108 protein-coding genes and 8 tRNA genes (2 of these 116 cut by a window edge) are annotated in these 115,343 nt (G+C 28.7%); 52 read left to right on the top strand and 64 right to left on the bottom strand.

From position 1 onward, the window contains the following. Positions 1 to 944 carry the 3' portion of a 5,10-methenyltetrahydromethanopterin hydrogenase cofactor biosynthesis protein HmdC gene (gene hmdC, locus J3E06_RS02450; RefSeq protein ID WP_013180731.1) on the top strand. Its footprint begins 592 nt before the window's first position, so only the last 944 of its 1,536 coding nucleotides appear in the window; the start codon falls outside the window, past its left edge; it ends in the stop codon at positions 942 to 944. Between the two features lie 156 nt (positions 945 to 1,100). On the opposite strand, the gene J3E06_RS02445 is transcribed toward hmdC, so the two are convergent. Together J3E06_RS02445 and hypD are read right to left on the bottom strand one after the other, a co-directional pair. After that, complete coding sequence (locus J3E06_RS02445) at positions 1,101 to 1,952, bottom strand: fumarate hydratase (protein ID WP_048187595.1); 852 nt, start codon at positions 1,950 to 1,952, stop codon at positions 1,101 to 1,103. A gap of 233 nt (positions 1,953 to 2,185) precedes the next feature. After that, entirely contained in the window at positions 2,186 to 3,292 is a 1,107-nt protein-coding gene (gene hypD, locus J3E06_RS02440) for a hydrogenase formation protein HypD (RefSeq protein WP_013180729.1), read from the bottom strand. Positions 3,293 to 3,695: 403 nt separating this feature from the next. On the opposite strand from hypD, the gene J3E06_RS02435 reads away from it, so the two are divergent. Both J3E06_RS02435 and J3E06_RS02430 read left to right on the top strand, forming a co-directional pair. After that, complete coding sequence (locus J3E06_RS02435; protein ID WP_013180728.1) at positions 3,696 to 4,079, top strand: nascent polypeptide-associated complex protein; 384 nt, start codon at positions 3,696 to 3,698, stop codon at positions 4,077 to 4,079. A 264-nt stretch (positions 4,080 to 4,343) separates the two neighbouring features. Then, positions 4,344 to 5,690 carry an AIR synthase related protein gene (locus J3E06_RS02430; protein WP_013180727.1) on the top strand — a complete coding sequence of 449 codons (1,347 nt, stop codon included), beginning with the start codon at positions 4,344 to 4,346 and terminating at the stop codon, positions 5,688 to 5,690. A 139-nt stretch (positions 5,691 to 5,829) separates the two neighbouring features. On the opposite strand, the gene J3E06_RS02425 is transcribed toward J3E06_RS02430, so the two are convergent. The 4 genes from J3E06_RS02425 to J3E06_RS02410 all read right to left on the bottom strand — a co-directional run bounded on the left by J3E06_RS02425 (position 5,830) and on the right by J3E06_RS02410 (position 9,708). Beyond that, the gene (locus J3E06_RS02425; protein ID WP_048187594.1) at positions 5,830 to 6,018 is read right to left on the bottom strand and encodes a hypothetical protein; all 189 of its coding nucleotides are present in this window, start codon (positions 6,016 to 6,018) and stop codon (positions 5,830 to 5,832) included. Between the two features lie 44 nt (positions 6,019 to 6,062). Further along, the gene (locus J3E06_RS02420) at positions 6,063 to 7,061 is read right to left on the bottom strand and encodes an aldolase (protein ID WP_013180725.1); all 999 of its coding nucleotides are present in this window, start codon (positions 7,059 to 7,061) and stop codon (positions 6,063 to 6,065) included. Positions 7,062 to 7,261: 200 nt separating this feature from the next. After that, on the bottom strand, positions 7,262 to 7,936 hold the full coding sequence (locus J3E06_RS02415; protein ID WP_013180724.1) for a metal-dependent hydrolase: 675 nt from the start codon (positions 7,934 to 7,936) through the stop codon (positions 7,262 to 7,264). Between the two features lie 176 nt (positions 7,937 to 8,112). Further along, a complete protein-coding gene (locus tag J3E06_RS02410) occupies positions 8,113 to 9,708 on the bottom strand; it encodes a TraB family protein (RefSeq protein ID WP_013180723.1) in 1,596 nt (531 codons plus the stop codon). A 360-nt stretch (positions 9,709 to 10,068) separates the two neighbouring features. Here J3E06_RS02410 and J3E06_RS02405 point away from each other — a divergent pair, with 360 nt between their 5' ends. From J3E06_RS02405 to J3E06_RS02395, 3 genes are all read left to right on the top strand, one after another. Continuing rightward, positions 10,069 to 10,530, top strand: a complete 462-nt coding sequence (locus J3E06_RS02405) for a CBS domain-containing protein (protein ID WP_013180722.1) — start codon at positions 10,069 to 10,071, stop codon at positions 10,528 to 10,530. A 137-nt stretch (positions 10,531 to 10,667) separates the two neighbouring features. Then, positions 10,668 to 11,663 carry a beta-ribofuranosylaminobenzene 5'-phosphate synthase gene (locus tag J3E06_RS02400; RefSeq protein ID WP_013180721.1) on the top strand — a complete coding sequence of 332 codons (996 nt, stop codon included), beginning with the start codon at positions 10,668 to 10,670 and terminating at the stop codon, positions 11,661 to 11,663. 202 nt (positions 11,664 to 11,865) lie between these two features. After that, positions 11,866 to 12,531, top strand: a complete 666-nt coding sequence (locus tag J3E06_RS02395) for a MarC family protein (RefSeq protein ID WP_013180720.1) — start codon at positions 11,866 to 11,868, stop codon at positions 12,529 to 12,531. 86 nt (positions 12,532 to 12,617) lie between these two features. On the opposite strand, the gene J3E06_RS02390 is transcribed toward J3E06_RS02395, so the two are convergent. After that, a complete protein-coding gene (locus tag J3E06_RS02390; protein WP_052297123.1) occupies positions 12,618 to 12,929 on the bottom strand; it encodes an Sjogren's syndrome/scleroderma autoantigen 1 family protein in 312 nt (103 codons plus the stop codon). A 278-nt stretch (positions 12,930 to 13,207) separates the two neighbouring features. Between J3E06_RS02390 and guaB the strand changes: the two genes are divergently transcribed. Next, positions 13,208 to 14,704: an IMP dehydrogenase gene (guaB, locus tag J3E06_RS02385; protein WP_013180718.1), complete on the top strand. Its 1,497-nt coding sequence runs from the start codon at positions 13,208 to 13,210 to the stop codon at positions 14,702 to 14,704. Positions 14,705 to 14,892: 188 nt separating this feature from the next. Here the strand turns inward: guaB and ilvE are convergent, their stop codons facing one another. The 3 genes from ilvE to hypE all read right to left on the bottom strand — a co-directional run bounded on the left by ilvE (position 14,893) and on the right by hypE (position 18,416). Next, a complete protein-coding gene (ilvE, locus tag J3E06_RS02380) occupies positions 14,893 to 15,753 on the bottom strand; it encodes a branched-chain-amino-acid transaminase (protein ID WP_013180717.1) in 861 nt (286 codons plus the stop codon). Between the two features lie 210 nt (positions 15,754 to 15,963). Beyond that, the gene (mfnA, locus tag J3E06_RS02375) at positions 15,964 to 17,172 is read right to left on the bottom strand and encodes a tyrosine decarboxylase MfnA (protein WP_013180716.1); all 1,209 of its coding nucleotides are present in this window, start codon (positions 17,170 to 17,172) and stop codon (positions 15,964 to 15,966) included. Between the two features lie 239 nt (positions 17,173 to 17,411). Beyond that, the gene (hypE, locus tag J3E06_RS02370; protein ID WP_013180715.1) at positions 17,412 to 18,416 is read right to left on the bottom strand and encodes a hydrogenase expression/formation protein HypE; all 1,005 of its coding nucleotides are present in this window, start codon (positions 18,414 to 18,416) and stop codon (positions 17,412 to 17,414) included. Between the two features lie 322 nt (positions 18,417 to 18,738). On the opposite strand from hypE, the gene comA reads away from it, so the two are divergent. The 4 genes from comA (at position 18,739) to J3E06_RS02350 (ending at position 22,010) form a co-directional block, all read left to right on the top strand. Further along, on the top strand, positions 18,739 to 19,503 hold the full coding sequence (gene comA / locus J3E06_RS02365; protein WP_013180714.1) for a phosphosulfolactate synthase: 765 nt from the start codon (positions 18,739 to 18,741) through the stop codon (positions 19,501 to 19,503). A 119-nt stretch (positions 19,504 to 19,622) separates the two neighbouring features. Then, positions 19,623 to 20,411 carry an ATP-binding cassette domain-containing protein gene (locus J3E06_RS02360; RefSeq protein WP_013180713.1) on the top strand — a complete coding sequence of 263 codons (789 nt, stop codon included), beginning with the start codon at positions 19,623 to 19,625 and terminating at the stop codon, positions 20,409 to 20,411. A 147-nt stretch (positions 20,412 to 20,558) separates the two neighbouring features. After that, positions 20,559 to 21,263, top strand: a complete 705-nt coding sequence (locus J3E06_RS02355; RefSeq protein ID WP_013180712.1) for a GTP-binding protein — start codon at positions 20,559 to 20,561, stop codon at positions 21,261 to 21,263. A 48-nt stretch (positions 21,264 to 21,311) separates the two neighbouring features. Then, positions 21,312 to 22,010, top strand: a complete 699-nt coding sequence (locus J3E06_RS02350) for a (Fe-S)-binding protein (RefSeq protein ID WP_013180711.1) — start codon at positions 21,312 to 21,314, stop codon at positions 22,008 to 22,010. A gap of 104 nt (positions 22,011 to 22,114) precedes the next feature. On the opposite strand, the gene larC is transcribed toward J3E06_RS02350, so the two are convergent. After that, entirely contained in the window at positions 22,115 to 23,368 is a 1,254-nt protein-coding gene (gene larC, locus J3E06_RS02345; protein ID WP_013180710.1) for a nickel pincer cofactor biosynthesis protein LarC, read from the bottom strand. Positions 23,369 to 23,632: 264 nt separating this feature from the next. On the opposite strand from larC, the gene truA reads away from it, so the two are divergent. Then, complete coding sequence (truA, locus tag J3E06_RS02340) at positions 23,633 to 24,448, top strand: tRNA pseudouridine(38-40) synthase TruA (RefSeq protein WP_013180709.1); 816 nt, start codon at positions 23,633 to 23,635, stop codon at positions 24,446 to 24,448. A gap of 260 nt (positions 24,449 to 24,708) precedes the next feature. Further along, positions 24,709 to 25,419: a hypothetical protein gene (locus J3E06_RS02335; protein WP_013180708.1), complete on the top strand. Its 711-nt coding sequence runs from the start codon at positions 24,709 to 24,711 to the stop codon at positions 25,417 to 25,419. Positions 25,420 to 25,502: 83 nt separating this feature from the next. On the opposite strand, the gene J3E06_RS02330 is transcribed toward J3E06_RS02335, so the two are convergent. The 9 genes from J3E06_RS02330 to J3E06_RS02290 form a co-directional block, all read right to left on the bottom strand. Beyond that, complete coding sequence (locus J3E06_RS02330) at positions 25,503 to 25,979, bottom strand: methanogenesis marker 9 domain-containing protein (protein WP_013180707.1); 477 nt, start codon at positions 25,977 to 25,979, stop codon at positions 25,503 to 25,505. A 152-nt stretch (positions 25,980 to 26,131) separates the two neighbouring features. Then, a complete protein-coding gene (gene arfB, locus J3E06_RS02325; RefSeq protein WP_013180706.1) occupies positions 26,132 to 26,914 on the bottom strand; it encodes a 2-amino-5-formylamino-6-ribosylaminopyrimidin-4(3H)-one 5'-monophosphate deformylase in 783 nt (260 codons plus the stop codon). 215 nt (positions 26,915 to 27,129) lie between these two features. Then, on the bottom strand, positions 27,130 to 27,285 hold the full coding sequence (locus tag J3E06_RS02320) for an RNA-protein complex protein Nop10 (protein WP_013180705.1): 156 nt from the start codon (positions 27,283 to 27,285) through the stop codon (positions 27,130 to 27,132). A gap of 128 nt (positions 27,286 to 27,413) precedes the next feature. Beyond that, positions 27,414 to 28,205: a translation initiation factor IF-2 subunit alpha gene (locus J3E06_RS02315; protein ID WP_013180704.1), complete on the bottom strand. Its 792-nt coding sequence runs from the start codon at positions 28,203 to 28,205 to the stop codon at positions 27,414 to 27,416. Between the two features lie 393 nt (positions 28,206 to 28,598). Next, positions 28,599 to 28,784: a 30S ribosomal protein S27e gene (locus tag J3E06_RS02310; RefSeq protein ID WP_013180703.1), complete on the bottom strand. Its 186-nt coding sequence runs from the start codon at positions 28,782 to 28,784 to the stop codon at positions 28,599 to 28,601. A gap of 68 nt (positions 28,785 to 28,852) precedes the next feature. Further along, on the bottom strand, positions 28,853 to 29,134 hold the full coding sequence (locus tag J3E06_RS02305) for a 50S ribosomal protein L44e (protein ID WP_013180702.1): 282 nt from the start codon (positions 29,132 to 29,134) through the stop codon (positions 28,853 to 28,855). Next, on the bottom strand, positions 29,112 to 29,885 hold the full coding sequence (locus J3E06_RS02300) for a hypothetical protein (protein WP_013180701.1): 774 nt from the start codon (positions 29,883 to 29,885) through the stop codon (positions 29,112 to 29,114). Before J3E06_RS02300 ends, J3E06_RS02305 begins: the two co-directional genes overlap by 23 nt. Before the next feature lie 103 nt (positions 29,886 to 29,988). Then, positions 29,989 to 30,798 carry a DNA polymerase sliding clamp gene (locus J3E06_RS02295; RefSeq protein ID WP_013180700.1) on the bottom strand — a complete coding sequence of 270 codons (810 nt, stop codon included), beginning with the start codon at positions 30,796 to 30,798 and terminating at the stop codon, positions 29,989 to 29,991. Between the two features lie 363 nt (positions 30,799 to 31,161). Beyond that, positions 31,162 to 32,052, bottom strand: coding sequence for a selenium metabolism-associated LysR family transcriptional regulator (locus tag J3E06_RS02290; RefSeq protein WP_013180699.1), 891 nt, complete (start codon positions 32,050 to 32,052; stop codon positions 31,162 to 31,164). A 381-nt stretch (positions 32,053 to 32,433) separates the two neighbouring features. Here J3E06_RS02290 and J3E06_RS02285 point away from each other — a divergent pair, with 381 nt between their 5' ends. After that, complete coding sequence (locus J3E06_RS02285; RefSeq protein ID WP_013180698.1) at positions 32,434 to 33,477, top strand: hypothetical protein; 1,044 nt, start codon at positions 32,434 to 32,436, stop codon at positions 33,475 to 33,477. Positions 33,478 to 33,504: 27 nt separating this feature from the next. On the opposite strand, the gene J3E06_RS02280 is transcribed toward J3E06_RS02285, so the two are convergent. From J3E06_RS02280 to J3E06_RS02270, 3 genes are all read right to left on the bottom strand, one after another. Further along, on the bottom strand, positions 33,505 to 34,575 hold the full coding sequence (locus J3E06_RS02280; RefSeq protein WP_157209408.1) for a class I SAM-dependent methyltransferase: 1,071 nt from the start codon (positions 34,573 to 34,575) through the stop codon (positions 33,505 to 33,507). Between the two features lie 4 nt (positions 34,576 to 34,579). Then, positions 34,580 to 34,897, bottom strand: coding sequence for a helix-turn-helix domain-containing protein (locus J3E06_RS02275; protein WP_209590791.1), 318 nt, complete (start codon positions 34,895 to 34,897; stop codon positions 34,580 to 34,582). Between the two features lie 604 nt (positions 34,898 to 35,501). Next, complete coding sequence (locus J3E06_RS02270; protein ID WP_013180696.1) at positions 35,502 to 38,219, bottom strand: hypothetical protein; 2,718 nt, start codon at positions 38,217 to 38,219, stop codon at positions 35,502 to 35,504. A gap of 288 nt (positions 38,220 to 38,507) precedes the next feature. Between J3E06_RS02270 and J3E06_RS02265 the strand changes: the two genes are divergently transcribed. Both J3E06_RS02265 and J3E06_RS02260 read left to right on the top strand, forming a co-directional pair. Beyond that, on the top strand, positions 38,508 to 40,322 hold the full coding sequence (locus J3E06_RS02265; protein ID WP_013180695.1) for a hypothetical protein: 1,815 nt from the start codon (positions 38,508 to 38,510) through the stop codon (positions 40,320 to 40,322). Positions 40,323 to 40,542: 220 nt separating this feature from the next. Beyond that, on the top strand, positions 40,543 to 41,775 hold the full coding sequence (locus J3E06_RS02260) for an NAD(P)-binding protein (protein ID WP_048187203.1): 1,233 nt from the start codon (positions 40,543 to 40,545) through the stop codon (positions 41,773 to 41,775). A 205-nt stretch (positions 41,776 to 41,980) separates the two neighbouring features. Here the strand turns inward: J3E06_RS02260 and wtpA are convergent, their stop codons facing one another. From wtpA to J3E06_RS02225, 7 genes are all read right to left on the bottom strand, one after another. After that, positions 41,981 to 43,030 carry a tungstate ABC transporter substrate-binding protein WtpA gene (gene wtpA / locus J3E06_RS02255; protein WP_048187201.1) on the bottom strand — a complete coding sequence of 350 codons (1,050 nt, stop codon included), beginning with the start codon at positions 43,028 to 43,030 and terminating at the stop codon, positions 41,981 to 41,983. A gap of 241 nt (positions 43,031 to 43,271) precedes the next feature. Then, the gene (gene pdxT / locus J3E06_RS02250; protein WP_013180692.1) at positions 43,272 to 43,850 is read right to left on the bottom strand and encodes a pyridoxal 5'-phosphate synthase glutaminase subunit PdxT; all 579 of its coding nucleotides are present in this window, start codon (positions 43,848 to 43,850) and stop codon (positions 43,272 to 43,274) included. A gap of 227 nt (positions 43,851 to 44,077) precedes the next feature. Next, positions 44,078 to 44,152 (bottom strand) — tRNA-His (locus tag J3E06_RS02245). Positions 44,153 to 44,171: 19 nt separating this feature from the next. Continuing rightward, positions 44,172 to 44,256: transfer RNA gene (locus J3E06_RS02240), tRNA-Leu, on the bottom strand. Between the two features lie 19 nt (positions 44,257 to 44,275). Next, positions 44,276 to 44,350 (bottom strand) — tRNA-Glu (locus J3E06_RS02235). Positions 44,351 to 44,365: 15 nt separating this feature from the next. Continuing rightward, a tRNA-Ile gene (locus J3E06_RS02230) sits at positions 44,366 to 44,440 on the bottom strand. A 56-nt stretch (positions 44,441 to 44,496) separates the two neighbouring features. Continuing rightward, a tRNA-Asn gene (locus J3E06_RS02225) sits at positions 44,497 to 44,573 on the bottom strand. A gap of 142 nt (positions 44,574 to 44,715) precedes the next feature. Here J3E06_RS02225 and J3E06_RS02220 point away from each other — a divergent pair. Together J3E06_RS02220 and J3E06_RS02215 are read left to right on the top strand one after the other, a co-directional pair. Then, positions 44,716 to 44,789: transfer RNA gene (locus J3E06_RS02220), tRNA-Phe, on the top strand. 177 nt (positions 44,790 to 44,966) lie between these two features. Beyond that, positions 44,967 to 46,175: a bis-aminopropyl spermidine synthase family protein gene (locus tag J3E06_RS02215; RefSeq protein ID WP_013180691.1), complete on the top strand. Its 1,209-nt coding sequence runs from the start codon at positions 44,967 to 44,969 to the stop codon at positions 46,173 to 46,175. Positions 46,176 to 46,323: 148 nt separating this feature from the next. Here J3E06_RS02215 and J3E06_RS02210 read toward each other — a convergent pair whose 3' ends face one another. Further along, positions 46,324 to 46,710, bottom strand: coding sequence for a 30S ribosomal protein S8e (locus J3E06_RS02210; RefSeq protein WP_013180690.1), 387 nt, complete (start codon positions 46,708 to 46,710; stop codon positions 46,324 to 46,326). Between the two features lie 247 nt (positions 46,711 to 46,957). Continuing rightward, the gene (gene pyrB, locus J3E06_RS02205) at positions 46,958 to 47,866 is read right to left on the bottom strand and encodes an aspartate carbamoyltransferase (RefSeq protein WP_013180689.1); all 909 of its coding nucleotides are present in this window, start codon (positions 47,864 to 47,866) and stop codon (positions 46,958 to 46,960) included. Positions 47,867 to 48,097: 231 nt separating this feature from the next. Here pyrB and J3E06_RS02200 point away from each other — a divergent pair, with 231 nt between their 5' ends. Further along, positions 48,098 to 48,307 (top strand): hypothetical protein, encoded by a 210-nt coding sequence (locus J3E06_RS02200; protein ID WP_013180688.1) that lies wholly within the window; start codon positions 48,098 to 48,100, stop codon positions 48,305 to 48,307. Positions 48,308 to 48,371: 64 nt separating this feature from the next. Here J3E06_RS02200 and cobM read toward each other — a convergent pair whose 3' ends face one another. Then, positions 48,372 to 49,139, bottom strand: coding sequence for a precorrin-4 C(11)-methyltransferase (cobM, locus tag J3E06_RS02195; RefSeq protein WP_013180687.1), 768 nt, complete (start codon positions 49,137 to 49,139; stop codon positions 48,372 to 48,374). A 248-nt stretch (positions 49,140 to 49,387) separates the two neighbouring features. Next, positions 49,388 to 50,662: an aconitase X catalytic domain-containing protein gene (locus J3E06_RS02190; protein WP_013180686.1), complete on the bottom strand. Its 1,275-nt coding sequence runs from the start codon at positions 50,660 to 50,662 to the stop codon at positions 49,388 to 49,390. 195 nt (positions 50,663 to 50,857) lie between these two features. On the opposite strand from J3E06_RS02190, the gene J3E06_RS02185 reads away from it, so the two are divergent. Continuing rightward, a complete protein-coding gene (locus tag J3E06_RS02185) occupies positions 50,858 to 51,784 on the top strand; it encodes a coenzyme F420-0:L-glutamate ligase (protein ID WP_013180685.1) in 927 nt (308 codons plus the stop codon). A 104-nt stretch (positions 51,785 to 51,888) separates the two neighbouring features. Here the strand turns inward: J3E06_RS02185 and J3E06_RS02180 are convergent, their stop codons facing one another. After that, positions 51,889 to 53,679 carry a HEAT domain-containing protein gene (locus tag J3E06_RS02180; protein WP_013180684.1) on the bottom strand — a complete coding sequence of 597 codons (1,791 nt, stop codon included), beginning with the start codon at positions 53,677 to 53,679 and terminating at the stop codon, positions 51,889 to 51,891. A 428-nt stretch (positions 53,680 to 54,107) separates the two neighbouring features. On the opposite strand from J3E06_RS02180, the gene J3E06_RS02175 reads away from it, so the two are divergent. From J3E06_RS02175 to flaJ, 13 genes are all read left to right on the top strand, one after another. Beyond that, positions 54,108 to 54,764, top strand: coding sequence for a flagellin (locus J3E06_RS02175; RefSeq protein WP_013180683.1), 657 nt, complete (start codon positions 54,108 to 54,110; stop codon positions 54,762 to 54,764). 644 nt (positions 54,765 to 55,408) lie between these two features. Further along, positions 55,409 to 56,065 carry a flagellin gene (locus tag J3E06_RS02170; protein ID WP_013180682.1) on the top strand — a complete coding sequence of 219 codons (657 nt, stop codon included), beginning with the start codon at positions 55,409 to 55,411 and terminating at the stop codon, positions 56,063 to 56,065. Positions 56,066 to 56,174: 109 nt separating this feature from the next. Next, on the top strand, positions 56,175 to 56,843 hold the full coding sequence (locus J3E06_RS02165) for a flagellin (RefSeq protein ID WP_013180681.1): 669 nt from the start codon (positions 56,175 to 56,177) through the stop codon (positions 56,841 to 56,843). A gap of 90 nt (positions 56,844 to 56,933) precedes the next feature. Next, the gene (locus tag J3E06_RS02160) at positions 56,934 to 57,584 is read left to right on the top strand and encodes a flagellin (protein WP_013180680.1); all 651 of its coding nucleotides are present in this window, start codon (positions 56,934 to 56,936) and stop codon (positions 57,582 to 57,584) included. A gap of 49 nt (positions 57,585 to 57,633) precedes the next feature. Continuing rightward, positions 57,634 to 58,329 (top strand): flagellin, encoded by a 696-nt coding sequence (locus tag J3E06_RS02155; protein ID WP_013180679.1) that lies wholly within the window; start codon positions 57,634 to 57,636, stop codon positions 58,327 to 58,329. Positions 58,330 to 58,339: 10 nt separating this feature from the next. Next, positions 58,340 to 58,906: a flagella accessory protein C gene (locus tag J3E06_RS02150; RefSeq protein WP_013180678.1), complete on the top strand. Its 567-nt coding sequence runs from the start codon at positions 58,340 to 58,342 to the stop codon at positions 58,904 to 58,906. Next, positions 58,896 to 59,975 (top strand): FlaD/FlaE family flagellar protein, encoded by a 1,080-nt coding sequence (locus J3E06_RS02145; RefSeq protein ID WP_013180677.1) that lies wholly within the window; start codon positions 58,896 to 58,898, stop codon positions 59,973 to 59,975. Before J3E06_RS02150 ends, J3E06_RS02145 begins: the two co-directional genes overlap by 11 nt. A 58-nt stretch (positions 59,976 to 60,033) precedes the next feature. Continuing rightward, entirely contained in the window at positions 60,034 to 60,441 is a 408-nt protein-coding gene (locus tag J3E06_RS02140; protein WP_013180676.1) for a FlaD/FlaE family flagellar protein, read from the top strand. A gap of 133 nt (positions 60,442 to 60,574) precedes the next feature. Further along, positions 60,575 to 60,829 carry a hypothetical protein gene (locus J3E06_RS02135; RefSeq protein WP_259163707.1) on the top strand — a complete coding sequence of 85 codons (255 nt, stop codon included), beginning with the start codon at positions 60,575 to 60,577 and terminating at the stop codon, positions 60,827 to 60,829. A gap of 176 nt (positions 60,830 to 61,005) precedes the next feature. Further along, complete coding sequence (locus J3E06_RS02130) at positions 61,006 to 61,458, top strand: flagellin (RefSeq protein WP_013180674.1); 453 nt, start codon at positions 61,006 to 61,008, stop codon at positions 61,456 to 61,458. 226 nt (positions 61,459 to 61,684) lie between these two features. Then, positions 61,685 to 62,377: an ATPase domain-containing protein gene (locus J3E06_RS02125; RefSeq protein WP_013180673.1), complete on the top strand. Its 693-nt coding sequence runs from the start codon at positions 61,685 to 61,687 to the stop codon at positions 62,375 to 62,377. A 15-nt stretch (positions 62,378 to 62,392) separates the two neighbouring features. Continuing rightward, the gene (locus tag J3E06_RS02120) at positions 62,393 to 64,051 is read left to right on the top strand and encodes a type II/IV secretion system ATPase subunit (RefSeq protein WP_013180672.1); all 1,659 of its coding nucleotides are present in this window, start codon (positions 62,393 to 62,395) and stop codon (positions 64,049 to 64,051) included. A 9-nt stretch (positions 64,052 to 64,060) separates the two neighbouring features. Continuing rightward, on the top strand, positions 64,061 to 65,737 hold the full coding sequence (gene flaJ / locus J3E06_RS02115) for an archaellar assembly protein FlaJ (protein ID WP_013180671.1): 1,677 nt from the start codon (positions 64,061 to 64,063) through the stop codon (positions 65,735 to 65,737). Positions 65,738 to 65,852: 115 nt separating this feature from the next. Here flaJ and J3E06_RS02110 read toward each other — a convergent pair whose 3' ends face one another. From J3E06_RS02110 to glmS, 6 genes are all read right to left on the bottom strand, one after another. After that, positions 65,853 to 67,526, bottom strand: coding sequence for a phosphoadenosine phosphosulfate reductase family protein (locus J3E06_RS02110; protein ID WP_013180670.1), 1,674 nt, complete (start codon positions 67,524 to 67,526; stop codon positions 65,853 to 65,855). Between the two features lie 165 nt (positions 67,527 to 67,691). Beyond that, on the bottom strand, positions 67,692 to 69,098 hold the full coding sequence (gene recJ, locus J3E06_RS02105) for a single-stranded-DNA-specific exonuclease RecJ (RefSeq protein ID WP_013180669.1): 1,407 nt from the start codon (positions 69,096 to 69,098) through the stop codon (positions 67,692 to 67,694). 204 nt (positions 69,099 to 69,302) lie between these two features. Beyond that, on the bottom strand, positions 69,303 to 69,992 hold the full coding sequence (locus tag J3E06_RS02100; protein WP_013180668.1) for a metallophosphoesterase family protein: 690 nt from the start codon (positions 69,990 to 69,992) through the stop codon (positions 69,303 to 69,305). A gap of 61 nt (positions 69,993 to 70,053) precedes the next feature. Then, the gene (locus J3E06_RS02095) at positions 70,054 to 70,260 is read right to left on the bottom strand and encodes a class III signal peptide-containing protein (RefSeq protein ID WP_259163702.1); all 207 of its coding nucleotides are present in this window, start codon (positions 70,258 to 70,260) and stop codon (positions 70,054 to 70,056) included. A gap of 223 nt (positions 70,261 to 70,483) precedes the next feature. Beyond that, positions 70,484 to 70,598: transfer RNA gene (locus J3E06_RS02090), tRNA-Trp, on the bottom strand. A gap of 192 nt (positions 70,599 to 70,790) precedes the next feature. Continuing rightward, a complete protein-coding gene (gene glmS / locus J3E06_RS02085) occupies positions 70,791 to 72,680 on the bottom strand; it encodes a glutamine--fructose-6-phosphate transaminase (isomerizing) (protein ID WP_013180666.1) in 1,890 nt (629 codons plus the stop codon). A gap of 409 nt (positions 72,681 to 73,089) precedes the next feature. Between glmS and J3E06_RS02080 the strand changes: the two genes are divergently transcribed. Beyond that, positions 73,090 to 73,530 (top strand): UPF0179 family protein, encoded by a 441-nt coding sequence (locus J3E06_RS02080; protein ID WP_013180665.1) that lies wholly within the window; start codon positions 73,090 to 73,092, stop codon positions 73,528 to 73,530. A 126-nt stretch (positions 73,531 to 73,656) separates the two neighbouring features. Here the strand turns inward: J3E06_RS02080 and J3E06_RS02075 are convergent, their stop codons facing one another. Further along, positions 73,657 to 74,511, bottom strand: a complete 855-nt coding sequence (locus tag J3E06_RS02075) for a TIM barrel protein (RefSeq protein WP_013180664.1) — start codon at positions 74,509 to 74,511, stop codon at positions 73,657 to 73,659. A gap of 192 nt (positions 74,512 to 74,703) precedes the next feature. Here J3E06_RS02075 and J3E06_RS02070 point away from each other — a divergent pair, with 192 nt between their 5' ends. Beyond that, positions 74,704 to 75,546, top strand: a complete 843-nt coding sequence (locus J3E06_RS02070; RefSeq protein ID WP_013180663.1) for a UbiA family prenyltransferase — start codon at positions 74,704 to 74,706, stop codon at positions 75,544 to 75,546. An 82-nt stretch (positions 75,547 to 75,628) separates the two neighbouring features. Here the strand turns inward: J3E06_RS02070 and J3E06_RS02065 are convergent, their stop codons facing one another. The 3 genes from J3E06_RS02065 to J3E06_RS02055 form a co-directional block, all read right to left on the bottom strand. Further along, complete coding sequence (locus tag J3E06_RS02065) at positions 75,629 to 77,197, bottom strand: COG1361 S-layer family protein (RefSeq protein ID WP_013180662.1); 1,569 nt, start codon at positions 77,195 to 77,197, stop codon at positions 75,629 to 75,631. A gap of 52 nt (positions 77,198 to 77,249) precedes the next feature. Beyond that, positions 77,250 to 78,419 (bottom strand): MMPL family transporter, encoded by a 1,170-nt coding sequence (locus J3E06_RS02060; RefSeq protein ID WP_013180661.1) that lies wholly within the window; start codon positions 78,417 to 78,419, stop codon positions 77,250 to 77,252. A gap of 152 nt (positions 78,420 to 78,571) precedes the next feature. Then, positions 78,572 to 79,090, bottom strand: coding sequence for a GbsR/MarR family transcriptional regulator (locus J3E06_RS02055; protein ID WP_013180660.1), 519 nt, complete (start codon positions 79,088 to 79,090; stop codon positions 78,572 to 78,574). A 235-nt stretch (positions 79,091 to 79,325) separates the two neighbouring features. Between J3E06_RS02055 and J3E06_RS02050 the strand changes: the two genes are divergently transcribed. From J3E06_RS02050 to J3E06_RS02040, 3 genes are all read left to right on the top strand, one after another. Continuing rightward, on the top strand, positions 79,326 to 80,336 hold the full coding sequence (locus J3E06_RS02050) for an RNA-guided pseudouridylation complex pseudouridine synthase subunit Cbf5 (RefSeq protein WP_013180659.1): 1,011 nt from the start codon (positions 79,326 to 79,328) through the stop codon (positions 80,334 to 80,336). A gap of 89 nt (positions 80,337 to 80,425) precedes the next feature. Continuing rightward, positions 80,426 to 80,629 carry a 4Fe-4S dicluster domain-containing protein gene (locus tag J3E06_RS02045; protein WP_013180658.1) on the top strand — a complete coding sequence of 68 codons (204 nt, stop codon included), beginning with the start codon at positions 80,426 to 80,428 and terminating at the stop codon, positions 80,627 to 80,629. A 132-nt stretch (positions 80,630 to 80,761) separates the two neighbouring features. Then, complete coding sequence (locus J3E06_RS02040; RefSeq protein WP_013180657.1) at positions 80,762 to 81,520, top strand: hypothetical protein; 759 nt, start codon at positions 80,762 to 80,764, stop codon at positions 81,518 to 81,520. 34 nt (positions 81,521 to 81,554) lie between these two features. On the opposite strand, the gene comE is transcribed toward J3E06_RS02040, so the two are convergent. The 9 genes from comE to J3E06_RS01995 form a co-directional block, all read right to left on the bottom strand. Continuing rightward, positions 81,555 to 82,124 carry a sulfopyruvate decarboxylase subunit beta gene (gene comE, locus J3E06_RS02035; protein WP_013180656.1) on the bottom strand — a complete coding sequence of 190 codons (570 nt, stop codon included), beginning with the start codon at positions 82,122 to 82,124 and terminating at the stop codon, positions 81,555 to 81,557. A gap of 179 nt (positions 82,125 to 82,303) precedes the next feature. After that, a complete protein-coding gene (locus J3E06_RS02030) occupies positions 82,304 to 83,044 on the bottom strand; it encodes a HisA/HisF family protein (RefSeq protein WP_326480560.1) in 741 nt (246 codons plus the stop codon). Positions 83,045 to 83,375: 331 nt separating this feature from the next. Further along, entirely contained in the window at positions 83,376 to 84,683 is a 1,308-nt protein-coding gene (locus J3E06_RS02025; protein WP_013180654.1) for a formylmethanofuran dehydrogenase subunit B, read from the bottom strand. A 251-nt stretch (positions 84,684 to 84,934) separates the two neighbouring features. Continuing rightward, positions 84,935 to 86,122 carry a F420-non-reducing hydrogenase associated-polyferredoxin VhuB gene (gene vhuB / locus J3E06_RS02020; protein ID WP_013180653.1) on the bottom strand — a complete coding sequence of 396 codons (1,188 nt, stop codon included), beginning with the start codon at positions 86,120 to 86,122 and terminating at the stop codon, positions 84,935 to 84,937. 487 nt (positions 86,123 to 86,609) lie between these two features. Further along, the gene (gene vhuU, locus J3E06_RS02015; RefSeq protein ID WP_013180652.1) at positions 86,610 to 86,744 is read right to left on the bottom strand and encodes a F420-non-reducing hydrogenase selenoprotein subunit VhuU; all 135 of its coding nucleotides are present in this window, start codon (positions 86,742 to 86,744) and stop codon (positions 86,610 to 86,612) included. A gap of 15 nt (positions 86,745 to 86,759) precedes the next feature. Continuing rightward, positions 86,760 to 88,022 (bottom strand): F420-non-reducing hydrogenase Vhu subunit A, encoded by a 1,263-nt coding sequence (gene vhuA, locus J3E06_RS02010; RefSeq protein ID WP_013180651.1) that lies wholly within the window; start codon positions 88,020 to 88,022, stop codon positions 86,760 to 86,762. 155 nt (positions 88,023 to 88,177) lie between these two features. Then, positions 88,178 to 89,041 carry a F420-non-reducing hydrogenase subunit VhuG gene (vhuG, locus tag J3E06_RS02005; RefSeq protein ID WP_013180650.1) on the bottom strand — a complete coding sequence of 288 codons (864 nt, stop codon included), beginning with the start codon at positions 89,039 to 89,041 and terminating at the stop codon, positions 88,178 to 88,180. Positions 89,042 to 89,147: 106 nt separating this feature from the next. After that, entirely contained in the window at positions 89,148 to 89,549 is a 402-nt protein-coding gene (gene vhuD, locus J3E06_RS02000; RefSeq protein ID WP_259163680.1) for a F420-non-reducing hydrogenase iron-sulfur subunit VhuD, read from the bottom strand. Between the two features lie 190 nt (positions 89,550 to 89,739). Beyond that, complete coding sequence (locus J3E06_RS01995; RefSeq protein WP_013180648.1) at positions 89,740 to 91,719, bottom strand: 4Fe-4S binding protein; 1,980 nt, start codon at positions 91,717 to 91,719, stop codon at positions 89,740 to 89,742. A 954-nt stretch (positions 91,720 to 92,673) separates the two neighbouring features. Between J3E06_RS01995 and J3E06_RS01990 the strand changes: the two genes are divergently transcribed. Both J3E06_RS01990 and J3E06_RS01985 read left to right on the top strand, forming a co-directional pair. Next, a complete protein-coding gene (locus J3E06_RS01990; protein WP_013180647.1) occupies positions 92,674 to 93,579 on the top strand; it encodes a methanogenesis marker 8 protein in 906 nt (301 codons plus the stop codon). Positions 93,580 to 93,801: 222 nt separating this feature from the next. Next, a complete protein-coding gene (locus tag J3E06_RS01985; protein ID WP_013180646.1) occupies positions 93,802 to 94,596 on the top strand; it encodes an isopentenyl phosphate kinase in 795 nt (264 codons plus the stop codon). Positions 94,597 to 94,649: 53 nt separating this feature from the next. Here J3E06_RS01985 and J3E06_RS01980 read toward each other — a convergent pair. The 9 genes from J3E06_RS01980 to J3E06_RS01940 form a co-directional block, all read right to left on the bottom strand. Then, positions 94,650 to 94,739: transfer RNA gene (locus tag J3E06_RS01980), tRNA-Sec, on the bottom strand. Between the two features lie 61 nt (positions 94,740 to 94,800). Next, positions 94,801 to 95,859, bottom strand: coding sequence for a homoserine dehydrogenase (locus J3E06_RS01975; protein WP_013180645.1), 1,059 nt, complete (start codon positions 95,857 to 95,859; stop codon positions 94,801 to 94,803). Between the two features lie 167 nt (positions 95,860 to 96,026). Then, positions 96,027 to 96,509 carry a hypothetical protein gene (locus J3E06_RS01970; protein WP_013180644.1) on the bottom strand — a complete coding sequence of 161 codons (483 nt, stop codon included), beginning with the start codon at positions 96,507 to 96,509 and terminating at the stop codon, positions 96,027 to 96,029. Positions 96,510 to 96,515: 6 nt separating this feature from the next. Then, positions 96,516 to 97,055: a CDP-2,3-bis-(O-geranylgeranyl)-sn-glycerol synthase gene (locus J3E06_RS01965; RefSeq protein WP_013180643.1), complete on the bottom strand. Its 540-nt coding sequence runs from the start codon at positions 97,053 to 97,055 to the stop codon at positions 96,516 to 96,518. Between the two features lie 330 nt (positions 97,056 to 97,385). Beyond that, positions 97,386 to 97,760: a cell division protein SepF gene (sepF, locus tag J3E06_RS01960; RefSeq protein WP_013180642.1), complete on the bottom strand. Its 375-nt coding sequence runs from the start codon at positions 97,758 to 97,760 to the stop codon at positions 97,386 to 97,388. Positions 97,761 to 97,770: 10 nt separating this feature from the next. Next, entirely contained in the window at positions 97,771 to 98,331 is a 561-nt protein-coding gene (locus tag J3E06_RS01955) for an Era-like GTP-binding protein (RefSeq protein ID WP_013180641.1), read from the bottom strand. Positions 98,332 to 98,689: 358 nt separating this feature from the next. Next, positions 98,690 to 99,907 carry a methionine adenosyltransferase gene (locus J3E06_RS01950; protein ID WP_013180640.1) on the bottom strand — a complete coding sequence of 406 codons (1,218 nt, stop codon included), beginning with the start codon at positions 99,905 to 99,907 and terminating at the stop codon, positions 98,690 to 98,692. A gap of 429 nt (positions 99,908 to 100,336) precedes the next feature. Further along, complete coding sequence (locus J3E06_RS01945) at positions 100,337 to 102,013, bottom strand: bifunctional hydroxymethylpyrimidine kinase/phosphomethylpyrimidine kinase (protein WP_013180639.1); 1,677 nt, start codon at positions 102,011 to 102,013, stop codon at positions 100,337 to 100,339. 327 nt (positions 102,014 to 102,340) lie between these two features. Then, complete coding sequence (locus J3E06_RS01940; protein WP_013180638.1) at positions 102,341 to 103,210, bottom strand: radical SAM protein; 870 nt, start codon at positions 103,208 to 103,210, stop codon at positions 102,341 to 102,343. Positions 103,211 to 103,749: 539 nt separating this feature from the next. Between J3E06_RS01940 and J3E06_RS01935 the strand changes: the two genes are divergently transcribed. After that, positions 103,750 to 104,433: a DUF169 domain-containing protein gene (locus J3E06_RS01935; protein WP_048187198.1), complete on the top strand. Its 684-nt coding sequence runs from the start codon at positions 103,750 to 103,752 to the stop codon at positions 104,431 to 104,433. A gap of 276 nt (positions 104,434 to 104,709) precedes the next feature. After that, positions 104,710 to 104,970 carry an MJ0307 family thioredoxin gene (locus J3E06_RS01930; RefSeq protein ID WP_013180636.1) on the top strand — a complete coding sequence of 87 codons (261 nt, stop codon included), beginning with the start codon at positions 104,710 to 104,712 and terminating at the stop codon, positions 104,968 to 104,970. Between the two features lie 123 nt (positions 104,971 to 105,093). Here the strand turns inward: J3E06_RS01930 and J3E06_RS01925 are convergent, their stop codons facing one another. Further along, positions 105,094 to 106,749, bottom strand: a complete 1,656-nt coding sequence (locus tag J3E06_RS01925; RefSeq protein WP_013180635.1) for an ATP-binding cassette domain-containing protein — start codon at positions 106,747 to 106,749, stop codon at positions 105,094 to 105,096. 450 nt (positions 106,750 to 107,199) lie between these two features. Here J3E06_RS01925 and J3E06_RS01920 point away from each other — a divergent pair, with 450 nt between their 5' ends. The 10 genes from J3E06_RS01920 to J3E06_RS01875 all read left to right on the top strand — a co-directional run. Further along, the gene (locus J3E06_RS01920) at positions 107,200 to 107,559 is read left to right on the top strand and encodes a cation:proton antiporter subunit C (RefSeq protein WP_048187196.1); all 360 of its coding nucleotides are present in this window, start codon (positions 107,200 to 107,202) and stop codon (positions 107,557 to 107,559) included. A 119-nt stretch (positions 107,560 to 107,678) separates the two neighbouring features. After that, positions 107,679 to 109,130, top strand: a complete 1,452-nt coding sequence (ehbF, locus tag J3E06_RS01915; protein WP_013180633.1) for an energy conserving hydrogenase EhbF — start codon at positions 107,679 to 107,681, stop codon at positions 109,128 to 109,130. A gap of 130 nt (positions 109,131 to 109,260) precedes the next feature. After that, a complete protein-coding gene (locus tag J3E06_RS01910; protein WP_013180632.1) occupies positions 109,261 to 109,569 on the top strand; it encodes a hypothetical protein in 309 nt (102 codons plus the stop codon). Positions 109,570 to 109,584: 15 nt separating this feature from the next. Beyond that, entirely contained in the window at positions 109,585 to 110,385 is an 801-nt protein-coding gene (locus J3E06_RS01905; RefSeq protein WP_013180631.1) for a Na(+)/H(+) antiporter subunit B, read from the top strand. Positions 110,386 to 110,611: 226 nt separating this feature from the next. Then, positions 110,612 to 110,920 carry a hypothetical protein gene (locus J3E06_RS01900; RefSeq protein WP_013180630.1) on the top strand — a complete coding sequence of 103 codons (309 nt, stop codon included), beginning with the start codon at positions 110,612 to 110,614 and terminating at the stop codon, positions 110,918 to 110,920. Then, a complete protein-coding gene (locus tag J3E06_RS01895; protein ID WP_013180629.1) occupies positions 110,917 to 112,626 on the top strand; it encodes a 4Fe-4S binding protein in 1,710 nt (569 codons plus the stop codon). The genes J3E06_RS01900 and J3E06_RS01895 overlap by 4 nt, the downstream gene beginning before the upstream one ends. 125 nt (positions 112,627 to 112,751) lie before the next feature. Next, complete coding sequence (locus J3E06_RS01890; protein ID WP_013180628.1) at positions 112,752 to 113,261, top strand: 4Fe-4S binding protein; 510 nt, start codon at positions 112,752 to 112,754, stop codon at positions 113,259 to 113,261. A gap of 52 nt (positions 113,262 to 113,313) precedes the next feature. After that, complete coding sequence (locus J3E06_RS01885; RefSeq protein WP_013180627.1) at positions 113,314 to 113,757, top strand: NADH-quinone oxidoreductase subunit B family protein; 444 nt, start codon at positions 113,314 to 113,316, stop codon at positions 113,755 to 113,757. 147 nt (positions 113,758 to 113,904) lie between these two features. Beyond that, on the top strand, positions 113,905 to 114,879 hold the full coding sequence (locus tag J3E06_RS01880; RefSeq protein WP_418904708.1) for a respiratory chain complex I subunit 1 family protein: 975 nt from the start codon (positions 113,905 to 113,907) through the stop codon (positions 114,877 to 114,879). Between the two features lie 278 nt (positions 114,880 to 115,157). Continuing rightward, positions 115,158 to 115,343: the beginning of a 50S ribosomal protein L15e gene (locus tag J3E06_RS01875; protein ID WP_013180625.1), read on the top strand. 399 nt of this gene lie beyond the right edge of the window; the window shows 186 of its 585 coding nt (coding positions 1-186); its start codon is at positions 115,158 to 115,160; the stop codon falls past the right edge of the window.

Genomic DNA, 115,343 nt, shown 5'->3' with positions numbered 1-115,343 from the left:
ACGTCGTAAAAGAGCAAGGTGGGGAAGAACACAGTGCATCTATTGACGAAATGGAAAAAGTAGTTAAAGCATCAAAGAAATTTGGAAAAGGTATTGAAGGTATTTTTCACATCGGTGATGGTTATGATGATTTAATAACTGGATTAACTGCATGCAACGATTTAGATGTAGATGTATTCGTGGTTGAAGGGGGCCCATTTAACCGTTCAAATGATAGATTAAAAGATTTTGCTAAATCAATTGTAGCTTCACGTATCTTGGTAAGGGGTGGTGTGGTGGCTACAAATGGGGCTTATGAAGATGAATGTAGGGTGGGGCTTAGAAGTGGTTTAAATGTTATCTTAACTGGTTTTGTAGGTAATCACCATGGTTATATGTGCGGTTATGCCCCAGGAACTGCAAAAAGAACTAATTTTGGACTTCCAAGGGTTTTAAGTATTGTAAAAGAAGAATTATCTAATTTAAATATATGCTTGGCTACTAAAACACAATTAGAAGCGATAGCTAAAGGTAATAAGTTTTTAACATACAATGATAAAACTTATATTTATCCCGAAACTGTTGGTAATTATTTCATGGGCGATGCGCACTGGACAACTGTTAAAGATAGTAATTTGGGTAGAAAGCCTTATTTTGGTAAAAACTTGACTTCTTTGGGGGAAGAACTTGGAAATTACGATAAATTAGGTTTATTGGGTGCAAGGTATATTTCTTGGGGTATTGCTAATAATTTAAATCCTGAAGAGGTTTATATTAGTGATATGGACCCCTGGGTAGAAAAAGCAACTGTTAAAATATTAAATGATAATGGTATCAATGCTTATGCTTGCGACGGCAATGACAAAAAAGTTGTTGAAAATTCGGATAAATCAGTAATTACCACAATGATACCAGAAATTATGATAAAAATTCTTAAAAAAACAAATGCAATTAATTTATTTTAATTAATATGCAATACATTGATAAATACCAAAATATATAATATTAAAAGATATTAATGCAAGTATTATTGACTAATATATCTTGAATAATATATTTAAATTAATTTTTTAATTAACTTTTTTTAATTATTTTATTTTTTAGACTAATCAAAATTAAGATTATGGAAGTTTAATTTTTGCAGTAGCTTTCCTATCTGCCCAGCACTGAATACAAATTCCAACAGGTAATGAAGCAGTATGGCAACCGTTGATTTCGATGAATACGTCTAAAGCGGTTGTAAGTCCACCAAGTCCCATTGCACCAATATTTAATGAATTTATCATATCTAATAACTCAACTTCCATTTTTGAAATATTTTTATCATTATTCCTTGTACCTAAATTCCTTAAAAGTGCTTTTTTTGCTAATTTAAGTGATAAATCTGCAGTACCTCCAATACCTACACCTAATACAATAGGGGGACAAGGTTTACCTCCTGAAGCTACTACAGTATCCAATACAAATTTTTTTATGCCTTTAATTCCTTCTGCAGGAGTTAACATTTTTAAAGCACTCATATTTTCGCTACCCGCACCTTTTGGAAAAACTGTTATTTCAATTTCTTTTTCAAGTTTTTCATCAAATTCTATATTTATAAAAGGTGAGCCTAACCCCGTATTTGTTTTTAAATTTTCTCGAGTCAATGGATTAACTACATTTGGTCTTAAAGGCACTGATTCGGTAGCTTTTTCAACACCATACTGTATATTTTCCATTATTTTTATTACATCTGTTGAATTGATGTTATTTCCAATTTTTAAAAATATAACGGGCACTCCTGTATCCTGACACAAAGGTATGTTTTTTTCTTCTGCAATTTCATTATTTCTAACAATTGCCTTTAAAATATCTTTTGATATCTCCGTTTCTTCGATTTTCTCAGAATTTTCAAGTGCTTTTTTTATGTCCATTGGTAGATATATTGCAGATATTTCTAACAATTCTTCAACAATATGTGATATTTCTGAAATGGTAGCTATGGATTTTTTACAAACATTACATTTGTTATATTCCTTTAGTATGGGTTTAAAATCCATTTTATCAGTATTTTTTGTATCATCCTTATTTTTCATATTTTCCCATCATTTAACGGTTAAATTTATTTATATTTTTATAATATTCTTATATTTTTAGTATATTATTCTACTTTCTTATTTTTTTCTTCTTTAATTAAAAATATTTAAATTACAATTTAGATTATCATTTATATTAATTTTTTATATTTGTAGAATATTCTACAGGTTCCTTCATCTGATACCATACAGCTACCTACTGGATTGATAGGGTCGCAAGCTTTTCCGAATAATTTACAATCTGTTGGTAATTTTTCGCCCCTTAGTATTTCACTACATATACATCCTTTATTTATTTTTTCCTTAATTTCTGGCATATCTATTATATTTTTAATATCGTATCTCTTGAATTCATCTTTTAATTCAAAGCCCCCATTTTTAATAACTGGAAAACCTCTCCAAGCTACATCTTTATCTGTAAATACCGTGTTTATCATTTTTTGAGCAACGACATTTCCTTCTTCCCTAACTCCCCTAATATATTCATTTTCTACTTTTGCAACATCATCTTTTATTTGATTTAATAGCATTACTAATGACATGAGCACGTCAGTAGGCTCAAAACCTGCAATAACCATTGGAGCGTGGTATTTTTCGCAAGGTGCATAATACGGTTTTAAACCAGTAATTGTAGAAACGTGTCCGGGACATATAAATCCGTCTAAATTTAATTTGGAGCCCCCTCCAAGTAAAAAATCCATAACTGGCGGTGTTTGCCTATGACAATTGTGTATATAAAAATTAAGTTCATTTGCTGAATTTTTATTGCTGTCATATTTAGCTTTAATTGATAATAATTCGGCAGCAGTCGTCGGAGCAGTCGTTTCGAATCCAATTGCAACGAAAACTACTTTTTTATCGGTGGTTTTTGCTATCTTAACAGCTTCCGGTATCCCTGATACTATTCTAACGTCAGCACCTTCGGATTGTAATTGCATCAATGATTTATCACTACCTGGCACCCTATACATATCCCCTAATGTGGCTATAGTATAACCTTGTTCTGCTAAATAAATGGCTTCATCGATTTCTTTTTGTGTAGTAACACATACAGGACAGCCAGGTCCTGGAACAACAGTTATATTGTCCGGTAATACGTCTCTAATACCGTAATTACAAATAGTATGTTCGTGAGAACCACATACGTGCATAATTTTTACTTCTCTTTCAATCTGGTTTCCAAATTCATTTATTTTATCAATTGCTTTTTTAATTATTGGTTTGCTGTTTATATCCATAATATGCCCTCATTAATTTTTAGCCCAAACAAATTTTATAGATTTTATAATCTTATGGTACTTAATCTATTATAGTACAATTATTACAATTATTATTCATTAAATGATTTTATAAAAATTAATTATTTTGTATGATAATATTGGTTGTATAATTTAGATTGTAAATTGTATGTTATGATTAATATGGTTGTATTTAATATATATTTTATGAATTGAATTTCATAATATTGTTAATTTAAATTTGTTGGTTAATTAGATTGAAAAACTATATATTGTATAAATATCTATAATTTATAAGCAATCGTCATTATCATATTATAATGATTATTAATTTTAAGATAATGTATTATATGCTAAATTACTGATAATTTAGGAATTTCTATAACTTATAAGAGGTGTTTTTATGTTTCCAGGTGGAGGAAGAATGAATCCAAGAATGATAAAACAAATGCAAAATATGATGAAAGATATGGGTATGGACGCAAAGGACGTTAAAGCGTTAAAAGTTACCATCGAATTAGAAGATAAACTATTAGTTTTTGAAAAACCAAAAGTTCAAGTAATGGATATGATGGGTAATAAGACATATTCTATAACTGGTAGGGCAAAAAAAGTTGCAAAAACTGTTGAAAAAATTGAAGATGTAGAAGTAAAATTGGACATTACAAAAGAAGACATTGAAATGGTAGTTTCACAATGTAATGTTAGCGAAGAAGAAGCTAAAAAAGTATTGGAAGAAGCTAATGGAGACATTGCAGAAGCTATATTAAAATTAGGCGAAAATTAATCAATTAAATTTATTGATTATCGATTATCGATCATTATTTGGTATATTCAATTATTCTCATAATTTGCCTTGATAATTGAATATTGTCCAAATAAATTACATAATTATCTTTAAATTTTATTTTTATAATCTGAATTTACTAACGATTTAATAATATTGTATTATATATTGTATTTGTTATTTTAGTAGTATATCTTAATAAAATATTAAGACTTTTTAATATTTTCAATAATTTATAAATATCATAATATGTTGGTGTTTCATATGGATATCGAAGGATATGTTAGGAGAAATTTAAAAAACGGTGTTTCTGAAGATAAAATAATAGATGCTGGTTTTAAGCGTGTTTTAGAGATAAAAGATGTAAATGAAGACTGGGCAAAAAAATTTGTAAGTGCCGTAATTGAAGAAGTTAAAACAACAGAAAAATACGTGGAAATCGATGACGAAGATTTAAAATATGTTTTAGGTTCAAGTATTTCCGACGTTACAATGGGTAAAATGGGTGTTGGTAGTAGAGGACAAGGTGATTTCTTTGTACACCGGGAAATAGCCCGTATAATTGGAACAACTAATCAAGAGACTGAAGTGGATAGCACTGAACAAGATGATGCTGGCGTAGTAAAAGCTGATGCAAAATATGTTGTAATGGCAGTAGATGGTACGCACTCACGTTTAAGTGATTTTCCATTTTTAGCAGGTTTCCACGTAGCAAGAGCTGCTTTAAGGGACGTTTATGTTATGGGTGCTGATGCAGTAGCTTTAATCAGTGATGTACACTTAGCAGACGATGGAGACGTTGCAAAAATCTTAGAATATACTGCAGGAATCTGTGCAGTTTCTGAAGCTATAAATGTGCCATTGGTTGCAGGTAGTACTTTAAGAGTAGGCGGTGATATGGTATTGGGCGAGCGTTTAGTAAGTTCTGTAGCTGCAATTGGTGTAATAGAAGAAGGAAAACCTACTGCGAGAAAAAGAGCCGAAGTAGGGGATGTAATTTTAATGACTAAAGGTAGTGGCGGAGGCACAATCTCCACAACAGGTTTGTATTATGGAGATTTTGATGCTATAAACCAGACTATAAACGTTGATTTCCTAAAAGCTTGTAAGGGATTGATTAAAGCAGGTTTGTTAAAAGATATTCACGTAATGACTGATGTAACTAATGGGGGTCTTAGGGGAGATGCTTATGAAATATCAAATACTGCAAATGTATCTTTACAAATTGAAAAGGAAGAAGTTTACAAATTAGTAGATGAAAAAGTATTAAAAATGCTGGAAAATCTTAATATCGACCCATTGGGAGTTTCAATAGACAGTTTATTAATTATAGCGCCAAAAGATAAAGTTGAAGAAATTAAGCAACATGCTGGTGCTGAAGTTATTGGTATTGTAGCTGAAGGAAATGTAAGTTATTTAATTGAAAATGGTGAAAAAATCCCATTAATTCCTAAGTTTAGGGAAGCTGCATATACTCCAGTTAAAAAGATAGTTGGAGAACAAAAACCTGAAAATTTCGAAGAAATGAAGTCTAAAGTCGCAAAATCCTGTGATGAAGCAATTGCTAAAAAAGATTTTGTTGTAAAAAAGTTAAAAAATAATATGAATTAAAATAATATTACTTTTTATTTTAATATATTTTATTAATTAATTGCCCCATTTATTTAATTATGGTTATTTAGTTATTTTTATTATTTTTATTATTATTTTTAGTATTATTATTATTATTATTATTATTATTTAACTATCTTTATTTTCCCATTGGTAAATCTAATTCTTTTAATAATTTACCAATATTTGCAGGTTTTACAATATTTATATCTACTTTTTTATCTTTAACAGTAATTTCCACCGTTTTCTGGTCTTCAACAGATAGTTGAACGCCCACCCCTTTTTTTTCAAGAACATCTATTAAATTAACAATCATTTCCATATCCATATCCATAATTTCACCAAATTAATTTTTGTATGCAATATATTGTTTTATTTTATTTTTTCAGATTCATATTGTTTTAAAAGTATTTCATCCCTTATTTTTTCTTTTAATTCAGGTTTTAAAAACTCTAATGCGTCATCTATGGTATTATTATTGTATACTATTTCATTAATAGCATAGGTTAATGCTACTGCATCCAACAATGATTTTTGATGAATATTTCGCCCCGTTGCACAACCTGAAGCTCCACTAATGTTTATTTGTTCAGAAAGAATTTTTAAAAACTTTTCTGGCTTTTTACTGGAACCCCCGGCACATATGACTTTGGTTCTACCTGCAGAAGCTATTGCATCTTTAAAATCTATTTCTGGCTCTTTAGACTGTGGATAATTAACTTTTACGAAATCTGCACCTATGCAGGCTCCTACCCCTGTGGCACCAGCAATTATTTTGGGTTCTTTTTCATTTCGAACAGCTTTTCCTCGTGGATATATCCAAATAACTGCTATTAATCCATTTTTATGTGCTTCGTGGATTATTCGACCTGCTTTGGATAACATTTCACTTTCGAATTCACTACCTAAATATAGTGTATATCCTACACCCCTTATATTTAGACCCGTTCTTTTTTTGAATTCTATTACGTCTGAAATATCAATCAACAAAGTGCTTAATGGGTCTTTTTGGCAACTTTCAACTAAATTAGTTTTTGAATTTAATTTTACGATATAATCTATACTTGGATAGTCTCGACCATATCTACATAATAATCCAAACTGAGTAGCAAAAGCACCTATTTTTCCGTATTTAGCAATTTTAAACAGATGTTCTGGATTGGAGTCTTCAATAGATATTCCTTCACCTTTAAAATCATTATTTAGGTGTTCTATTTTTTGGTCTCCGGCAAATATAAATAATTTACCAGTTCCTTTGGTAATTGCATTATAATTTTCAATGTATTCTGATATATTTTCTTCCCAAACGTCTAATGGGATATCTATTTTATGGGTAAGTTTTATAGGTTCTTTTGAATCGAAATTGGTGATTTTTTCACCCCTATTTCAGTTTTTATACTATTCCTTATCTAATATATTAAATTTTTTTATATCTAATTAGATATTTTCTTATTAAAAATATTTGTAATTTATTATTTAATAAACTACTGATTTAAATTTGAAATTATATTTGCAGTTTATAATTTGAATAAACTTTCTTTTTTGCATTATCATTTTATTATTTTATTATTTTATAAAATTTTGTGAACGTATATAACTCCCAATAACCAAAGTATCCCCATAACTATGGCTTCGGGTTTCCTTAAAGTGCGTTTTAGTGGATAAAGAGCTTTACAGCCCATTGGAGTTATGCAATCTCCTACAATATGGGATAAATATCCCATAAATATTGGAACTACGTAAAATGCTAAGCCGTTAAGGTTTAAAACGGGCGGTATTAAGAAGTAAAATGCTACCCAGCTTGCAACTGCAATGGATATTGTTTTTGCCAATAATTTATCGTTAGTTACCATAATTAGGGCAATGATACAAGCGATTATGGGCGATAGTATTGATAATTTGAGTACTATATAACCTAAAGCGATTGAACCAAGTATCATTGCTACGAATGTATGGGTTAATCCTCTATGGTCTGCATAGTAAGGTATTGCATAGATTACAGCCGTTAGTACTGCGGCTATAAAATAATCTAAATTAAAAAACGCTGGTTTGAACAAGTAGCTCAATATCAACAAAGCTAAGAATCCCCCTGCAATATATAGCCCCCTATTAACGATTTCTGATTTTACGTCATGGTCTAAATCTGGATATAAAGCACCTGCAACAACTAAAAAAATCTGTTCTGGAGATGATATAAAAGGTAATCCCATAATTATGCCTAAAATAACGTGCCCTTTCCAATTCATAAATAAATTCACCGTTTAACATTAATATCTATTATATATTATATTTAATATATTACTGTATGGTTATAATAATCTTTTGATTTCAACAAATAAAAATTAATATAAAAAAAATAAAAAAAAATAATGTAATGTTATAAAATATAATATATAAAAAAATTTATTTTTAAATATGGGAATTAAGCTCCCAAAAATCTTGCAGAAAAGTACAAAGTACCTATCGTACTACCCAAATTCGCCAAAGCAGCAACCATTAAAATTTTCATGGTATTTATTTCTAAAAGTTGATTAATAGTATCCACTTTGAATATATTTTGTATATCGTTAATAGATACTGGTCTATATTTCAATTCCATAGCTCCTGCAACCCATCCTGCTCCGATAAACGGGCATAAAGAAGTTAACGGGGCAGCTATAAACGCAACAATTGCAGTTATTGGTTTACCTCTTGCTATAATTACGCCCAATGCAGACAATATTCCATTTATTAACACCCATTCTATCGTCAATTGCTTCAATAGTTCGGGATTTGACGATGCAATATAAAATCCATAGAGTATAACCGCTAATATTGCAAAAGGTATTAATTTAAGTATCCATTTGAATATTTTTTTAGAAAGGGAATCTTTTTTTTTAGTTTCCATTAATTCTAAGACATTAATTGTTTTTTTATCTTCTAAGTCTTTTAAATAATTAATAATACCTTTTTTATGGCCTGCACCGATTATTGCAACGATTTTATCTCTTCCAAAGCTGTAATCATATAGATTTTTAGCCATATATTTGTCTCTTTCATCAACTAACACTGTATAAAATGTCGGTGAAGCATCTTTTAATATTTCAATTAATTCATCCGCACTCCCTATCATTTCATTAATGGTTTCTTTGTCAATTTCTATGTCTTCACTATCATTGCTATATAAGTCCGTAAATAATTTTATTTTATCTTTTAAACTCATACTATTTATTAATCTTGATAGGGTAATGTCTATAGGTCTATCCATTAGTAAAAGTGGTTTTTGAGCATTAATACTTAACGAAATAGCTTCTTTCATTTCACTACCGGGTTTTATGTCGAATTTTTCACCGATACTTTTTTGAAAATCTGCTAATATATTATGTAATAGATATTGGCTCATTTTATTATTTTTTATTGCACTCATTAAATCCATAGGCTTATCTTCTAATGGTAATTTTAGAATGTGGTAGTTTTTCAAGTTTATCGGCATTAAATCATACGATATATTTTCTTGTATTCCTGATTCATCCTGTAAATTTTCGTCGTTATCAATAATTTCTGATTCTATTTCTTCCTTAATTTTTGGGATTAGGTATGATAAAGAATTTATTCTGCCTTTCTTATCTGCTATTATCAATAATTTTTTTTCTTTAACTGCTAAATCTTCCTTATTTGATAATTCTAATAACATAACATGTTTTTTGTTATCTTTTACATCATCTATTGTTTCCACGGGCTCAAATTTATTTTGGGGTTCTAAATCGTTTGACTGTTCATTAACTGCGTTTAAAGTTTCTAATTCCTGGACTACATAAATTGATGATAATTTGTTTCCGTTTAGATTTTTTGAAAATATGGTTCCACTACGTTCCTGGAACATTTTAAAGAATCTATTCTGGTCTAGTTCAATAGCAATAATATCAGGGTTTATTTCCTTAACGGCTTTTGATACATCTTCTATACTTTTATCAGAGACGTGTGCAGTACCTATTAAATGTATTTCACATTCATTATGTCCGTTATTAATTTTAATCATAGTATCACGTGTAAATTATCTATAAAACTCTATTTTTAACTTAAATTATATTTTAAAATTATCTTCAAAGATTCCTTATCGATGATTAAATATGTACAATATAAATATGTGCTAAGATATATAAAATATAGGTTAAAAAGTATATTAGAATATTTGTATCGAAAATTAAGTTTTTAATATATGTTAATTTATAAATTTATGGTATATTATGTAATCGATAAACAATAAATTTAAAAGTATATTATTTCTTATTATTAATATTAGTTTTTATTAATATTAGTTTTGTATTAAATTAAAATATATTAATTATATAATTATATTAAATTACAAAGTATAGTTATTGTATGGCAGTTGATAGATATGGCTATAAAAGAGATTATGAAAAAACCTATTACAATTAAACAAGATGACGAGATATATGATTTGATAAAGCTATTAAGAACTCATAAAATAAGTGGCGTTCCTGTGTTAGATGCTGATAATTATTTAGTGGGTATGGTTTCTGAAAGCGATGTTATAAGAGCTTTGGTTGTTCAAGATAGTGATATAAATCTAATAGCCCCGTCACCATTGGATTTAGTAGAATTGCCTTTAAAAACAATCTTTAAAATGGACGAATACCGAAAAGAAATAAATGAAGCTTTAAAAACTAAAGTTTCGGAAATAATGACTACTGAAGTCATTTATATAACTTTAGATTCTTCAATATCTGACGCAGCTACGATAATGGCAGATAAAAAAATAAATAGATTACCTGTTGTAAATAATGGTGTTTTGGAAGGTATCATTACAAGAGGGGACTTAATGGAAGAATTAATATAATAAAATAAATTTATTATATCGTAATTTTAATATAGTAATTAATTCAAAACTCATATAAATTTGTAATTTGTATAAATAATAATATCAATATTGATATATCTACTGTAATTGGTATTTTAATAATGGAGTAGAGCATTATGAAAATAATATCCCCGTGCAGGGTACATATGGGACTTATAGACATGAATGGAAGTGTCGGGCGAATTGACGGCGGAATAGGGGCTACACTGGATTATCCAAACTGTGAAATAGTGGGTAAAGAAAGTAATGAGATAGAAATAGAATTTAGTAGCTCTATATCAAATAAAACTGCCGAAGAGGACTTAAAAGCTCTATATAATAGAATGTATACCTCTGCAAATAACATTTTAAATAAAATTGGTCAAACTGGAATATCTTTAAAATTAAAGGAAGTAATCCCTGCCCACACTGGATTAGGTAGTGGTACACAAGTTTCTCTATCCACTGGAAAATTAACTTCTTCCATATATGGTTATAATTTAGATGCGTATTCTATCGCACAATTAACTGGAAGGGGGGGAACTTCGGGTATTGGTGTTTCAGGATTTGAATATGGTGGTTTTATTGTAGATGGAGGGCATACTTTTGGAAGAAATGCTGAAAAGATAGATTATAAACCTTCTTCTGCATCAAAAAATGTTAAAACAGCACCACTTTTATTTAGGCATAATTTTGATTGGGATGTTGTATTAACAATTCCTAAAATCCCTGTCGAAGAACAAGTGGCTGATAAAAAAGAAGTGGATATCTTTAAAAAATTCTGTCCAGTACCTGAAATTGATGTAAATAGATTTTGTAGACTTGTACTTATGAAAATGATGCCTGCAATTATTGAAAATAATATGAAATCATTTGGAGAATGTATAAATGAGATACAAGGATTAGGCTTTAAAGGTGCAGAAGTACAATTGCAAAAGTCTACTTTAAAAAATCTACTTATTCATTTACAAAATATTTCATACAGTGGATTATCGAGTTTTGGGCCTACAATATATTCATTAGGTGATAAAAAAGAAATTATCGAATATTCTAATGAATTTTTTGATAGGGAAGGATTGGAAGGCGATATAATTATTTCAAAAGGTAATAATACTGGTTATAAATTAATTTAAGTATTTTACCATTTAAATTAATAATTTTTAGTTATTTTTTTAGTTATTTACTTTTTGTTTATAATTTATTTATCTATTATCTAAGTTTATTTATTTTGGATGTATCAATTTTTAAATTTTGTGCATATATCACATATATTTAAATATATGATTGTCTATAGGTACTAATCTTATAATTCAATAATATTCAAGGTGTGTATTTATGGTAATTGATTTTCAAATGATTTTTATACTGTTCTCATCGTTATTTGCTATATTAAATCCTTTTGGGGTGATACCTCCGTTTTTATCTTTAACGAGTGGTTATTCTGAATCTGAAAAAATTAAAGTAATTCAAAAATCGATGATTTCGGCATTTTTATTATTAATTGTTTCAGGAATATTGGGGAAGTACATAATAGCATTCTTTGGTATATCAATACCTGCTATACGTATTACAGGCGGTGTTTTAGTGTTTATTGTGGCTTTGGAGATTATCACAGGTAATTCTACAAAACAAAGGGCTTTAAAATCTAATCTGCCTGAACAATGTCAAGAAGTGGAAGATATTTCTGTAGTTCCCCTTACAATTCCTTTATATGCAGGACCTGGTGCTATAAGTACAATGATAGCGTTAACTGCTCAATCCGGTAGTTATATACACTTAGCTTACTTGACAATAGCTTTAATAATGTGTATTACAATATCATATATCATATTGAGATTCTCAAAAGACCTTGAAAAAAAGCTTGGAAAAGTAGGATTTAACGTTCTTACAAAGTTAATGGGTTTAATGCTAATGGCAATCGCAGTACAGATGCTTTTAGATGGAATTGGTGGATATATTGGTTTAGAAAATTCTGCAAATATTATATTTAATAATTCTTAAACATTTTATTTAATATTTTTAATAGGATTAAATATCTTCTTAATACTTTATATCTTTAATTTATATTATATCTTTAATTTTTAGCTTTATTTTTTTTCAAAAATGCTTAATTTTTCAGAAAGTTCTAATAAATTTAATATCAATTGGCTAATTTTATGTATTTTATCTAAATCTGTCTCTTTTTCGAGTAAATTACATAAAAAATCTATTTTATTATTTAATATTGCACTATATTTAATATCTTTTAGATATTTATTATCATCATTTATGCTCTTTATATTATTTTTATTTGTAGTTTTAATATTATTTTCCTCATTATTTTTACAATTTGGGCAATATTCTACCCCATTTTTTTCAAATAATGGGAAATTACATATTTTACAATGTTTACTTAACATTGTAGCACCAGACATTAATTCTTTAGATATTTTTGAAAGTTCATCGTTTTTAATGGTATCATCCCTATATTATCAATATTAATCGTTATTAGTTATTATTGCTTACTACTACTACTACTTTGAGTTTTAATTATATATTTTTAAAATCATATTTATTATATGTATAAATAATGTTTATAATATTGTGATAACGTATCGAAATTTAGTAAATAATATGTTATCCAAAGTATTTATATACTAATTCATTCAATATATGAAAAAGGATATATGGTGATAATTTGTTTTCAGACAAAATTTACAATGCTAAAAAAGCATATACATTCGACGATGTTTTATTAATACCTAATAAATCATATGTGGAGCCAAAGAATACAAGTTTAAGTACTAACTTATCAGGTGTTGAATTAAATGTGCCTGTAATCTCTGCAGCAATGGATACGGTTTCAGAAAAAGAAATGGCCATTACATTAGCAAGAAGGGGAGGAATGGCAGTAATTCATAGAAATATGACTATCGAAGAACAAGTAAAACAAGTTAGTGCCGTTAAAAGAGCTGAAAATTTGGTTGTTAGAGACGTAGTTACAGTATCGCCTGAATTAACGGTTTCTGAAGTTGAAATGATAATGTATGAAAATGAAATTAGTGGACTCCCAGTAGTGGATAAAAATAAGACTCTTTTGGGCATCATTACAACAAGAGATTTAAAATTCGTACCAGATATGAATTTAAAAGTTAAAGATGTCATGACTAAGGACGTATTGCACGCACATGAAGATACACCTTATGAAGATATATTAAACAGATTATATGAGAATAAAATCGAAAGAATGCCTATTTTGGAAAGAGAAACACGTGTATTAATGGGTATGGTTACTTTACGAGATATTTTAAAAAGAAGAAAATATCCTGAAGCAGTTAGGGACGAGGAAGGAAATTTATTAGTTGCTGCAGCATGTGGTCCAAACGATTTTGAAAGAGCAAAAGCGTTAATTGAGGCTAAAGTTGATGTAATTGCTATTGATTGTGCACACGCTCATAATATGAACGTAGTTGAAAACGTTAGGAAATTTAAAGAATTATTGACTGGAACAAAAGTTAAATTATTTGTTGGTAATGTTGCTACAAAGGAAGCAGCAGAAGATTTAATTAAAGCAGGTGCAGATGCTATCAAAGTAGGTATTGGTCCAGGTTCAATATGTACAACAAGAGTTGTTGCAGGAGTTGGGGTACCGCAATTAACTGCAGTAGCTGAAGTTGCAGACGTTGCTAAAAAATATGGAATACCGGTAATTGCAGACGGCGGTATAAAATACAGTGGAGACGTTGCAAAAGCAATTGCAGCAGGAGCTTCCGCTGTAATGTTGGGTAGTCTTTTAGCAGGTACTGACGAAGCACCGGGGCAGTTAATAACCATCAACGGCAGAAAATACAAGCAATATAGAGGAATGGGTTCATTAGGGGCTATGTGCGGTAGTTCAGGAAATGTTGCAGATAGATACTTCCAAAAAAGTGATGGAGCACATATGAAACACACTAAATTAGTTCCTGAGGGGATTGAAGGTGCAGTACCTTATAAAGGTTCAGTAAGTGATATTATATTCCAAATTGCAGGTGGTTTAAGGTCATCAATGGGATACTGCGGTTCTGAAAACATCGAGGAAATGCACGAAAAAGCAAGATTTGTTATTATCACCCAAAGCGGACAAAAAGAAAGCCACCCTCATGATGTATTAATTACAAATGAAGCACCAAATTACCCATTAAATTCAAAATAATTCTTTTTTTACTTTTTAATATTTTTTTAATATTTTTTTAATTTTAAACTTTGAGTTGTGTATAAGGATATTGTAAAAATAAACAATGTTTTAAACTTAATTAATTTAAATTATCTTAAAAATAAGATTAAAAATGAGAAAATAAGTATTTTATTATGAATATCAAAATTATTTATTTTATCATTGATTTATTCGATTTTAGCTCCGATTTTTCCTCTAATTTCGATGAATCTGCTTAGTAAATCTTTTGTAATTTCTCCAGCTTCGCCATTATTTATGATTCTACCGTCGATTTCAATAACGTGGATTAATTCAGCCGCAGTACCTGTAATAAATAACTCATCAGCAGTATATAAATCGTGAAGCGTTAAATTTTCTTCTAATACGGTATATCCTGCTTCTATTGCTAATTCTATTGCAGTATCTCTCGTAATTCCTCTTAAAACACTTGTGGATACAGGAGGGGTTCTTATAATTCCATTTTTAACAACAAATACATTATCTCCGGTTCCTTCTGCAACATATCCATTTCTATCTAATAAGAAGGCTTCATTAACTCCTGCAGCATTTGCTTGTATTTTTGCAAGAATACTGTTTAAATAATTCAAAGATTTAACAGCAGGGTTTAATACATCTACAGGTAATCTTCTTATTCCTGAAACAATAGTTTTTATACCTTGGTCGCCTAATAGTGGATTCATAGGTTCGGCAATACAGAATATGGTAGGTTTTAGACATTTTCTTGGGTCTAATCCTAAATCCCCTACGCCTCTCGTAACTACGAGTCTTATATATGCATCATTTAGTTCGTTTATTTTTACAGTGTCTATTACTACTTTAGACATTTCTTCTCTACTAATATCAATTTTTATATCTAATGAGATAGCTGATTCATATAATCTATCAATGTGCTCTTTTAATTTAAATATAACTCCTTCATAAGCTCGTATTCCTTCAAATACTCCATCACCATATAATAAACCATGGTCATATACTGAAACTTTCGCATCTTCTTTATTAACGAATTCTCCATTCACGTAAATTTTCATAAATTCACCAACATTGATATATTTTTATTTTAAGGATATTTCAATATTATTTATTGATATTATAATAAATTAGTTTATTATTATGTGTTATTCTATTTATATATTTATTTGCATATATAAATAAATAATAATTTTTTTATTTTAAGTTAATTGGTTATTCATTCAATCTATCTATTCAATCTATTTACCTAATTATCTAAATGATTTACTTTATTTTTTATTTATTTTACAAAGGGTATTTACTAAATTATCAAGATGTTCAAATTCAAGGTGTGGCATAATCACAATTCTAAGTGCATTGGTGCATCTACAGACTGAAACATATAATCCTTTTTCCTTTAGTTTTTTACAGGTTTCTTTTGCATTATCATCTTTAATCGCAATAATGTTTAATACTGGTTCAATAACTGTTTCGAAACCGTTTTCTCTTAATTTATTCGTTAAATAGGTAGTTTTTTCCATACATTCGTGTGTTATTTTAGCGTACCCATCTTTACATAGTAATTTTAAGAGTCCCCATGTTGTAGCGGCCCCTACTCCGGTACGAGTACCTAATATAGTTGCTTGCAAAGTTTCAGTTAAATAAGGGGCCTCTATATCCAAATATTTTTTATATTCTCTGTTTCTGAAGATTATACCGCCTGCAGAAATTGGTGATAATCCCATTTTGTGGGGGTCTATTGTAATGGTTTTTACGCCATCGAGACTAAAATCAAACTCGTAGTTATAATTTTTAAGTTTATATTTTTCTTCTAAGAATGGAATTACAAAACCACCAAATGCAGCATCTACGTGAAGGGGAATGTCATTAGTATAAGCTATTTTGGATAATTCCTTTATATTATCGATAGTTCCCAATTCAGTACATCCTGCAATTCCTACAATACCTGAAATAGAATTTTCACCATTTTTAGATATCGTATCTTCTACATAATCCTTTACCCATTTTACATTTGACGTATAGTATTCGGTTAATGGAGGTCGTATTAAGTCTAAATTCATCATATCTTTTGATTTATCAAACGAAAAGTGGGCAGTTTCAGGTATTATAATTTTTGAAGAATCTTCTCTATTTTTTTTATTTCCATATTTTTTATTTTTAAAATTTGCCTTCGAAATATTATTAAATAATCTCATAGCGGTTATATTGGCTTCTGTACCTCCCGATATAATATATCCAAAGGCATTAGGATTATGTAATAATTTGCCAATCATTTGTATGGATTCTTCTTCTAATTTTTTGGTACCTATAAATAATCCAGGGTCTCCCAAATTAGTTTCATAGAACATTTTTATGATTTCAAGCGTTATTGGATGTGGTTTTGTACACATGGACCCAAATATATTTCCTTTTTCATATTTTAAGTCTAAATCTCTGTATTCTTTTAATTTTGATAATATTTCTTTACTTTTATCCATTATGACACCAATAATATAATTAATATTGTTATTAATATTTTTATAATATTTTTATTAATTCTTAAAAAATAACAAATATTATGTTAGCATAACTATTATATATAAAATTATTCGAATTTTTGTTAAAATAATAATACAAGCTCCATACTACAGTTGTAATAACATAACAAATATAAAAATAATAAATGATAATTAAAAATAATTCATAAAATAATAATAAAATAATAAAATAGTTAACTTTAGCAAACTCTCGGGATTGGGTCCCCAATAGGGGTATCAACAACTCTTCTGCCCACTAAAGTTTCCATAATAACACCTTTATGTTCGGATGTTACTTCCCCAACTATTTTGGCATTTTTACCTAACGGATGATTTTTTATGATTTCAAGAGCTTTTTCGGCATCTTTTTTAGGTATTGCCATAACAACTTTTCCCTCATTCGCAACAGTAAGGGGGTCGATACCCAAAGCTTCAGATATGAAGTTAACTTCCTCACTCAATGGAATTTGGTCCTCTTGCAAAGTAATTCCTAAACCGCTTTTTTCAGCCATTTCATTCAATGAATCTGCAAGACCCCCTCTTGTAGGGTCTTTCATTGCATTAATTGTAATTCCTTCATTTAATACGGACTGAATTAATCCATTAACTGGTGCAACGTCTGATTTTAAGTTAGATTCTAAATCAAACCCTTCTCTACTTAAAAGTATTGTTAAACCGTGTTCTGCAAGGTTTCCAGTTACGATAATTGAATCGCCTTCTTTCATTCCTTTATCTCGAACTGCTTTTCCTTTTTCAACAATTCCAATACCTGCAGATGATATAATAATATCCGAAACATTAGAAACTTTAGTATCTCCAGTAATGACTGCAACACCTGCTTCTTCACAAGCTTTATTTATTGAATCCATAATTTCCTTTAATTTATCTATATCAAAGCCTTCTGGTAATACAAAGGACATTGAAAGAGCTAAAGGTTTTGCACCCATAACGGATAGGTCGTTAACCGTACCACATACTGAAATTCTACCAATATCCCCGCCTTTAAAAAATATGGGGTCTACTGTATGCCCATCAACTGTAAAAACAATTTCATTGTCTCCAATAGGTATTGTAGAACCATCATCTAAATCTTGAAGACCAATGCCTCCATTGACTTGAGTATTTGTTAAACTACCTAATATTACATCCCCTATTAAATTTTGCATTACTTTACCGCCAGCACCGTGCATTCGTGTAATTTTCACAAAACCAACTCCATTAAATTCTCAATATAAATCTATAAGTCATAACTATGTTAAATTTACATAATAATGTTTTTTAGAGTTATGTATTTCTACTATAATATTGTTATTATTTTAATTTTTAATAGTAAACTATTTATCATATAATATACCAATTATTCATATTAGGAAATAATATAGTACTTTAAGGGATATATTAAAATATATTTTTCTTATAAGAATATTAAATATTAATAGAAAATTCTTTATATATTCTATTAAATAATATTTTAATATGATACAATTAATTTTTAAAAATTAAGTATACAGACACGGGTGATAATCTATGGAATCCTTTTCATTTTTAAAAATACCAACCCATAACGGTTTAACAATGATAATAGACAAAGGTCAAAGTCCTGAGTATGTAGAACACAGTATGAGAGTTTTTGGAAAATATATATCTTGTGCTAAATTTGGCTGGGGGACTTCTGCAGTTCAATCTGAAGAAATTATAATGGAAAAAATAGAAATATATAAGAAATACGGCGTAAAACCATATCCTGGAGGTACTTTATTTGAATATGCCTTTAAAGAGGATAAATTTGAGGAATTTTTAACCTATTGTAAAAAATTGGGTTTCGAATGTGTAGAGATATCCGACGGTTCAATGGATATCGATTTTAGTTCAAAATGTGAATGTATCAGAAAAGCAAAAGAATTTGGTTTTATCGTTTTATCTGAAATTGGTAAAAAAAGCATTGAGGAAGATGCAAAAATTCCAATTTCTGAAAAAATAAAAAATTTAAAATTGGAACTTGAGTCAGGTTCTGATTTTGTAATATTGGAGGGTCGTGAAGGGGGTAAATCCATTGGTTTATATGACGAAAAAGGCAATTTAAAACAAGATGACCTCAATGAAATTGTTAATTCGGACATTGATTTTAAAAAATTAATTTTTGAAGCCCCTCTTAAAAATCAGCAAATTGAATTTATAATGAGATTTGGAAATAGTGTAAATTTGGGGAATATTGCATTTGATGAAGTTATTTCCTTAGAAACACTCAGAAGAGGATTAAGGGGCGACACTTTTGGAAAAATCCCTAAATAATTAATTAATCGCTAATTAGTTAATCAATAATTACATAATTATTTAAAATTCAATAAAATGTTTATTTAATATTATTTCTAATATGTACTCTATAATTATGAAACATAAATGGTGAATTTATGGAAATTACGGAAATTAAGATAATCGGTGGCGTGGATAAATGTGGAAATGACGAAAACGTCAGGGAATTAATTGTAAAAAAAGGCGAGATTTTTGGAGTAGTTGGTCCAACCGGTAGTGGTAAATCAAACCTTATAAGTGATATAGAACAGCTATCTCAAGGAGATACAGTTTCTGGAAGAAAAATAATGATTAATAACGAGATTCCAAGTTCTGAAATGAGGAGAGACCCGAGAAAAAGACGAATTGCACAATTATCTCAAAATATGAATTTTTTAGCAGATATGACTGTCGAAGAATTCTTATTAATGCACGCAAAAAGTAGGGGTATAAATTCGGAAGGTTTAGTTAATAAGGTAATAGAACTTGCCAATAATTTGACTGGAGAACCTATTAAAAAGGATTATAATCTTACAATATTGAGTGGGGGGCAATCAAGAAGCTTAATGGTTGCAGATGTAGCTGTAATAAGTGATTCGCCTATAGTATTGATTGATGAGATTGAAAATGCAGGAATTAAAAAACATGAAGCTTTGGAATTACTTGCAGGATATGGTAAAATTGTAATGGTAATTACACATGACCCCGTTCTTGCATTAATGACTAATAGAAGGGTTGTAATGAGAAACGGGGCAATGACTGAAATTATTGAAACTTCCGAGGAAGAAAAAGAAGTTTCAAAACGATTAAACGATTTAGACGGGTGGATGCTCTCAATGCGTGAAAAAGTACGACATGGGGAAAAATTAAGTATGGGGGATATTCAAAATACCTGTAAAACCTGTTAATTGCTATTTAATTCATAAAAATACTTTATAAAATATTTTATTTTAATTTAATTTATCTTTAAATAGTTTTAAACTATCAAATTTGTAATATGTAAATAATATTTTAATAATGTTATTATGTTTATAAAATAATCATTGGGTGAATTTATGAAAGTAGTTATTGTAGCAGGTACGCCAGGAGCTGGAAAAACATCTGTAATGACACATACCATCAAACAATTGCAAAAAAAAGGTAAAAAAACCGCAGTTATTAAAATAGACTGTTTATATACGGATGATGATGTACGGTATGGTAAATTAGGCGTACCAACATTAATTGGTCTTAGTAAAGATATGTGTCCAGACCATTTTGCCATATATAATATTGAAGAAATGGTAGAATGGGCTAAAGAGCAGAATACTGATACTTTAATTATTGAAACAGCAGGTTTATGCCATCGTTGTGCACCTTATACAAAAAATAGTTTAGGTGTTTGTGTAATCGATGCTACTTCGGGCCCAAATACGCCTCGGAAAGTTGGACCTTTTTTAACAAGTGCTGACGTTGTAGCGATTACAAAGGGTGATATAATTTCGCAAGCTGAAAGAGAGGTTTTTAGAGAGCGTGTACTTGAAATGAACCCTAATTGTACGATATACGATGTAAACGGATTAAGTGGACAAGGCTGTGCAGAAGTTGCTGAGGAGATAACTGAAGCTAAGGAGATAATTGACTTAGAAAATGAACTTTTAAGACACAATGCACCACTTTCAGTATGTACATTATGCGTAGGTGAAACAAGAATCGCTAAAAAGTATCACAGGGGAGTTTTAAGGAGAATTGATGGATTTACGAAGTATGTGGGAGAATAAACTTAAAATTTAAGATTAAAATTTAATATCTTTATTATTGGTGAAAAAATGACTAATTTGGATAGGGAAACGTTGGAGTCTAAAATTAATGAGTTATTGCCCAAGTATAATTGTGGGGCTTGTGGTTTTAAAAGATGTGATTTATTTGCTGAGAGCATATTATGTGGTGAAGATATTAGAAAATGTCCTTTTCTTTTAAAAGAGGATTTTAAACTAAATTTTGATGAATTAAATAACTTATTAACTGAAAATAAGATAATAGTTTGTAAATCTACTAAAAATATTGATAAATCTGGTAATGCAGAATTTATTGGTCTAATTGATGGATATAATGCAGATTTCTTACTGGACCCTCTTGAAAACGAACATTCTTGTAGAGAAACGTTATTAATTACAAGCCCCCTTGCTAAGGATTTAAAAATTAATGATTATATCCAATATAGGCCATTGGGTTGTCCATTACCCCATTTTGCCAAAATAATAGAAATTTCCCACGGTATGCACGTGATACACGTAGAAGGACCTTGTCATAGAATAACGGGTGAGAAAAAAGATTACATTAATGTAGGGGTGGCTATTGTAGTGGCTTTTGAAGGGGTAGTTTCAAAAGGTAAGATGCCGGAAATTGGAAAAACTGTAAGATTTATCCCCACGCACTGTATGATGCAGAAAGTCCACAGTGGTGTAATTGTAGAGGCTGAAGGCAATAGGGTGTTAATTGAAGGAATTGATTTAAAAGTTTGGTAAATAATAAAAATAATAAATTAAAAAAACTATTTGTGAAAATAATGGAATATATTTTGAAATATAATATGTATTATAAAATTAACATATAAAATATTTTTAAAGTTTTAAAATAATTTTTTTTCATCAATCTGTTTTCTTACGATTTCTGAAATATTTTTCAATGGCATTTTGAGTTCTTGAGATATTCTTTTTAAATCTTCGTATTCTGGTTTAATATTTATCAATTTATTGTTTATATATGAATATTTAACATTTATTTGGAATTTTTTTTCTTTAACTTCAACTAACATATGTAATAATTTTCTATTTGCAATATATCGGTTAAATTCAGTTATTCTGACTCCTAAAGTGCCAGTTTCTTCCATTAAAATCTTCGTATATTTTTCAAATTCCGCATATTTACAAATAACGGTTATTTTATTGGCAGGTCTGTTTTTTTTACCAATTACTGGGGTTATAAATATATCTGAAGCTCCTTCGTCCATTACTTTATTTATCACATGACCAAGGATTTCTCCGGAAATATCATCAACGTTAGTTTCCAATAATGCCATTTTTTCTTCAGAAACATTTTCAAAATCTAAATTATTAATTTCTAAGATTCTCAATACATTTGGCGTATTTTTTAAGTCTTTAGTACCTGCACCATATCCAATTTTTAAGATTTTTGAAGAGGGGTAGTTTCTACAAAATTCAGACGTAATATTGCATAGAATAGCAATTCCTGTGGGGGTGGTAAGTTCTCCCACGTCTGAGTCTTCAAAATTTTCATTTTTTAATGAAGGGGTTTGTTGAAACGGAGTATTATGTTTTTTAAGTATTTCTAAAACTGCAGGGACTGGAACAGGTAATATACCATGGTCTATGTTTACATAACCACTACCTAATACAGGATATGTCGAAATTATCTGATTTGATAGATATCCACATTTTTCCAATATATATAAGCTACCTACTACGTCTAAAACTGTATCTAATGAAGCTACTTCATGTAAATGAAAATGGTCACCGTGTATGTTTTTTTCAGCATATATTAAGTCATCAGCAATGTTCTCACAAATTGAAATACTCTTATCAGACATATTCAATTTATTACATACTTTCAAAATACATTTTTTAAGCATTTCAGGGTTATGAAATTTTTCTTCGTTTAATTCAATTTCCATATATTTTGACATTATGCCTAATTTTTTCTTATTTATGATATTTATGGAAATACATTTGCAATTATCTAATTCATTTATTTTACTAATTACATCTTCAATAAGGTCATAACGTTCCGTTATATCCAAAAGTGAATTTATTAACATATCTCCTGAAATACCTGATATTTTAGGGTCAATAAGCAAATATTTCAAAATTACACCTTTTTAATTTTAATTTGGTTTTATTTATTTTATTTATTTTAAGTAATTATATATTTTAATTTGATTTTATTTAGTTATTTATTTTTTAGTTAATTATTACAAAAGATAATTTAATAAATTATTAATTCATATAATAATTATATTTGATAATAATTATAACTTTAATACATTTTATAGTAATTCTATAATAACCATAATTGTATTATTTTTATAGTAATTTAATAATTTGACTTCAATATGAATTATGGAGATATTATGTACATATTTAAAGTAGCATACGATGGAAGATATAGTTTTCAATTACAACCTCACGAAAAGACAGTATGTGATATATTAACAAATATATTGGTAGACTGCGGTTATTTGTCTGAATTTAAGAAGCCTTTGTACTATGGGGGTAGAACTGACTTAGGCGTTTCAGCACTTGGAAATTTTGTAATTTATGACTTGGATAAAGAGCCCATATTAACACACATTTATTCAAAATGTAAGGGTTTTGGGATATGGGTTTTGGGATATCAAAAAATAAATGAGTTTCCTAACGTTGAATACAGGCACTATCGATACATCTTGCCAAAAGTTGACGCATATGGCAATTTTCACGATATGGATAAAATTAAAAAAGTTTCAGAGTGCTTAATTGGGACTCACTCATTTCACAACTTATCTAAACGAGATAAAACAAAAAATCGAGACCCTGTCCGAACAATTTATGACATTACAGTAGAGGATAATGAATATTTTATAACTTTAAACATTTATGGAAAGAGTTTTTTATGGAATATGGTTCGAAAAATCATCGGTTTAATTTCAAATGTTGGTATTTCAGAAATGACTAACGAAGAAATTGAAGAATATATGGATAAAGTATTTAATCCCTCTATAAAAGTAGGTTCTCCGATTAGTTCTGCAGAGGGTCTTGTATTAGTCGAAGCAAAAACAAACATTGATTTTAAATATAATCAATATGTTTTAAAGAAATTTAAAGAAGATATAACACGTATTAAAAATAAAAAGATTCGAAGATTTGGTGTATATGAATCTATGAATGAATATTCTGACACTCTTTAAATTTTATTTTTAATTTGTTATTTTTAATTATTTCATTATATTATTATGTGATAATTTATTTTTATTATTAAATTAGTATTTTAACAAGAATTCAAAGTCTTATACATTATATATTAAATAAAATATAATAAACATAATAAACATAAAAACATAAAAACATAAAATATGTTAATTTCAAATATCAAAATATCAAAGTTATGGTTTAATACAATAGATTTTTACGAATATATTCTATAATTTAAAATTTAGGATGTGAATTTATGGTAAATTATATATCGTCTATAAGTGTGGACATATCTTCAAATGATGTAAATACTAATCCAGAAGTTAATTCAAAAATAAATAGGGAATTGCAACATTTGTTTAAAGATATGGATGTAAAATCGACTATTACTAACATAACGGGGGACGATATTGTGATAACCTCACAAGTTCCTGAGGGTCTTGTTAATGAAGTTAATAAGTCCATATTCAAACTACTACATAAGTATGCGGAAAGTTATGACGATTTAAACGGAGTTTCTGAAAATCCCGAAGATGCAGATGAAGGTGTTTCATATGCAATAGCTAAAACTGAATCACAATATGGCGATTCTATTATAGTATCCTTTGATACTTATTGTGGTGAAAGTTTTGTGGACGAAGTAGCTTTATTTGTTGAAGAAATCGGTAAAAAATATGGATATGACTGTTCTTCAAGTGTTTCAAGTGTACCAAAGGAAATTCACGGTATTGGTTATTCGGGAATTGCAACAGATGACCCCGTAGTTATTATTACATTAAAAGATGTTAAAGACCTTAAAAAAATTGCAGGAATGATATATGGAGGATTGCTTGCTTTTGATAATGTTTATTATGTTAAAAAAGGTTCTGCAATAGAAATAATGCCTCCAGGAGTTATATACACCATGTCGGCCTTTTTAAATGGAAATTCAATTGATTTATATGAAGGTATTAAAAAAAGAATTTAAGTTTAATGATTATTTTATTTAACTATTTTAACTATTTTATTTATTATTTTTATTTTATTATTTTATAATTTATTTTTGTGTAATTACTTATTTTCGCTAATTGCAACGATTTTTTGAGCTTCTTTGTATGCTTCTACTAAATCTCCAGTGTCGAGAATAGCTTTTTCAGCAATTTCTCTTGGAATTCCTTTTTCGACAAATTTTTCAATTGTAGCTTGGATTACTTTGGAACTTTTCAATATTTCTTCAGAGAGTTTCTGTTTTAATTCCATGTATTCATCTTCTCCCATTCCTATTTTTAGCATTTCACTATCTCTGAATGGGCAAGGTTTTGTTATTTTACAACACCAAACTAAACTACCAAAGCAAGTGTTTTTACCTTCTCCGAGCCTTGTTTTTTTTCCAAAATCTTCTTTGAGTTTTGAAAACTCATCGGGGGTTATTCCGAGTACTTCAATTGCTTTATGCAATGGACAATATTTAACTGGAGGACAGCAAAATGCAAGACCTCTAAAATCTCCGCCTCTACAGATATGCGAAGGGGAATTTTCCCATACCATTCTATCACCATATACTATTTAGACTATCTATTTCAGTTATATTTTATTTTAGTGTTTTATTATTTATTAATTTACATTTGAAACTAATATTTAAAACTGCATTTTATATTATTAGTTTATTAGTTTATTTTGTTATTCAATTATTTTTTAATTTATTTTAACATTAGGAATTCCCTAATGTATTCAATACTTTCATTTACCATCTTTTTAATTAATTCTTCCCCGTACTGTTCATTAACAACTGCAGGGATGCTTTCAACCATTTTAGCTTCTTTATCAATGTATTTATTGTTTAAACGTGCTTCTGGTAGTCCAACCATTCCTATTTCGCCATAATTCTCAGGTGTATGTTTATTAAATTTTGTTTCATCATAAATTCCAATACATTTACCGATAGATAACTCTTCACTATATGCGTGGATATATCCAAAGGATTTTATTTTAATATTAATTTTTTCAGTATTTCCATACTCTTTAAAGTTATATTTTATTTTTTTAATGTATTCTAATTCTTTTTCAGTAGTTCCATATTCTTTAAAATTATTTCTAATTTTTTCTTGCAACTGTTCTATTTTTTTAGAAACGTCTGAATTACCGCCATGACAATTAATTATTAAAAATTTGTTTACTCCTATCTTTGAATATTTAATAATTATTTCTTCCAATTCTTCTAAAATATCCTCTAAAGAATTGTGGATGCCATGTTTAATATAGTCATATTCTGTGGCAGTACAAACAGTACCTAAGAATTTAGCTCCTGTCGTTAAAGCTACATTTAAAGCTACATATGAAGCTATTTTTATGTCTGTATCTATAGGCAATGCAGAACCATGATTTTCCAAATAAGAACCCATTGCAATAACGCCTATTTCATGAACTTTACTGTCATTATCGATTAATTTTCCTGAATTTAGTCTTAACTCAAAGTTATCCATATTATCACAATAAAATTTGTAATTTAATAGAGTAATATATACGATAATAGTTTTATATTAATTTTTGTAATCCATCTTATATAAGATTTAAAAAAAATAGAGTTTTGTATTTAAAAAAATGTATCTAATATATTATACATTATAATTTACAATATAGTATAATAATATATAATATAATATAATATAATATACTAATAATTTATGTTATTTTTTAGTTATTTTCTTTCATTAAACTTTAAAGCTCTTCTATAAGCCCCATATTTATCCAAGGGTGAATATCTTGGAGGTTTAACCGTTATAGCGTTACCCCCACATTTACAAACGTTTTTCATTGTATATTCACCACATGACGTGCATTTTTTTAATTGCATTATCTCACCTTTGTGAGTATGGATATTATGTTAATTTATTACTATTGTTATTACTATTATTATTTTTATTTTTTATTATTATTTTTATTTTTTATTATTATTTTTATTTTTTATTATTATTTTTATTATTATTCTTCAAGTCTTACGAAGTCGCCTGTTCCGTTTAAATATGTGCCAATGTCAGTTATAGCTTCATTAGCCACACTTCTTAAGACTTCTTCACCGCTTTTGTAATCTGGTGCAATTACTTCAATCCTATATTTTGGAGCTCCAACATATGATACTTCAACTTGAACATCTTCGTACGGGTTAGCTTTGATTGCTTTTTTAATTACTTTTTTAATTACTTTTATTCCGTCTGGTTCAGTGGTCGAAAGTGTTAAAATGCCATCTACTTTAACATTTGAAAGTTCGATGTTTTCTTTTGCAATTTTCTCTAATTCTTTGGTCCATTTAGCAGGTACGTCTAAATCTTCAAAAGCTTCTTCTCCTTCTATAACTAAGGATTCAAAAGCGACATATAATTCTCCAAATTCTTCTACAATTGTATGCCCAACTTCTTTCCAAGCTTCATCCATTGATTTACCCATTTTTTCGGATGCAAATTGTAATAATTTTTCAGCTCTTTGGAATCTTTTCCATTCTTGAACTTTTGCCCTTTTTTGTTGGTCGGTAACTCTTTTTAATGATAAATCAATCTGATTTTTGTTAGGGTTTACCCTTACAACTTTTGCAACAACTCTCTGACCTTTTTTGATGTGGTCTCTTATGTTTTTAATCCAACCTGATGAAACTTCAGAAATGTGGACCATACCTTCTTTTTTAGGGTATTCTAATAACTCAACAAATGCACCAAATGACTTAACATCACTTACATTTCCTATTACGATATCGCCTTCTTCGGGAAAATTAGATTTCATGATATTACACCTTAAATTTTATAGTAAAAAAGTTAATTAGCCTTAATTAGATGAAATATTCTTTTTTACTTTTTTAATTACGTTTTTATTTTTACTTTTATTTTAGTTTATTTTAGTTTATTTTAACATTCTTTTTAATTTAGGTTAATAAGTTTTATTTTCCTAATCTACATTTCATATTATATATTTTTCGAAATAATAAAAATAATAATATAAATTTAGCAAGGTTATAAATTACAAAATTAAAGTTATACTATATTATATAATATTAATGTATAATATATAAAGTTATACAATAATTTTACACAATTGATAAAATAATATAAAACAATGTCAAATTTTAATGATAAAAAAGAAGAGTCTTATGATTACAATATTATACAATTGTATAATTTATTGTAATACTTCGAGTATTTTAGCTTTTATTGAACCTTTTGAAGCTTTAGGTTCTGCAATTGTTTTACCGCATGCAGTACATTTAACAACTGTTGAAGGACATCCAAATAAAACTTGTTGGTTGTTGCAGTCTGTACATTGTACTTTTAAAAATCTGCTTTTTGGTCTTGGTATCAATTCCATGTTTCTCACCTTTATTTCATAATATATAAAATTTAAAAAATTAAATGTAAAAATATGTTGAATTTTACTTATTCAACTAATTCAAACATTCTTGCTCTGAATCCACCGTTGCTTCTTGTGTGCATTTTTCCACATTCTGCACATTTGTATCTTAAATCCAATTTTTTAATTGGTTTTGCTCCACCAGGTAATGGTCTTGGGTAACCCCCGTAACCTGCAGTTACTCTTCTGAATAACCTCTGACCTCTTCTCAATTCACTTGCTTTTCTCTTTTTAGCTCTTTCAACTGTATGAACGGTATGTTTTTTACAGTATGGGCAATATCTTTTAATTTTCTTTTTCATTTTCATAAATATTCACCTGTTCCACTATATTGTGTTTCTCTAAAATTTTTGAAAATCTCCCATCTAAAGAAATTATATCATTTTTATTTAAACCATAAACACAATTTCCATCAGTAAAATATGGAAATTTATGATTGACTCTTACAATATGAATATCTCTTTCAGTATTTATAACTTTTGGTATTTCATCATTCATATTTTTATTAACATTATCTTGAAAATCAGGGTTTAAATTTAAAGAATAATCATTTTTAAGTTCATTTTTTCCAAAATTTTCACTTGATTTTCCAAAATTTTCTTTTAAATCATCGGATAATTCTGTAGAGCCATTTGATATAGGATTAGACTGAGGTATACTTTTTTCTTGTTCAGTTTTTGTACTTTTTGTACCAATAATATCAAATTTTTGCACTGAATTATCGATTATAGTTTCAAAATTGTTCAAAAAATTTGGGTTATCACTAAATAAAGTATTATCTATAAGATTATTGATAATCTTATAAATTTCCTTTTCATCTTCAATCAATAATTCGGGATTTTCATTTAAAATAATAATTTTGTATAATCTTATTTTTAATAATGAAGATGAGTAATATTTTAAACGATTGATTTTTTTTATATCAAATTCATTGACATTGTCTTTTTTAGAAATGCTCTCAACATACTTTTTAACATCTGAATACATCGTATCTGATATTTTAAGCAATTTTGGAGAGGCTATTTCATCAAAAAAAGCATTTTTAGCTTTATTGTACATATTTTCACTTATTTTTATTTTATATTATTCTTTAAACACTGTTAACATAAAAAAATTAAAAAATTGTATATTTTGATTTTTTTGATTTAATTTAATCGATTAATTAAGATTCAATTCTTGGAGCAAGTAAAAATACTAATTTTGCGCCACCAATATTGTATTCTACTTTAACTGGCATATCTTCGCCAAGGTATATGTCTAAAACATCATCTGAAGCTGTAGATTTTGTAATATCTTTTAAATATGCAAGATTAAATGTACTTTTTGAGTTTTCCAATACTTTGTAATCAACCATAACATTGTTTATTACTTCTTCATTTCCATTGTTTTCAGACTCTTCAGTATTTACAACTTCGGTTTCTGATTTTGAAAGTGAAAATATGGTTTCACTGTAGTTTAAGTCTCCTTTTGAAGATATAACAAACTGATTATCACTTGAATTAACACTTAAAATAATGTGGTCGTTAACTAATTCTGAGTCCTTTAAAGCTTCTACAAATGCACCTGCTTTTATAGATACTTTATTAGGATATTCTATATCTGGAACTTTTAAATTATTTGATGATATGTCGTATAAGGCCATTGAGAAGTTTCTTGTAACGTTATTTTTAAATGTAGTAAGCAACTTATTTTTTTCTTCATCAAACTCTATAATTATTTTATCATTGCTTTTAGACCTTGCCATTATCTTTTTTAGGGCTTCCAAATCAATACCTAAATCATGTATTCCACTCATATATTCTGAAAACACAGTTTTAGGAATGTTTAAGCTAACTAAAGCCACGTGCGAAGGGTCCATAGCACTTGCCCTAATTCCTTCTTCGTCTACTTCGAAACATATTTCATCTACTAAATTACTTGTAGCATTAATTATCTTTTTGAAGTCTTTTGCATCACAAACTGCTTTAAACATTTGCTCACCACTATTTTTTTAAATAATACGTTTTGTTTAGTATTTAAAAATTCGATTGTAAATTTATTAACAATATATTAACAATACAATAGATACTTAATGTAATTATAATCCATATGGCTATAAATTATATAATTATATAATCAAATTTAAACATTTTTTATTATATTTTAATAACTATATGTAAATAACTATATGTAGATAATGATTTGTTTTTGATTTTATATTAATTTTTTTTTTAAATAATAATATGAGTTATAGATATAATTTTAATATATAATAAATATCCTAATGAAAATGAAAATTTTTAAATTATTCAAAAAAATAAAATAAATAGCATAAATTTAAATTATAGTTATTAAATTAGTCTCCTTTTACAAAATCCCAGAAAGATTTTATTGCACTTGGATTTTTAGGTCTTTTGCCTCTAACCAAGTATAAGTATCTTGTAAGGTCCAAGTCTTCTATTGGAACTATTTTCAAAAATCCAGCATCTGCTGATTTTTTTGCAGGGATTTCTGAGATGATACTTACTCCATAACCTTCTGAAACAGCGGTAATTATTGAAGAAGTACTTCCTAAACTCATAACGGTGTGTAAATCCATCATTGAGTATCCCTTTTTATTTAAAGCATCTATTAGTATCTCACGAGTTCCAGAACCAACTTCTCTATCGACATAGTCTTCCTTTAATACGTCAGATAATTTTGCAATTGGTTTTTTAGCTAATGAATGGTCATTTGGAACTACTAAAACTAACCTATCTTTGCCGATTACAATATTATCATAATTTTTGTCGTATAGATTACCGACTGCAACAATATCCACATTTCTTTCTTCAAGCAATTTGAAACATTTTTCTGAATCGGTAATTTGAATTTCAAAGTTGACATCTTTGTATTCTTTTTTATATTCTTTAATAATACTTGGTATTAAGTACTCACCAGGTGTCGTACTCGCAGCAATTCTAATAATACCTTCAGGATTTTCATGCAACATTTTCATTTGTTGCTTTGAATTGTTAATATATTCCAATACTTTTTCCGCATTTTCTAATAAGATAGTACCTTCAACGGTTAAATCAACGCCTTCGGGAGTTCTTAAGAATAATTGTGCATCAAAAAACTTCTCAAGTACGGAGATGTGATTGCTAACAGTACCTTGGGTTACACCCAATCTTTTAGCAGCTTTCGAAAAGCTTTTAGTTTTTGCAGCATATAAAAAAGTTTGAAAATAACTTATTTTTGGGTCCATAATATCACTACATTATTCTTTTTACTTTTAATTACTGAAATAACTTATTATATTATTTTATGTTGGTATATTTTCATTTTATTGCTAATATACTCTTAATAAGCTTAATAATCTTAATAATCTTAATAATTTTAACAATTTTGATATAATCTTAAATATGTATTAATTTATAATATTTTATGTATCAATCAATTTGATAGTATAGTTATATTAAACTAATAATACATATTAAAAAAACTAATATATATAATTAATCTAAATATGGAATATACTAAATAAATAATTTAATACCATAATGGATAATATTGTATTTATTAATGAATAGTATAATAATTTTTAAAATGATTTAACATTTATTAAATTTTTAAATTGGAGGGGGAGATGATAATGATAGTATTACCCTATAGAAAACCCTGTAATGAGGCATTATTAGCGAAAGAAGGAAGTGAACAAGAAACTTCGTTAATAATTAATTCAATTCTTAAAAATAATTATAATATCCATTATTTGCCTTCGGGAGACGCTTCAATATATATGGCTTGCAATATTCTAAAATTCTATGCTAATGATTTGGGTGTGGAAACTTGTGTAAATGCAATAATACCTGATATGGGGGCTTGGAAAGGATTTGAAACTTATGCAGAACTTTTAGATTTTGACATAAATATTTTAAAAACCGAAGACGGCGTAATAAATCCCAAATATTTAAAAACATTTTTCGAAAATTTGAACTATGAAAAGAGCAATGAATCGACTCCAAAAAATATTTTAAATGTTTTGTTTATTACTTCTTCTGCAGGGTATTTGCAAAGTCAAAATATAAAAGAAATACGTAATATGTGCAATAATTACAATATTTTATTATTTGAAGATATTTCTGGAAAAGTAGGTGGCGATTGTGGATATGGGGATATAATAGTATGTTCTACAGGCTCCCCTAAGATTATAAATTGCGAATATGGTGGTTTTTTAGGCCTTTCAGATGAATTTATGAATTTAATAAATAGTTCAGATAATTCAAAGAAAATAAAAGATAATATTAAAAAAGTGCAGAAAACCTACAAAATTCCAAATATTTATGGTTCGATAATGTATGAGGCGTTAAATGCAAAAAAAACATATGAAAAATACGTTGAATATGGTAATTATTTAAAAGAAAAGATAAAAGATTCAGAATTTTTAAATGAAGAGGGTATTTCTTTATTTATATCATCTAAAAATCCGAATAAATTTTCAAAACAAATAAATGAACATATTAAATTGTCAAATGGTAAATCTATAATTACAAAATGTCCAAATCAAAATCGAATATTAAAAGACGGAGTAGTTTTAGAAATAAAAAAATTAGATTTAAACTATATTAATATAGAAATTTTAGATGAAATATCAAATGTTATAAACGAGATATCAAAACAAATACACTAAATAAGAATAATAAAAATAAAAAATAATTTAATTAATTTTTTCAATTAATAGTCCACAATTTCCTAAGAATTTATATTTAAATCCATAGCCCAATAATTCAAGTGTGTCTATTACTTCAGACCTTGAAAGATATCCTATGAAATATTTATTTAAACTTTGATAGAATTCAAATAATTCTACGTTTACATTAGCAGAATCTTTGAAAAATTCTTCAATAATTATTAATTTTCCATTCTTTTTCAATGAATCCATCATTTTTCTTAAGAATAATCTCGGAGACTTCGCATAACTAAGAGTATGAGTACATATTACGCTATCATACTTAGTTTTAGGTATGGTTTCGCCAAAATCTAAGGTTTTCAATTTTGCACATTCGATACCATTTCTTTCCAATCTATTTTCTGCCATTGTTATTAGCTTTTTAGATATGTCCACTCCTGTATATTGACCATTTGGCGCTATTTTGGAGCTAAAGTATAATGGTGAACGAGAACCACAACCTACGTCTAAAATATAATCTCCTTTTTTAATTTCTAAAACTTCAGAAGCTGCACTTCGGGTAATGTCCATAAATTCAGTATTTAAAAGCATATCCCATATATCTGCATCTTTTTTAAAGTTTAATAATATTTCTGGATGATTGTAGCCTATTAAAGCATATTGGAATAGACTCGTTCTGAAATCATATTGTGCAATGTAATCATCCATTAAATCTTGATATTTTGGATGAATAGACGAATACTTAAATTCATTATTTAATTCAAGGGTATTGTCATCGTAATTTTCTCGGATAAGCCCCAAGCTAATTGCGGTATTTACATACTTCAATATAAAATCTTTATTTGGATATTCCACCATAGAAAGCAAATTTTCTTTTGTAGGCATATGTAAATCAATTATTTTATATATTCCAAATTTTAGACCTTGTCTAAAAAATGTGCCTAATAATTCATTATTTAGATATTCTACGGCATAATCCATACATCTAAATTTTTTCATATATTCTTCTTCCTCTATTATTGAAATATCGTTATAGTACCCAACTTCTGTATTCATCTTACCATCTTCTAAATCACTTGTATAATCAAATCTATCCATGATTTCACCATTTATCAGAAGAATCATAATCTTTTAAATATTCTACAACAGTCTTTCCATATTCCGTCATTTGGTATATTTTCATACCTTCTCTTCCATCGCAAGATACTAAACCTAATTCAATAAGCGAAGAACTGCCATTATACCGATTGCCCATGCCTTTTAAACACCCTAAAACATTACTTGGATCTGATTTAACTCTTCGAGATAATTCAGATAAGTAAGTTCCGTGGGGGTGGACATCGTATAGGAAGTACACTATTCGTTTTCGAAGTTTACTTTTGTTTAAAGACCTAATAATTGTAGGATTTATAAACATCATGTCATGAGAACCCACTTATGACACCTCGGAGGATTGTCTAAAACCCTTTTAAAGGGACTTATTTAACTTATAAACTATTACTAAATTACTACAAAATCTTAACAACATTATCGATAAGAAATAAGTTTTATTATTTAATATTGAAACAATATTTATTCTAAATATTTACAAAGGGTCGTATTACTAAATAAACTATATTATAGTTGTATTGTTTATGATATATAAATATAACCTATTTAAAAGAACTAAATATTAGATTTATTAATGGACAATATTTGGGGTATATATCGAAACTGTTATATAGTATAAATGTTGGACACCAATGATTTATATAGTATTAATACAAAATTATTTAAAAAAGTCTATTTTTTAAATAGTAGTCTTTAAATACCTTATTTGATATTTTAATAATATTTAGTCGTTATATTTTATAATTATCTTTCATAACCTGATAAATAAGCATAAAATATGATATAATGTGCTTATATTTTGTTCATATTTAATATATTGTATTATTTAATATTACAAAAATCAAAATTTATATTACAAAAAACATCAAAAAACTCTAAAAAATTTTTAAAAAATAAATTATTATAAGTATTATTTAATTTATAAATCCGCCAATAAATGGTATTGATTTTATTGCACCAGTTATTGAATTGAATATATTTGAGACTAAATCGTCAGAGTTATTGTCTTCATTTTGTTCGTCATTAGTCGTATTATTACTATCTTCATTATCGTACTGATTTTCTGTAGATGTCTGACTATTTCCATCCTCATTATTTCTATTATTTTCGTTTTCAGTGGGTTTATTATCCCCAGTTTCCTCAGTGTCTAGCTCATCATCTTCAATTATGGAATTAACTCCATTTTCATATTTTACTTTGATAGATTTTTTTAAGACGATTGGTTTTAAAACTCCATTTTCACTAACAAAATCTGGAATTTTAGTATTTATTTCTACAGTATATACTTTTCCATCGTTTAATTTATCATTGAAGTTCAATGTGATAGGTTTTACTTCCATAGAATGAAGATATATATTTTTAGGCGTACTTTCATAAATTTCTTCATCGTCTTTGTATATAGTTATCCAGTATTCTAAGTTAAGGTCGACTGGATATACACTTACTAATCCCGAAGATAATTTTAAAGATAGTCCATTTTCCTGAGTTTCAAAGTCATATATATTTATAGGTGCTAAAACGGTGGTTGACTCTATAGTATTACTTTTAATTTTACTTAAAATGTCTATATTTGAGAATCTGCCTATTTTGGCGTTCATTTGGGGGTCAATGGTTGACGTAGAACCTATGAAATAGCAATATTCAAAATCTTTAAATTCATTAAATGGTTTTATTCTTAGTAATGTATATCCATTAAATCCTTCGTCATATTTTATTTGGAAATTGAAAGTTTCATAATCTAATGTTGAATAACCAGGAGCTAACTGGGTATTTATAAGATTACTTTCTGCTCTTAAGTTCCCTTTTAAATCATACGTTTCAATTTGCATGGTGCAATCTACTGGAACAGATAATTTATTTCTTATAGTTATATATGCTTCATTTTCAAATCCTGCAACCGGTTGAGGTACAAATAATCCGCCTGTATCGCCCACAACTGTAGCTCTTGGTAATACTGTATTGTTATATTTTACTTCACCCACTTTGAAGATATTGAATACATTGAAATGTAATTTTAATCCGTGGTCTTCTTCTGTTATTTTATTTGGAATTATGGCTTTTACGTCTATATCTCCATTTATTTCCCTGTCAAAACTAATATTTATGGTATAAGTTTTTGTTTCATGAGCAGATAATCTAAATTTAATTTCTTTTTCACTATAATTAACAGCACCATCTACAAATTCATCAGAAAACTCTAAAGTACCGTTAATTGTTTTATTATATATATTTTTAAGAGTAATTTTTAAAGGATAAGTTTTACCTACTAATATATTTCCTGAATGGTCAGATATTCTTTGAACATCATCATCATTAGGATATTCTACATTTTTAATTGAAACTGGCGGAACTTCTATGTATTCGCCATCAATATCTTCTTCTGGATTATTTATTAAATAACCTGACGAAGTTTTTAATTCCGTAATTATGTTTAATGTAGTTTTATCAGGCATTACGTTTGCAACCACATACTGCGTAGTATCTTCAGATTCTTCAAATTTAGATGATTTATCATATATAATATATCCATCATTATCTTTTATTTGTACATTTAATGATAAATCTTCATCATAATTATTGGTATAATTTAATTTTAAAACTACAGGGTATCTTTCATTTTTAAGATATGCTCTTGGCATCATATTGGAATTTCCATATATGCCACTATTTAGATAATCCATAATTTCTTTGTCTTGTATTTGATATTTAGAATAATAATCTTTAATTAAATCATCATAACTATCATTTATAGTAGTTAATACTTCAAAATTATTCAATATGACGGGGAATGAAAATAATTTTTCAGTTTCTTCAAGGTCATAAGTGATATATTCATCTACTTTTTTCTTAACAGTTTCCTGTTCATTTGTAGTATAACTATGTAATCCCATCGTTTGAGTGTGAACTTGTATTTTAAATTGATTATCTTCACATTCTATTTTTGGAATTTTAAAACTCACTTCTTTTTCGGAGTTCAACGAAATATATAATGTTTTTTTATCATTAACTCCGTTATAATATACATTTTCGTCATTTTCGTCAGCTTCACTTGAATCATCGTCATAATCCGTAGATACTGCACTTATCCAAGTTATTACTTCATAATCCGACTGTGCATAGGGATTGCTTTCTAAAGTTGTAGTAAACCAATTTCCTGCACAATATTCTACATTTTTTTTATCTTCTTTGGAATAACTATCACTACAATTAATATATTTTACGTCAATGGGACTTCTAACATCTATGGTTATAGATTCAGAACCTACATTTTCGCCATTATCATTAATTAATTCGATATCCAAGTCATTTTCGCCTATTTCTGTAAATTTAGGTTGAACTTCCACAATTTTTTCAACGTGTTTATTAGGAGGTATTGGTATGTAGGGTGATTCCCAAGTATTTTCATCCCAAGTTGCAATCACTTTCACGTTTTGTTGGTATTCATCGTAATTTACCAAACTTAAATAAATTATAGGGGAACTTGTATCAATCATAGGACCTCCCTCCATAGGATTTTGTCCTTGATTCCATATTTTACTAATTTTTACCCCTTCTTCATCTTCGCAAAATCCGGAGGTAATTGAAATTAGCAATAAAAAAAGAGTTAAAACTGCTTTAAATTTTATCTTCATACTATCCCATTTTTTAATTTTTAAATATTGTAAATTTGTAATCCATTATTTAATATTTTTTTGTGTAAGTGTTTATGTATATAACCTTTAAAACTGAACGTAATATTTATAAATTGAAAAGCTATAAAAATTTAAAAAGCAATATAATATATTATATATAATCAAATTTGTAATTTTTCAAGCTGTTGATATTATTTAGGGATTATTGTTAAACTATACAAAAATTATTATTAAATTTATTGTTAATAACAGGTAATAATTATTATATTATTTAGATTGGGTGAACAAATGACATCGGAAATCAAACGTAATTTAAAAAATCTTTTTAAAATGCGTAGTGGATACAGCTGTAAACTTAGGAGTGTAAGTTTTGTGCTTATACTTTTTACAGTTTTTTTTGGTTTGATGGGTTCTGTAAGTTCTGAAGTAGCTTACAAATGGGTAAGTGAAGAACCTATTAAATTTATCGCACTTTCAAATATTCAATCAGAGTATGAATTGGAAAAATATTTAAATTCTGACGATTTGATTGTATTTTATTTGGATGAAAATTTTAGAGTAAATAATGAGGGAGAAGAATTTCTGAAAAAACTTGGGATTTATACAAGTATTGAGTATGCCAACTATGTTGGTGGGTCGATGGATAATCCTAATGCATTATTTAAATTAGATAACGAAGAATATTATGTTTTAAAAGTATTTGATAGGCAGAAGATATATTATGAAGATTATGTGGAAGTAGCACCTAAAAAAATATTTTTGCCAAAAGAACCAGATTTTGAAAGTAAGAAATTTATGGATTTCTTAGGAACTTATGTATCTTCATATGGTTTGAAATTTGCATATTTAAACAAAGTTCCAAACGGATACAATGAAAGTTTAATTTGGGGTGTTGCTGTACAAAATGTTATGCCAGATAACACCGGTGATGGGGTTATTCAGATTTCCGGATACAATATGATTGTAGATGTGATTGATTCCGATTTAATATTAAAAAAATTGAAAATAATTGATGAATATTCTAATGAGATTAAGTCAAATTATACTTATATATCTACAGGTGCTGAAAACTTAAATGTCTTAGATATCAATACAAAAGAACCTATTTCTAAATATCACGAGTTTTATATAATTGAAGAATTTTTAAGACAAGAAACCCGAAACGATAATATATATTCTCGTTATGGGGGTGGAAATGGGTATGATAATAACTATCTTAAAAAGCATGATTTATTGGCTTTTAGTTTTTATCCTATGATATATTTAGATAAAAGCCCTGATTCAATTAGAAATGACCCAATGGGCGGTTATTACCCTACAAATTATGATTACCAATATTTATCAAATGGGGATTATTGGATGAATTCAAGAGCTTCTGAAACTGGTTATTTCAGATATTATGATGACGAAATTCTTGAAGATGTTAGTTATTCCGATATATCAAGACAAACCTGGACATTAGGCGATGAACAAGTTTCTTTAAGGCAAGAAAATGAATTAAATAACATATATGACGTATTTAACTACTGGTACTGTAAGAATTATGGTTATTTAACTACGAATGGAGTAAATGCTATCATATTACCTTCCTCGGATGAAAATTTAACAGATATGTTATTTGATAACAAATATAATGACGATATATTTTGGAGGTCTACGGTTGTTAACTCCGATAATGGTATCACATATATCGTAGTCCCTGGTGAGAATAATTACTATATTAAAAATAATGTGTCAATATTACAAGTTCCAAATTTCTTGGAAACTAAAAATTTAATTTCATATGTTCAAAGTTATTATAAAGAACCAGAAGATGAAGAATTTGGAGTTTATGTAAGTGATTCAGTTTATTTCGATAAAAATGTATTGAAAAATTTGACAAAATCTAATAGAGTATGGATTTGTTCTTTTGAAGAATATTCCTATTGGACTAAGAATTATTATACGACAAATATGGGATTAACGGATGGATATATTGTATTAACTACAAATTCAAACAGAAAACCTCAGATTACATGTTATGACAATGAAACTAAATCTGTATCTGCTCCAAAATTAGAAAATGGTAAATATTATTTAAAGTTTGCAAATGAGAATATGTAATATATAAATAAAAATACAAATACTGCATAAATTTCTTTTATTTCTTTTATTTCGGTTATTTCTTTTTTTTAGATTTTATATTATTCCCCTATTTTTCAATTTTATTTTTAAAATGTATAAGTTATTTATAAATTATAGATATACAATAAATAATAACAAAAAGTGTTTAATTTAGTTAATCAAATTTTTAAAATTAAATTTTAAATTTATGGGTGTAATTATGAAAATAGGAATTATCGGTGCTGGATTGGGTGGATTATTTAGTGCAGCAATATTATCAAAAAATCATCAAATAACTATTTATGAAAAACTCCCCTACATTGGCGGAAGGTTTACAAATTTAAATTATAAAGGTTATCAATTAACAACTGGTGCTTTACATATGGTACCACACGGTGCAAATGGTTTTTTTGGACAGTTGGTCGAACAATCAAACTGTGGTGCAAAGATAATTAATTCAAATCCTGACGGACTTTTTAGGATTAATAATACTAACTATGGATTTGAAGAGTTGAAAAAGCTTGTAAGTTTTAAAGATAAATTAAAAGCTTTAAAAATGTTGACTGACTTAAAACTTGGGACTATTGATAAAAATATGTCATTTGGAACTTTCTTGGAAGGCATACCCATAGCTGAAAAAGTGGGAAATTCATTCACAGGATGGGCTTTAAGTTTATCTTCTTATGATACCCCCATAGATGAAGTAATTGCCATTAGTAAACATTATCATAAATTTGGTGGGCCGGGTATACCAATGGGTGGCTGTAAAGGTATAATTGATGCTTTAGAAACTGTAATCTTAAAAAACGGCGGAAAAATCTATACAAATTACAATGTTGATAAAATATATGTTCCAGAAAATCCTGGAGAAAAATGTTCAATAAATGATGATAACGAATTTGATATACTTATAAGTAATGCATCCCCATTAATTACTCAAAAAATTAGTAATTTAAAATTTATTGACAATGAAAATATGCCAATACCTTCAAAAGGTATTAAAATCAGTATAGGGTCTAAAAATAAGCTAATAAATCACAATAGTGTAGTATTTACTACAGAATCAGAGCGTTTAAATGGTTTTAATCAACCTTCTAACGTAGATAAGTCTTTAGCTAAAGAAGGGCATAATTTGATAATGGCACACGCTACTCAGATAAAAAACAACGTAAATGATGAAATAGATTTGGTTTTAGAAGATATTGATGATATCTTTGCAAATGAGTTTGTAGGTCATAAAAAAGAAGGTTATAAAATACTTGCAATACAAACCTACCGTGATGAATGTCCTGTTAATCACGCATCAAACGGGACCGATGTAAAACCTGTAATTAACGATAGATTTTACTTAGTTGGCGACGGGGTAAAAGGAAAAGGTGGTATTGAAGTTGAAGGTGTCGCTTTGAGTGTACTTGAAGTTTTAGCCCATCTTAATAAGTTAGGGATTAATTAAAAATAATATGCGGTATTTTTTATATCTCTTTTTTTATTATTTATTTTTAAATAATTTTATTATTTTATATTTCATATTCATTTTATTTTTTATTTTTTTTAGATTAAATAATATGATAACAATGTGAAAATAAACTTATAATTTAAACTTATACTTGTTAATTTAAAAAATAAAAAAATAGAAAAAAGAAATTAATTATTTTTAATTATGCAGTCATTTCTACTAAACCGTCGTAGTCTGCTGGAACATTTCCATTTCCAATAGCTGGTTTAATAACTGGTTGTCCTGCATTTTCGAATATTTGTGGGTTTTCAAGGATAAACTTAACAAATGCTACACCTGCAGCTTTATTTTCTGCATTTGTAGGTACTGTAACACCATATACGATTGGTGCAGCAGCAATTGTTTTATTTTGGCTTTCGATTAATAAGCTTGCTCTACCGTAATTTTCAGCTTTGTCGTAAGCACCTAAGTTTATATCTGCAGGTAATTCAATGTATTCTAAATTGTGCTGATTTGCAACACTCTTATAAATGAATAAGTAGTCGTAAGCACCTGATTCAAGAGGGCCCAATAAATCTACTTCTTTACTTCTCATGAAGATTTTGTCTGTGTTAACAGTTATTTCAGCAGGGCTTTCAATTAAGAAGCTACCGTCTGCATTTTCTACAACTTCGAAGTTTGAATTTTTCATAATTAAGTTTTCATATATTGTACTGTCATTATATGTTTTTTCAGCTAATTTGATAACCATTTGGCTTCTGTATCCGCATGGGTCATCGTTAGCACTTGAGAATCCGTATTTAACGTCATCTTTTTGGAATATTTCATACCAGTTATCTGTAGTTATTTCATCAGTGTATTTACTTTTATTAGTGTATGCGATAACTATTTCATTTTTAGCTACCATTAAATACCAATCTGCGTAATCTGGGTACATCATTTTAGGAATTAATGAATAGTCTGCTGAACCCAATACATCAGCTTTTTTATGTAATTCTACAATGTTTCTAACGCAAGCAACACTACCTGCTGATTCTCTTTGAACATCTGTATTTGGATATTTTTCTTCAAAAGCTTTTTCATATTCTTCAAAAGGAACTGCTAAACTTCCTGCGTGGAATATTTTAACAATACCTTCTATTTTTTGTGAATCTGTATCTTCAGCAGGAGTTTGCTGGTCTGTACAGCCACTAAAAGCTAATACGAGAAAAATCCCCAAAATTGAAAATAGAGTTAGGGATTTTTTATTCAAATTATCACCATATATAATATTTAATAATTTTTAGTTTGATATATAAAATATGCAATAACTAATACATGATTTAGTTAATATATAAATATTACGATATTATTTTAAGGTAATATATATTAATAAATATTGTTATATCCTGGTGAAAACGTAATAATTCTAAAAAATTTTAAAATAGTTTAATAATTTTTAATATATTATAATATTATATACCATAATAGTTTAAAATAAAATAATTTATATATTATTTTAAAAATCTGTCAAAGAAATATTTGTAAACAATAATTCCATCTTCGGATAATTCAGGGTGGAAAGAAATTGCCATACAGTTATTTTGAATAATTCCTACAATTCTGTCCTCATTTTTAGAAATTATTTCTATTTTATCGTTCATTAGTTTTTTTACGAGTGGGGCTCTTATAAATACTGCATGAACAATATTCCCATTTAATTCGATTTCTTTTTCAAAGCTTTCTACTTGTCCCCCATAAGCATTTCTATCAATCGAAACATCCATTAATTCTAAAAGGGGCTGTTCGACACCAGTTTCTTTTGATAATAAAACCATTCCTGCACAAGTTCCCAATATAGGAATGTTTTTATTAATATTAAGTTCCCTTATTTTATTGATGAACCCATATTTATCCATTATTTTTCCCATTGTGGTGCTTTCACCACCTGGAATTATTAAAGCATCAATATCTTCGAGTTCAGAAAGTGTTCTTACCCTTTTAGCTTCATAACCTAATTTTAAAATTGAATCGATATGTTCTTCTACATCGCCTTGTATTCCTAAAATTCCTATTTTTTTGGTTTTAGTCATAATTTAACCTTTAATTGTTATTTAATTTTTAATTCGTATATTTTACAATTTTATTTTTATAATTATTCATAATTAATAGTACTATAAAAAAATATGCTAAATTTTGCAGTAATATATAAATACATAAAGCTATAAATCAATACATTAAATTATACAAATATATGCTCTAAAAATAAAAAATAAAAACTATGTACTTAGCACATAATAAGATTTAGATTTTAAAAAAATGGGGCCGAGACCGAGAATTGAACCCGGGTCGAGGGATCCACAGTCCCTCAGGATAGCCACTACCCTACCTCGGCCACATAACATATCCAATAATGCAGGGGCAGGGATTTGAACCCTGGAACCACTACTGGACAGGATTCTAAGTCCTGCGTCTTTGGCCAGGCTTGACAACCCCTGCACACGATATAAAAATAAAGTGCTCCAGCCGGGATTTGAACCCGAGTCGCGGGCTCGAAAGGCCCGCATGATTGGCCGGACTACACCACTGGAGCAATATTATAAACAAGTGGGCCCGATGGGATTTGAACCCATGACCACTCGGTTATGAGCCGAGCACTCTAACCAGCCTGAGCTACGGGCCCATAATGTAATGTCCGTTACTAATGCACTTAAAATGAGTTAATAATTTTTAGAAAAATGGCGCCTCCTGCAGGGCTCGAACCTGCGACCTACGGATTAACAGTCCGTCGCTACTACCTACTGAGCTAAGGAGGCTCTTTATTATGTTTTGCTTCACATCTTGTCAGCACAATAACAATACACGTTATAATATATAAAGGTTTCTATCACTCCCTTAACGAAACATTTATATATTATAAGACCTATCCTTATTACGTAACTTATGAAATATAATATTGCCAAGGTAGTTCAGCCTGGGAGAACGCTGGACTGAAGATCCAGTTGTCGGGTGTTCGAATCACCCCCTTGGCATGTTTTTTATTTTGGACAAATTAATTTGTAAATTTAAATATATGGTTTATCTTTTTCTTTTTTTAATATTTCAATAAAATATAATTTTAAATACTTAATACTTTAAAACATAATATTGATTATAATTTATTTTATATTTATATATTGCATAATTTTATGATTATTCGGAGTGAAATTTTGAATGTAATAGGAAAAATGGGTAAAAGGAATACTCAAAAAGCTAAAAAAAATATGAAAGAAAATGTTGATGATTCAGCATCTAATAAGGAATTTAAAATATTGATAAGAAGAATTGTTCAAAAAACAAAAATAGCAGAGGGTGAATTGGCGATTTACGATATATTAAGATGTATATACCGTAATCAACCAATTTCTACTAAAAAAATTGGTCAATATACTAAATTACCACTTCCTATCGTTTCAAAAGTTAGGACTATGTTAGAAGGAGATAAAGTTTTAAAAAGAGATGACCGTGGGGCAATATATACAAAAGAAGGTTTAACTTTTGTGGAAAAAAACTTGGGTTTGTCTTTAAAAAACGATTTAAAATGCCCGCTTTGTAAGGGTAAGACAATAGTCTTTGATGAAAAATTTGAGAAGATATATAAAAGACACAAAGAAATAGCTAAGCAAAGACCTGCTGTAAATACGTTAATTGACCAATCATTCGCAACACCCGAAACAGCTACATATAGGGCAACAATTATGGCAGATAGGGGCGATTTGGAAGGTAAAAGAGTTTTATTTGTTGGTGACGATGATTTAACATCAATTCCTGTAGCTATGAGTGGTTTATGCAAAGAAGTAGTAGTCGCAGATATCGATGAGAGACTTTTGGATATGATAAAATATTTTTCAAAGCAAAATAAACTTCATATTAAAACAGTAAAACAGGATTTTAGAAATAGTTTACCTAAAAATTTGACTGATAAATTTGATGTAGTGTTTACAGACCCTCCTTATACGTTAGAAGGCGTAAAATTATTTATGAATAGGGGTATTGAAGCATTAGGTTCCGAAGGGGTTCTATATTTGGCAGTATCTCATAAACCTATTGATGAACATATTCAACTACAAAAAAATATACTCTCTATGAATTTTTTAATTGCCGAAATGTTGCCTGGTTTCAATTTTTACGAAGGTACTGAAATTATTGGCAATACAACATTTTTAGCAAGGCTCGTAGGCAAAAATCTTGTAAAATTGGAAGAAAAAAGTGATAAAATATACACTGGACAAGTAAAACCTGTGTTAAGATATTATAAATGTCAAAAATGTGGGAAAATCTATGAAGTAGGGGGTAAAATTAAAAGAATAGAAGATTTGTCTTGTGATTGTAAAGGAAATAAATTTTATATGATTAAAAGAAGTAAATTAAGAGATTAACCCCATATATTATGATATATTATATTAATTATACCATTTTAATTATACCCTTTTAATTATAAATTTTTAAAAATATGCTAAATATAATTGAAATACTAAATTGAATATTAAAAAGAAAAAAAGTTTTTGAATAATTTAATAGTTTTAATTATTCTTTAATTAAAATAGCGTTTACAATACCATCTTGACCAGGTCTTGATGTAACTTTTGCTTTACCCATTTCGGTTTCAACGATAGCTCCTTTTGTAACAACATTTCTTCTGATGTAGTGTTTGTTTGCTACGTTGTCAATTACGTTTGTAATTGTAACTTTTTTACAGGTTTTTGTTTCTTGGTTGAAAACGTTAGCGTAGTTTGTTCTTTCTAATTTAACTTTTTTGCTTCCGCCTCTTCCTCTTAATATTTTAATTTTAACTGAATCGGTTAAGTGGGTTTCTACAGGTGAATTACCCATTTCTCTTTTATGTTTTTTAACGATTCTTCTTAATTTTGCACCAGTAGATTTTCTACCGCTTCTTCCTTGCCATACTGCCATAATTACACCTTATTTTATATTATTTTTAATTCATTTTTATATTATTTTTGATTTTTTTAAATTTTAATTATTTTGTTCGTTTTTAAGTTATTTATTACTTTAATTATCCCTGTAATAAATCAACCATTTAACATTTTAAATAATTACAATACTTCCGATAATAATGAGAGAGCATGCGAGTATCTATACAATGTTAATACATTATGGTATAAAAAATTATCTATGATAATATATGTTATTGATTAATTTATTGATTATTTGATTCATATAACAATTTTAATATCGCCATTCTGACAGGTATTCCATAAAATGATTGTTTAAAGTATACAGACTGTTCTAATAAATCCATATCTTGTTCTATTTCATCAACACGAGGTAATGGGTGCATTACAATAACTTTTTTATTTTCAACTTGTGATTTGGTTAATTTATATATTCCCTTAACTTTGTGATATTCGTTAGGGTCAGGAAATCTTTCTTTTTGAATTCTTGTCATGTATATGCAATCAATTTCTTCTAAATCCATCTCTTCCATTTCTTCTAAATTTACCTTAGATTTTATGTCTTCAATTATCTCTTGAGGCATTTTTAATTCTTTTGGAGATATTAATCTAATATTTACATCGTCAAATAGTGATAAAGCTTGACATAATGAATGAACGGTTCTACCGTATTTTAAATCCCCAACAAAAGCAATATTTAATTTATCTATTTTGCCAATTTCTCGTTTTATCGTATATAAATCTAAAAGAGTCTGAGTAGGGTGTTGATTTGAACCATCTCCCGCATTTATTACCGGAATTTTGGAACATTCACTTGCAAGTCTTGAGGCTCCTTCATAAGGATGTCTTATAACTATTAAATCCGCATATCCTCCAATTACTGAAATAGTATCTCTTAAAGTTTCTCCTTTTGTGACCGAAGTACTTTTGGCATCTGTAAAACCAATTACATTACCGCCGAGTCTTTTCACAGCTGTTTCAAAGGATAATCTGGTTCTTGTAGATGGTTCATAAAATAATGTGGCTAAAAGCTTACCTTTCATAAATTCGCAAGGTTTTTTTTCTTCAAGCAATTTTTCCATTTCTTCAGCAGTTTTTAAAATATTGCTTATTTCAGCTTTGCTTACATCCCTTGTAGATATTAAATGGTTCATAAAATCACCAAATTATTATCGGTTATCGGTTTTATTTAATTTTTAAAATATATAATATAATTTTTATATATAATTATGGATACATATTATATTAAATAGATTTGAAAATATGCTTAAAATAATGGTTAAAAAATAATTAGAAAATAATTAGAAAAATAAGTGAGACAATTTAATAATATTATTAATATGTAAAGGCAATATATTATTTATATACAATTTATTGGTGATAATATGATATCGGACGAACAAAAAGAAGATATAAAATTATATATAATGCCTTATATTCAAAATATGGACTATATTTCTGAATTAATAAATAATGCAAGTAATGTAGATGAATTAACTAAAAATGTATCAAAATTGTTAAATACAGACACTGATTTATCCATAAAAACAGATTTAAAAATACTCTATGAAAAATTAACAGAGCAATCAAAATAAATTTATTAAACTATTTTATACTTTTTAAAATAATTATATGATTAAAATAATTAAAATAATTAATTTAATCAGTTTTAGCTTTTCTATATTCGTGTTCAAATTTTTTGTCGTATAATTTTGAGTAATCGTAATATTTTGGGTTTATTACGTCGCCAACAATTATTAAAGCTGTTTTTGTAATTCCCTCGTCTTTAACTTTTTGAGCTATATTTTCAAGATTACCAATGATTTTTTTCTCGTCTTCCCAAGAAGCATGGTATACAACTCCTACGGCTGTATCTTTAGGGTATCCACCTTCTATTAATTCATTACAAACTTTTTCAATCATTCCAGTACCTAAATATATTGCCATAGTTGCTTGATGTTTAGCTAATGATTTTAAGCTTTCAGAACTTGGTTTTGGTGTTCTACCGACTGGACGAGTAATAATAACAGTTTGTGAAACGTCTGGCAAAGTTAATTCAGATTTTAAGGTAGCTGCAGCTGCAAATAGCGAAGTTACGCCAGGTATTATATTCACATCAATATTTTGTTTTTTTAATTCATCAATCTGCTCTTTTATTGCACCATATAATGAAGGGTCTCCAGTATGAACCCTAACTACATTTTTATCTTCTTTAATTCCTTTTACAATTACTTCCAAAACTTCTTCTAAATTCATAGAAGCACTATTATATATTTGAGCTCCTTTCGTATTGTAGGTTAAAACTTCAGGATTAACCAACGAACCTGCATATATAATAATATCCGCATTTTCAATTGCTTTAGCTCCTTTGACAGTTATTAATTCTTTGTCTCCAGAACCTGCACCAATTATTGTTAATTTATTCATAAAAACACCTTGCACATACTCTATATTATTTGCATAATTCTTTTAGATTATTTTATTTTTTAATATGGATGTAATATATTATAATTAAAAATAACCTAAATTAATTAAAATAAACTTGTATTTAATTCAACATATTTATACCAAATAATATGTATAAAAATTTCATATAAAAAGATTATAGATATAATTTTTTAAATTTAAATATGGGTTTAAGTTTAATTTGTAATGTTAAGAAATGTTTTTAAGGTTTACTGATTCAAACCTTTTCTAATTAATTCTTCAATAGAGCCATATATTACTTCACTATTGCAGAAATTTGGTAAATATGTAGCAGCTTTCCCTGAATTTGTAGCTACGTACTTATAACCCATTTTTTCAATTGGTGCAACAACCATACAAGTATCTACAACTATTTTACCGCCAGCGTCTTCAATAATTTTTGTATATCCCATTCTATCAGCTATTGCTTTGGTATATATGGAGGTACAAATCCATAAGTCTGTTTTGAGTGATTTTTTTTCTTCGAGAAGTATGTCTACAACAGTTTTTATTTCGCTTATTCCACTATGTGGACAACCTATACATATTAAATCTATCTTCTGTTCATTATCAAATTTTGAAAGTTCTTCTTCAATCATATCATTTGTAATTGTAATTTCATCGTCAAATTTTAAATTACCGTTTATGACGTCATTGTCATATGTACAAATTGCTTCTGGCGTAATTCCTTTAAAATGATACAAAGCAATGCCTCCACTCGCAGCTAAAGCAGCACCAAGTCCTTTTAAACATTCGCTTTTAAGGTTTAATGAATTATTATTATTTTCATTTGTAAAATTAAAGTATGGTATACCATTTTTTACAATTCTTCCTACATATCTACCGATTAAACCATATGATGCCATATTATTAATTTTATTATTGCATTTTAAACCAATTTTTTCAAAATCCAAGTCTAAATTAATTTTAAAATTAGGTATCCTATTTTCATCCAAATGATATCCATAATATGAGGTTTTACCTAAAATAGCACTCGCTAAAGCAGAAGGACCTCCTTCTCGGTTAGTGTATGCTCCAAGAACTGAGTTTGAGTAGCATACGGCAGATGATTCTGCCCAGGAAATATGGTCTCTAAATCGTGGTACATTTCCGGATAAGTATGGTGTGCAGGTACAACCCAATTCAATTCCAAGTTTTTCAAAATAATCAATTATTTCAAGCTGTTTTTTTGCAAAATCTGCCGGAAATTTAAGTGCTTCATATTCTATTAAATCCATACCTGCAGGATTTAATGTTGTAGGTACTGAAACTTTTAAACCACTATCGGACATATCCCTTAAGAATTCCAAACCTTTTTCGCCAATAGTTTTGTAGGAAACACCAGAAACCTGTGCTGATGTGACATCGATTAATTTTTCAGCACCGTATATATCTCCGAGAGATACAATTAGGTTCATACACATTTCCAGAGTTTCCCCATATTCGCCATTGTATATTTTTTCTTCTTCATTCGTTAAATACAAAATTACACCCTTTTAAATTTAATATCTTTAACAAATATTAATTATATAATAGTTATATTATTCAATTGTATCTTTGTATTATATTATAGTTATTATATTAAGCACTTTTAAATATTTATTACAACTATATTTTAAATTATGACTAAATAGATTATACGATATTATTTGTTAAAAAATTGAATTATTGATGAGATTATGGCAAAAGTAAATTATAAAATTAATTATGAAATTTCTGATGAATTAAAAAATAAAATAACCGCTAAACCCATTAAAACTAATTATTTATACAGTGGTGATGATTTCATATTTGAAACATTGCATTCGTTAAGAAGGGAATTAAATGCAGGTACTATTTCATTAAATGACGGAGATATTTTAGTTGTTAGTGAAAAGTTTGTTTCTACAAGTCAGGGTAATTTTGTAGATGAAAATAAGTCTAAACCAAAATTGAGTGCTTATTTTTGTTATTATTGGAGTAAATATATTTGGGGCTATATATTAGGACCTTTGTTAAAAACAAGAAGTGATAGGGTATTAAATCTTAGAAAAATGCCAAAACCAGAGACTTTGAAACATAAACAAGTGGTAATCGATAATGTGGGTTTTATATATGCTTTAAAACCTGCTTCTGAAGGTGGAATCGATTTAACAAATGTACCTGGAACTTATGCGTCATTATTGCCTTCAAAGCCAAAAGAAACTATGGATAAGTTATATAACGCAATAAAAAAAGAGTTCGACGTGGATTTAACTGTTATGTTAATTGACACTGATGCAACCTATAAGTTTTATAAGTGGTATATTACGGCTTTACCTTATGCGATAGATGGTATAATCGCTAAAATAGGAGTTTTTGGTTATATATTAGGTAAAATAGGAAATCTGTTAAATATGGGTGGATTATATGGAGCTACGCCTTTAGCCATAACCGGAAATAACGTTTATAAAAAATACTCAATGGAATTATTATTATATATTGCAAATCTTGCAGACACTTCGCAGGTACCCTATACAAAATCGATACACGATTTAATGAAAAAATATAATACCTATACGATTACTGAGAAAGTTTTAAGCGATATGGAGCATAGTCCTGTAGTTATTGTTAAAATAGAAGGTTAATAATGTATTATAATAAAAATAAGTTGTAAAACAATATTTTTATTTAATTTTAATATATTTATTTAGTTTTTTAGTTTTAGTCTTATATTATTTAGTAATACTCTTTATATATTTTTATCTTTTAAAGCAGTCTCAATTAATGATTGTATCATTATTTCATGAGATATTTTGTATAAATCAAATTCATTATCTTGATTATTGTCAACAAATTCCAATAATTCATTAGATAATATTGTATGCATTGATTTATCTTTTGGGACAATATAAACCTGCTTACCATCTTCAAGCTCAACTTCCATACATTCAGATTTAAGTGCGAGCACAACACATTCGTCGTCAGGAATTTTCAGACTCTGACCAAGTTTTACATTTGTATTATTTGTATTCGTATTCTGATATTCATTTATTCTGTAATCTGCTATTGATATCAATTCTTCAAAATTGTTCAATGTTTCAATTTCAGAATTCTGAATATTTTGGGCTGTAATAATTTTCTCATTATATTCAGTAGAGTTAATTAATTTATTTTTTGTATTTTTTAATTTTAAGTGTAAACTATCTTTTATTTTAATAGTATGTTTCTTCAAATCATCCAATAATTCATAAGGATATTGTTCAAATACACACTTTAAGAATTTTATTTCTAAATTAATATTTTTAATACAATTAAATATTAATTCTACGATTTTATTATCTACATAACCTAATTTAATTAACGATAATGTAGATTCTTTCCTATATTTTAAATCTAAAAATTTAGACTTTAATATTGGAATATATTTATCTTTACAATATTTATCGAATTTTCCGAAATTTCCCATAATGGCAATCGATTTCGTAATTATAGAACTATTATCGTCTTCAACGGTCTTTTCGATAATTTTTTTGTATTTTTGAGCTGTTTTTGACTCTAAGTTAGACAATGTTTGTAATAAATTCATTACAGAGTATTTTAAGTCGTAATCTTCTGTAATTATGTAATAGTTTAAATCTAATTCGTTTACTATACTCGGGTTTAGATGACATAAGTTATTTAATATATATATTGATGGGATTTTTATATCCCTTTCTTCATATTTTACAAATTCGATAATTTTGGGCATTATATTCCGAAATTTTTCAGATTCTACTTTAGATATTTCAACTAATGCGTTTAAGGCAGAAGTTTTAATATCCTTATTTTTTGAATCTGTTTTTGAAATTATTTTTTCGGCATTATCATATGAAATATTTTCGGGTTTAATATTATGTATTATTTCAAGGGTTTTTATTACTATTTCGGGATTTTCATCGTCCAAATATCCAAAAAGATTATTTGAACTATCTTTGAGTATTTCGGGATTTATATTACTCATATTTTTTAATATTTCAATCAACAATAATTTAGATTTTATTTTAGTATTTAGTAAGTTTATAAGTTTTTTCGTATTATTACATTTTGGGTTCAATGATATTTTTGAAATTGTGTAAGCTGACGAACATACAACATTAGGGTTTTCATCATCTAACATTGCTATTATATGGTCCATGTACTCATTAACAAGCTCATAACATACTAATCCTGCATCACCCAAGAATTCCAGAGAATTTTTACGAGTTCTCCAATCAGAATCCTTTAACATTTCAACTGTTATGGGCATTAACGTCTTCAAATGTTCGGGGTATGCAGTAACTATTATAGACATAGCTTTTAATGTGGCCCATTTAAATTTGAAATCTTTTTGCAATGATTTTTTGTATTCTGGCAATACTTTGTTAATTATTTTCGGATTTTCGATACAGAATTTTCCTGAAAATAATATCTCTCTGAAATTTTTGAATTCTTCAATATTATTCAGATTTAAGTTAACTTTCATATCAAAATACTTATCATCATTTTTATATCCATTCATCATACTATCACGCTTACACGTAAATCTTGGTTATCTTATATAATATAGTTTTTTTGCATATGCTTATGTAGGTTATTTTTATAGATTACCTACATAATTACCTGCTTATTTAAGTACTTAATTAAATACTTAATCAAGTGCTTAATAAACTACAAAAAAAGTATATTATTAAAAAAAAGCTATTCTATAATATTCAGATTTGTACTTGTTAATATTTTTAGTAATTAACACTTGGTACATTTAATAGAATTACCTTTTTGTTGGTCATTTATGGCTGCTAAAAGTGTTTACCTTTGTATATTTCATATTTTATTGTTAATTTACATATTATAGTTCATACTGTCCCTTATATACTCTAATAATCACGATATTTACGATTAATAATGCTATAAAATGTATTAATTATAGTATTAGTTTGGCGGAGGGAAATCATGAAATTAAATCAATTCATGAAAAACAAAAAAGGTGCGACTGGTGTAGGCACTTTGATAATATTCATAGCAATGGTATTAGTTGCAGCAGTAGCTGCAAGTGTTTTAATTAACACAAGCGGATTTTTACAACAAAAAGCTTCAACAACAGGAAAAGAAAGTACTGAACAAGTTTCAACTGGTCTAAAGATTATTCAAACATGTGGTAAGCTAAATGGAAACAAAATTGATAAGCTTGCTATATATATTACCCCATCTGCAGGTAGTAAACCAGTAGATTTAAGGAATACCAAAATATTATTGTCTGATGGACATGCTACATCAATAGTTTCTTATAATGTAGAATACTTTGAAGCTACAAATGCACAAATATTTGATGCAACAGGTTCTAAAGCTTGGTATAACTCAACAACATTACCAAATTATAACTTTGGAATTATTAATGTTCAAGATGACGATGGTTCATGTACTGCTAATTCACCAGTTCTTGGAAAAGGTGATATGGCAGTCCTAACTGTAAATTGCACAAGTTTAACTTTAGCTCCTAAAACAAGATTAAATGGTTATTTACAATCTGAAGTAGGATTTAAAACACAATTTACATATATATTGCCAAATGCTTATGGTAAAACAGAAGATGTGATAATACTACACTAAAAAATATATTACATATTTTTAATTTTTTACCTTATATTTTTAATGATTTATTATTAAATTATGTTGTTTTGTTTATTATGTTTATTATTTAATTTTTATGACGTATTTTGATATATTATGTAATTTGGTATGTATCCTATGCAATACTATTGTTAGATATTTTTTAAAATATTATATTATAATTAGTAATTTTTTTAATTTGGGATTTTGTACCTTGTCCAAAAAATTTGTTTTTTTTTTGAAATATTGTAGTATTTGAATATCTAAATAATTAATATTTCAAAAATGAGATATTCTAAAACAATAGTTCTAACCTTTAATTGTCAATGTAATTACTAATAATAGTTTTTTTCAATAATTGGTAATTTTAATCTTGTTAATTTGTGTTTTATCTGTAAATTGGGTTCTATTTCGTGTTTATTTTTAGTTTTTATATACAAGTTTACCTACATAAATGGCTACATAAAAAACTACATAAGTATCTACAATATCATATACATAGCCATATACAAAACCATATGCTTAAAGAAGTGCAAAAAAAGTATATAATAACAAAAAACAACATATTTATTCGGGAACATCCCCCAGGGGTAAATATACAACTATGCATAAGTAGACTTACTAAAATACCTCGGAGGTATAGTATGAACATAAAAGACTTTTTAACTAATAAAAAAGGTGCTTCAGGTATAGGTACCTTGATAGTATTCATAGCAATGGTATTAGTTGCAGCAGTAGCTGCAAGTGTTTTAATTAACACAAGTGGATTTTTACAACAAAAAGCTTCAACAACAGGAAAAGAAAGTACTGAACAAGTTGCAAGCGGTTTACAAGTAACCGGCGTAACCGGTGTTAACAGCACAACAAGTGAAAACATTACTCACTTAGTAGCATACATCACCCCTAACGCAGGAAGCTCAGCAATTGATTTAAGCCAAGCTAAATTATTCATTACATACAACGGCGTAAGTGCTGTATTAAAAGCAAATACAAGTGCAATCGATGGTACATCAGGAACACCTGACGTATTAAGCGCTACATTATTAACAAATACAACAGCAACAAAATTCCAAGTTGTATCATTACAAGACTTCGATGGCTCAGTAGCTAAAAACCAGGTTATCAACAAAGGTGATTTAGTAGCTATCGCAATCAACACAGGTGCAATATTCTCAACAACAACAGGTATCCCTAATAGAGCATCAGTTTCAGGTAAATTACAACCAGAATTCGGTGCACCAGGTATCTTAGAATTCACAACACCTGCTACATTCACAACAAAAGTTGTAGAATTACAATAATTTAGTATAAAATGCTAAATTATCGATATTAATTTTTATTATCGAATTTTTTGAAATATTTAAATAATTAATAAGTAACAACCTCAAAAAAAACCGAGAGGTTATATTTATGAAAATAACAGAATTTATGAATAACAAAAAAGGTGCTTCAGGTATAGGTACCTTGATAGTATTCATAGCAATGGTATTAGTTGCAGCAGTAGCTGCAAGTGTTTTAATTAACACAAGTGGCTTTTTACAACAAAAAGCTTCAACAACAGGAAAAGAAAGTACTGAACAAGTTGCAAGCGGTTTACAAATTACCCAAATACTTGGTAAACATAATACTGCAAATATTAACCAAACTTTAATCTATATATCACCTAACGCAGGAAGCTCAGCAATTGACTTAAGTCAAATGGTGGTAATGCTTGCAAATGGCGATAAAAAAGTTGTTTACAAATATAATGCTACAGGAGCAGCTGCAAATGGAAGATTTGTGGATGCTTCAGCTGGTGTAGCTGATGCATTTAGTTCAATAGCAGACTGGTCAAAATTAAACGGTACTACCGTTGGTTTAATTGTAATTCAAGATGCTGATGATTCAGTAGCTGCTGCTACCCCAGTTATCAACAAAGGTGACATTGTAGCTATTGCAATTAATACGACTACATTTGCTACAACACCAAGAACTGCAATCTCAGGAACTGTACAACCAGAATTCGGTGCACCAGGAGTTATCTCATTCACAACACCTGCTACATACTTAACTGGTTCAAAAATTGTACAATTACAATAATTAAATTAAATTGTGTATTTTAATATTTAATTACTAATATTAGGATTATCAAAATTTACCTCATTTTAAAAAATTTGAGAGGTTATATTTATGAAAATAACAGAATTTATGAATAACAAAAAAGGTGCTTCAGGTATAGGTACCTTAATCGTATTCATAGCAATGGTATTAGTTGCAGCAGTAGCTGCAAGTGTTTTAATTAACACAAGTGGCTTTTTACAACAAAAAGCTTCAACAACAGGAAAAGAAAGTACTGAACAAGTTGCAAGCGGTTTACAAATTGCACAAGTTATGGGAATGCACAATGGTGCTAATATAAACAAAACAGCAATTTACATATCACCTAACGCAGGAAGCTCAGCAATTGATTTAAGTCAAGCTGTAGTAATGCTTTCAGATGGTGCAAATAAAAGAGTTTACAAATACGATTCAACATTCCACAAAGACTTAACAGATGGTGGAGATATGTTTGCCGATGCTACAGTAGGTTGGAAAACATTATCTGCAACAAAATTCGGTGTTGCAGTTATTCAAGATGCTGATGGTTCATGTGCTGCTGCTACCCCAGTTATCAACAAAGGTGACATTGTAGCTATCACAGTTAACACAACATCATTCACAGCAACTGCAAGAACTGCAATCTCAGGAACTGTACAACCAGAATTCGGTGCACCAGGAGTTATATCATTCACAACACCTGCTACTTACTTAGATGATGCCAAAGTAGTTCAATTACAATAGATAAATTAAGTATATCTTAATTTATTTTTTATATTGAGGTGGATGGCACATGTTAAAAAGTTTTATGAATAATAAAAAAGGTGCGGTGGGTATTGGTACTTTGATAATTTTTATCGCACTCGTTTTAGTAGCTGCCGTAGCTGCTTCGGTTATTATAAATACAGCAGGTAAATTACAACATAAAGCTGCAGTAGTTGGTCAGGAAAGTACACAACAAGTTGCAAGTGGCTTACAGGTAATGAAAGTTTCCGGTCATGCCGTTGACAAATATAATATGGATAAAATAGCCATAATGGTTTCTCCAAATATTGGAGATGAAATCGATTTATCAACTACTGTTGTTACATTCTCTACAAAAGAAAATAAAATCTCATTATTGTATGAAAATGATAGTTCTAATGCAAGATTGGAAAATGCAACTGGTACAAATAATATCTTTGAAAAAAATGGTAATTACGACGAAGGTGCATGGCCATTTGACGATGCATATGGTAGTGGTAATGGTGAAAAGAAATTTGGTATCATTGTACTCCAAGATATGGATAAATCAGTTTCTGGAGACCATCCAACAGTTAATTATGGAGACAAAGTGTTATTGGCTATCAACATTGGTGAAATTGTTGGGGACGATATTGGTAACAGAATAAGAATCCAAGGGGAAGTAATTCCTGAATTTGGTGCTTCTGGTATAATAGACTTTACAACACCGCCTGTATACAACAATAACGTTATAGCGCTCCAATAACGGTGATAGTATGCCCAATATCTCTGAAATAATCGATGATATAAAACAGAAGATCAAATTGGGCAAGAAGAATGATACTACACCTCTTGAAGATGATTCTGAAGACGAATTCAGCTTCGTACTAGATGAGGAAACCACAGCCGAATCAAATAATGATTTAGTAGCTGCAAATGAAGAACTTCTTGCCAAAATGGGTGAACTTGAATCCAAGTTTCCGAAGATTGAAATGATGGTTACTAATCTAAGAAAAGAAAATGAAAATCTTAGAAGTGACATTCATAACATAAACGAGAATTTTCAAGACATGATGGCTCTCTATGAAGTGGTTTCAAATCAAATAAATCCATTTATTGGAATTTCCAAAGTTACTGCAACTAGTATGGAAAAAGTGGAAAAAATTGAACATGAATCTACGAATCTTAAGAAAAGAGTTGAAGAGTTACAAAATGATGTAGTAATTCTTGCAAATGTATACTTACAACAACATGATATTGACTTAGATGGAGTAATTAATGAAATACTCGCAGAAGAAGAATTCTCCAAAGCGATATTAGGAGAGGATTCCGATGATTGGTAAAGTAGATATGGATTACGCTTCTCTTGAAGAAGAGTACATGACAGAAAGTGAGATGGAAGACTATCTCGATGAATTAAGACATAAGATTCCATCATTTATTGTAGAATTATTGAAAAATAATTTAAAAAATAGAAATCTGACCCGAAATCAGTTAAACAAAATAGTAAATAGAGTTTCAGACCTTTATTTTGGTAAGAGACCAGAAGATAAAAAAGCTGCCGAATTAACTAATAAAATCAATGATTTAAGTCATAAATTAGACGCATTGATGAAAGTAGCTACAGTTTCATCTGCAACAAAGGTTTCGGATGATATTAAAAAAGAAATTGATAATTTGGATGAATTGGATTTAACTAATGAATCTCCTGAAATCTTAGAAAGCCCAAAATCTTTAGAAGAGATTCAGAAAATTGAAGAAATCGATGAAATAGAACTTTCTGAAATTGACACTGATGATAGTATTCCAATTACTGAAGAAGAATTAATTCCTGAAATTGAATTGATTGAAAATCCTAAAATTCAAGAAATCGATTCAAAAGAATACAATAATGATGTAGTAATTGATAATTCAGCAAAAGTCGAATCCTTACCAGAAGATAAAAAAGAGTTAAATAAATCTGCCGGTCTTGAAAATGAAGTTAAAATTCCTATGGATTATGTGGAGGTAAGAAATATGGAGTCAGAAATTGCCAACATTAGTGAAAATACCAGACTTCAAGAATTGCCAGAAGATACCTTATCAACAATGCTTATATTTAAATGGTTAGAATTTTTAATTAGTAGAGTTGGTACTAACAATTTAGTAGACGTTTTAGACTACTATTATTCGTTAAAATGGATTTCTGGTAAATCAGTGAATAAATTATTAAAAATATCCAAAAATATGAAATATTTCCACGAAGATATGGAGTGGAAAGCAAGTAAATCAATGACCCCTGAGGATCACGTGGTTTCATTATTATACATTGAAAAGTTAGCTGGAAGACCAATTTCAGTAGATGAACTTGAAGAAATGGAAAGAGAAATTACAAGAATTAAAAAATGGGCAACTGAATTACAAACATTATAATTATTAAAAATATCCAAAAATGATTATTAACAATAATAGGATTAATGGAGTGAATTATATGAACACTGCTACATTATCGTCAATCTTGCTTGAAAGCCACAAACCTGCAAAATTAGAAACAATCCCTGAAGATTCATATTCATCAATCTTCGTATTCAAATGGTTAGAATACTTATGTGAAAGAGTAGGTCATTCAAACGTTCCAGATGTTTTAGAATTCTACTATAATTTAGGATGGGTTTCAGATAAAGCTATCGCTAAATTATTAAAATTCTCAAAAGGAATTGGATTAGATGACGACGACATTGAAACATCAGTAGGAAAATTGACCATTGCTGACCACTTGGTATCTTTATTATTTATCGAAAGATTAAATGGTAAAAAAGTATCTTCTGAAGCTTTAGACAAATTAGAGTGGGAAATTAGAAGAATCAAGAAAGGAGCAGAGCAATACTATGGGATTTAGTTCTACTGTAGGATCGGTTTTGATACTAACAACACTACTGATTTGTTCTGTTTATCTTTACAGTTCAGTAGATGTTGTATCTTCTAAATTTACAAATGCTTATTCTGATCATACTGAAAATTTGCAGAGTAAGATGAATGAAAATTTAGAATTGATTAATATAACCAAATTAGGTGATGATATAGTTTTGAAACTGTCCAACAACGGTACAGAAACATTAAATTCTGAACATTGGACTGTTATGTACAATGGGACGCCTAAAGTCTATATTGCAAATCAAAGTTATATAACGCCACTAAATAAGGTTGAAATAACAATCAATGGATCGACACCTTGTAGAATTTCCTTAATTTCGGAATATGGTAATAAATATTATTATAAATTGTAATATACAAAGATATAATATAGTTAGATTGTTGTCATACAAACAATTATATATTAAATTAATAGATTTGTATATGCGTAAAAATTAAAAATATTATAAAAATTTATAATTATTTACACTATTTAGGCTAATAAAAATAAAAATAATTATTTTATTTGACTGCTGTCAAAGGTGATTATATGGCTTCGAATGTATTTTCAGAAATCATTTTATTTGTTAGTGTTTTGATAATCACAGCAGCAGTATCTGGAATTCTTGCAACGAGCACTCATAAAATTTCATTGGGGTTAGAACAAAGAGGTGATTCTCTTTCGTCTCAACTTACTAAGGATTTTGAAATAATAAACGATCCTGGATATGTTCTCAAGAATACAACAGATACTACAATGATATATCTAAAAAATACGGGTAAATCTCCTATAACTTTTGATAAAGAAGTTATAAGCGTGTTAGTTGATGGAAATCCTGTAGAAATATCTAACACATATGTTGAAGGCGACAGCTCTGTTAAAGTATTGGGTAGCTCCAAAGTTGGAAAATTACATATTACCTATAATACCAGTGGATACCACAGGTTTAAGGTTGTAATTAGTGATGGTATTGCAAGAACTTTCACTGGAGAAATAGTTTAATTAAATTTAAAAGATTACAATAGATTTATTATTTAATCATAGGTAACTGATTAAATAATATTCATTTTAATTCTATTCGGGTAATCAATTTTTAGTAGTATAATTTTATAATTATTAATTATTAATTATTCGGTTTAAAAAATAAATATTGTCAAATTGTTTATATTTATTAAAATAATTTATAGAATTTAGTTTTTATTAAAATTTACACATATCGGTGGTCCTAATGAAATATGCTAAAATAGAGCTTGAAAGAGACGATGTCCATAAGCGTTTTGGGGGAGGAATCCCATACGGAAGTATTATACATATAGAAGGTGAAGAATCTTCTGGTAAGTCAATACTTTCACAAAGGCTTAGCTATGGCTTTTTACAAAATTCATATTCATTATCATACATTTCCACACAATCGACCACCACAGAGTTTGTTAAACAAATGACTTCTTTAAAATATATGATAAATAAGAGATTACTAAATGGTAATTTGTTATATATTCCTGTTTATCCGTTGATTTCAGATAATACTCAGAAAGATGATTTTATTAAGAAGTCAATGACTACAAGAGCTTTTTATGAAAAAGATATTATTATTTTTGATTCCCTATCTACCTTAATATCTAATGATGCAAGTGAGGTTCAGGTGGGCGATTTAATGTCATTTTTGAAGAGAATTGCATCAATGAATAAAATTATAATATATACAATAAATCCCAAAGAACTTTCCGATCAAGTAGTAACAATGTTAAGAACCGCTGCTACAATGGTTATAAAGACCGAAACATACGCTTTTGGTGGCAATCTTAAAAATTCTGCCAAAATAGTGAAATATAATATGGCTGCAGGACCATTCCAAAAGGTAATGGTATTTAGAGTTGACCCAGGACTTGGAATTGCAGTAGAGATATCCTCAGTGGCATAATGAGTAGGTGATATAATGGCTGATGATTTTAACACTGCACAAAAGAAAAATCCCCATTTAAAGAAATACGTTGAAAGATTTAAGAAAACATATATGAAAGTTCCTGATTATATCACTGATATTGGAGGATTAGGTGATATAAAGGGAATAAAATATCCAAATGTTATTTATCCAATTGGAGACCCTTTATTCATACATGTTTACGGTTCTGCAAATCAAAGGACTCGATATATTGCAATAGAGCCTAAATTAGATACTGCAACTGAAAGAGCGAAATATTTTGAAATTTTAGATAAAATTTTAGAATATGCTCCTTATAGTGAAATTCCTGAAAGTGATGATGAATTTTCAAAAGTATTAATTGACATTTTTGATACTGTAACAAAAGTTGATAAAAATGCAAATAAGGCCACTAAAAAATCTAAATTTGGATTCGTTGATAAATTAACAAATTCAAGTGCAATTCCTATTACAAAAGTTCAAAGGGATAAATTTGTTTATCTTTTAAGGAGAGATTTAATAGGAATTGGAAATTTAGAGCCTATTAAAAGAGACCCTACAATCGAAGATATTCACGTTATAGGTCCAAAGAATACCCAACTTGTTCATAAAACTTTTGATATGTTGCCTACAAACATCGTATGGGAAGATGACGGGGATATGTCCAGTTATTTGAAAAATTTATGTGAGAGGATGGGTAGACCGGTGTCTGATGCTACCCCAATTGTTGATGGTTCAATGCCGGACGGTTCAAGGATTAACATTCTATACTCTAACGATGTTTCATTAAAAGGTCCTTCATTTACAATAAGGAAATTTTCCGACACACCTACAAGTATTACTCAAATTATCAGCTGGGGTACAATGTCTCCGGAAATTGCAGCATATTTGTGGTTATGTCTCGAATATGGTATGAGCATATTTGTATGTGGAGAAACAGCTTCTGGTAAAACTACTACTTTAAATGCAATAATGCCATTTATAAAGCCTAAATCTAAGGTATTTTCTTGTGAGGATACTGCAGAGGTTAAGCCACCTAATCCAGTATGGCAGCAATTACTTACCAGAGAAAGAGGGCCTGAAGAGAGTAGGGTTACTTTATTTGATTTGTTAAGGGCAGCTTTAAGGTCCAGACCTAATTACATTATCGTAGGTGAAATCAGGTCGGTAGAGGGAGCAGTAGCTTTCCAAGCTATGCAAACAGGACACCCTGTATTATCTACTTTCCACGCAGCAAACGTAAGGAAAATGATTCAAAGGCTTACTGGTGACCCAATTAACATACCTCAAACGTTTATGGATAACTTGAATATTGCATTATTCCAGTTGGCAGTTTATACTCGGGGTAAATTTTTAAGAAGAGTAGTATCTGTCGAAGAGATTGAAGGATATTATAAAGAAGTTGATGGGGTTATTACAAGGGGTGTTTTTGAATGGGACCCTCAAAAAGATATCCATAACTTCACTGGTTTAAATAACAGTTATATCTTAGAGGATAAAATTGCGACTGTTGCAGGTTATGAAGACCCAAGAGAAATTTATGACGAATTAAATTTAAGGGTTAGAATTCTTGAAGAAATGATTGCAAGAGAAATTTATGATTATCATGATGTATTAGATATAATTTGGAAATTTTATGAAAATGGATTGGAGGGATTACCTTTCCCAATATAAGGTGGTTAAATGATTTTAGATATACTACCAAGAGTAGGATTAAAACCAAAAGATTATTTCTTAAAATTTGTACTTCCTGCAGTAGTTGCTTCATTATTTATGGTAGTTTTGGGCTTCATATACTTTGATGGAATTACAAGACTTTTGGTTTTGGCACTACCCCTACTTCTTTTGGGCGGGGCTTTAGGATATCCCTATATTGAATTAGATTCCCAAAAACAGAAAATAAATGAAAGATTACATGTTTATATCACTAAATTTGGGGTATTATCTATCACTGATTTAGACAATAAGGCACTTTTAGAATTATTGGCTGTTGAAAAAGAAGAATTAGGACAACTTGCAGAAGAATCACGTAAAATTTATGTTTTAGTAAAACGTTGGAATCAGTCTTTAGCAGAATCTTGTAGATTTTTAGCAAACAGGACACCAAGCAGTCAATTTGGTGATTTTTTAGATAGAATGGCATATTCTATAGACAGCGGTCAGGAATTAAAGGAATTTTTGGCAGGGGAGCAAGATATTGTAATGGAAGAATATGCTGGTTTCTATGAAAGAGCCTTATATTCCTTAGATAACTTTAAAGAAATGTATGTGAGTGCAATAACCTCTGTATCTTTCTTTGTGACGTTTGCAATTATCGCACCATTTTTATTGCCTTATGATTTTATAACGATGGTAACCGTTGCAATTTTCATATTTATGATAATAGAAGTTATTCTAATATACAGTATTAAGAATAAATTGCCATATGATAGATTATGGCACACTGGTGAAAAACCAACTGCAATTGATAGGAAATTAAAAAAATGGCTTATAATTTCAGTGTTTTTGACTTTAGTTTTATCACTTGCACTGTTTTGGGGAAAATACATCTATGAGGCACCCCAATTATTGAGTATACCTTATGAAATAATATTCTCAATAGCAATGACTCCACTAATGATAGGCGGGTATATTGCACAACGTGAGGAATCGTTAGTTATTCGTAAAGAAAATAACTTTCCAGACTTTTTAAGGTCATTGGGTGATTCAGTAAGTGCAAAAGGTGGTGGAACCTTAGAATCCTTGGGCTATTTGTGTACAAATGATTTTGGACCACTTACCAAAGACCTCGTTGCATTACACAGGAGGCTATCTATTAGGATAGATGGTCAAAAATCTTGGAAATACTTTGGACATGATACTTGTAGTTATATGATACAGCTCTTTTCAGAGATGTATGAACGATGTACCTATTTAGGCGGTAATTCTGGTCAAGCGTCCCATATTATAGGTAGAAACTTCCGTAAAATATTGCAATTAAGACGTTCTAAATACCAGAACGTTAATCAGTTTGCAGGGGTTATGTATGGTTTATCCGGCGGTATGGCTTTAACTTTATTTGCTTCATATGGTGTAGCATCAATGGTTAATGGATTATACTCCAGTTTAGACATACCTGACACAATGCTCAGTATGGTACACGTTGTAGCACCATCTGACTTTGGATTTATTTCATATATGATGTATGGAACTTTGATAATCTATTCATTATGTTCATCCTATTTAATAAAATTAATGGATGGCGGACATTATCAAGTTTCATTGCTTCATTTCAGTACAATGGTTTGGATAGCTTCAATAGTTGCTGTAGTTACAGAAATGGTTACAAATAGCTTATTAAATGCTACAATACCGGTTTAAAATGAATATGATAAAAAATAATATAAATAATAAATAAACAAATAAACAAATAAACAAATAAACAAATAAATAAAATAAAAATAATATGAATAAAAATAAAAAATAATTTAGATATTTAAATATCCATTTCTTTTTTTAATTCTTTCATTTTAGGTGGTAAATTATCCCATCTCCAGAATCCCCTATCTATTTCATCTTTACTATATCTTTTAGATAGGTATTTACTCCAACGTTTGTAATATTCGGGATAAAGTTCTTTAACCCTGTTAAATTCGCTATTTAATGCTGAAGGACATAGATAACAACCAATTCTTTCAAATCCTTCATCGTATAATGGATTATAAATTACATTGTTTTTGTAAATATAGGTCCAAATATCCAATGCATTCCAATCTAAAATCGGAAATGCAGTAGTTTGGAAGTCTATAAAACTACTATTTCGTTCATAATCTAAATTTGAACGAGTGAAACTTTCAAATTGACGTGAACCATCTATGGTTAATACTTTTTTACCAGGATATTTCTTTTTTAGGTAATTTTTTAAAGGATTTAATTTACAAGAGCTATTACACCATCTATTATCTTTAGTAGGTACCCCATTTCTTAAGATATCTTCCCAAAAGTTATTTCCATCGATTATATCCACATTTAAGTCATATTCTTTTGAGAATTTTTTTATATATTCGATAGTTTCAGGATATTCTAAGCCTGTATCTATTGAAATTACTTCAATATCGGGCATTACTTCTTTAGCCAACAATGTGGATACAGAGCTATCTTTACCCCCGCTAAATGAGGCATTTATAACATATCCTTTATTTTTATATTTTTCAATAAAGTGCTTTAATAATTTTAAAGAATTATTTTTTAGTATTTCAACATATTTTGAACGTTTTTCAATATATTCACTTAATTTTTCTTCTTCAAATTCTGATATTTTTGATAAATCCTTTAATTTTATACGATTATCTGATTTAACGCCATGACCAATAAAATTGCCCATTTTTATGCCCACATCATTACATAATGGGTTATTCGGGTTTTCTTCAGAATTTACAATTTTACCATATGTTTTTAAATTAGATTTTTCATCTAAAAGGTACTCTTCTTTTATCCATTTACCTTTTAATCTCATTTTACTTGGTTTTAATTCTATATCATAGTGATTGAGATACATATAATATTCAGGATTGGGTACAAATTGCCAATTCAATTCTTTTAGATTATACTCTAATATTCCAAGCTGTTTTTTGCCATATATTACTCTTTTTCTATAGTCCATACCACTTAATCGTTCTAATATCACTACATTATCTTTAAAATCAATGTTTGTAAGTTCTGATAGTATTTTTAGTTCATGGGGTGATGCAAATTTGGCATCTTGTTTATAATAATACTCAGGGTACCAATTTTCTAAATTAGTTTTTAGATTCAATTTTTTTTGCAACAATTCCCTTGATTCAATGTTTTTATTTACTATTGTAGTATTATTATCTTTATTTTTGGTATTTCTTTTATCTTTGTTGGTTTTATGATTATTCTTATTATTCTTATTATTCGTATTATTCTTTTTAAATTCTTTTTTAGATTTTTCGCCCTTTTTTTCATCTTTAATGTATGTATCTAAATCAAATCGATTACTATTTGATTTACTATCATTTTTATTTTGAGATTTTTTATTTTTCTCTTCATCTCTTTTTTTATCCTCTTTTTCCCATTTTCTTGAGGAACTACGTGTTTCCGAGACTTTTCTGGATATATTTAATACACTACCAAATCTTTTTTTCATATTATCCCTTTTAACTTGTAAAATTATAATTACGACTAAAATTAAGATTAATTAAATTATTAATTAAATTATTAAATAAATATTTTAATTAAAATAGAATGGATTTTTAAATATATATACATATATATTTTTGCAATATTAATCAAATAAATCGTTGTTTAATTATTATACTTTTTCAACTAAGTACTTCACAAAATCCTTTTTATCTGGTATATAAGCACCACAAGCGAACTTATGGCCCCCTCCCGTACCTCCAACTTTTTCAGAGGCATAATTTATGGCTTTTGCTAAATTGATATCTTCAGCAAATGATAATAATTTTGGACATCTTGCTGATATTTTATAGCCCTCATCGAGTTCAGATATTGCAAAGATAGGTTTTTTCCAATCAACTTTTTCTATTGAATAAGACATCCCTGCAATAATACCTACGATATTGCCCTGTATTTCGTTATTTGATACCTCAAAATACTGAAATTTATCTTTTTGGACTACTTCTACGTCATTTTTAATAGTATCCATTGATTTAGCAAGATTTCGTTTGTGTTTTCTTAACATTTTGAGCATTTTTGATTCATAACTCATATTACCTTTTAATATTTCTAAAGGCACTTCATATTCACTGTATCGAGAGCAAGCATTTATGCAAGTAGAATACTCTTCAAGGCTTCTGAAACTCGTACCTGTTTCATGATTTAAAAGTTCATAGCTTTCCCCAAATATTACTTTTGGTAAGTAAGGTATCCATTCTTTTGGCACATATCTTACGCATTTTTTAAAGAATTCCGAACCTACGGCTCTTTTTTGAGTCTCGCTTAATTGATAAATATAATTTGTATTTGTTATTTCCGAATCGTACTTTTTATTTACGTGATTTATAAAGTTTATAATTCGAGAATCATTATCTGTTAAATCTGTTCTAACATCTGTAAAGTATTTTATTGAAGTAAATAGCGGTCTTGTATGTTTTCCGTAAAATTGTAAATCGGGAGATTTTGAAACTAAATTTAAATCGAGAGCATCTTTTAAAATTACATTTCTATTTAATCCTTCCAATTTTCCATTTAAATTTTGTACGTCCCCTATTGCACCAAGCAAAGCATATTTTGATAAGTCTCTATTATCTAAACTTAGTCCTCTTGCAAATAAATAGCAAACACCTGCCCCACAAAGTTCTATACTACCATTTAACCCGTCCTGTGAAGGGTTAACATTAGTAATATATTCAGGCATCTTCTTAAATTGACACAGGTGGTGGTCAAAAATCACTATTTTTGGAGGTTTTATATTCATAGATTTTATTTGAGCATCTATCATATCGATTTGACCACTCCCTAAGTCTGCAAATATCACTAAATCGTAATCTCCAAATGGTATATCGCCAATAGTCCCATAATCAATTTGTCTTAAAAATCTGTATTCTGGAAAAATACCCTGTCTTGATAAAGTTTCTTCCAACACTGCCCTTGAATTAAGACCGTCTGTATCAATATGTGTATAAACGATTATATTGTCATATTTGTGATTCAATATTTCATTTGTTGCTTTTTGCATATTTGATAAATATTCCATAGAAACACCACTAAATACTTTACGATAGTAATATATGATTTACTAATTTTTATAATTATTTAATTTAGATAAAACGAAATTAAAAAAGTAAACATTATTAAAACTAATTTCATTTAAAATACCTATTAATCTAAAAAAATATTATCTAAAAAATATTAATCTAAAAAAAAGCTTAAATTGAAAATATATTTTTAAAAATAATGGTTATTCTAAATCATACACTTCTAAATCTTTTGAAAATGTATCGTAAATGTAAAAGCCATTGTAAGATGGGTTAACGATTAATGTATTTCCTATTTTATCAATAACTTTGTTTTGGTGAATATGTCCACAAGCACATAACAATGGATTGTATTCTTCAATAATTTTACGAATACTTGAACTACCAAGATAACCTATTTCTGTTAAATCAGCCATTGTATATTTTGGAGGCATATGTGAAAGTAATATAAAATTGTCTTTTAATTCTTCTTTTAAACTATCTAATCTATTATTATTGTTAAATTTTGGATTATTCAAATTATTTATATTATTTTGTAAAATATCTATAAAATTAGAATATATTTGTTCTTCCGAATATTCATTGGGTGTATTAAATGGTGTATAGGTACTTCCGCCTAAACCAATTATATTCACGCCTTTGAAATTAACCAGTCGACCATCAATATTTATCCCGTAGCTGGTCATTATATCTGAAGAAACTTGACAATCCCAATTACCACAAACCGTAAAAATGGGGACTGTTTTATTTAATTCTTTTAAAATGTTTAAAATTCTATAGTCGTTGGTTTTAACTATATCTCCTGAAATTAATATTAAGTCGGGTTTTAACTTTAAAATCTTCGAAAAATTTATAATACGATTGTGTAAATCAGTTAATCCAATAATTCTCATAATTTCACAAAAATAACAATAAAAAAATTAAAAATGTAATTTATATTATTAAACTAATTATTTAGTTTACGGTATTGTTAGCTTCACCAGTGAAGTTAGCAATTACGTTGTTTGCTGTAGTTGCAGTATCTGATGATACGCTCTTTACATTTGTTAAGTAGAAATATCCTGCAACTGCTGCTACTGCAACTGCTGCAGCAATTAAAATACCTACTTCCATGGAAATTTGCCCTTTTGTTGATTTTAATTTTTTCATTAACATGCTCATCACCCGTTCATAAGAGTAATTTATCTATGCCTTATAGTATTCGATTATTAAAAACTTTATTATGTATTATAACATTTATTTCAATGTTATATATATGTATTGTAGATAGTTTACATAACTCTGTATATATTTATGACATATGGCAATATATATAATTAATTATTTGTTATCATATTAATCTACTAAAATAGAACATTATTAAGACATATTATTATAAAAAAAGTGGGAGTACTGGGATTTGAACCCAGGTCCAGGGATATCTCCTGCATCGGGTTTCGGTCCAAGCCCGTATAGGCACTTGGAGTCCCCGATGATAGACCAGACTACACCATACTCCCTTATACATATTAAATATAATAATAAAGTAAATTATTAAGTATATAAAGCTTACGGTTAATGTTTTTAATAGGGATATAATTTTTAAAATTATATATTTTTAGTATTATCGTAAATTGGCTAATAACTATACAAAAAATTAAAATTAAAAATAAAAACTTAAAAAAGTATAATTATAATATTTATTTTATAAATTATTCAACTGTTACGCTTTTTGCAAGACCTCGAGGTTTATCTACGTCTCTACCCATAGTTAAAGCTTTATAATATGCTAATAATTGACAAGCTGGGGCATATACAAAAGGACTTACTTCTTCTATTAGATTAGGAACTTCGATTAATTCAACTGCTTCTAAATCAACGTTTTTAGGACCTACTGCGATTACTTTTCCACCACGAGCTTTTATTTCTTCCACGTTGGCCAACACAGAACTTAATAATGGGGATTCTAAAGGTGGAATTAGTGCCAAAGTGTCCATATTTTTGTCAATTAAAGAGATTGTACCGTGTTTTAAGAATCCACTACTCATACCTTCGGCATGTAAGTATGTAATTTCTTTGAATTTTAACGCTCCTTCGTAAGCATTTGCTAAATTAATCCCTTTTGAAATAAATAAATAATTTGTAGCAGTTAAATTTTCAGAAATCTCTTTTATTTTTTCTTTATTTTTAATAGTTTTAGATATATATTTAGGAATTTTTTCCAATTCTTTTTCATATACTTCCATATTTTTATTTATTAATTTACCATATTCTATAAACAACCTATAAAGGATTACTAACTGGGACATAAAGGTTTTGGTGGCACATACGGATATTTCTAAACCCGAACCAATCATAATAGTAACGTCTGATTCTCTTGTGGCGGTACTACCTATAACATTAACTAATGATGCAGTTTTAGCACCTTTATTCTTTGCATATTTAATGGCTTTGATAGTATCGTATGTTTCACCACTTTGTGTAATTCCTACAACTAGCGTTTTCTCATCTATAATACCTTTTATTAAAAACTCTGATGAATCACAGGGAATTACGAGTTTACCAAGTTTTGAGAACCAATATTCTGCAATCATTCCAGCATGTAATGATGTACCCATTGCTATGACGTATATTTTATCACAATCATTTATCATTCCAGCAAGTTTTTGAATTTCTTCCTGAGATATTTTTATGGAATTCTTAATAATTTCTGGCTCTTCCATTATTTCTTTTAGCATAAAATGTTCATAACCCTTTTTTTCCGCATTTTCAATATTCCAATCCAATGTTAATATATTTTTTGAAATATTTGTTTTTACACAATTATTTTTTAAATTAAATACTTCAAATTTATATGAATTACTTTTCTCATTATTAATTTTGTTATCATTTTTATCGATAATTATTAAGTCTCCATCTTCCAATGGTAAAGCCTTATTAGTATATTTCAAAAATGCAGACACATCACTACCTATAAAATACTCTGAATCATCTTTTCCAAGTCCAACAACCATAGGACTTTCGTTTCGTATACCAATCAAAGTGTTTGGAAAGTTTTTATTGATTATAACGACTGCATATGTACCTTCAATTTTTTTAAATGCTTTTTTTATACAATTGATATAGTCTTCTTTGGAATATTTGTTATTATTATTTTCATTATTATTTTTATTTTTATTTTTTAATTCTTTTATTTCTTCTTCTATTAAATGAGGTATAACTTCCGTATCTGTTTCTGACTTAAAAACATGCCCTTTACTAACTAATTTATTTTTTAACTCTTTATAATTTGAAATTATTCCATTATGGACGATACAGATTTCATTATTGCAATCGGTGTGGGGATGTGAGTTTTCTTTTGTAATTCCCCCGTGCGTAGCCCATCTACTATGGCCTAAACCAATATTGGAGGGGAATTCTTCAAAATTTTCGTATTCCGATACTTCTTTTACTTTTCCTATATTTTTTTTAACTAATATGTCATTAGAAGTTATGATACCAATTCCACAGCTATCGTATCCCCTATACTCTAACCTTTTTAACCCATCTAATAATATTTCTGAAGCATTCCCTGAACCGATGTATCCAATTATACCACACATTTTTTACACCTTACTTGTGATTAATTAACCAATTTGCATAATTATTTTTTATAATAAAGTTGTATATTGCAATAATGATTTAAATTAATTGTTATTTTGAATTAATTTTGATTAAAATCAATAGTATCTATTTAAAATACTATTGATAAACATAATATCTCTTAGGATATTTATTTGAGAATGATATTTTTCAAATAAATATTATATTTTTATATTTTTATATAATTATAATAAGGTCAACAAAATTAAAATTAATATATGATTTACAATATATTAGTATAATGTTTAATATTATAAAATATTAGATAATTATGATATATAAAAAAATTAAAACAAATAACAAAAACAACTAAATATATAAAAAATTAAAAATTAAAAATAAAGTAAGTTTATTATTATCGGTGAAATTATGACCAAAATAACATTAATAGGAAATAAATTAGCAATAAAAGGTAATGAATTTGTATATATGGGTCCAGTAGACGAGTGTGATGCCTGTAAATTTAAAAAAATGTGCCACGGCAACTTAGAAAAAGGAGTTAAGTATAAAATAACGGAAGTTAGGGCTACGACGCACCCGTGTAGCATTCATTCAGAGGGCGTAAAGGTTGTCGAAGTAGTACCCTCTGAATTGAATATCAATATCGAATCAAAGAAAGCTTTAGAGGGTTTAACAATTTCTCATAAGGATGTGGCTTGTGATAATGTATTATGCGAAAATTATCAATACTGTAAACCACAAATTGAAAATGGAAAATATAAAATAGTATCTGTTTTATGCACAAAAGTAAAATGCCCTGCGGGTAATTCTTTGAAAAGAGTTTTAATTGAACCTATTAAGGAAGATTAACTACTAAAAATGTATAAACAATCATCTAATATGGAATCAACTATAAAAAATAACTAAACAAATAATATAATAAATATTTAATCGATTAATCAACTAATCAATTAATCGATTAATTATTTTTAAATTTTATAAGCTTTTATAATATTTTTTTAAAATTAACGCATCTTTTTCTAAACAAGGACTTTCACAGATTATAGTGCCTGATACTTTAAAATCTTTTAAAGCTTTTAATAAGTCTTTGTAATTAAATTCAGAACATGAGTTTTCTAAAGGATAGTGCTTTTTTTCTCCAGATTTTCCAAATTCAATACCTGAAACGTGCATATGCATATTTTTTATACATTTTTTTCCAATTTGATTATCTAAATATTCTAATATTTTGCAAAACTCTTCATAATTATTTATTTTGCCTAAACTACGAGCATAAACGTGTGAAAAATCAATACAAGGCAAGATATATTCATTACCTAATTCATTGGACAATTTTGTTAGTTCTTCAACAGTACCAAATTGTGTAAGTTTTCCTGTAGTTTCAGGTCTTAAAATTACATCATAGTTCATTTTATCCATTAAATTGATTATTCTTTGAGTATTATTTTTAATTTTTTCATAAACCTCTTCAGGTTTTTGTTTTAGGTAAAATCCTGCATGGTATACCACGCTGATTTTTGAAGAGGCTGTTTTTATAATTCTATTTTTTGCGAAAATATCCATTATTTCACAACTTTTTAAAATTCTTGCAATGCTCGAATTGATTTTTTCGTCTTCTTTAGCATTTAAGTTCACATAATAAGGGGCGTGAGCACTTAATGAAATACCCCCTGTTAATTTACTTAAGTATTTTGCTTTTTCAGCTTTCAAATGGACACTTCTAACGAATTCTAACTCCATAGCATCTAACTCTAATTTTTTTAGGTATTCGAAAGAAGTTTCTGTTGTAGTTGCACCTATTGGAATTCCTGCAGTTCCGAATTTTATCACAATATCACGTTATATTATTTTGAAGAAATTATATTTTTTTATTGTCAATTAACTAATAAGTATAGTATTTATTATATGATATAATAATGATATATAAAAATTAAAGTTAATTTTTAATAGGTATCCTATGAAATTATTAATACTACTATTGACATTTTTATGTCATTGTTATTATGGATTGTTGGTGTTTTTATGAATATTTTAGCATATTTCGAATTATTAAGGACTAAAAACTGTATTTCTGCATCGATTGGAGCATTAATAAGTGCTTTAATAGCTTCTAACTTTCAGTTTAATTATTCAAAAGAATTAATATTGATATTTTTAGTTGTTTTTTTAATTTGTGGTTATGGGAATGCCATAAATGATATTTGCGACTTAGAAATTGATAAAATAAATAAGCCTGAGCGACCCATTCCATCGGGAAGAGTTAGTTTAAAATCTGCCAAAATATTTTCAACCATTATCGTAATATTGGGCGTATTTTTGTCATTTTTTAACATATATTGTACTTTATTGGCAATTTTTAATGCAATAGTCTTATATTTGTATGCAAAAAGGTATAAAAAGAATAAAATCGTGGGTAATGTTTTAGTGGGGTATTTAACAGGTTCAGTATTTTTATTTGGGGGTATTGCGGTTAATAATGTTTATGATATTGGCATTTTATTCGTAAGTGCCCTGTTAGCAATTTGGTCAAGGGAAATTATTAAAGATTATGAAGATATCGAAGGAGACGAATTAGAAGGTGTAATATCATTACCTATTAAAAATAAACCTTTTTCTTTAAAATTAGCCACATTATTATTGATTTTGGCAATTTTAGTAAGTCCTATCCCTTATTTAATCGGCATATTTGGAATTTATTATTTAATTGCAATAATAATCTGTGATATATTGTTTTTACTAGCATTATATCCAATCTTAAAATCTAAATTTGGTAAAAAAGATATCGATGCTAAAAAAATATCAAAAAATATTAAATTAACGATGAATTTGGTGCTTTTAAGTTATATAATTGGTTCAATATTATAATTTAAACTAAAAATAATAAGAAAATAATAAGAAAATAATAAGAAAATAAAAATAGGGTTTGAAAGTACTTAAATAATCATATTTATTCAATTTTAATTTTCCTTTTTTTTAATAAAACATATCCTGCGATTAAAGCAATTATTATTATAATTACGACACCAATTATTTTGAGTTCTGAATGTCCTCCAATCACATTAACTTTTAAAGGTACTGTGGAAATATAAACTTTGTCATCGCCCATATCGGAATCTCCAACAGCTCTAACTTCTAAATTGATAATGTACTGTTTTTCAACGCCGTTATCAACATCTATAACTAAAAGACCCTCGCCAGAATCATTAATTTTCAATGTACCGATTGTGTCTGTTTTAGTTGGATAGTCAAAAGGCTGTGCTGTATTTTTAACCGCTGTAATTTTTACATTTTCCGCTTTTTCATTGCCAACGTTCTTTATTTTTAATAAAACTTGATTTCCATCTTTATTTTCAATAGTTATTTCATCAGTTTCTAATTCTAATATTGGTTTAGGTTTTACATAGATATCGATATATTCAATTTCATAATGTTTTTTATTGAATATGTCTAAATAGGATACATTAATAGGTATTTCATAATGTGTAGCTTCTGCATCTTTATCTACGTCTATGTAAAATGTAATAGACTTTGATTCACCAGAAGTCAATGTTCCAATGTTTTTAATATTAGAACTGCTCCAACTATCCCTAAATGGATAGTTTGCAATTAGTTCTAAGTTTATATCTTTTGCTTCACCATGTCCATTATTTGAAACACTTGCATCTATCCTTACATAAGTATCTTTAGGCTTTATTTCTTTGGGTTCTGTAATTATATTCGATAATCCAATTATTAAATCTCCTTTAACAATCATACCTAAATTTATGGTATCTTGTTTTGTTAATCCTTCCTGGTCAATCCAATCTATGGTTATAGGTACTGAATAAGAGCCTTCTGTAGCTTTTTCATCAGTATGTAGTGATATGTAGGTTTTAGTACTTTCTGAAGGTGATATGCTACCAATATAAAATTTAGTTGTATCTACAGGATTTACGGATTCTGTATTTCCAACCGAAAAACTGACCTGTTTTGCCACACCAGTACCTTTATTTGCTATTATTACGGGTATTTGGGTTGTTTCAGATGGAATTAATACATCTCCGTCGGAGCTTAATTCAAAATTGGCATCTCCATAAATTGTAATATAGAAACTTCTTGAGACACTTCTCGAATATTTATACTCTTCTTCCCCGTTTTCGTATCTTACTACATAATATTTTACATTTACATCCATTTTATATTCATTAGAACGTGCATCGTCATCAACATGAAATTTAAAGTGTAAATCTTTGGAAACTCCATCTTCCAAGTAGTTATATGTTATTTTACCTTTTGAGGGATTAACTTGTAATAATTCAAAAGGGTATGACGGGGTTATTTCTACATAGACATCTTCTACTCTTTCATTATCGCCTATTACTTCATTGTTATTTAGTTTAAACCAAATATCTACATCATCGCCAGGATGAATTATTTTCGGGGTAGTTTCAGGCTCTTCAATTGCTAAACCAAAGCAAGAATTTACAATTAATAGTAATAATCCAACAATTGAAACCATTTTTAAAATTTTGTTCATGATTTCACCAATTTGATTTTTAATAACATATTATTTTTCTTAATTTTAGCAATTAATCCTGTTTTAAAGATTTTATCTTTAATACGAGTTTTTTATTGAATGGCTCTATGTATTTATCGTTTAATACGATTAATGAAGGTAATAATATTATAACTGCTAACATACAATAAATTATACCTAAGGAGCAACTTTTACCCAAATTTTGCATTGTAGGTAGTGGAGCAAGGATTAAAGCACCAAAACCAACCGTTGTGGTGGCAGTAGTGGCCAAAACTGCAGTACCTGTATTTATAACGGCAGTTTCAAGAGCTTCTTCTATTGATTCTCCTTTTTTTCGTTCTTCATGATAACGATGCATAAGGTGAATACCATAATCGATACCTAAACCTAACAGCAATGAAGCAATTGCAGTCGTTGCAAAGTCTAATGGTATATCCAATAGCGTCATAGAACCTGCAGTCCATATAACTGCTAATATCACGGGTGCTAACGGCATGAATGACGATACAAAGTTCCTGAAATAAAATAAAAGTACTAAGAACACGCCTAATAAACCAACTACTGTAGTAATCAATTGACTTTCGTTCATAAGCCTCGATACTAAAACTCTCAATGATGGAGTTCCTGTGAGTATAACTTTTGTTCCAGGAGGTACTGGAGCTTCATTGACTCTATTTTCAATTTCATTAATCAATACTGTATTTTTAATAGAATCAGAACCTGAATCTGTGGTTATATATAATGTAGTCATTGTATAATCATTATTGAATATTTTACTTTGGGATTCTTCAGGGATTTGATTATATATGTATCGAACTGTATCGATATCATTAGGTATTATATTGTTATTGTTTTCTTTAAATACGTCTGTAGGTGAACTCACCGATGTAACATATTCAACATTGCTTATATCACGTTCTAAAAAATCTACTAATTCTAAAACTCTGGGGTCTCTGATATCTTCGACTTTTTCAGAACTCTCTGAGGGTATTATTTTAACTGCTGCAGTTACAATATCCGTCCCTCCAAAATTATCCCTCACTTCGTACAAGGTTTTAATTGCTTCATCATCTTGAGGTAGCATTTTCTCAAAAGCCGTTTCCATTCTAATATTTGATGCAATAGAACCCATAATAATAGTTAATACTAGAATTACAACTACTATTAGTAAGGGTCTTTTTTCGGAAAATCTAGCTATTTTTTTCAGCATTTCTTCAATCATCTTATCACAAACTTGATAATTGATAATTTAAGTTAAATTAACAACAATTTATTAATTATTACTCTATAATTTGTAAATCATAATTTGTTATGTCATATTCTTTTGAATCATAATTATACGTGCCAATAATTATTGTATTATCCATATGACGTTTATTTTTTTTCTTTTGAAGAATTTTGGTGTAGTTTACGATATACTTCTTCATAATCTACATTATCATACATTTTGAGAGATTCCGTAATTTTTTTAGAAATTTCTTTAATAACAAGTATGCCATGAAGCTTTTTTTCAGCATATTTTTTGGTTTCTTCATCCATTGGATTATCCATGATTTTATTTAATGTATCACAAGCATCTGAAATTATCATATCTCTTTTGAACATAGAATCTAAAAGTGGGATACTTCCACTAATCTTATAATAATTTTTACGGTCCCCTTCTACCCATACTTTTTTTATGGCTTTTAACTCTTCGAGTTTTCGTATTGTAGTACTTGCAGTACCTTTGCTTATTTTTAAAAAATCTATAATTTCATCCATACATAATGGTTTTTCTGACAAGTATATTGCAGAATAAACTTCGCCCATTGATTTTGGTAGGTTTGTAAGTCTCGCAAGTTCACCGTATAATTCCATAATTGTTTGCTTAATTTTTTCTTTTTCAGTTGACATAATAACACCGTTAATTCAATTATTTTCGAACATAATGAACTATATTATATAAGGATATGGTTTATCTAATTATATAAATTTTGTTATATTTCTTTTTATATTTTGAGAGTATTTAGTTTTATTAAAAAAATATTAATTAATTTTATAAATTTATATACTTTAAATTACTATATGTATGATATATAATTATATCAGTCAATTAGTTTAAATTACTGGTTATTATTTTTGGTGAATTATGAGTATGGAACGAGAATTATTGATTAAAGAAGAATCAAAAACAAATTATGAATTTGGAACTAATCCTTACAATAGGGATATAAAGTCTTTATTGGAAACAGGGATTGTAATAATAAACAAACCTTCTGGTCCAACATCTCATGAAGTTTCTGCCTGGGTAAGGGATATTTTGAAAGTTTCAAAAGCTGGACATGGTGGTACTCTTGACCCAAAAGTGACCGGTGCATTACCTATAGCACTCGGAAACTCAACAAAATGTGTACCTTATTGGCATATTCCTCCTAAAGAATATGTTTGTATTATGAGATTACACCGAGATATGAAGGAGTCAAAAATCGGTGAAAAGGAAATTTTGGAACTTTTCGATAATTTCATTGGAAAGATGTATCAAAGACCTCCTTTAAAGGCTTCTGTAGCAAGAAAGTTAAGAGTAAGAAAAATTTATGAATTGAAACTTATAGAAATAAATGAAGAAATAAATTCTGTACTCTTTTGGGTGCGATGTCAATCAGGAACATACCTAAGGAAATTAGTTGATGATTTTGGTGAAGCTTTAGGTGTTTCTGCACATATGCAAGAATTGAGAAGGGTTAAAAGTGGTCCATTTTTTGAGGAGGAAGCAATTTATTTGCAAGACCTTGTAGATGAATATTTCTATTGGAAAGAGACTGGAAACGAGGAGTATATTCGTGAAATTATAAAACCTGTTGAATACGGTTTGCAACACTTACAAAAGGTTATAATTAAAGATAGTGCGGTAAATGCAATATGTCATGGGGCAAATCTATATGCCAATGGTATCTCTAAAATTGAAAAAGGAATCGGACCTGAAGAAATCGTTCTGGTTGAAACATTAAAAGGTGAAGCTGTAGCTATTGGTAAAACTCTTGCAAACACCAAAAAGATTTTAAAATCTGACGAAGAGCTGGTTATTGATATTGAAAGAGTAATAATGGATAAAAACATATATCCTAAAATGTGGAAATCATCTAAAAAGAAGAAATTTTAAATAATTTTATTATTAATTATTTTTTAAGAGATAATAGTATTAATTATTAATTATTAATTAGATAATAATATATCAATAATGGTGAAATTATGAAGATTACAATAAATGAAGAATACTGTAAGGGTTGCGATATTTGTATCCAGGTATGTCCAAAGAATGTTTATGAAAAATCAAAAAAATTAAATAAGAAAGGTATATACCCTCCAAAAGCTGTAAATACCGAGGAATGTACACACTGTAATTTATGCGTTTTGCAATGTCCTGACCAAGCAATAGACGTAGATTTAGAATAATTTTTATTAAATTTACTTATACTTTATATTATTATATAAGTTTTAAGTTATATTTTGTTTTAGTGGCTTTTTATTAAATATTCAAATTTATATATTATTTTGATGATTTACAATACTTATATAAGGGGTACTATGATAGGAATTGCAACAAAATTAAGCAAATTTAATTACAATATGGATAAATTAATTAACTTAAATAAGTTAATAACAAAGAATTTTGATATGCACGTAATAGATGCTGAGGAACTCCAATTAACTGATGAAAACATCCTGAATCAATTAAATAAGAATTCTCAACTTACGATACAATGTAGGCGGGAGAATGCAGAAGATTTATTAAATCTCTATAGTAGTTATAACTTTCATATATGTTTTGTTTATGGTAATAAAAAATATATGGATAATTCTGAAAAAGATAGGCCTAAATCATCAGTATTGGATATCTTAAACAAAGCAAAAAATTTAGTAAATGAAAATAAAATTTGGATAGGGACAGAAGGTCTTGAAGATTTACTAATAACGACTAATTGTGATATTGATTTGGATAATTTAATAAAATATTATGTATATGGTTGTAAAAAATCAAATGATGAATATAAAAAGTTGTATGACAAAAGAACGGCAGTTTATATTCCTTTTATGAAAAATATTGATAAAAACCTGGTAAATTCTATGGAAAATTATTTAAAAAGAAGAGAAAATTACAATGGTAATTGGGAAAATTATCTTTTAAATATAACTAATGATTTTGAAAATATAAATAAAGATTTAATAGATGATTATGTTCATAAAAATAAAGAAAATAAAGATTTTTCAGTTATCGGTTATCCAATTAATCAAGATTACAGTATTGAAAATTTAAATTTATTTAAACGATATTTTAAAAATTAAAAATTAAAAATTAAAAAAAATGAAAATTTAGATGTTATTTAGAACATATGGATTCCATAAATCTTTCTTTAATTATAACTGGGTCTAATTCAATATTTTTAACTTTTTCATTATGTGGACGGGTTTTTATGACTAAAACTTTTGTTTCTTTTTCATTCATAAGGGCTGAAAGTGTTTTTCTAATTTCTTTTTCTTTTACGAGCGTTTCAGCATCAATTTTGCAACCTTTAGCCACCATTTCTAAATCTGTGCTTATACACTGTGTTGATTGATTGCCCGTAGAGCCATATGCACAATTATCTATAATTATTAAAAGCATATTTTTAGGCTTTGTATATCCAATGGTGGATAAAGAACCCATATTCATTAAAACTGAGCCATCTCCATCTATTATAATTGTTTTTTTATCATTTTTATGTGCTTTTCCCAATGCTACCCCAAGTCCGATTGAAGAAGCTAAACCCATAGAACCAAGCATATAAAAGTTTTCTTTCCTGTCTTTGACGTCATATAATTCTTTGCTCGGTATCCCTATGTTTGATATTATGTATTCATCACTTGTATATTCCATTAAAATTTTTAAGACTTGATATCTTGTTAACATACTATCACTTTTCAATGCACTTGGTACTGATAAATTGTATAATTCGTATAATATATATTAATTAATAATCCTTATTATATTATTTATAATTTTGAGTTTTATCTATTTTTCAATTCCTTTACAATTATATTATCTTTTTATCTTTTTATCTTTTTTATCATTATCTTTATCTTTATTTTTTAATATTTTTCGACTAATTCTTTTAAGTTTAGCGTGCCATTATGCAACGAAGTGCCGATTAAAATCCCTGAAACACCTAAAAATTTACATTTACTAATGTCATCAATATTTTTAACGCCTCCTCCAACATAGACGGGATTTTTAACGTTTTGAATGATTTTCTTAATCAAAGGATAATTTAAACCTTGTAATGTACCCACAGAAGATATGTCTAATATAATAATTGGAATTTTCGAATTTTCGTTGAGTTTTTTAATTAATTCTTCAAAACTGTACCCTTTACTGAGTAATTCTCCGTTTTTAAAATCTAAACTTAATATTACATCTGTTTTATTCACAAGTTCTAAATCCACAAGTGTTTCCGTACCAATAATTAATTTAGTGTTTTTTAAATCAAAAGATTTATAATATTCGTAATCAAATATTGTAGATATTCCAAAATCCACGATTTTTTCAGATTCTATTTTTTCAATAATTTTTAAATTTTTTTCACCATCAATCTGTGAAAATTTTGAATTTTCTTTATTATTTTTAACATTTTTAGCAATTATTGCGTTTAAGTCTGCTATATATATTTTTTTGACACCAAAATTTGTATATGCATTTGCTAACGCTACTGGGTCGCTTGATTCACAAATAACTGATTTAACAGGATTATACGATTCCCTATTTCCACTTTTTCCGTGAACCGCATTTTTTTCTAAGACATCTAAAACAGGAATTATTTCCAAAAAGACCACCTAATATTAATTAATATTATTTTATATTGGATATTTTAGATACTATTCTATTATTCTATTATTTTATACATTATATAATTTAATATATATAAATTAAAAATTGATATTAAATTGATATTAAATGCTTAAAAAAAGTTTGATATATCTTAGATATGCAATAAAAAATTATAAAAAAATATTTTTTATTAAAGGGTCCAAAAGGTTCCCCTTTAACAAATAATTGAGTTTAATTCTTCAAGACGTATTTTGTAAGTATAAAAGGGGAATTTTATAACTTACATATTTTTAATATTTAATATTTAATATTTTTATTTACTACTCATTTATTTTTTTATTCCATTTTTTCAACTTCTTTCAATAATTTACCGATAATTTCAGCATCTGAAAGTAAGCCTTCTGGAACATCTACAACTTTTCTAAGTTCGATTGGTACTCCATCCATCCTATATGCAGTACCTGCAACTTCGACACCTGTAAGTGCAGTAGGCATAACGATGTTAGCTAACTCACTTGTAGGTGTTTGGTGTGGGTCAATACATACTAATGGAATTTTAACCATATGTTGTAGAGCTTTTTGAGGGAAGTGTGCACCAGGGTCTGAAGCAATGTTTAGCATCATATCTGTTTCTCCCCTCTGTAATAAATCATTTGAAGCAGTTTCTCCAGGATTGTATCTTGGATAGCCTCTTGAAAAGTCTACACCGTATGGATAACCAGTTATCCACGTGCTAACTTGGTTAAATCCGTTTACGTTATAATGACCTCTCATAGGCATTAAACTAAATTTGGTATGTGCATTCAAATCAACGATTAACTGGATAGCATTATCGATGATTCTGTGCTTTCCTCTACTCATTGTTATACCCATTGAGAAGAATAATGTACCAAATTGGGTATTTTTACAAATATCCATAGCTTCATAAACTGTTTCTGTAGGAATTCCCGCTACATAATCAGCTTCAATTTTGAAACCTTTTAAAGCTGCCCTCATAGCACTTACGAGTTCATAATCTTTATGGGGTTCAACCTGAAGGTGAATATCTGCTAATTTTGCAGTATCTGTTTTTCTTGGGTCGACAACAATCATTTGTCTGTCTTTTCTCCCTCTTTCACGGAAGAACCCTCTTGCAAATACTGAGTACCTACTCATATGTCTTGGGTGAGCGTGCATTGGATTGCTACCCCAGAATAGAACTGTATCAGCTCTGTTTTTAGTTTCCCCTAATGTGGCTACTGGATAGCCTACGTCTTGTACTGCCAATAGTGAAGGTCCGTGTCATACACTCGCTGTATTGTCTAATACACCGTGAACCTTTTCACCTAATAATACACCTAATTGTTGAGCATGACATTCTGCTGAACTCCATCCGTATATCAACGGAAGTTTTGATTCTACAAGAAGTCTTGCGGTTTCTTCGATAGCTGTTTCGTAGTCTACTTTCTTAAAATCGTCCTTTTTATTTTCTCTCATTAAAGGACTATCGTATCTTACAGAACCTTCATAATGCATAAATTTAGCATTTCCAATCCTACAAGCGTTTCTTGTACCTACAATATGGCCGTCTTCCACAAGAACTTCGATATCATCACATAGAGTTCCACAAAATGGACATACTACGTTTTTAACCACTTTTACCATTTTATTCACCCCTAAGGGATACCAGATTTACGGTAATTATATATTATATAATATAGTATGTTTAATATTTAATTTGAATTCATTTAATTGATATTTAATGAAATAATTAATTTAAATATGTATAAGGTCAAAAATACATATTTAAAACATTTTTTTTAAATATTTAACCGTTATATTAAATATTTAAATGATTCAGGGTTATTTTAGTTGATATGTTAAATTATCTTATTTAATTGATAATATTTAGTTAATTATTGTAATCCTAAAGCATTTCTTTTAGCTTTAGCACAAGCTTCTATACACTTTAAACAAAGGATACAGTATCCTTCAAGTGGTTTTTTCTCATCGCCTGTAAGTTTCAATGTATTTTGTGGACATACGTCTACACATTCACCGCATTGATTACATAATGCAGGGCTAAATTCAATCCTATTGTATTCTTTACCTTCGTGAGTAATTTTACCCATTTTCAAAGCACCAGTAGGACACTTCATAACACAAGCACCACATCTGATACACATTCTAAATTCTGGGTCTTTATCTGTTTTAGTTCTTGAAGGTAATTCAAGTCCTTTCTGATTAACTAAGTTAATTGCATTAGTAGGACATTTTATAGCACAAGGTCCGCAGTAATTACATTTGTCTTCGTACCATACCAAACCTTCTTCTGTAACTGGTTTAGCACTTCCATATTCTACTTCTAATGAAATAGCATCTACTGGACAATTTTGTTCACATAAATGACATGCAGGACAAGCTTCTGGCAATTTTACGATTAAATCTTCTGCGTTGTATGTAATCATATCACCAGGACATACTTCAACACATTTTTCACAACCGATACATTCTTCGGTAACAGTGAATGATTTAATTTCTTTTTGTCTTTTTGAAGGTTTTTTGCCTGCTACATATATGGCGTTCCATGGACATGTTTGTGCACATACAGTACAGTATATACATTTGTCAGTGTCAATTACAGCAAGTTCATTTTCGATAGAAATAGCATCTACTGGACAAACTGGAACACACTCTGAACAACCTACACAAGCATCTGTTACTTTGATAGGTTCTTGAGGTATTGCGATTTCCTTTTCAGGTTTATCAATTTTTCCAGGGATTGAAATTATATCGATAGGACAAGCATCAACACATTTTTCACAAAGTACACAGTGTCCTTTTGAGTATGGGAATCTATCATCAACTTTTTTAATGCCTGTTGGACAAGCAGTTGCACAGTTTCCACATTTTAAACACTTGCTACTGTTGTATATCAATTTACCATTGTTTTCTACTAACGCCCCTGTTGGACATGCACTTGCGCACGAAAAGCACAAATTACAGGTCTTAAATGGGGCAATTTCTATTGCCTCGGTTGGACATGCTTTTGCACAAGCATTACAAACAAGACACGCATCTTCTTGAATTTTAATTCCAGCCATTTGATACCCCTTTTAAATTTTTAATAATATGGGGCCTTCTGATGAAGGTTTTTAAGTGAATATTAAAATAACCACGATTTTACAATACTTTGGTCATTTTAATCATAATTGATAATTATAATAGACAATTACAATTTAAATATGTATTTTATTTATTATAAATATTTGTTAAATTTAGCTAAATATTTGGTTAGTTTAGTAAATTTTTTATTTGTTGTTATATTCATTTTTATATTCAAATATAACTTAATATCTCATCAATATCAAATCTGATAATTAGTTTAATACTTAAAAAATTATCTTAAATTATTATAATTATCAGAATATTAATTAAATATAACCTTTTAAATTTAAAACTTTATATTTAACATCTTTGATAGATATTTAATATTTTAATAATCTTGTTTTTAACAATTATTACAACTATTTTAAAAAATTAAAAAATTGTGAAATAATTTTTTACCTCCCAATGGGTTCGGTTAAAAAATTATTCTTCATTTACAATTTCAAATACAACGTTTCCTTCAGCATCTTCCACAATCATATGCGCAGCACATGAATATCAAGGGTCGTATGCTCTTAATACAATTTCTATTAAATTTAATTTTGTTTCATCCACCATATTACCACCAGAGGCTTAATTGTCTTTGAAAAGCACTTCTGCGGCTTGTTGGATAGCTTTTTCCATTGTAGGTACGTTGTGCGTGGTAGCAACAATCATATTCGCCTTAGTTACAATACCGTTATCATCGGTTTCGTAATTATGGAATAATGTACCTCTTGGAGCATATACAACACCAACGCCATTTCCAGCTTTTGGTTCAACTTCTGCTTTAACGTCTGTTGAAACAATTTCTGGGTCTTCAAGAAGTTCTTTTGCTCTTTCGCAAGCTGAAAGTAATTCGATTAATCTTGCTTGGTTGTATGCTATTGATTGATTTGCTGGTCTTCCAAATGTCTCTGCGAATTCTTTTCTTGCCTCTTCTGCGAGAGGTGTAGGCATTGAATCACAAGCATTTATCATAGCCAAAGGACCTACTCTGTATAATCCTTCTGGATAGCCAACTTTTTTGTTGTAGGGGTATTTTACATAATTGTGTTCTACGACGTGCTCTGCAAGATAGTCTAAGTAGTCAGCAGGTTTGAAATCAATTTTTTCAGAACCGTCTGGTGAAACAAATCTTAAAGTGTCTCCGTAGAAGTTATGTTTACCGTCTTTAACTAAACCCAAATACCAGGTATCAATTACACCTAATGTGTTAATTGTATCCAAGTATTTTTCATTGAGTGATTTCATTAAATCGAGTCCATCTTGACCGTATTGAATCATTGTATCGATTTCAGCCAAAAGTTCGTCTCTTTTTTCTTCACTTAATGATTTTGATAAACCGCCTGGAATGGCAGTTACCGGGTGTATAGCTTTACCACCAGTAGCTTCAACCATTGATTGACCTACTCTTCTGAGTGCGATAGCTTTTTTAGCTACTTCTGGAGCCGCATCAATTACTCCAATAACGTTTCTAATTGCAGGGTCTGCATCTGGTCCAAGAACAAAATCTGGAGCTGCAAGATAATAGAAGTGTAATGCGTGGCTATGAATCATATTACCAATATGCATTAATTCTCTCTGTTTTTCCGCAGCGCTTGGAATTTGTGCGCCCCATGCAGCATCAACAGCTTTAACACTTGCTAAGTGGTGAGCTGTTTGGCAGATACCGCATATTCTTGGGACTATTCTTGGTACCTCTTCGGCAGGTCTTCCAATTACAAATTGTTCAAAACCCCTGAGAGCAGTAATATGTAATTTTACATCAGTTGGTTTACCTGAATCATCCAACTTGATGGTAACTTTACCATGCCCTTCAAGACGGGTTAATGGTTCTATTGTAATCTTACCCATAGAGTCACCGTCCTTATTTTAGTCTAAATCAGTCTAATTCTAAATTATTTAATCCTTATTTATGAAATTAAATTACAATTAAATAACTGTAAATTAATAATTTCGATAATGGAATGGTATAATAAATTAATTGAATTTAAATTTATTATTTTCCATTATTTTTGTTTTTTCGAAATCAAAGCTGACGGTAATGTGAATCTGTTGAATAATGCTGATTTATCGGCAATTTTTAAAGATTCATCGCCTGCAGCAGCATATGTATTTGCCAAAGATGAACCTTGGTCAAGTACTTCATCAGTTTTACCATAGCAACCTCTACATGGAACTCCTGCACTTGGGCATAATGCACCGCATCCTGCTCTCGTACCCATTCCTGCACAGGTATAACCTTGTTCAAATAAACATTTATCTGGGTCTGGTTTACCTTCAAAAGTTCTTTTGAATTTTTCAGGTATAACATTTTCTTTTGTTCTCGGACATTCATCACAAACAATCTTTTTAGGTAATTCTGGTTCCCTACCTTCTAATAATGCTACTATTGCAGCAGCATTAAGAGCTGGTTTTGGAGCACATCCTGGAATTACATATTCAACATCTACGATACTTGGAACAGGCATAACTGAATCAGTTAATGGAGGTACTATCTCATCAGATGGCAATTCTCCAATATTGTCTGTTGTTACAGTTCCGTAAACTGTTTCTTTTAATTGTTCGCTACTGTATAAGTTTCCAAGTCCTGGAATTCCACCGTATACAGCACATGAACCCCAAGCAATCACTACTTTTGATTTTTCTCTGATTTCATGAACTAAATGTTCATCGTGTTCATTTCTTACGCCACCTTCAATAAGAAATACGTCACATTCTGGTATTTCCTTTGCATCAGCAATGATTGGGGCATAAACGATGTCCAAATGTGGAAGAACATCTAATAATTGTTCGTGTAAATCAAGTAGTGATATATGGCATCCTGAACATCCACATAATTGTATTAATCCGAGCCTAACTTTATCTGCCATGTAATCACCTTATAATATTAAAGGTATATTCCCCAACGTGGGGCAGTCGTTTTACAAGTCCATAGGTTTCCTGTAAAACTCATCCTCTTTTTTCTTACTTCTTTACTTATTTTAATGGGTTTGGACCTAATTTTTTAGCTCTGTCAGTCATTTCTTTGACAGCTTCGGTGAATTTTCCTGCGTCTGCTCCACTCATGAAGAACATTTCGATTCTTTCTCCACCGATTCCCATTTCATCGAGAATTTGCTTGGTCATTTTAACCCTTTCTTCCGCTCTGAAGTTACCTGTTTCGAATGCACACTCGTTAGGTTTTCAACCTGCAACAAATACTGCATCAGCACCTTTTTGGAATGCTCTCAATGCGTAGGTAATATCGAATTTACCTGTACATGGAACTCTTATAGGTCTAACGCTTGCTGGGTATTGCATCCTACTGGTACCTGCTAAATCAGCAGCACCATAACCTCATTGATAGCAAATGAATGCCATAATTATAGGTTCGGCCATTGTTATCCCTTCCTATATTTTATTTTTATAGAATATTGATTATTCAGTAATATTATTGATTAATATTAATTAATATTACTTTATTTTGAATTACATACATTTTTCATTAATATTTAATAATATCGTTTAAAATATTATTAAATATTAAATAAGATATTAATTAAAGATATTTTTAAATAAATTTAATTAATTATTCGTTATTAATCATTTTAGCTGCATCTAACATTCCGTCAATTGAATCTAAGATTTGTGAGTCTCTGTAGTATCTTAACTGCATAGCACCACTTGGACATGCACCTGCACATGCTCCACAACCTTTACATGCAACATCGTCTGTTATAGCCACTAAATGACCTTCTTTTTCCTCGTATGTAATTGCATTATATGGGCACATTATTGCACATACTTTACATCCACCACATACATCTTCGTCAACAGTTGCTCTAATCATTTCAATTTTGAAGCTACCTTGTGACATCGGGATAGCCACAGCACTTGCAGCACCTTTTGCTTGTGCTACTGTGTCAGGAATATCCTTAGGTCCTTGTGCAACTCCGGCAATTGCGATACCGTCAACTTTTGTGTTAACTGGAGCTAACTTAGGGTGTGATTCTTTAAAGAACCCTTCAGGTCCTACATCAACGCCCATCATTTTAGCTAAGTCTTTTGTTTCCTTTTTACCTACTAAACCAGCTGATAATACAACTAAGTCAGCGTCAATCTCTAAGATTTCGCCTAATAACGTATCTTCAACTCTAACGGTTAAGTTTTTAGTTTCAGGGTCTTCAATAACAGTTGCAGGTCTTCCTCTAATGAATCTAACACCGAACTGTTCTTGTGCTCTTTTATAGTATTCTTCATAGCCTTTACCAAATGCTCTTATATCCATGTAGCAAATGTACACTTCTGCATTAGGGTCGTGCATTTTCATTAATTGAGCGTTTTTGAGTGCGAACATACAGCATACTCTTGAACAGTATGGGTTGCCCACTTTCTCGTCTCTTGAACCAACACACTGAACAAATACAGTTCTGTGAGGGTGTTTACCATCACTTGGTCTGATTTCATGACCGCCGGTAGGACCAGCTGGGTTTATCATCCTTTCAATTTCTAAGGTTGTGATAACGTTGTCATAAACTCCATAACCGTATTCTTCTTTTTGTGTAGCATCAAATTCATCGTACCCTGTAGCTGTGATAATTGTACCAACCTTAATTTCTACTTCTTCAGGTTTTTGGTCATATCTTACAGCTTTTGCAGCACATACTTTTGAACAAAGTTCACAGTTAATACAGTGTTCCATGTCAATTGTATATACTAAAGGTACAGCTTGTGGGAATGGTACGTATATCGCTTTTCTGGTACCTAAACCTAAATCAAATTCGTTAGGTATCTCTATAGGACATACTGCAGCACAAGCACCGCAACCGGTACAGGTAATTTCGTCAATGTATCTTGCTTTTTTCTCAAGTTTTACATTGAAGTTACCAATGTATCCATCAATATCTTTAACTTCTGTGTAAGTCAATAATTCCACGTTAGGGTGGTTAGCCACCGAAACCATTTTCGGTGCGAGAATTCACATTGCGCAGTCATCGGTTGGGAAAGTTTTAGCTAATTGTGCCATTCTTCCGCCGATTGACTCGTCTTTGTCTACAAGATATACTTTAAAGCCTTGGTCAGCAAGGTCCAATGCAGATTGGATACCTGCAATACCTGCACCTATTACCATACAGCTCTTGTCTACATCCACAACTTTTTGAGGTACGTCCTCAAGTCTTTTAGCTCTCGCAATACCTGCTGCAATTAATTCTTTAGCTTTATCTGTTGCAGCTTTTACGTCATTCATATGAACGAAAGCATCGTGCTCTCTTATGTTCACAAACTCTAAATAATATGGGGATATGCCTGCTTCTGATAAACAAGCTCTAAACGTAGGTTCGTGGATTTTAGGAGTACATGCTGCTACCACAATTCTGTCCAACCCGTGCTCTTTAATAGCATCTTTAATAAGATTTTGACCAGGGTCAGCACACATGAAAGGGTAGGTGTCAGCAACTACAACTCCATCGAGTTTAGAAACAAAGTCCTTAACTGCTTCACAATCCACTGCACCGTTGATATTAGAACCACAGTAACAAACGAAAACCCCCACTTTGGGGTCACTCATGGATTCACCTCCACATTAAACAAATAATAATGTATGTGCAAATATGTATACATTTATAATACACTCACATTATTATATAAGGATATACTCTTAATTTTCTTAATGGGTGTTATTAGTTATTATAAAATAAAATAGTTTTTTAAAAAATGTTCTTTTAATTTAATTATGGTTAAATATTATTGAAATGTTAAAATAGCGTCTTTATAATTTTATTTTTAATAATTACAACTAATTATATTTTTAATCAAATATATATACATTATTTTTTAAATTTGATAATATGATTTTAAAAAATGTTAATAGTAAATTGATTATCTAAATACATAATGTGATATTAAAATGATTAATATTCTTGGTGATAGTTAATTATCTTTATAAATATGTCTTTCATACTATCATAGATATATTAAGATTTGATATTGTAAATGTTAGTATATTTAGTTAGTATATTTAGTTAGTATATTTAGTTAGTATATTTAGTTAGTATATAAACTAAATTTATATATGTACATTCATAGTAAATTATATATACGAGTAATTAATACTAATGTTATGCACGGTGCGGGATAGTAGTGATATTTTTAACCCCCTCATACCCCCTCATCACTACTGATAACACCGTGTGGGAGATATTTTTATCTCCTATCCCATTCCCACCCCTCATATTAATAAAAGCTATTTTTAGGGAAGTTTTATTTTAAGTTAATTTACAAATCATTAAATTGTATATATAATTGCGTATTTTATACAAATTTATATAATACGAGTTTTAAATCAAAGATTTTTAATATTATTTTTAATATTATTACGTTTAACAATTTTAAAATATGCTATAACTTATAAATTATAGGTTATAACTTATAAGATGCATATGTTAAATTATTAGAACTATCTATCTATCTATCTATCTATCTATATAATTATATTATAATCCAAATATATTCGAGGAATAATATGAAAACTAATGATATACATATTATGGAAGCTTTAGGAAATGCAAAAATCACCGTAATAAATGGAAAGGTCATATCTATTAGTAAACCAGAAATAAAAACTTGCCCTCTGTTTTTAAAACATAGAAATATAGTAGAATTGAATGAAGAAACAATTAAGAAAAATATTGAATTTAGGATACAAAGCTTTGGTTTATTTACAAAAGACCGAGTAATTGAAGAAAAAGAGCAATTTGTTAGTTTTGGAACTTCTGAAATATTTATGACTGCGCTGGGTAAAAAAATGTTAGACGCGGTGGTAATCGTTAGTGATTGTACGGGGACCTTAATAACTCCAAATCCTTATTTAGTTCAAGGTTTATGTGGCAGAATATCTGGAATTGTACAAACTACTCCTATAAAAGAAGTAATCGAAAGGGTAAATATTGCAAATCCAAATGGTGCTATTTTGGATGAAAAAACTGCAGAAATTGACCAGGTAAAAGGTGTTTTAAAGGCAATTGAAATGGGTTTTAAGAAAATTGGCGTTTCAGTGGCATATCCTGAACAATTAAATGAACTAAGGCAAATAGAAAAAGACTATAATTTAAAGCATAATGATAAAGAACCTGTAAAAATATGTATTTTTGGAGTACATACTACAGGAGTAGATTTCTATAAGTATAAAGATGAAATTCCAGAATATGACTTAATTGCAAGTTGTGCATCAAAGAGTCTTTATAATTTATTGAAAAATGATGAAGATTTGAAAAAAGTTTTAAAAGTACAGGCTGGAAAAAGCGTACCTATTTATGCACTATCTAATTGGGGAAGGGATTTGTTGTTAGAACGTTTTAAAGAGTTAAATAAACCAATATATATAATTACTAACGAAAATTTACCCGAAATTAAAGAAATGCCTCAATAATATGAATTAATAAACTTACTAAACTTAATAAAAATTATTTTTTATTTATTTTTTATTTATTTTTAAATATCATATTTTATCGTATATATTATATTATATTATATTATATTTTATATCAAATTAGCATATATTTTTAATAATCTATTCCATACGATAGTTTTTAATTTTAGATATGTTATAATTTATTATCAAAAGTTTAATTTTATTTAATTTGGTGAGATAATGTTAATCGTGTTAAAACTTGGCGGTAGTATTTTGTGTGATAAAAATATCCCTTATTCTGTAAAATGGGATAATTTATCAACAATATGTAAAGAAATAAAACAGTTTTTTGATGAAAAACAATTGCATTCAAAAGGCTCTGAAAAGCCAAAATTGATTATAATACATGGTGGTGGTTCATTTGGGCACCCTGTTGCAAAAAAACATATTATAAAAGACGAAAACGGTAATTCTAAGTTTATAAATATGGAAACAGGCTATTGGGAAATTCAAAAGGCAATGCGTAAGTTTAATGATATTATAATTTCTGAATTGCAAAATTATGGCATATCTGCTGTTTCAATTCAACCATCATCATTTATAATGTTTAAAAAAGAAGGTTTACATTTTGATTTAGAAGTAGTTAAAAGAATGCTCGAAAAAGACCTCGTACCTGTAATACACGGAGATATCGTTTTAGATGAATTAAATGAATATAAAATATTTTCTGGAGACCACGCACTACCCTATTTGTCAATTGAGCTTAAACCTGATTTAAGTTTACATGCTTCCGATGTAAATGGTGTTTGGGATGAGAATAAACATATAATAGAACTTATTTCAAGTAATAATATAGAAAATGTAAAAAAAGCTTTATCTTCATCTTCAAAAGAGGATGTGACGGGTGGGATGTACTTAAAAGTAATGGAATGTTTTAATTCGGGTGTTAAATCCATTATTTTTAATGGAAATACTGCTGGAAATATTTACAAAGCGATGAGTAATAACGTAGATGGAACTATAATCGAAAAATAATTTTGAAAATAACTATAATATATAATATTCATTTTAAATTTATTTTAAAAAAACGGCATAGGGGGGGAATCGAACCCCGAATTCCCATGGAACTCGACGGATCTGAAGTCCGCCCTGAACTACCAAGTCCAGCACCCCGTGCCACGACTACTCTTTTATATTGTTTAGAAGTACTATAAAAAGGTTATTAAAAAAATTTGTTAATTAATTATTACATCTTTTTGAATTGCCGATATATATTAAATCACTTAATATTGCAGAAGAGGTTTCTATATCCCCGGCACCTCGACCTACGACTACAACATCTTTTGCTAAATCTGTATCGAACATAGCAACGTTTAATGAACCTTTAACGTTCATGGGGTGGTCAATTGGTACTAACTTAGGGCAAACTTCTAATTTTTTATTTGAAACTTCGCCAATTAATTTTATGGTTGTACCACTTTTGTTAGCCATTTTAAGAGCTTCAGGTGTAATTTTTGTAATACCCTCAAGTTTTACGTCTTTTATAGTGTAATTTTTACCTAAAAGTGTATTTGCAAGGATAACCATTTTAGCCGCAGTATCCAATCCACTTACATCTTGATGAGGATTTGTTTCTGCAATACCTAACTCTTGAGCTTCTTTTAAAACAGTATTAAAGTCTAATCCTTCTTTTTCCATTTTGGTCAATATATAGTTAGTTGTACCATTTAATATTCCCTTAATGTTTTTAATACTATTGCCTGCAAGACTTTCTCTTGCTAAATTAATAACTGGCATGGCACCACCTACGGAAGCCTCATATCTAAACATTACATTGTTTTTTTCAGCACTATTCATTAATTCAGCAAATGCTACTGCTAAAGCACCTTTATTAGCAGAAACAACGTGTTTTTTAGTTTCAAAAGCTTTCAAAGTGTATGATTTTGCAGGTTCTCCGGTTTCTATGTTTGTAGGGGTTACTTCAATTACAACATCGGCATCTAGTGTTTCAATTACTTCAAGTATGCTTTTTTGAACGCCAAATTCGTGATTAACTATTTTTCCAGTTTCTTCTTTGGTTTTTATTATTGAAAGGGGGTTAATACCATTTTCGTTTACTGTAGCACCACTACTATCACAAGCAGCAACAACACTTATCTTAAATCCATAATTTTTAAATAAGTCATTGTTTTTGGTATTTATTACCTTTAAAACACCTTTTCCAATAACTCCCAAGCCAACTAAAATTACTTTAAGTTCGTTAAAGTCGTTATTTTTACTAAGACTCTTTTCACACATAATTTACCTCTATTAGTAAATATCCGATAATTATAGCATTTTAAATTTGATTATTCTTTATTTTTTAATCTTATTTTTAATCTTATTTTTTATCTTTTATTTATTTAATTTATTTTATCTTTAAGCATATGTTCCTTATTTATCAGTTTTTATCAGTTATTTTTATTTTAACAGGATTTTACAAATAGTAAATCTTTTTCTTTTGAAATTGTATCAAATTCTTCATATAATTCATCTATCTTTTCTATATCAACAATTATTCTCATTCTCGCAGATGATTCTACATTAGGAGAAGGCATTGACAAATCTAAATCAAGTACTAAACCTATCTCGTTTATTCTGTCTATAGTATCTCTAACGTCTGTATCTACAACGTGCCCGATAAGTACGACATCTAAATCTAATTTTCTTCTTTTTTCGTTTATTTTAGCAACAATTACATCTATACTTTCTAATTTCTTAATAATGGATGATAATTCGTCATCGTCAATTTTGTCAATTACCACTTTTACAGGCAATCTGCCATCTTCAGTTCTTTCTTCCCGCATATGAATAACGCTTATAATATTTCCTTTTGCAGAAGATATGGGTTCAAGAGCTTTTAATAATTCACCAGGTGAATCTTTCAATTCTAAATCAAGAAATATCATATTTTATTACCACCATACTTTTTTAATTCCTAATTTATACGCAATAATATTTGATAATAAATGAATAATTGGTGAGAGTATAATCAATAGTATTGCCATATCATAAGAAACAGGCAAATATAAATAACCAAATATTAGGGCAAATACTATAAATGTTAATTGGTCCCATAAAGGTGCAGAACCGCCCTGTGATATATTAACTCTCCTTTTCACAAAGCTTCCAAATAAATCGCCAAATAAAGCGCCCGTGGATAAAAAGAGACCTAATACAATATATTGTAATAATCCGAAATCTAATATCATCCAGCTAGAGTTAAAATAATTACCAATAAAATACTGGATTATTGAAGCTACAACTCCGCAAAGTATTCCTGAGAGTGTTCCTTTTATTGTGACGCCATTCCCAATTAATCGATGACCGTCAATGAACTTTTTGCCCCCATCTATTGGAGTTCCCCCTCCAAAAACACAGGCTGTAGCATTTGCGATATAAGCAGGTATTATATACCATACCGAGCTCAATAATAAAAATATATAGTAGTCCATAAAATCCCTCTAAATGTAAGACTATGATTATTATTGTATATCACTATTTAAATTTACCGAATAGTGCCATAATCTAAAAACTGTTTAATATAAGATTTTTAAATATTTTAATCTTATATTTGACTAAATAACTAAAAAAATAAATTAAAAATGATGGTCTAAAAATAGCGTATTTTCATTTTAAAATTGTTGAAAAAATTATTTTATTAATGCTATAAATTTAATAATTCCGTATAGATATAATCTAAAAAAATAAACTAAAAAAATAAAATTAAACATTAATATATTTAATATTGGCATTTAATGGGTAATCTATTTGTTAATATTATTTTAATCTTTTTTCTCTTTTACGATTTTTTCAATTATCGTATTTGACGGAACTGCCATAATCTTAGTTTCGCAAAGTCTTACTATTTTACCATTATTTTTTAATTTATTTTTTAAATCAGTAAGTACTTTAGCGTAATCATCATCAATATCTCTTTCAAGGTCGATAGTGTTTGCAATTACCAAATAACCAGCTTCTACTAAAACTGAAATTTCCGTGGAATCTTTAAAATCTTCGAGTTCACAAACTTTTATTTTTACTAACTCGTTTCCTTCATACGTTTTAACTGGTAATTCGATATATTCCTCAATTGGTACAGGACTACTTGGTTTTAAGGTTTCTGTTGATGATATCATTTTTTTTATTTTTTTAAACATTTTAGGACACCTATCTCTTCAGTATGGTTATTATCACGTTTATTAGTTCATTAATACCTTCATATGACATTGCAGATGTGAAATAAACTTTATTATTAAGTCTTTCCTCAATAGCTTCATTTAAGGAGTTTCTTTCAGAAGGGGTTAATAAATCACATTTATTTACAATAACGATTATGGGTTTTTGGTACCTATATTTTAGCAAATGGTGTAATTTTTCAAAGCTTTTAAAAAGACCTTCTTTCGCATCAATGACGTGTATAATCATATCTGAGCTATCTATCTCTTCAAAAGTTTTTTCTAAAACATTACCGACCATTACAACAGACTTATCTTCGCCAGAGTATAATCCCCCCAAATCAGCAAAGGTTATATCTGCAAATTCTGGATTCTGTTTTAATCTACCTATTTTTAACTTTCCCCAAAATTTTTTAACAGGTTTTTTTGTAGTACCGCCCACTTCAGAAACTTCTGAAATACTTTTTCCAAATATTTTATTGATAATAGATGACTTTCCCGAATTTTCCGGTCCCATCATTGCTATTTTATACTTTTTAATATTGTTATTCATTTTTTTCACTATTTTGATATATATTATATCTATATAGTTAATTATGATAGTTATACGGTTATATAATTTACGATATTACATAATTAATATAATATATATTATCATATAATTTATACTATTCGATATATACATAAAACTATTTTTTAAAGTTTAAACATTGTAAATATATTAAATATATAAATATATAAATAGAATTGATAAATAATACTATATAATTAATATTAATAATTTATGATATGATTTTTAGTATTTTATCGAAATAATATCAAAAAATAGAATGGAATACTAAAAATAAAGATAATATTAAAAATAAAAAAAGTTTATTTTAATTTAACAAATGTATTTAATGTATCATTAGTTAGAATGTACCTACTTTTCCTTCAATGATACTATCGGTAACTGATTGTACATTATCAAGCCATTTCTGAGCTACTTTTTCAATTTCAACGTTTAAACCTTCAACTGTAAAGCCTTCTGCAGGTATAATTTCAATGCTTAACATTTTAGGTTCGTTGATTGGTTTACCAATCTGACTTAATATTCTGATTTGGCATTCTTGAACGCCTTCGATTTTAGCAACATCTTCCGCAATAATGTTTGATAAAATGTTGTAGATTTTACCAATGTGGTTTATTGGGTTTTTACCGCTTGTAGCTTCCATACTCATAGGTCTAAATGGTGTAATCAATCCGTTTGCTCTGTTTCCCCTACCTACTGAACCATCATCACCCATTTCTGCTGATGTACCTGTAACAGTTAAGAAAATACAATCTTTGTCATCGTCTGCTGTGTTTATACATACTTCAACTTCAAAGTCTCCAGCGTATTTTTTAGCGTTTTCTTCAACTTTTTGTTTTGCAATTTCTTTAACTTTAATATAGTCATCGCATGAATTAATGTATCTATCTACAGCACCCATCGCAATTGTCAAAATTACCTTTTTATCTTCTCTTAATCCCATAACTTTAATGTCTTCTCCAATTGCAGGAACTTCTGATTTCATAGCATCTGAATTTAATAATCGTTCTGTTTCGAGTACTAATTTTTCAGTAATACTCAATGGAGCGTGCCCTACACCAAATGATGTATCGTTAGCGTGAGGTATTGCATTTCTTTCCCTGTCAAATACTTCTACTAAATCAACTGAACCTTGCCCGATTCTACAATCTACGATTATATCTCTTTCTAAGTCTGCGTTTCTGATTGTTTTCTTTAAATATTCTCTTGCAGCGTTTACTGCTGTTGAATTCACTGGTAATTTAGTAATTTCTCCAGTTTCTCTGTTTAATACTTCCATTGTAGCCCTACCGGATAATAATACGTAGATAGGGGTTATCATTTCTCCACCACCAAGTTTAGGGTAAGCGTACCCACCAACTAATTCAACCTGGTCTGTGTTGTGGTGTAATACTACACCTAAATGTTCTTTGTACATTTTGCACAAAGCAACGCTAACGCTTTCTGCAATACCATCGCAAATACTGTCCGGGTGGCCAATACCTTTTCTTTCTACAATTTCAATAGGGGTTTCATTTATTGGAGCTCTTTCTAATTTTTTAACAACTATGTTTGACATTTTATCACCATTTATTGATACGGAGTGATGTAAATTGTTATACTACAGGGTTTGTACAATCCAGTCCTGTATATCATTTTTACTATAAAAATAATCTATTTTTTAACATTGAAAATTATAGACTATTAAAAATACTGTTTTTAAACTTTTAATAGTATATTCTATTTTTATATATATTATTTGTTATTTTATTAAATTGTTAAAATATTCAATACATACTATACTTAAAAGTATATATACTAAACACATTAAAATTGTGAAAAATTATTGAAAATATGATTTCAAATCTTCAAAAGTTTTAAAACTAAGTTAAAATTTAAAATTTAAAATTATCCTAAAATAGAGTATAGTAAATTATTAAGTTTATTGTATTATATTATAAATTATAGGTTATAAGTTATAAGTTATAAGTTATAAGTTATAATTTATTTACAATTTTCGGTATGTTTTTTCAAGTATTCTTAATTTTTTAACTATTTCTATGGAGTTTTGACCTAATATCCATATTGTAGGCTCTATTTGATGACCACCTTTATGATATATCATATCTAATGTGAAATCATAACCTTCCTTAAATTTAATAAAATTGTGTATTATTTCATTTTTGCAGTATTCACAGTTATTACATTTTCGATACTCTTCGGGGCTTATTTTAGTGCATTCATCCTCAATTTCTACATCCAGTTTGTTTTTTTCAACATTAATCTCTTCAGAACTGTTAATCAATGTTTCATTAATTATTTTTTCGTTATGTAAAAAATGTCCTGATTTATCCAATAAATTTTTAGTTAATATGTTAGATATATTGTCAACTTCTTCTTTTATTTTATTTATTTTATTTATTTTTAAATCTTCTTCATCAATTTTTAAATTATCCACGTTTTCTTCAGCATTTCTAAAACTATTTTCTAAGTTATGCATATGGTCTTTTTCCATAAACTGCTTATATTTATCCAATAAATGACTTTTAAATGCATTATCTATCCCAAAACCAACTTTTCTAATATTGTCAAGTTTTTTCGTATCAAAATGACCAATACAAAATATTCCATCGTCTTTAAGTTTTTCCATAAGTTTTTCATTGAATCTAACGCCCATCGAAGACCTTATTTTTGGGTCATATTTATTGGCGGTTAGTATCACATCGCTTAATATTTTAGATGCTCCGAACTTAAATTCGCCTGCTCTATGATATCCTCCAGTATGCTTATCTTTTATAATTCTACCAGATAATGCACAAACATCATACCTATTTTTTGGTAATATTGTGCATTCTGCAATATTTGACCCTACATCAGGAATTAGGGTATATTTAATATTGTTTAGCAAAAATAAGGAATATTCAAGATTTTTATATATCGTTTTTTCGTTAATAAATATGGGATTTGTATTATATCCGTATCTTGTTTTTTTTGCGTAAATTACAGAGCCAAGTACCAATTTTTTTGCATTTTTAATAGCACTGATTATGGGCATACGAGTGGAGAAACCTGCAATGGCGGAGGCAAAAACACAACCTGTACCGTGAACTTCCCTATTTATTTTTTTACCGTTAAATATAGCTATTTTAGTTCCAGAATACTTTTGTAATGTATCATTAATCCCAGTAACTAATACACTTAGTTCTTTTAAATTTTCATCGTAATATTTTTCTTTTTTTAATTTATTGTACATAAAATGTTTTATAAATTTAAATTCTTCATAATTAGGAGTTATTAGATAACATTTACTAAATAACTCCACGTATAAATCCAAAGTTTCTTTATCGGTTAATAATTGACCTGTAGTTGATTTTATTATGGGGTCGCATATTATTTTGAAATCATAGTCTTTATGGTATTCTAAAATTAACTCGATTGCATGTTTTGATAATACTCCTGTTTTTACCCATTTTATATTAAAATCTTCGAAAACAGCTTGAAATTGTTCTTCAAGTATTTCCTTAGATATTTCTTCTTTAGAGTATACTTTATTATTATTTTGAGGTACAAGTGAGGTTATAATGGTTAATGGATTATTGCCCGTTTCTTTAATGGTTTTAGCATCAGCAATTACTCCAGCACCACCTGTAGGGTCATATCCCCCTATTGCAAGCACATTTTTCATGTAGGCACCTCAAATATGTAGGGTAGTTAGTAAGTTATTATCGATTAAATAATTTATTTGTTTATCAACGTTTATACAGTTTTTTATAATATTATGGATATACTCATATAAAATTTTATTTAATTATGTTTTTATAATGTAGACTTAATTACGAGAAATGTTGTTATATAATCATATATTCCGATAAATTAATTTATTAAATATGCTCTAAAAAAAGAATAAATAAGATATTAATGTTATGGGAGTTATAAGGTATTATAAAAGTTATAACAATGTTATAAAACTTAAAATTAGTATTTAAAATGATTATTTTTAAATATAGTTTATTTATAAATTTAATTCCGTATATTCTCGCTTTATGGAAGGCACTTCAGAAATACAATCTGTTTTTATATTATTTAGTATAAAACCATCCATATCTTGCAAGTAAACTAATAAACAGCCTTTAATGGTAATATTTACGTTTGGAGCTTCTTTTTTCATATTATTTACAAGTACTAGTAAATCTTTAACATATCCTATTTCATCGATATTTGTTATTTTTTCAATTTCAGAAGCATTTGATTTATGAACTATAAGTTGATGAACCATTATTTCCTGAACACCAATGTTATCCATTTCTTTTGCAAGATTTATTAATTCTTCTTCGTTATATTTTGGTATGTATATGCTCCTAACGATTGTATGGAAATTTTCCGCACATAATTTTATATTTTTAACTACCGTACTGTAATTATCACATTGAGATAGTTCGAAATGTTTTTCCGGGTTTTTAGAGTCGGAACTAAGGCTAATCATTATCATATCCAACCCAAGTTCTTTTAATTCTTTAATAAGTTCTTTATTTAACAAAGAACCGTTAGTCTGTAAATCGCACCTTTTATTGTTGGATTTTACATATTCAACAGCTTTTTTAACTTTTTCAGGGTATGTTAAAGGTTCACCATATTGACTTATTGTAATTGCGCTATTTTCGTCTATATTTCCGTATAAACCCGCTTTGACTTTGGAAAGTTTAGAATAACAGAATATACAGTTATGATTGCATTTTTGAGTTATTTCAATAGATGGGTGGTGATGGGGGTCTTTATTATTTAAATCAAGACCTTCACAGCCTATACAATGCTTAGTTATTTTTAAGTCCTTTACTATGTCTTCTAATTTTCCACAAATGTCATTTCTAAGTACTATTTTCATAATATCACATAATAATTTCTAAATTACACGGTTGAATGTACATTTATATACAGTTATATACAGTTATATACATTTTATTTTTTAAATTTTTAAATTGTTGGTATCTTATAAGTAAATTTAAATCATAATCTTAAAATACAATAAAACTGATATTTAATAACACATATGTGCATATTATCCGAAATATCTTTAAATTAATACGGACTGTAGATTATAACACTTTAAAAAGAGTATCTAAAATGTTAGATTATTGAATAATTCAATAGTTTAAATTTATCGTATATTAAATTATTCTAAATCTACATAATTCTAAATGATATTTTAATTATACTTATACTTTTAATACCAAGTATATCGTTAATTGAATATTTAATAATTTTGTACGATAAAAATCAAAAATGTTATATATCTAATTGAATATATTTATTATATACCTAATGATTAACTGTCTAATTAATATGTAATATATAATAAATACTATGCAAAATATAATTAACTATACAAATGCTAAATTAATCAAACTATCAAGTGGTGATTATATGGATATTACAGAAATGGGGGACAAACTTCAAGATTTATTAAGTTTAAAGTACCCTGCAGTAGCTGTTAAATTAGTTAAAAGCAAAGAAGAAATCCCTGAAGGCTATGAAGAAGTTGAATCAGAAGCAAGACACTGTGAATTAGTTCAAACATCAAGAAAAGAAGGTAAAAAGTACTACGCACCTGTAGAAAAGCAAATGTGTAAAGGTGGCGCATATGCTATGGGAATTTTACAAAATCCTCCTAAAGCACTCGAAACAGGAGTTTTATACCATAAGTTAGGAAACTTTGAAACTGAGGAAGCAGCAATAAAAACCATAAACGCAATACCTAAAGTGAAAGAGCCAATGTTTGCCGCAGTTTACTCGCCAGTAAATAGCGTAGATTTTGAACCTGACGCAATAATCGTATTATGTACTCCAAAACAAGCATTAAGATTAACACAGGCAATAAACTATGTAGAAGGCGGAAGGTTTGAAGCAGACTTTTCAGGTATCCAATCTTTATGTGCAGATGCCGTAGCAGCTGTTAAAATGAGGGGAAAGGCAAACGCTACCTTAGCATGCAACGGTTCAAGAAAATACGGAGAAATTGAAGCAGATGAGTTAATATTTTCATTCCCTCCAAAAGACTTAGAAAATGTTATAAAAGCTTTAGAACACTTTAAAGAAATTTGGGGTTAATTACTTTTATTTATTTAATGATATGTTAAACATTCCTTTTAATTTTTTTCTATTTTTTTTAACTAAATTGATTATGTATTTGTAATCTTAATAAACAACTTTTATATTTTTGAAATTAAATAATATAGTATATATAATCTGTAAATACATAATGAATAATGTAAGGAATTATAAATGAATATACCTATTAATTTAAACAGAATATGTATATATCCCAAGTGGAAAAATGTCGTATCCTGTTCGTATGTATCAAATTATCAGGTTTAAGGTGAACGTATGGTGAAGGTAGAAGTTTTTTCATCCCCAAGTTGCCCACACTGTCCAGCAGCTAAAAGAGTAGTTGAACAAGTCGTTAAAGAAATGAGCGATATAGAAGTAATACACATAAACGTAATGGAACACCCTGAAAAAGCGATAGAATTAGGAATTATGGCAGTTCCTGCAATTGCAATTGATGGAGATGTCGTATTTGTGGGTGCACCTGCTGAAGAAGATTTTAAGAATAAATTGCTTGAGAAAATCAATGCGATTGAATAATAATACATAAATTAGTAAGTAAATAAGTAAATAAGTAAATAAGTAAATATTTAAAAAAATATTATTATTTATAATTAATTCTTTTTAATTATCTTTATTTATTTTTTAGTATTCTTTTTTTAATTATTTACAGAATTTTAAAGTACTTTTTTCAATGAATTTTCCACAAATTTCTTCCGGTTTTCCTTCTGAATCAATAGTACCATTATCAATAAGGATTGCCCTATCGCTTATTTCATTAACAAAGTCTATATGGTGGCTAATTAATATAATTGTAGTGTCATACATATCATTTATCTTTTTTAAGTAGTTTGAAACGTCTCTCAACGTAATAGGGTCTAAATCTCCAAATGGTTCATCTAATAATAATATTTCCGGTTGATTAACTAATTGGAGTGCAATGGCAACCCTTACCCTTTGACCGCCACTTAATTCATTAGGATGTTTGTTCAATATTTCAGAATCTAAATCCAAAGCATTCATTAATTCATCATATGAGTATAAATCTTCTCCAGACGGGTTAAACAAAGCTAATAGTAGCTGTTGAGATATGCCCAATTTTTCAAGTTTGTTATTTCTTTCAGTATCTGGTAAGTCTAAAAGTTGATAAAGGGCGTCCACAACTGTTTCAGGAATATCAAACGTTTTTGCTTTTTCTTTTGCATCTAATAAAACCTTGGCACTTTTAATTGTTCTTCTATATTTTAATAATTCACGAACTGTTGAATAATGAGCCAATGAAAATTCTTGGTGCATAATACCCATTTTTGAACGTAAATTCATTCTTTCCCAACCAAAATGGGATAAGTCTATACCATTTAATATTACTTTTCCAGAATCAGGTAATTCTAAACCGCCAAGTATTCTCAATAAAACTGATTTTCCAGTACCACTTGCTCCAAGTATTGATACTATTTCTCCTTTTTTTACTTCAAAAGATATATCTTTTAAATTTAACGTTTCTCCGCCATTTATTACGAAATACCTTTTTGAAACATCTTTTACTTGATAAATTACGTCTTTTTTAGAATCTATGGTATTTTTTCTTATATATTCTTCGTTCATATCCTTTAAAAATTCATTAACAATTTCTTCAGGCTTTCCTTTTGATTTAATTTCCCCATTTTCTAATATTATACATTCATCACATAGGTATTTGTGTATTTCGGGTAAATGGGATGATATAATCACAGTAATGTTCAATTTTTTTCTTACATTGTTTATGATTTCTAATATCATCTTTTGAGATGCGGGGCAAGACATTGTGACCGGTTCATCTAATAATAAAACTCCTTCGCCTTTTTCATATATCTTAGCAAGTTGTCTACCCATTATTAAACGTTGTTTTTCTCCACCGCTCAAAATGTTTGAAAAGGTGTTTGCTTTATGTTCTAAACCAACTAATTTAAGAATTTCCATGGCATCTTTGGTATATTCTGGCATATCTTCCTCAATAGGCAAGCTTTCATCAGATTGGTCTCTTATTGCGTGTAATTTTCTTATAATATTATTTATGGCAGGTTCTGCCCATAATGCGAAGTTTCTTTGCAAGTGTATTGCAGTTATATCTCTTAAATTTTCTTTTTTTCCGAAAACTTCAATACTTCCTTCGTTAAATTTTTCAGAACCCCTTAATATCCTAATTAGTGTGGTTTTTCCAGCACCAGATTTTCCTATAATTCCAAGGACTTTTTTAGGTTCTACTTCAAAACTAACGTTTTTTAATGCTATTTTTCCATCATCATATCTTTTTGTTAGATTTTTAACTACAATACTCATTTTAACACCAAAGTTATTAATTATCCCTTATTTTATCAAATTTTTTAAACGTATCATATTATTGGTTCTATTATAATTTTATATCATATTACGTTTATTTCATATTTATATTTCATAGTTATAAATTCAGTTAATCTATTTACTTTATTTACTTTATTTTGGTGTCGATTAATTCTTAATTAATAATTCTATTGGTCTATAAATAATTTTAATATCGATATTATAATATATTTAAACGTATCATATTGTAGAAATAGTACAAATACCATAATCTTTATATAGATATTTTTAAAGATATTTATCATTAATTATAATGACAGTTTCACAAGTTATTTTAAAAATTATAAAAAATAACTAAAAACTGTTTAAGTGTAATTTATGAATTAATAAAGATTTATAAAATTAAAAAAGGATTATATAACCACTATAAAATATAATGCAGGTGTTATTGTGGAATTACAGATGGCTTCATTTATTACTGCAGGTCTTTTGATTGTAATAGGAATTTACGGCATGTTTTTTGTCGATAATGTAATTAAAAAAATAATGGCACTTTCGGCAATTGGCGGAGGCGTAAATTTAATTTTAATTGCAATAGGGTATACTCAAGGAATAGTGCCTATTAAGACTTTGGAAGTTTCTATGCCGATTTTTTCCACTACAAGTGCTTATCCATTGCCTCAAGCTTTGGTACTTACTAATATAGTAATTGAAGCATCTATGTTGGCAATAATGCTCGGAATTGCAATAGTTTTATTTAAAAAATATGGTACTTTAAAATCGTCAATACTTTTAAAAAAGACTGATTAAATTAAAAAATAACTAAAATATTAATTAAAATAACAACTAACTAATAATATTTTCCCTTATTAATAATTGTTATCATTCTTATATTGTTTATAATCTTTCAAGTTATTTCGGTGAGTAAAATGAATTTACTTCCATTATTGGTAGTTTTCCCTATGTTTATGGCAATTGTGCTAAATTTTTTGCACGGAAAGGATAAATTAATTAAATATTCCTCAATCGCATTAGCAATAATTTTAATGACTTTACCATTTATCCCAAATTATGGTTATTATTTCTTTGGAAATCATGGGTTAGTGGAAGCTATGACTTCAGGCATTGCGTACCTGTTTAATCCTGCTAAGCAACTTATTTTAATAGTGCTTACTTTAATTGCATCTTTAACCCTTATTTCATCGGCAGGTGAAAAACAAAGCGGATTAGTTACTTCATTAGTTTTAATGGGTTTGGCAAGTGTTACGGCAGTTGTATTATCTGAAGATTTGTTTAATATGTACGTATTTTATGAAATAACCGCTATATCTCAAACTGGGCTATTATTAGCAACAGGTACTGAAAATTCTTACAAATCAGCTCTTAGATATCTTATAATGGGTAATTTTGCAGGTTCCATATTACTCTTAGGTATTGGTTTATTACTGTCTATTACGGGAACTTTGTTTATTCCTGAAATACATGCTAATTTATTGGCAAATCCTACAAATCCGGTTATTTATGGCGGTGCTTTAATGTTAATAATCGGACTTTGCTATGGTAGTGGATTGCCACCATTCCACACAATAAAATCCGAAGTTTACGCTGGTGCAAAGCCATTTATTTCAGCAGTCTTGCAAACATTTTCTAAATTTGTATTAGTTGCGCTTATGTTATTATTATTTAAATTATTCTATGGATTACCATTATTTGCAAATTTGCAAGTATTATTAATTGTAATTTCAATTTTAGGTATGGTATTTGGTGTAGTAATGGCACTTTTACAAACCGATTATAGGAAATTGCTTTCTTACCACGCAATAAGTCAAGGTGGGTATGTGGCTGCAGGTTTAGCATTGGGAACTCCGTTAGGATTTGTTGCAGGTATTTTTCACGCTATAAATCACGTTATTTATAAAAGTGCACTCTTTTTAGGGGCTCATATCGTATCAAATGAAAATAAAACCAGTAAATTAGATAAAATGGGTAATTTATTGCCAGTAATGCCATTTGTAGCTTTTATGGTACTTTGTGCAAAATTGGCAATTAGTGGTGTACCCCCATTTAATGGTTTCCAAAGTAAATTATTACTTGCAGAAGCTTCTATAAATGCAAATTTACCTGAATTAACAGTTATTATGATATTGGTAAGTATTGGTACCTTTGTGTCTATGATGAAGGCATTTTATATGATATATTTAAAACCAAATGGATTAAAAGATTTAGAAGAACTTAAAAAGGATTATAACAACCCTATGTTAAAATATCCTAAATTTTCATTACTTATATTAACAATTTTGTGTATAATATTGGGTATTTTCCCAGAAATTATTACAAATACGTTATATAATTCATTTGACAATTTTTTAAGCACTTTATAGGTGTTTAATTTTAATTATTAATGATATTCATATTATTATAATATTAGTACAATATTAGTACAATATTATTCATAAATTAATTAAATATTCATCTTAAAAATCAAAAAACATGATATTATTTGGTGTTTTTATGAGTTATGACAAATATGGAAAAGAATTGGACAAAAAAAAGCATGGTGATGGTGTATCGGTAGGTGCAGTATTAACAGCTGAATTTACACTATATGGCTTTATCGTACTTTTGGCAGTTATGATTTTTAGAATTTACAGCAATGTGCTTTATGGATTAATAGGCATTTCTTTAACGGCTTTATTATTATCGCAATTGCCTTTGGTATTTAAATTTGAAAAAGAAAATTCAAACGATATTTCAACACAATTGTTTTGGTTATCCATGTTTTGTGGTGGTATATCTATTGTATTATATTTTGCTCACTAATATAAGGTGATTTAATTGAGAAACTTTATAACAAGAGATATTGCAGTGTTCTTATCTTTCTTATTCTTTGGAGTTGCCATATTGTATTCTATATTCAATATTAATGTAGTACAAGGAATAAATGCAGTTTATACGAGTACTTACATCGTTCCTAACTTTGTGACGGCCGTACTATTTGATTGGAGGGCTTTTGACACATTGGGAGAATGTTTAATTCTTGTAACGTCAGTAATGGTTACTGGAATGGTATTTGGAAGAGGTATGTATAATACGGATTTTTTAAAATCGATATTTTATGAAAACGTAGATACGGCTAATGATACGAATAAGAACGTTGATAGTATTGATTTAGGATTTACTTCCATAATAAAAGTTATTACGATGCCTTTAAGTATAATAATAATGGTTTTGGGCATTATAACAATTTTGGCGGGTCATATAACACCAGGCGGTGGTTTTCAGGGTGGAGCTCTAATTGCTGTAGCATATATTTTGGGAATCGTTGGTTATGGGATAACTTCACCATTATGCTTTACTCATCATTTCTTGGAAAAATTGGAAACCTATGGCGCCCTATTTTTTATGATAATGGGTGCTTTAGGTATGTTTGTATCTGGTTATTACTTGCTTAATATTTCTGTGCTTAATGGTATTCCACTATTTCCATCACCTGAATCTATGGGAAGTGTGGGTTTAATACCTTATTTGAATATTGCAGTAGGTTTTAAGGTTTTAGCCGGTTTATCCTCAATTACTTTACTTCTAAGTACTAAAAAAATATTTATAAATGCTGATTTGAAAAATTCTAAATTTTAATTAGATTTAGAGTATAATTTATCAGAATTAACCTATAAACTGAGTGATAATTATATAATTATTCAAATCTATAAATATTATATAATATGAAAACAGGATAACTATGAGATAAAATTATAGAATATCAAAAATATGTGCATATAAAAATATGTGTATTTATATACATATGTTAAGATTTAACTATAAATAACGTTTAAATAGGTTAAATCAATGATTATATTGAATTATGGAACTTTGGCATTATTTCGGTGATAATGTGAATTTAGATATTTCAAATACCCTCTTAAGTACGATATCTTCGCTTGATATTATGTATATATCAATAATAGGAATTATCGTAGGATTTATATTGGGTTTAAAAATAAATGAAAAACTTAAATTGTTGCATTGGCTTGTTTTGGGACTTTTTGTAGCTTTTTTATTAGGCTCAACCCCTTACTATCAGGAAATTCCTTTTTCCCATATCTTTTTGGCAGGAATTGTTGGCGTATTGGTTGGAAATATATGTAAATCTAATTTAAAGGCGATAAAATGATAATAACTAATTTGGATAAGTGTATTTCTGAGCAAGAAAAAGGTTGCAACAAAAAGTGTATGGAGCTTTGTCCAACCAACGCAATAAAAATGATTGGTGGAACCGCCATATCTTGTATTACCTGTGGTAAATGTGCAGAAGTATGTCCGACCAACGCAATATTGGAAAATGAATATGGGGGATACTACGTAGATAGGAAAAAGTGCGTAGGCTGTGCCATATGTGAAAAGAATTGTCCAATAGGTATTATCAAAATGGTTGACGAAAATAAAGAACATCCTTTAAAGTCCAAAACTGAAAAAGACAGAAAAAGCAACGTATTAGGCAATAAATCTGCAGTATCCAGTGAGAAATACCCTACTGGCATGTGTGTAATGTGCGGTTTATGTACTAAAGCCTGCGATAATGCAAGGATTTATTTTAATCCGAAGGAATTACGAACTTCAAAAAACGAGATGTTGGCAAAAAGATATGCAACCATCTATAAAGTATTAAATGCTAATTTAAATACAAATTTAAAGCCCGATAAGTTAGAAAATTTAAATACATTAAATAACTCAAAAAAATCAAAAATTGAAGTTAAATCTAAAAAATCAATTTCAAAAGATGAATTATCGGATGAACAAAGATATTCTATAATTATAGATTCGGAAAAATGTATAAATTGTAATAGATGTATATATGAATGTCCAACCAACGCAATAGAGTTATTGGAAAATTTAACAAATAATGAATGTATTAATTCAAATTCTATGCTATTTAATCCACTCAATAGTAAATTAAATCCAAAAATTGAAAAAAGTAAGGTTAAATTATGCACTGAATGTAATTTGTGTGAAGAAGTATGTCCTACAACGCCTAAATCAATTTACAAAGGTAGGATTAGAGATGGCTGTATATTATGTACGAGTTGTGTACAGGTCTGTCCAAGAAATGTTTTAGATGTTGAAAACTTCAAAATAGTTAACAAAGGAAAATTAGCTGATAATACTTCAATTGACGAAGATACTAATAATAAAAACAACTACGAACCTAAAGTTTACTGTATAAATTGCGGAGCATGTGTAAATGTGTGCCCAAATAATGCTTTACTATATAAAGACGGTAGAATATTGTATAATAAAAATAACTGTACTTTATGTATGGAATGCGTTAAAGCGTGTCCTCAAGGTATTAGGCGTGTAATAAACAAGGATTCGGAAGATTTAAAGTCTAAATTGATAGGAAATTGTGTTTTATGTGAAAAATGTATTACAAAATGTCCTGAAGATGCAATCGAAATTGTAAAACGGGAAATACCCTTCGAAGTAATCGATAAATCTTGTATAGGTTGCGGAACTTGTGCTGAAATTTGCCCAAATGATTCGTTAACCATTTTAATAAACAATTTATCTCTTGAAGATAATACGGCATCTGATTTCAAAGTTTTGTTTGATGAATCGTGTATATCCTGTCAAAAATGTGGAATGTATTGTCCAAGAGACGTTTTACCAAATATTACAGGCATAAAAAAGACTGTGGATAAAGAATATTCTTATATCCATACAGAATATGACTACTGTGTAAGCTGTGGCTTGTGTAATAAAATTTGCCCAAATGATTGCATCGATTATGGAGCAATTGATACGGAAAAATGTGAATTGTGTTCAGCTTGTGCGAATATATGCCCAACCAACGCAATAAAAACGTTTAGAACATGGAAATAACATATTAATAACATATTATGGCATATTATAGCATATTATACATTAATAACAAAAAGTAATATGTAATGTAATATAATACCATTTTATAATTAAATAGGCTTAAAAATATATAATATGGCGATATTATGGACTCGGGAGTTAGGGAATTATCAAAAATATTTATTTCTGGATTTTATCGTAATTTAGAACGTATAATTTTCGGTACTGGTAGATATACTTCGAAAGAAATGACTGAAAGCATTTTAAAAGGTATTGTATTACCCGAAAATGTTTTGAAAGATATATGTATAGGCTGTGGGGGTTGTGCAAATGCTTGTCCAACCAAAGCCATCACAATGGAGCAAATTGAACCTATAAAATTAACTGAAGATTATTCAAAAGAGTTTATACCTGTAATAGATGCTGAAAAATGTGTATATTGTTTATATTGCCATGATTTTTGCCCAATATTTGCATTATTTAATGAAATTTCTCCAATACATCCAAGACACGTGGGTGATTCAAAGAATATAAAAATTGACGTTTCGAAAGTTCTTGAAAAACCTGTGGAAATTTCAGAAGAAAAAATACAATCAATTATGAAAATATTGTCTATTAATTTAGATAATGTAATAAAAAATAAAAATAAAGCATAATATATTGAAATAATTTGAAATATTTTTACTAAAAATAAAGAGATGGGTAGCAATGTTAAAAGAAATAAGTAGAAAAAAATGTATCCATGTAATGTTAGTATATACGGGGGGTTGCAACGGCTGTGATATAGAGGTTGTAAACTGTGTATTATCCCCATATTACGACGCTGAACAGTACAACGTGTTTTTAACTTGGAATCCTCGTGAAGCGGATATTTTAGTTGTTACTGGTTGTGTTACAAAAACCATCACAGCTTCTTTGAAAAAAATATATGAGGAAATGCCTGAACCGAAAGCGGTTGTAGCTGCAGGGGCTTGTGCACTAATGGGTGGAGTTTACGGCAATATAGGGGCAGATTTAGGTACATCGGACTTCATAGATGGACCTGTTAAAAATATAATCCCTGTAGATGTAAATGTTCCAGGGTGCCCTCCAAGACCTGAAGATGTAATTACGGGAATAGTTAAAGCAATTCCTAAATTATTAGAAAAATAAACGTTTATAAAAGCTTTATTTGTCAAATAAATATTTTAAAATTAATTTATTTATTGCATTGTTTATCTTATATCTTTATTCAAATTAATTCTTGTATTGTACATCATTTATTCAAATTATATTCAAATTATTATGTTCGGTGATTTTATGGTATTATTTCAGGAATTGGCATCAATTTTGGGAATTCCATTGATTGCATTTGCGATATCAACATGGATACCAGGTATTCAAAGAAAAATTCAGGCCAGAATTCAGCAAAGAAAAGGACCTTCTTTAGCATCAATAGGATATTGGGGATTTTTTAAGGCTTTATATAAGCAAACAATAACACCAGTTTCAACTATGCCTAAATTATACCATTTTATGCCAGTATTAAGTTTCTTAACAATATGGGTTATTTTGGCGATGACATCTTTAACTCATTTTCACATACTGTCAAATGAGATAGGTATCGTAGGTCTCTTAAAAATTGAAGAAATGACTTATATTATTATGGGGGCATTATCTTCAACAGTAATGGGGATTAGGATGCCATTCAAAGACCTCTGTAAAGGTGGTAAAGGAGAACTATCTTTAAGGATGACTTTGGAACAGTTGGGTGCAGTTAGGGCTTTTAAAATGATAACTGTAGGTTCGTTCCCTTTTTACATTGCCACTTTATTACCCTTTATACCCCATGGTTCGATAATGTTAAATACGGTTGTAGGAAACACCTTTTTGTTTAGCTTAGGTGGTATATTAGGGGCTTTGGCATATTTCATAGGATATATGATAATGTTGAAAGAATATCCTTTCTCAATAATGCACTCAAAGGCAGACGTTTTGGAAGGCCCTACTATGGAACTTTCAGGACGATACAGGGCACTGTATTTGGCAGTTCGGGAAATGTTAATGATAACATTAGGAAGTCTTTTCGCAACATTGTATTTGGGAATTGCACCGGATTTATTAAATCCGATAACTATCGTGTTGAATTTTGCAGTAGCACTATTGTTCCCACTAATGGCTTCTGTAATTAGTGCATATACGCCAGTTTTAACATTTAAGCAAGTTTATCCCTTATCTTTATTGGGCACTGTAATCGGTTTAATCGGTTTAATATTGGCAATAATGGGAATTTAATACGAATTATGACATTTATCTTTAAATTTTCTTTTTCATTTACTTATTTTTTATATTATTTTTTATATTATGGAATTATAATTTTAATTCCAATACTTATAAACATAATTAATTAAAAATTTTTAACAATATATTTTTTGAACGTTAACTTAATATACTTGAGTGTCTTAATTAGGTAAGATAACCTAAAAGGTTCTCACATTAACGGGAGTAATCCCGTAGGGAATGTAGCGAATGCCGAACCCGGAAACAAAATATTGACTACAGTGAGTGATAAAATGAGTATGTACAAACATATCCAAGAAGCATGGAAAAAGCCTGCTGAATCATATGTTAAAGACTTACAATGGGTAAGAATGCAAGATTGGAGAAAAGAGCCAACCGTTGTAAGATTAGAAAAACCTACAAGAATTGACAGAGCAAGAAACTTAGGCTACAAGGCAAAACAAGGCGTTATCGTAGTT

The organism is Methanococcus voltae (assembly GCF_024807655.1).
GTDB lineage: Archaea > AGJL01 > Methanococci > Methanococcales > Methanococcaceae > Methanococcus > Methanococcus voltae_D.
This window is presented reverse-complemented; position numbering and strand designations above follow the sequence as displayed.

Excerpts from the sequence above, each read along its gene's own strand:
- hypD (WP_013180729.1), bottom strand. The coding sequence starts at position 3,292 with ATGGATATAAACAGCAAACCAATAATTAAAAAAGCAATTGATAAAATA.
- J3E06_RS02435 (WP_013180728.1), top strand. The coding sequence starts at position 3,696 with ATGTTTCCAGGTGGAGGAAGAATGAATCCAAGAATGATAAAACAAATG.
- J3E06_RS02430 (WP_013180727.1), top strand. The coding sequence starts at position 4,344 with ATGGATATCGAAGGATATGTTAGGAGAAATTTAAAAAACGGTGTTTCT.
- J3E06_RS02425 (WP_048187594.1), bottom strand. The coding sequence starts at position 6,018 with ATGGATATGGAAATGATTGTTAATTTAATAGATGTTCTTGAAAAAAAA.
- J3E06_RS02415 (WP_013180724.1), bottom strand. The coding sequence starts at position 7,936 with ATGAATTGGAAAGGGCACGTTATTTTAGGCATAATTATGGGATTACCT.
- J3E06_RS02410 (WP_013180723.1), bottom strand. The coding sequence starts at position 9,708 with ATGATTAAAATTAATAACGGACATAATGAATGTGAAATACATTTAATA.
- J3E06_RS02405 (WP_013180722.1), top strand. The coding sequence starts at position 10,069 with ATGGCTATAAAAGAGATTATGAAAAAACCTATTACAATTAAACAAGAT.
- J3E06_RS02400 (WP_013180721.1), top strand. The coding sequence starts at position 10,668 with ATGAAAATAATATCCCCGTGCAGGGTACATATGGGACTTATAGACATG.
- J3E06_RS02395 (WP_013180720.1), top strand. The coding sequence starts at position 11,866 with ATGGTAATTGATTTTCAAATGATTTTTATACTGTTCTCATCGTTATTT.
- J3E06_RS02390 (WP_052297123.1), bottom strand. The coding sequence starts at position 12,929 with ATGTTAAGTAAACATTGTAAAATATGTAATTTCCCATTATTTGAAAAA.
- ilvE (WP_013180717.1), bottom strand. The coding sequence starts at position 15,753 with ATGAAAATTTACGTGAATGGAGAATTCGTTAATAAAGAAGATGCGAAA.
- mfnA (WP_013180716.1), bottom strand. The coding sequence starts at position 17,172 with ATGGATAAAAGTAAAGAAATATTATCAAAATTAAAAGAATACAGAGAT.
- comA (WP_013180714.1), top strand. The coding sequence starts at position 18,739 with ATGGAATCCTTTTCATTTTTAAAAATACCAACCCATAACGGTTTAACA.
- J3E06_RS02360 (WP_013180713.1), top strand. The coding sequence starts at position 19,623 with ATGGAAATTACGGAAATTAAGATAATCGGTGGCGTGGATAAATGTGGA.
- J3E06_RS02355 (WP_013180712.1), top strand. The coding sequence starts at position 20,559 with ATGAAAGTAGTTATTGTAGCAGGTACGCCAGGAGCTGGAAAAACATCT.
- J3E06_RS02350 (WP_013180711.1), top strand. The coding sequence starts at position 21,312 with ATGACTAATTTGGATAGGGAAACGTTGGAGTCTAAAATTAATGAGTTA.
- truA (WP_013180709.1), top strand. The coding sequence starts at position 23,633 with ATGTACATATTTAAAGTAGCATACGATGGAAGATATAGTTTTCAATTA.
- J3E06_RS02335 (WP_013180708.1), top strand. The coding sequence starts at position 24,709 with ATGGTAAATTATATATCGTCTATAAGTGTGGACATATCTTCAAATGAT.
- J3E06_RS02330 (WP_013180707.1), bottom strand. The coding sequence starts at position 25,979 with ATGGTATGGGAAAATTCCCCTTCGCATATCTGTAGAGGCGGAGATTTT.
- arfB (WP_013180706.1), bottom strand. The coding sequence starts at position 26,914 with ATGGATAACTTTGAGTTAAGACTAAATTCAGGAAAATTAATCGATAAT.
- J3E06_RS02320 (WP_013180705.1), bottom strand. The coding sequence starts at position 27,285 with ATGCAATTAAAAAAATGCACGTCATGTGGTGAATATACAATGAAAAAC.
- J3E06_RS02315 (WP_013180704.1), bottom strand. The coding sequence starts at position 28,205 with ATGAAATCTAATTTTCCCGAAGAAGGCGATATCGTAATAGGAAATGTA.
- J3E06_RS02310 (WP_013180703.1), bottom strand. The coding sequence starts at position 28,784 with ATGGAATTGATACCAAGACCAAAAAGCAGATTTTTAAAAGTACAATGT.
- J3E06_RS02305 (WP_013180702.1), bottom strand. The coding sequence starts at position 29,134 with ATGAAAATGAAAAAGAAAATTAAAAGATATTGCCCATACTGTAAAAAA.
- J3E06_RS02300 (WP_013180701.1), bottom strand. The coding sequence starts at position 29,885 with ATGTACAATAAAGCTAAAAATGCTTTTTTTGATGAAATAGCCTCTCCA.
- J3E06_RS02295 (WP_013180700.1), bottom strand. The coding sequence starts at position 30,798 with ATGTTTAAAGCAGTTTGTGATGCAAAAGACTTCAAAAAGATAATTAAT.
- J3E06_RS02290 (WP_013180699.1), bottom strand. The coding sequence starts at position 32,052 with ATGGACCCAAAAATAAGTTATTTTCAAACTTTTTTATATGCTGCAAAA.
- J3E06_RS02285 (WP_013180698.1), top strand. The coding sequence starts at position 32,434 with ATGATAATGATAGTATTACCCTATAGAAAACCCTGTAATGAGGCATTA.
- J3E06_RS02280 (WP_157209408.1), bottom strand. The coding sequence starts at position 34,575 with ATGGATAGATTTGATTATACAAGTGATTTAGAAGATGGTAAGATGAAT.
- J3E06_RS02275 (WP_209590791.1), bottom strand. The coding sequence starts at position 34,897 with ATGATGTTTATAAATCCTACAATTATTAGGTCTTTAAACAAAAGTAAA.
- J3E06_RS02270 (WP_013180696.1), bottom strand. The coding sequence starts at position 38,219 with ATGAAGATAAAATTTAAAGCAGTTTTAACTCTTTTTTTATTGCTAATT.
- J3E06_RS02265 (WP_013180695.1), top strand. The coding sequence starts at position 38,508 with ATGACATCGGAAATCAAACGTAATTTAAAAAATCTTTTTAAAATGCGT.
- J3E06_RS02260 (WP_048187203.1), top strand. The coding sequence starts at position 40,543 with ATGAAAATAGGAATTATCGGTGCTGGATTGGGTGGATTATTTAGTGCA.
- pdxT (WP_013180692.1), bottom strand. The coding sequence starts at position 43,850 with ATGACTAAAACCAAAAAAATAGGAATTTTAGGAATACAAGGCGATGTA.
- J3E06_RS02210 (WP_013180690.1), bottom strand. The coding sequence starts at position 46,710 with ATGGCAGTATGGCAAGGAAGAAGCGGTAGAAAATCTACTGGTGCAAAA.
- pyrB (WP_013180689.1), bottom strand. The coding sequence starts at position 47,866 with ATGAACCATTTAATATCTACAAGGGATGTAAGCAAAGCTGAAATAAGC.
- J3E06_RS02200 (WP_013180688.1), top strand. The coding sequence starts at position 48,098 with ATGATATCGGACGAACAAAAAGAAGATATAAAATTATATATAATGCCT.
- cobM (WP_013180687.1), bottom strand. The coding sequence starts at position 49,139 with ATGAATAAATTAACAATAATTGGTGCAGGTTCTGGAGACAAAGAATTA.
- J3E06_RS02185 (WP_013180685.1), top strand. The coding sequence starts at position 50,858 with ATGGCAAAAGTAAATTATAAAATTAATTATGAAATTTCTGATGAATTA.
- J3E06_RS02180 (WP_013180684.1), bottom strand. The coding sequence starts at position 53,679 with ATGATGAATGGATATAAAAATGATGATAAGTATTTTGATATGAAAGTT.
- J3E06_RS02175 (WP_013180683.1), top strand. The coding sequence starts at position 54,108 with ATGAAATTAAATCAATTCATGAAAAACAAAAAAGGTGCGACTGGTGTA.
- J3E06_RS02170 (WP_013180682.1), top strand. The coding sequence starts at position 55,409 with ATGAACATAAAAGACTTTTTAACTAATAAAAAAGGTGCTTCAGGTATA.
- J3E06_RS02165 (WP_013180681.1), top strand. The coding sequence starts at position 56,175 with ATGAAAATAACAGAATTTATGAATAACAAAAAAGGTGCTTCAGGTATA.
- J3E06_RS02160 (WP_013180680.1), top strand. The coding sequence starts at position 56,934 with ATGAAAATAACAGAATTTATGAATAACAAAAAAGGTGCTTCAGGTATA.
- J3E06_RS02155 (WP_013180679.1), top strand. The coding sequence starts at position 57,634 with ATGTTAAAAAGTTTTATGAATAATAAAAAAGGTGCGGTGGGTATTGGT.
- J3E06_RS02150 (WP_013180678.1), top strand. The coding sequence starts at position 58,340 with ATGCCCAATATCTCTGAAATAATCGATGATATAAAACAGAAGATCAAA.
- J3E06_RS02145 (WP_013180677.1), top strand. The coding sequence starts at position 58,896 with ATGATTGGTAAAGTAGATATGGATTACGCTTCTCTTGAAGAAGAGTAC.
- J3E06_RS02140 (WP_013180676.1), top strand. The coding sequence starts at position 60,034 with ATGAACACTGCTACATTATCGTCAATCTTGCTTGAAAGCCACAAACCT.
- J3E06_RS02135 (WP_259163707.1), top strand. The coding sequence starts at position 60,575 with ATGAATGAAAATTTAGAATTGATTAATATAACCAAATTAGGTGATGAT.
- J3E06_RS02130 (WP_013180674.1), top strand. The coding sequence starts at position 61,006 with ATGGCTTCGAATGTATTTTCAGAAATCATTTTATTTGTTAGTGTTTTG.
- J3E06_RS02125 (WP_013180673.1), top strand. The coding sequence starts at position 61,685 with ATGAAATATGCTAAAATAGAGCTTGAAAGAGACGATGTCCATAAGCGT.
- J3E06_RS02120 (WP_013180672.1), top strand. The coding sequence starts at position 62,393 with ATGGCTGATGATTTTAACACTGCACAAAAGAAAAATCCCCATTTAAAG.
- flaJ (WP_013180671.1), top strand. The coding sequence starts at position 64,061 with ATGATTTTAGATATACTACCAAGAGTAGGATTAAAACCAAAAGATTAT.
- J3E06_RS02110 (WP_013180670.1), bottom strand. The coding sequence starts at position 67,526 with ATGAAAAAAAGATTTGGTAGTGTATTAAATATATCCAGAAAAGTCTCG.
- recJ (WP_013180669.1), bottom strand. The coding sequence starts at position 69,098 with ATGGAATATTTATCAAATATGCAAAAAGCAACAAATGAAATATTGAAT.
- J3E06_RS02100 (WP_013180668.1), bottom strand. The coding sequence starts at position 69,992 with ATGAGAATTATTGGATTAACTGATTTACACAATCGTATTATAAATTTT.
- J3E06_RS02095 (WP_259163702.1), bottom strand. The coding sequence starts at position 70,260 with ATGAGCATGTTAATGAAAAAATTAAAATCAACAAAAGGGCAAATTTCC.
- glmS (WP_013180666.1), bottom strand. The coding sequence starts at position 72,680 with ATGTGTGGTATAATTGGATACATCGGTTCAGGGAATGCTTCAGAAATA.
- J3E06_RS02080 (WP_013180665.1), top strand. The coding sequence starts at position 73,090 with ATGACCAAAATAACATTAATAGGAAATAAATTAGCAATAAAAGGTAAT.
- J3E06_RS02070 (WP_013180663.1), top strand. The coding sequence starts at position 74,704 with ATGAATATTTTAGCATATTTCGAATTATTAAGGACTAAAAACTGTATT.
- J3E06_RS02065 (WP_013180662.1), bottom strand. The coding sequence starts at position 77,197 with ATGAACAAAATTTTAAAAATGGTTTCAATTGTTGGATTATTACTATTA.
- J3E06_RS02060 (WP_013180661.1), bottom strand. The coding sequence starts at position 78,419 with ATGATTGAAGAAATGCTGAAAAAAATAGCTAGATTTTCCGAAAAAAGA.
- J3E06_RS02055 (WP_013180660.1), bottom strand. The coding sequence starts at position 79,090 with ATGTCAACTGAAAAAGAAAAAATTAAGCAAACAATTATGGAATTATAC.
- J3E06_RS02050 (WP_013180659.1), top strand. The coding sequence starts at position 79,326 with ATGAGTATGGAACGAGAATTATTGATTAAAGAAGAATCAAAAACAAAT.
- J3E06_RS02045 (WP_013180658.1), top strand. The coding sequence starts at position 80,426 with ATGAAGATTACAATAAATGAAGAATACTGTAAGGGTTGCGATATTTGT.
- J3E06_RS02040 (WP_013180657.1), top strand. The coding sequence starts at position 80,762 with ATGATAGGAATTGCAACAAAATTAAGCAAATTTAATTACAATATGGAT.
- comE (WP_013180656.1), bottom strand. The coding sequence starts at position 82,124 with ATGTTAACAAGATATCAAGTCTTAAAAATTTTAATGGAATATACAAGT.
- vhuB (WP_013180653.1), bottom strand. The coding sequence starts at position 86,122 with ATGGCTGGAATTAAAATTCAAGAAGATGCGTGTCTTGTTTGTAATGCT.
- vhuA (WP_013180651.1), bottom strand. The coding sequence starts at position 88,022 with ATGGGTAAGATTACAATAGAACCATTAACCCGTCTTGAAGGGCATGGT.
- vhuG (WP_013180650.1), bottom strand. The coding sequence starts at position 89,041 with ATGGCAGATAAAGTTAGGCTCGGATTAATACAATTATGTGGATGTTCA.
- J3E06_RS01990 (WP_013180647.1), top strand. The coding sequence starts at position 92,674 with ATGAAAACTAATGATATACATATTATGGAAGCTTTAGGAAATGCAAAA.
- J3E06_RS01985 (WP_013180646.1), top strand. The coding sequence starts at position 93,802 with ATGTTAATCGTGTTAAAACTTGGCGGTAGTATTTTGTGTGATAAAAAT.
- J3E06_RS01975 (WP_013180645.1), bottom strand. The coding sequence starts at position 95,859 with ATGTGTGAAAAGAGTCTTAGTAAAAATAACGACTTTAACGAACTTAAA.
- J3E06_RS01970 (WP_013180644.1), bottom strand. The coding sequence starts at position 96,509 with ATGATATTTCTTGATTTAGAATTGAAAGATTCACCTGGTGAATTATTA.
- J3E06_RS01965 (WP_013180643.1), bottom strand. The coding sequence starts at position 97,055 with ATGGACTACTATATATTTTTATTATTGAGCTCGGTATGGTATATAATA.
- sepF (WP_013180642.1), bottom strand. The coding sequence starts at position 97,760 with ATGTTTAAAAAAATAAAAAAAATGATATCATCAACAGAAACCTTAAAA.
- J3E06_RS01955 (WP_013180641.1), bottom strand. The coding sequence starts at position 98,331 with ATGAATAACAATATTAAAAAGTATAAAATAGCAATGATGGGACCGGAA.
- J3E06_RS01950 (WP_013180640.1), bottom strand. The coding sequence starts at position 99,907 with ATGTCAAACATAGTTGTTAAAAAATTAGAAAGAGCTCCAATAAATGAA.
- J3E06_RS01945 (WP_013180639.1), bottom strand. The coding sequence starts at position 102,013 with ATGAAAAATGTGCTTGCAATAGGGGGATATGACCCTACAGGTGGTGCT.
- J3E06_RS01940 (WP_013180638.1), bottom strand. The coding sequence starts at position 103,210 with ATGAAAATAGTACTTAGAAATGACATTTGTGGAAAATTAGAAGACATA.
- J3E06_RS01935 (WP_048187198.1), top strand. The coding sequence starts at position 103,750 with ATGGATATTACAGAAATGGGGGACAAACTTCAAGATTTATTAAGTTTA.
- J3E06_RS01930 (WP_013180636.1), top strand. The coding sequence starts at position 104,710 with ATGGTGAAGGTAGAAGTTTTTTCATCCCCAAGTTGCCCACACTGTCCA.
- J3E06_RS01925 (WP_013180635.1), bottom strand. The coding sequence starts at position 106,749 with ATGAGTATTGTAGTTAAAAATCTAACAAAAAGATATGATGATGGAAAA.
- ehbF (WP_013180633.1), top strand. The coding sequence starts at position 107,679 with ATGAATTTACTTCCATTATTGGTAGTTTTCCCTATGTTTATGGCAATT.
- J3E06_RS01910 (WP_013180632.1), top strand. The coding sequence starts at position 109,261 with ATGAGTTATGACAAATATGGAAAAGAATTGGACAAAAAAAAGCATGGT.
- J3E06_RS01900 (WP_013180630.1), top strand. The coding sequence starts at position 110,612 with ATGGAACTTTGGCATTATTTCGGTGATAATGTGAATTTAGATATTTCA.
- J3E06_RS01895 (WP_013180629.1), top strand. The coding sequence starts at position 110,917 with ATGATAATAACTAATTTGGATAAGTGTATTTCTGAGCAAGAAAAAGGT.
- J3E06_RS01890 (WP_013180628.1), top strand. The coding sequence starts at position 112,752 with ATGGACTCGGGAGTTAGGGAATTATCAAAAATATTTATTTCTGGATTT.
- J3E06_RS01885 (WP_013180627.1), top strand. The coding sequence starts at position 113,314 with ATGTTAAAAGAAATAAGTAGAAAAAAATGTATCCATGTAATGTTAGTA.
- J3E06_RS01880 (WP_418904708.1), top strand. The coding sequence starts at position 113,905 with ATGGTATTATTTCAGGAATTGGCATCAATTTTGGGAATTCCATTGATT.